The sequence below is a fragment of the Streptomyces sp. NPDC043908 genome, from assembly GCF_056435525.1.
Genome location: NZ_JBWKEI010000006.1, coordinates 1 through 111,738, shown reverse-complemented (window position 1 = coordinate 111,738; position 111,738 = coordinate 1). Strand labels below are relative to the sequence as shown.

At 72.8% G+C, this 111,738-nt stretch carries 95 protein-coding genes and 1 pseudogene; 34 read left to right on the top strand and 62 right to left on the bottom strand.

Annotation, left to right across the window (positions count from 1 at the left end):
• Positions 1–266: 266 nt before the first annotated feature.
• The 5 genes from AC069K_RS15335 to AC069K_RS15315 all read right to left on the bottom strand — a co-directional run bounded on the left by AC069K_RS15335 (position 267) and on the right by AC069K_RS15315 (position 4,967).
• Positions 267–1,859 carry a DEAD/DEAH box helicase gene (locus tag AC069K_RS15335; protein ID WP_365107232.1) on the bottom strand — a complete coding sequence of 531 codons (1,593 nt, stop codon included), beginning with the start codon at positions 1,857–1,859 and terminating at the stop codon, positions 267–269.
• 94 nt (positions 1,860–1,953) lie between these two features.
• Positions 1,954–2,157 carry a cold-shock protein gene (locus AC069K_RS15330; RefSeq protein WP_358834125.1) on the bottom strand — a complete coding sequence of 68 codons (204 nt, stop codon included), beginning with the start codon at positions 2,155–2,157 and terminating at the stop codon, positions 1,954–1,956.
• Positions 2,158–2,357: 200 nt separating this feature from the next.
• A complete protein-coding gene (locus tag AC069K_RS15325; protein WP_365107229.1) occupies positions 2,358–3,515 on the bottom strand; it encodes an acetyl-CoA C-acetyltransferase in 1,158 nt (385 codons plus the stop codon).
• 29 nt (positions 3,516–3,544) lie between these two features.
• On the bottom strand, positions 3,545–4,156 hold the full coding sequence (locus AC069K_RS15320; protein WP_365107226.1) for a TetR/AcrR family transcriptional regulator: 612 nt from the start codon (positions 4,154–4,156) through the stop codon (positions 3,545–3,547).
• A gap of 22 nt (positions 4,157–4,178) precedes the next feature.
• Positions 4,179–4,967 carry an SDR family oxidoreductase gene (locus AC069K_RS15315; protein ID WP_365107224.1) on the bottom strand — a complete coding sequence of 263 codons (789 nt, stop codon included), beginning with the start codon at positions 4,965–4,967 and terminating at the stop codon, positions 4,179–4,181.
• Between the two features lie 64 nt (positions 4,968–5,031).
• On the opposite strand from AC069K_RS15315, the gene AC069K_RS15310 reads away from it, so the two are divergent.
• Positions 5,032–6,180, top strand: coding sequence for an acyl-CoA dehydrogenase family protein (locus AC069K_RS15310; protein ID WP_478616100.1), 1,149 nt, complete (start codon positions 5,032–5,034; stop codon positions 6,178–6,180).
• The gene (locus AC069K_RS15305; RefSeq protein WP_478616097.1) at positions 6,177–7,178 is read left to right on the top strand and encodes an acyl-CoA dehydrogenase family protein; all 1,002 of its coding nucleotides are present in this window, start codon (positions 6,177–6,179) and stop codon (positions 7,176–7,178) included. Before AC069K_RS15310 ends, AC069K_RS15305 begins: the two co-directional genes overlap by 4 nt.
• Before the next feature lie 283 nt (positions 7,179–7,461).
• Here the strand turns inward: AC069K_RS15305 and AC069K_RS15300 are convergent, their stop codons facing one another.
• The 3 genes from AC069K_RS15300 to AC069K_RS15290 all read right to left on the bottom strand — a co-directional run bounded on the left by AC069K_RS15300 (position 7,462) and on the right by AC069K_RS15290 (position 10,989).
• Positions 7,462–7,977: a pyridoxamine 5'-phosphate oxidase family protein gene (locus AC069K_RS15300; RefSeq protein ID WP_365107215.1), complete on the bottom strand. Its 516-nt coding sequence runs from the start codon at positions 7,975–7,977 to the stop codon at positions 7,462–7,464.
• A gap of 100 nt (positions 7,978–8,077) precedes the next feature.
• A complete protein-coding gene (locus AC069K_RS15295) occupies positions 8,078–9,160 on the bottom strand; it encodes a glycoside hydrolase family 113 (RefSeq protein ID WP_478616092.1) in 1,083 nt (360 codons plus the stop codon).
• Positions 9,161–9,165: 5 nt separating this feature from the next.
• Positions 9,166–10,989 (bottom strand): DUF2334 domain-containing protein, encoded by a 1,824-nt coding sequence (locus tag AC069K_RS15290; RefSeq protein WP_478616089.1) that lies wholly within the window; start codon positions 10,987–10,989, stop codon positions 9,166–9,168.
• Positions 10,990–11,493: 504 nt separating this feature from the next.
• Between AC069K_RS15290 and AC069K_RS15285 the strand changes: the two genes are divergently transcribed.
• The 3 genes from AC069K_RS15285 to AC069K_RS15275 all read left to right on the top strand — a co-directional run bounded on the left by AC069K_RS15285 (position 11,494) and on the right by AC069K_RS15275 (position 14,743).
• Positions 11,494–12,735 (top strand): glycosyltransferase family 2 protein, encoded by a 1,242-nt coding sequence (locus tag AC069K_RS15285; RefSeq protein ID WP_478616086.1) that lies wholly within the window; start codon positions 11,494–11,496, stop codon positions 12,733–12,735.
• 104 nt (positions 12,736–12,839) lie between these two features.
• Positions 12,840–14,030, top strand: coding sequence for a non-hydrolyzing UDP-N-acetylglucosamine 2-epimerase (gene wecB, locus AC069K_RS15280; protein ID WP_478616084.1), 1,191 nt, complete (start codon positions 12,840–12,842; stop codon positions 14,028–14,030).
• Complete coding sequence (locus tag AC069K_RS15275) at positions 14,027–14,743, top strand: 3-keto-alpha-glucoside-1,2-lyase-like domain-containing protein (protein ID WP_478616081.1); 717 nt, start codon at positions 14,027–14,029, stop codon at positions 14,741–14,743. The genes wecB and AC069K_RS15275 overlap by 4 nt, the downstream gene beginning before the upstream one ends.
• Before the next feature lie 132 nt (positions 14,744–14,875).
• Here AC069K_RS15275 and AC069K_RS15270 read toward each other — a convergent pair whose 3' ends face one another.
• The 3 genes from AC069K_RS15270 to AC069K_RS15260 all read right to left on the bottom strand — a co-directional run bounded on the left by AC069K_RS15270 (position 14,876) and on the right by AC069K_RS15260 (position 22,048).
• Positions 14,876–16,336, bottom strand: a complete 1,461-nt coding sequence (locus AC069K_RS15270) for a glutamate synthase subunit beta (protein ID WP_358834113.1) — start codon at positions 16,334–16,336, stop codon at positions 14,876–14,878.
• On the bottom strand, positions 16,329–20,894 hold the full coding sequence (gene gltB, locus AC069K_RS15265; RefSeq protein WP_478616077.1) for a glutamate synthase large subunit: 4,566 nt from the start codon (positions 20,892–20,894) through the stop codon (positions 16,329–16,331). Before gltB ends, AC069K_RS15270 begins: the two co-directional genes overlap by 8 nt.
• A gap of 422 nt (positions 20,895–21,316) precedes the next feature.
• Complete coding sequence (locus AC069K_RS15260; protein ID WP_358834111.1) at positions 21,317–22,048, bottom strand: VIT1/CCC1 transporter family protein; 732 nt, start codon at positions 22,046–22,048, stop codon at positions 21,317–21,319.
• Between the two features lie 249 nt (positions 22,049–22,297).
• Between AC069K_RS15260 and AC069K_RS15255 the strand changes: the two genes are divergently transcribed.
• From AC069K_RS15255 to AC069K_RS15225, 7 genes are all read left to right on the top strand, one after another.
• The gene (locus tag AC069K_RS15255; RefSeq protein ID WP_358990427.1) at positions 22,298–23,296 is read left to right on the top strand and encodes an ADP-ribosylglycohydrolase family protein; all 999 of its coding nucleotides are present in this window, start codon (positions 22,298–22,300) and stop codon (positions 23,294–23,296) included.
• The gene (locus AC069K_RS15250) at positions 23,296–24,801 is read left to right on the top strand and encodes an ADP-ribosylglycohydrolase family protein (RefSeq protein WP_478616072.1); all 1,506 of its coding nucleotides are present in this window, start codon (positions 23,296–23,298) and stop codon (positions 24,799–24,801) included. Before AC069K_RS15255 ends, AC069K_RS15250 begins: the two co-directional genes overlap by 1 nt.
• A 61-nt stretch (positions 24,802–24,862) precedes the next feature.
• Entirely contained in the window at positions 24,863–26,026 is a 1,164-nt protein-coding gene (locus AC069K_RS15245; protein ID WP_478616069.1) for an ADP-ribosylglycohydrolase family protein, read from the top strand.
• Positions 26,023–27,525: an ADP-ribosylglycohydrolase family protein gene (locus AC069K_RS15240; protein ID WP_478616067.1), complete on the top strand. Its 1,503-nt coding sequence runs from the start codon at positions 26,023–26,025 to the stop codon at positions 27,523–27,525. The genes AC069K_RS15245 and AC069K_RS15240 overlap by 4 nt, the downstream gene beginning before the upstream one ends.
• Positions 27,522–28,433 carry a ribokinase gene (locus AC069K_RS15235; RefSeq protein ID WP_365107186.1) on the top strand — a complete coding sequence of 304 codons (912 nt, stop codon included), beginning with the start codon at positions 27,522–27,524 and terminating at the stop codon, positions 28,431–28,433. Before AC069K_RS15240 ends, AC069K_RS15235 begins: the two co-directional genes overlap by 4 nt.
• Positions 28,430–29,656, top strand: coding sequence for a CaiB/BaiF CoA transferase family protein (locus AC069K_RS15230; protein ID WP_478616064.1), 1,227 nt, complete (start codon positions 28,430–28,432; stop codon positions 29,654–29,656). The genes AC069K_RS15235 and AC069K_RS15230 overlap by 4 nt, the downstream gene beginning before the upstream one ends.
• Positions 29,653–30,474: an HpcH/HpaI aldolase/citrate lyase family protein gene (locus AC069K_RS15225; protein ID WP_365107180.1), complete on the top strand. Its 822-nt coding sequence runs from the start codon at positions 29,653–29,655 to the stop codon at positions 30,472–30,474. Before AC069K_RS15230 ends, AC069K_RS15225 begins: the two co-directional genes overlap by 4 nt.
• 393 nt (positions 30,475–30,867) lie before the next feature.
• On the opposite strand, the gene lgt is transcribed toward AC069K_RS15225, so the two are convergent.
• The 11 genes and pseudogenes from lgt to hisI all read right to left on the bottom strand — a co-directional run bounded on the left by lgt (position 30,868) and on the right by hisI (position 40,045).
• A complete protein-coding gene (gene lgt / locus AC069K_RS15220; protein ID WP_478616060.1) occupies positions 30,868–31,854 on the bottom strand; it encodes a prolipoprotein diacylglyceryl transferase in 987 nt (328 codons plus the stop codon).
• 289 nt (positions 31,855–32,143) lie between these two features.
• Positions 32,144–32,953 (bottom strand): annotated as a pseudogene (locus tag AC069K_RS15215) (DsbA family protein); the annotation flags it as partial.
• A 130-nt stretch (positions 32,954–33,083) separates the two neighbouring features.
• A complete protein-coding gene (gene trpA, locus AC069K_RS15210) occupies positions 33,084–33,899 on the bottom strand; it encodes a tryptophan synthase subunit alpha (RefSeq protein WP_365106472.1) in 816 nt (271 codons plus the stop codon).
• On the bottom strand, positions 33,896–35,185 hold the full coding sequence (gene trpB / locus AC069K_RS15205; protein ID WP_478616057.1) for a tryptophan synthase subunit beta: 1,290 nt from the start codon (positions 35,183–35,185) through the stop codon (positions 33,896–33,898). The genes trpA and trpB overlap by 4 nt, the downstream gene beginning before the upstream one ends.
• A 150-nt stretch (positions 35,186–35,335) precedes the next feature.
• Positions 35,336–35,494: a tryptophan biosynthesis modulator TrpM gene (gene trpM, locus AC069K_RS15200; RefSeq protein WP_358990415.1), complete on the bottom strand. Its 159-nt coding sequence runs from the start codon at positions 35,492–35,494 to the stop codon at positions 35,336–35,338.
• Positions 35,495–35,501: 7 nt separating this feature from the next.
• A complete protein-coding gene (trpC, locus tag AC069K_RS15195) occupies positions 35,502–36,311 on the bottom strand; it encodes an indole-3-glycerol phosphate synthase TrpC (protein ID WP_478616053.1) in 810 nt (269 codons plus the stop codon).
• Between the two features lie 148 nt (positions 36,312–36,459).
• Complete coding sequence (locus AC069K_RS15190; protein WP_478616050.1) at positions 36,460–36,930, bottom strand: DUF2752 domain-containing protein; 471 nt, start codon at positions 36,928–36,930, stop codon at positions 36,460–36,462.
• An 88-nt stretch (positions 36,931–37,018) separates the two neighbouring features.
• Positions 37,019–37,291 (bottom strand): HGxxPAAW family protein, encoded by a 273-nt coding sequence (locus tag AC069K_RS15185; protein ID WP_365106464.1) that lies wholly within the window; start codon positions 37,289–37,291, stop codon positions 37,019–37,021.
• Between the two features lie 131 nt (positions 37,292–37,422).
• Positions 37,423–38,079 (bottom strand): TIGR02234 family membrane protein, encoded by a 657-nt coding sequence (locus AC069K_RS15180; RefSeq protein ID WP_365106461.1) that lies wholly within the window; start codon positions 38,077–38,079, stop codon positions 37,423–37,425.
• 100 nt (positions 38,080–38,179) lie between these two features.
• The gene (locus AC069K_RS15175; RefSeq protein WP_365106458.1) at positions 38,180–39,679 is read right to left on the bottom strand and encodes an anthranilate synthase component I; all 1,500 of its coding nucleotides are present in this window, start codon (positions 39,677–39,679) and stop codon (positions 38,180–38,182) included.
• A 9-nt stretch (positions 39,680–39,688) separates the two neighbouring features.
• On the bottom strand, positions 39,689–40,045 hold the full coding sequence (gene hisI, locus AC069K_RS15170) for a phosphoribosyl-AMP cyclohydrolase (RefSeq protein ID WP_358836572.1): 357 nt from the start codon (positions 40,043–40,045) through the stop codon (positions 39,689–39,691).
• A gap of 83 nt (positions 40,046–40,128) precedes the next feature.
• Here hisI and AC069K_RS15165 point away from each other — a divergent pair, with 83 nt between their 5' ends.
• Positions 40,129–40,761, top strand: coding sequence for a TIGR03085 family metal-binding protein (locus AC069K_RS15165; protein WP_478616044.1), 633 nt, complete (start codon positions 40,129–40,131; stop codon positions 40,759–40,761).
• 698 nt (positions 40,762–41,459) lie between these two features.
• On the opposite strand, the gene hisF is transcribed toward AC069K_RS15165, so the two are convergent.
• From hisF to hisD, 8 genes are read right to left on the bottom strand one after another with little or no spacing between them, the layout of a single operon-like run.
• The gene (hisF, locus tag AC069K_RS15160) at positions 41,460–42,215 is read right to left on the bottom strand and encodes an imidazole glycerol phosphate synthase subunit HisF (RefSeq protein WP_478616041.1); all 756 of its coding nucleotides are present in this window, start codon (positions 42,213–42,215) and stop codon (positions 41,460–41,462) included.
• Positions 42,212–42,631: a RidA family protein gene (locus tag AC069K_RS15155; RefSeq protein ID WP_365106449.1), complete on the bottom strand. Its 420-nt coding sequence runs from the start codon at positions 42,629–42,631 to the stop codon at positions 42,212–42,214. Before AC069K_RS15155 ends, hisF begins: the two co-directional genes overlap by 4 nt.
• Positions 42,628–43,380, bottom strand: coding sequence for a bifunctional 1-(5-phosphoribosyl)-5-((5-phosphoribosylamino)methylideneamino)imidazole-4-carboxamide isomerase/phosphoribosylanthranilate isomerase PriA (priA, locus tag AC069K_RS15150; RefSeq protein ID WP_365106447.1), 753 nt, complete (start codon positions 43,378–43,380; stop codon positions 42,628–42,630). Before priA ends, AC069K_RS15155 begins: the two co-directional genes overlap by 4 nt.
• Complete coding sequence (gene hisH, locus AC069K_RS15145) at positions 43,380–44,030, bottom strand: imidazole glycerol phosphate synthase subunit HisH (RefSeq protein WP_478616036.1); 651 nt, start codon at positions 44,028–44,030, stop codon at positions 43,380–43,382. The genes priA and hisH overlap by 1 nt, the downstream gene beginning before the upstream one ends.
• Positions 44,027–44,191 (bottom strand): hypothetical protein, encoded by a 165-nt coding sequence (locus tag AC069K_RS15140; protein WP_358834508.1) that lies wholly within the window; start codon positions 44,189–44,191, stop codon positions 44,027–44,029. The genes hisH and AC069K_RS15140 overlap by 4 nt, the downstream gene beginning before the upstream one ends.
• Positions 44,188–44,781, bottom strand: a complete 594-nt coding sequence (gene hisB, locus AC069K_RS15135; protein WP_067158063.1) for an imidazoleglycerol-phosphate dehydratase HisB — start codon at positions 44,779–44,781, stop codon at positions 44,188–44,190. The genes AC069K_RS15140 and hisB overlap by 4 nt, the downstream gene beginning before the upstream one ends.
• Positions 44,778–45,893, bottom strand: coding sequence for a histidinol-phosphate transaminase (locus AC069K_RS15130; RefSeq protein ID WP_478616033.1), 1,116 nt, complete (start codon positions 45,891–45,893; stop codon positions 44,778–44,780). The genes hisB and AC069K_RS15130 overlap by 4 nt, the downstream gene beginning before the upstream one ends.
• On the bottom strand, positions 45,890–47,221 hold the full coding sequence (gene hisD, locus AC069K_RS15125; RefSeq protein WP_478616030.1) for a histidinol dehydrogenase: 1,332 nt from the start codon (positions 47,219–47,221) through the stop codon (positions 45,890–45,892). The genes AC069K_RS15130 and hisD overlap by 4 nt, the downstream gene beginning before the upstream one ends.
• Before the next feature lie 230 nt (positions 47,222–47,451).
• On the opposite strand from hisD, the gene AC069K_RS15120 reads away from it, so the two are divergent.
• The 5 genes from AC069K_RS15120 to AC069K_RS15100 all read left to right on the top strand — a co-directional run bounded on the left by AC069K_RS15120 (position 47,452) and on the right by AC069K_RS15100 (position 51,663).
• Positions 47,452–48,993 carry an oxidoreductase gene (locus tag AC069K_RS15120; RefSeq protein ID WP_478616702.1) on the top strand — a complete coding sequence of 514 codons (1,542 nt, stop codon included), beginning with the start codon at positions 47,452–47,454 and terminating at the stop codon, positions 48,991–48,993.
• Between the two features lie 96 nt (positions 48,994–49,089).
• Positions 49,090–50,250 (top strand): hypothetical protein, encoded by a 1,161-nt coding sequence (locus AC069K_RS15115; RefSeq protein ID WP_478616027.1) that lies wholly within the window; start codon positions 49,090–49,092, stop codon positions 50,248–50,250.
• Positions 50,251–50,255: 5 nt separating this feature from the next.
• Positions 50,256–51,020 (top strand): LON peptidase substrate-binding domain-containing protein, encoded by a 765-nt coding sequence (locus tag AC069K_RS15110; RefSeq protein WP_365106432.1) that lies wholly within the window; start codon positions 50,256–50,258, stop codon positions 51,018–51,020.
• Between the two features lie 16 nt (positions 51,021–51,036).
• Positions 51,037–51,531 (top strand): Cys-tRNA(Pro) deacylase, encoded by a 495-nt coding sequence (ybaK, locus tag AC069K_RS15105; RefSeq protein WP_365106429.1) that lies wholly within the window; start codon positions 51,037–51,039, stop codon positions 51,529–51,531.
• 57 nt (positions 51,532–51,588) lie between these two features.
• Positions 51,589–51,663, top strand: coding sequence for a hypothetical protein (locus AC069K_RS15100; protein WP_468897499.1), 75 nt, complete (start codon positions 51,589–51,591; stop codon positions 51,661–51,663).
• Positions 51,664–52,321: 658 nt separating this feature from the next.
• Here AC069K_RS15100 and AC069K_RS15095 read toward each other — a convergent pair.
• From AC069K_RS15095 to AC069K_RS15080, 4 genes are all read right to left on the bottom strand, one after another.
• A complete protein-coding gene (locus tag AC069K_RS15095) occupies positions 52,322–52,960 on the bottom strand; it encodes a DUF2567 domain-containing protein (RefSeq protein WP_478616024.1) in 639 nt (212 codons plus the stop codon).
• A gap of 34 nt (positions 52,961–52,994) precedes the next feature.
• On the bottom strand, positions 52,995–53,804 hold the full coding sequence (locus tag AC069K_RS15090) for an ABC transporter permease (RefSeq protein WP_365106486.1): 810 nt from the start codon (positions 53,802–53,804) through the stop codon (positions 52,995–52,997).
• Positions 53,805–53,827: 23 nt separating this feature from the next.
• Entirely contained in the window at positions 53,828–54,835 is a 1,008-nt protein-coding gene (locus tag AC069K_RS15085) for an ABC transporter ATP-binding protein (RefSeq protein WP_365106426.1), read from the bottom strand.
• A 104-nt stretch (positions 54,836–54,939) separates the two neighbouring features.
• Positions 54,940–56,196 carry an NYN domain-containing protein gene (locus AC069K_RS15080; RefSeq protein WP_358834513.1) on the bottom strand — a complete coding sequence of 419 codons (1,257 nt, stop codon included), beginning with the start codon at positions 56,194–56,196 and terminating at the stop codon, positions 54,940–54,942.
• Positions 56,197–56,485: 289 nt separating this feature from the next.
• Here AC069K_RS15080 and AC069K_RS15075 point away from each other — a divergent pair, with 289 nt between their 5' ends.
• Positions 56,486–56,656 carry a hypothetical protein gene (locus AC069K_RS15075; protein ID WP_358834499.1) on the top strand — a complete coding sequence of 57 codons (171 nt, stop codon included), beginning with the start codon at positions 56,486–56,488 and terminating at the stop codon, positions 56,654–56,656.
• Between the two features lie 91 nt (positions 56,657–56,747).
• On the opposite strand, the gene dnaE is transcribed toward AC069K_RS15075, so the two are convergent.
• Positions 56,748–60,287 (bottom strand): DNA polymerase III subunit alpha, encoded by a 3,540-nt coding sequence (gene dnaE / locus AC069K_RS15070; protein WP_358834498.1) that lies wholly within the window; start codon positions 60,285–60,287, stop codon positions 56,748–56,750.
• A gap of 226 nt (positions 60,288–60,513) precedes the next feature.
• Between dnaE and AC069K_RS15065 the strand changes: the two genes are divergently transcribed.
• The 4 genes from AC069K_RS15065 to AC069K_RS15050 all read left to right on the top strand — a co-directional run bounded on the left by AC069K_RS15065 (position 60,514) and on the right by AC069K_RS15050 (position 65,311).
• On the top strand, positions 60,514–61,875 hold the full coding sequence (locus AC069K_RS15065) for a DUF2252 domain-containing protein (protein ID WP_478616021.1): 1,362 nt from the start codon (positions 60,514–60,516) through the stop codon (positions 61,873–61,875).
• Positions 61,876–61,921: 46 nt separating this feature from the next.
• Positions 61,922–62,611 (top strand): hypothetical protein, encoded by a 690-nt coding sequence (locus tag AC069K_RS15060; protein ID WP_478616018.1) that lies wholly within the window; start codon positions 61,922–61,924, stop codon positions 62,609–62,611.
• Positions 62,612–62,717: 106 nt separating this feature from the next.
• Positions 62,718–63,530: a DsbA family protein gene (locus tag AC069K_RS15055; RefSeq protein WP_365106416.1), complete on the top strand. Its 813-nt coding sequence runs from the start codon at positions 62,718–62,720 to the stop codon at positions 63,528–63,530.
• Positions 63,531–63,658: 128 nt separating this feature from the next.
• Positions 63,659–65,311, top strand: coding sequence for an alkaline phosphatase D family protein (locus AC069K_RS15050; RefSeq protein WP_478616015.1), 1,653 nt, complete (start codon positions 63,659–63,661; stop codon positions 65,309–65,311).
• 9 nt (positions 65,312–65,320) lie between these two features.
• Here AC069K_RS15050 and AC069K_RS15045 read toward each other — a convergent pair whose 3' ends face one another.
• Positions 65,321–65,890, bottom strand: a complete 570-nt coding sequence (locus AC069K_RS15045) for a dienelactone hydrolase family protein (RefSeq protein ID WP_478616013.1) — start codon at positions 65,888–65,890, stop codon at positions 65,321–65,323.
• A 30-nt stretch (positions 65,891–65,920) separates the two neighbouring features.
• Between AC069K_RS15045 and AC069K_RS15040 the strand changes: the two genes are divergently transcribed.
• Complete coding sequence (locus AC069K_RS15040) at positions 65,921–66,952, top strand: mechanosensitive ion channel family protein (protein ID WP_365106411.1); 1,032 nt, start codon at positions 65,921–65,923, stop codon at positions 66,950–66,952.
• Positions 66,953–66,985: 33 nt separating this feature from the next.
• Here AC069K_RS15040 and AC069K_RS15035 read toward each other — a convergent pair whose 3' ends face one another.
• The 4 genes from AC069K_RS15035 to AC069K_RS15020 all read right to left on the bottom strand — a co-directional run bounded on the left by AC069K_RS15035 (position 66,986) and on the right by AC069K_RS15020 (position 71,599).
• Positions 66,986–68,572 (bottom strand): Na+/H+ antiporter, encoded by a 1,587-nt coding sequence (locus tag AC069K_RS15035; protein ID WP_365106408.1) that lies wholly within the window; start codon positions 68,570–68,572, stop codon positions 66,986–66,988.
• 128 nt (positions 68,573–68,700) lie between these two features.
• Positions 68,701–69,642, bottom strand: coding sequence for an RluA family pseudouridine synthase (locus tag AC069K_RS15030; protein ID WP_358835871.1), 942 nt, complete (start codon positions 69,640–69,642; stop codon positions 68,701–68,703).
• Between the two features lie 52 nt (positions 69,643–69,694).
• A complete protein-coding gene (gene lspA / locus AC069K_RS15025) occupies positions 69,695–70,261 on the bottom strand; it encodes a signal peptidase II (RefSeq protein ID WP_358835872.1) in 567 nt (188 codons plus the stop codon).
• Between the two features lie 60 nt (positions 70,262–70,321).
• A complete protein-coding gene (locus tag AC069K_RS15020) occupies positions 70,322–71,599 on the bottom strand; it encodes a TraR/DksA family transcriptional regulator (protein WP_478616010.1) in 1,278 nt (425 codons plus the stop codon).
• Between the two features lie 586 nt (positions 71,600–72,185).
• Between AC069K_RS15020 and ileS the strand changes: the two genes are divergently transcribed.
• A complete protein-coding gene (ileS, locus tag AC069K_RS15015) occupies positions 72,186–75,326 on the top strand; it encodes an isoleucine--tRNA ligase (RefSeq protein WP_478616007.1) in 3,141 nt (1,046 codons plus the stop codon).
• 414 nt (positions 75,327–75,740) lie between these two features.
• Here the strand turns inward: ileS and AC069K_RS15010 are convergent, their stop codons facing one another.
• The 16 genes from AC069K_RS15010 to rsmH all read right to left on the bottom strand — a co-directional run bounded on the left by AC069K_RS15010 (position 75,741) and on the right by rsmH (position 93,586).
• Positions 75,741–76,955 (bottom strand): DivIVA domain-containing protein, encoded by a 1,215-nt coding sequence (locus tag AC069K_RS15010; RefSeq protein WP_478616004.1) that lies wholly within the window; start codon positions 76,953–76,955, stop codon positions 75,741–75,743.
• 55 nt (positions 76,956–77,010) lie between these two features.
• Positions 77,011–77,301, bottom strand: coding sequence for a YggT family protein (locus AC069K_RS15005; protein ID WP_358835612.1), 291 nt, complete (start codon positions 77,299–77,301; stop codon positions 77,011–77,013).
• A 70-nt stretch (positions 77,302–77,371) separates the two neighbouring features.
• Entirely contained in the window at positions 77,372–77,989 is a 618-nt protein-coding gene (locus AC069K_RS15000; protein WP_067158125.1) for a cell division protein SepF, read from the bottom strand.
• A 142-nt stretch (positions 77,990–78,131) separates the two neighbouring features.
• Complete coding sequence (locus tag AC069K_RS14995; RefSeq protein ID WP_365106483.1) at positions 78,132–78,854, bottom strand: YggS family pyridoxal phosphate-dependent enzyme; 723 nt, start codon at positions 78,852–78,854, stop codon at positions 78,132–78,134.
• A 32-nt stretch (positions 78,855–78,886) separates the two neighbouring features.
• A complete protein-coding gene (pgeF, locus tag AC069K_RS14990) occupies positions 78,887–79,633 on the bottom strand; it encodes a peptidoglycan editing factor PgeF (RefSeq protein WP_478616001.1) in 747 nt (248 codons plus the stop codon).
• A 17-nt stretch (positions 79,634–79,650) separates the two neighbouring features.
• Positions 79,651–80,844, bottom strand: a complete 1,194-nt coding sequence (gene ftsZ, locus AC069K_RS14985; protein WP_365106394.1) for a cell division protein FtsZ — start codon at positions 80,842–80,844, stop codon at positions 79,651–79,653.
• A 276-nt stretch (positions 80,845–81,120) separates the two neighbouring features.
• Positions 81,121–81,915, bottom strand: coding sequence for a cell division protein FtsQ/DivIB (locus AC069K_RS14980; RefSeq protein ID WP_478615998.1), 795 nt, complete (start codon positions 81,913–81,915; stop codon positions 81,121–81,123).
• A 24-nt stretch (positions 81,916–81,939) separates the two neighbouring features.
• On the bottom strand, positions 81,940–83,025 hold the full coding sequence (murG, locus tag AC069K_RS14975; protein WP_358835608.1) for an undecaprenyldiphospho-muramoylpentapeptide beta-N-acetylglucosaminyltransferase: 1,086 nt from the start codon (positions 83,023–83,025) through the stop codon (positions 81,940–81,942).
• 6 nt (positions 83,026–83,031) lie between these two features.
• On the bottom strand, positions 83,032–84,381 hold the full coding sequence (gene ftsW / locus AC069K_RS14970) for a putative lipid II flippase FtsW (RefSeq protein WP_365106388.1): 1,350 nt from the start codon (positions 84,379–84,381) through the stop codon (positions 83,032–83,034).
• A gap of 60 nt (positions 84,382–84,441) precedes the next feature.
• Positions 84,442–85,881: a UDP-N-acetylmuramoyl-L-alanine--D-glutamate ligase gene (murD, locus tag AC069K_RS14965; protein WP_478615995.1), complete on the bottom strand. Its 1,440-nt coding sequence runs from the start codon at positions 85,879–85,881 to the stop codon at positions 84,442–84,444.
• Positions 85,863–86,933, bottom strand: coding sequence for a phospho-N-acetylmuramoyl-pentapeptide-transferase (gene mraY, locus AC069K_RS14960; RefSeq protein WP_283143831.1), 1,071 nt, complete (start codon positions 86,931–86,933; stop codon positions 85,863–85,865). The genes murD and mraY overlap by 19 nt, the downstream gene beginning before the upstream one ends.
• Positions 86,930–88,360, bottom strand: a complete 1,431-nt coding sequence (locus AC069K_RS14955; RefSeq protein ID WP_478615992.1) for a UDP-N-acetylmuramoyl-tripeptide--D-alanyl-D-alanine ligase — start codon at positions 88,358–88,360, stop codon at positions 86,930–86,932. The genes mraY and AC069K_RS14955 overlap by 4 nt, the downstream gene beginning before the upstream one ends.
• The gene (locus tag AC069K_RS14950; RefSeq protein ID WP_478615989.1) at positions 88,357–90,042 is read right to left on the bottom strand and encodes a UDP-N-acetylmuramoyl-L-alanyl-D-glutamate--2,6-diaminopimelate ligase; all 1,686 of its coding nucleotides are present in this window, start codon (positions 90,040–90,042) and stop codon (positions 88,357–88,359) included. Before AC069K_RS14950 ends, AC069K_RS14955 begins: the two co-directional genes overlap by 4 nt.
• A 13-nt stretch (positions 90,043–90,055) precedes the next feature.
• Positions 90,056–91,987 (bottom strand): peptidoglycan D,D-transpeptidase FtsI family protein, encoded by a 1,932-nt coding sequence (locus AC069K_RS14945; RefSeq protein ID WP_365106375.1) that lies wholly within the window; start codon positions 91,985–91,987, stop codon positions 90,056–90,058.
• Between the two features lie 4 nt (positions 91,988–91,991).
• Positions 91,992–92,585, bottom strand: a complete 594-nt coding sequence (gene ftsL / locus AC069K_RS14940; RefSeq protein ID WP_365106372.1) for a cell division protein FtsL — start codon at positions 92,583–92,585, stop codon at positions 91,992–91,994.
• Positions 92,582–93,586, bottom strand: coding sequence for a 16S rRNA (cytosine(1402)-N(4))-methyltransferase RsmH (gene rsmH, locus AC069K_RS14935; RefSeq protein WP_365106369.1), 1,005 nt, complete (start codon positions 93,584–93,586; stop codon positions 92,582–92,584). The genes ftsL and rsmH overlap by 4 nt, the downstream gene beginning before the upstream one ends.
• A 409-nt stretch (positions 93,587–93,995) precedes the next feature.
• On the opposite strand from rsmH, the gene AC069K_RS14930 reads away from it, so the two are divergent.
• The 4 genes from AC069K_RS14930 (at position 93,996) to AC069K_RS14915 (ending at position 99,746) form a co-directional block, all read left to right on the top strand.
• Positions 93,996–94,559, top strand: a complete 564-nt coding sequence (locus AC069K_RS14930) for a beta-class carbonic anhydrase (RefSeq protein ID WP_478615986.1) — start codon at positions 93,996–93,998, stop codon at positions 94,557–94,559.
• A 350-nt stretch (positions 94,560–94,909) separates the two neighbouring features.
• On the top strand, positions 94,910–95,920 hold the full coding sequence (locus tag AC069K_RS14925; protein ID WP_478615983.1) for an AAA family ATPase: 1,011 nt from the start codon (positions 94,910–94,912) through the stop codon (positions 95,918–95,920).
• Positions 95,920–97,326: a DUF58 domain-containing protein gene (locus AC069K_RS14920; protein ID WP_478615980.1), complete on the top strand. Its 1,407-nt coding sequence runs from the start codon at positions 95,920–95,922 to the stop codon at positions 97,324–97,326. Before AC069K_RS14925 ends, AC069K_RS14920 begins: the two co-directional genes overlap by 1 nt.
• Positions 97,323–99,746, top strand: a complete 2,424-nt coding sequence (locus tag AC069K_RS14915; protein WP_478615977.1) for a transglutaminase TgpA family protein — start codon at positions 97,323–97,325, stop codon at positions 99,744–99,746. Before AC069K_RS14920 ends, AC069K_RS14915 begins: the two co-directional genes overlap by 4 nt.
• Before the next feature lie 681 nt (positions 99,747–100,427).
• Here AC069K_RS14915 and AC069K_RS14910 read toward each other — a convergent pair.
• The 3 genes from AC069K_RS14910 to AC069K_RS14900 form a co-directional block, all read right to left on the bottom strand.
• The gene (locus AC069K_RS14910) at positions 100,428–100,826 is read right to left on the bottom strand and encodes a DUF3040 domain-containing protein (protein WP_358837138.1); all 399 of its coding nucleotides are present in this window, start codon (positions 100,824–100,826) and stop codon (positions 100,428–100,430) included.
• Positions 100,827–101,259: 433 nt separating this feature from the next.
• Complete coding sequence (locus AC069K_RS14905) at positions 101,260–102,018, bottom strand: class I SAM-dependent methyltransferase (protein ID WP_478615974.1); 759 nt, start codon at positions 102,016–102,018, stop codon at positions 101,260–101,262.
• A gap of 163 nt (positions 102,019–102,181) precedes the next feature.
• Positions 102,182–102,709, bottom strand: a complete 528-nt coding sequence (locus AC069K_RS14900) for an SAV_6107 family HEPN domain-containing protein (RefSeq protein WP_358837140.1) — start codon at positions 102,707–102,709, stop codon at positions 102,182–102,184.
• Between the two features lie 223 nt (positions 102,710–102,932).
• Here AC069K_RS14900 and AC069K_RS14895 point away from each other — a divergent pair, with 223 nt between their 5' ends.
• From AC069K_RS14895 to AC069K_RS14875, 5 genes are all read left to right on the top strand, one after another.
• Positions 102,933–103,727: an ATP-binding cassette domain-containing protein gene (locus tag AC069K_RS14895; RefSeq protein WP_365106354.1), complete on the top strand. Its 795-nt coding sequence runs from the start codon at positions 102,933–102,935 to the stop codon at positions 103,725–103,727.
• Positions 103,699–105,783 carry a YhgE/Pip family protein gene (locus AC069K_RS14890; protein ID WP_478615972.1) on the top strand — a complete coding sequence of 695 codons (2,085 nt, stop codon included), beginning with the start codon at positions 103,699–103,701 and terminating at the stop codon, positions 105,781–105,783. The genes AC069K_RS14895 and AC069K_RS14890 overlap by 29 nt, the downstream gene beginning before the upstream one ends.
• Positions 105,784–105,811: 28 nt before the next feature.
• The gene (locus tag AC069K_RS14885; protein WP_358837143.1) at positions 105,812–106,417 is read left to right on the top strand and encodes a TetR/AcrR family transcriptional regulator; all 606 of its coding nucleotides are present in this window, start codon (positions 105,812–105,814) and stop codon (positions 106,415–106,417) included.
• 345 nt (positions 106,418–106,762) lie between these two features.
• A complete protein-coding gene (locus AC069K_RS14880) occupies positions 106,763–107,380 on the top strand; it encodes a DUF4126 domain-containing protein (RefSeq protein ID WP_406553369.1) in 618 nt (205 codons plus the stop codon).
• Positions 107,381–107,434: 54 nt separating this feature from the next.
• Positions 107,435–108,949: a phytoene desaturase family protein gene (locus AC069K_RS14875; RefSeq protein ID WP_478615969.1), complete on the top strand. Its 1,515-nt coding sequence runs from the start codon at positions 107,435–107,437 to the stop codon at positions 108,947–108,949.
• 42 nt (positions 108,950–108,991) lie between these two features.
• Here the strand turns inward: AC069K_RS14875 and AC069K_RS14870 are convergent, their stop codons facing one another.
• The 3 genes from AC069K_RS14870 to thiE all read right to left on the bottom strand — a co-directional run bounded on the left by AC069K_RS14870 (position 108,992) and on the right by thiE (position 111,605).
• Positions 108,992–109,864, bottom strand: a complete 873-nt coding sequence (locus AC069K_RS14870) for a hypothetical protein (protein ID WP_478615966.1) — start codon at positions 109,862–109,864, stop codon at positions 108,992–108,994.
• A 70-nt stretch (positions 109,865–109,934) separates the two neighbouring features.
• Positions 109,935–110,852: a methylenetetrahydrofolate reductase [NAD(P)H] gene (metF, locus tag AC069K_RS14865; RefSeq protein WP_358836485.1), complete on the bottom strand. Its 918-nt coding sequence runs from the start codon at positions 110,850–110,852 to the stop codon at positions 109,935–109,937.
• Positions 110,853–110,948: 96 nt separating this feature from the next.
• Positions 110,949–111,605 carry a thiamine phosphate synthase gene (gene thiE, locus AC069K_RS14860; protein ID WP_478615963.1) on the bottom strand — a complete coding sequence of 219 codons (657 nt, stop codon included), beginning with the start codon at positions 111,603–111,605 and terminating at the stop codon, positions 110,949–110,951.
• Between the last annotated feature and the right edge of the window lie 133 nt (positions 111,606–111,738).

The window sequence follows — 111,738 nt, the reverse complement described above, 5'->3', positions numbered from 1 at the left end:
GGGGTGTTCGTCCGCAGGCCGGTGGGGGGCTGATCGCGCAGTTCCCCGCGCCCCTACATACCTAGGGGCGCGGGGAACTGCGCGAGCAACCCAGCACGGTCCGCGGATGAAAGCGGGGGTCAGGCGGCCCGCAGGCCCGGCAGCCGGACGCAGGGCCGCAGGCCCCGTAGAAGGGGGCCCGGGGGCGGAGCCCCCGGCAAACCGCCTCCGCCCCCCGGCCGCCCGCCAGAGGGCTTCAGGGAAGGGGTGGGGTGGGGAAAACCCCGCTACGCGGACGCGCCGCGCCGACCGCCCTGCTGGGGTCGGCCACGGCGAGCACCGCCACCGCCCTGCCCGGCACGGGCACCCTGGGGCTGCCCCGACCGCGTGCCCTGGGCCTGCCCGGCACGGGCACCCTGGGGCTGTCCCGCACGGGAGGCACCCTGGGACTGCCCCGCACGGGAACCACCCTGGGACTGCGTCCCGCGGGCCGACGGCGTGCGGGCGCCCGAGCGCGCGCCCCGCGTGCGCGGACGGGCGGCCGGCTGCGGCTGGGCCGGGACCTCGACCACGACCGGGACGCCGGACGGCTCGCGCGCGCCCGTGACCCGTACCAGCTCCTCGTCGCTCGACTTCACCGCCGCCGTCTGCGGACGGATCCCCGCGAACGTCATCAGGCGGGACATCTCGCGCTTCTGCTCCGGCAGGACCAGCGTGACGACACTGCCCGACTCGCCCGCGCGGGCCGTGCGCCCGCCGCGGTGGAGGTAGTCCTTGTGGTCCGTCGGCGGGTCGACGTTGACGACCAGGTCGAGGTCGTCGACGTGGATGCCGCGGGCCGCCACGTTCGTCGCCACCAGCGCGGTGACCTGGCCGTTCTTGAACTGGTCCAGGGTGCGGTTGCGCTGCGGCTGGGAGCGGCCGCCGTGCAGGCCCGCCGCCCGTACGCCGCTCGCGAGCAGCCGCTTGACCAGCCGGTCCACCGAGCGCTTGGTGTCCAGGAACATGATCACCCGGCCGTCGCGCGCGGCGATCCGCGCGGTGACAGCCTTCTTGTCGGTCTCGTCCTGGATGTAGAGGAGGTGGTGCTCCATCGTCGTCACCGCGCCCGCCGACGGGTCGACGGAGTGGACGACCGGGTCGGTGAGGAACATCCGGACCAGACGGTCGATGTTCTTGTCCAGGGTGGCGGAGAACAGCATCCGCTGACCGCCCGGCTCGACCTGCTTCAGCAGCGCCGTGACCTGCGGCATGAAGCCCATGTCGGCCATCTGGTCGGCCTCGTCGAGGACCGTGACGGCCACCTGGCCGAGCACGCAGTCGCCGCGCTCTATGAGGTCCTTGAGGCGGCCGGGGGTCGCCACGAGCACCTCGGCGCCGCGCCGCAGCGCGTTCGCCTGCTTGGTGAGCGAGAGCCCGCCCACGACCGTGGTCAGCCGCAGGTTGACGGCGGTGGCGTACGGGGTGAGCGCGTCGGTGACCTGCTGGGCCAGCTCACGCGTCGGTACGAGCACCATGGCGAGCGGCGCCTTCGGCTCGGCGCGCCGGCCCGCCGTCCGGGCGAGGAGGGCGAGGCCGAAGGCGAGGGTCTTGCCCGAGCCGGTGCGGCCCCGGCCGAGGATGTCGCGCCCCGCGAGCGAGTTCGGCAGCGTCGCGGCCTGGATCGGGAACGGCTCGGTCACCCCCTGCGCGGCCAGCGTCTTGAGGAGCGCCGCGGGCATGTCGAGGTCGGCGAACGCCGCCACCGCGGGCAGCGCGGGCGTGACCGTCTCCGGCAGCGTGAATTCACCCTGCGGCTGCACGGTCCGGCCGCGCGCGGAGTTCGCGGCGGGCTTGGCGGAGCTGGAGCTGGAGCGCTTGCGGGGGGTCGAACGCGTCATACGGGGTTGCCTTCCTGGGCCCGGGGGACGGACAGCACGCAAGCCGGGACCCGCACCTGCGCGGTGCGGGTCCCGGCTCGGGATTCGCCGAAGATCAGACGGGCTGGATGTTCTCCGCCTGCAGGCCCTTCTGGCCCTGGGTGACGTCGAAGGAGACCTTCTGGCCCTCCAGGAGCTCACGGAAGCCGGAGGAGGCGATGTTCGAGTAGTGGGCGAAGACGTCCGGGCCGCCGCCGTCCTGCTCGATGAAGCCGAAGCCCTTTTCCGAGTTGAACCACTTCACGGTGCCAGTAGCCATGTCATTCTCCTGAATAGGTAGGGGCCCCATCCGGAGAAAGCCGGTAAAACAATAATGCGCCTGAGGAACATTCCCGTCAGGCGCACATAAAGTCTATGGGTACCAAAACTGCAACAGGGAAAACTCTACCACGTCACCCGGCCCGGGGAAGGGGCGCCCGTGTGGTCCGCGCCACTCCCCCGCCGCGCTCCCGCCGCAGTTCACAGCCGTTCGATCACGGTCACGTTGGCCTGGCCGCCGCCCTCGCACATCGTCTGGAGCCCGTAGCGGCCGCCGGTGCGCTCCAGCTCGTGCAGCAGCGTCGTCATCAGCCGTACGCCGGTGGCCCCCAAAGGGTGGCCGAGCGCGATGGCGCCCCCGTTGACGTTGACCCGGTCCGGGTCCGCGCCGGTCTCCTTCAGCCAGGCGAGCACCACCGGCGCGAAGGCCTCGTTGATCTCGACCAGGTCGATCGCGTCGATCGTCAGGCCCGTCCTGCGCAGCGCGTGCGCCGTCGCGGGGATGGGGGCCGAGAGCATCCGGATGGGGTCCTCGCCGCGCACCGAGAGGTGGTGGATCCGGGCGCGCGGGGTGAGCCCGTGCTCGCGTACGGCCCGCTCGCTCGCCAGGAGCATCGCGGCGGCGCCGTCGGAGACCTGGGAGGAGCAGGCGGCGGTGATCGTGCCGCCCTCGACGACCGGCTTCAGCGCGGCCATCTTCTCGGCGCCGGTGTCCCGGCGCGGCCCCTCGTCGGCGCGGACCTGTCCGTACGGCACGGTCTCGCGGAGGAAGCGGCCCTCGTCGAGGGCGCGGACCGCGCGCCGGTGCGAGCGCAGCGCGAACTCCTCCTGGTCCTCGCGGCTGATCCCCCAGTCGCGGGCGATCAGCTCGGCGCCGTGGAACTGGTTGACCGGCCGGTCCCCGTACCGCGCGCGCCAGCCGGCCGAGCCGGCGAACGGGCCCTCGGTCAGCCCCAGCGGCTCGGCCGCCTGCCGGGAGGCGAAGGCGATCGGGATCATCGACATGTTCTGGGTGCCGCCCGCCACCACCAGGTCCTGGGTGCCGGAGAGCACGGCCTGCGCGGCGAAGTGCACGGCCTGCTGGGAGGAGCCGCACTGGCGGTCGACGGTGACGCCCGGCACCTCTTGCGGCAGCCCGGCCGCCAGCCACGCGGTGCGGGCGATGTCCCCGGCCTGCGGCCCGACCGCGTCCAGGCAGCCGAAGACGACGTCGTCGACGGCGGCGGGGTCGATCCCGCTGCGCTCGACGAGCGCGGTGAGCACGTGCGCCCCCAGGTCGGCCGGGTGGACCCCGGCGAGGCCGCCCCCGCGCCGGCCCACCGGGGTGCGTACCGCTTCGACCACGTATGCCTCGGCCATGTCCCCAACTCCCTTGACGTGTCGGCGGATCACTCGCGTACGGCGATCCCGTCCAGCACCATCGACAGGTACTGGCGGGCGATCTCCTCGGGGCTGTGCTGTCCGCCGGGCCGGTACCAGGACGCGGCCACCCAGACCGTGTCGCGGACGAACCGGTAGGTGAGGCGGACGTCCAGGTCCGCCCGGAACGCCCCGGCCGCGACCCCTCGCTCCAGGGTCCCCAGCCACGCCTGCTCGAAGCGGCGCTGGGAGTCGGTCAGATAGGCGAACCGGGGCAGCTCGGTGAGGTGCCTGGACTCCTTCTGGTAGATCGCGACGGCGGCCCGGTGCCGGTCGATCTCCCGGAAGGACTCGGTGACCAGGGCCTCGATGGTCTCGCGCGGCCCGAGTCCGGCCGCGAGCACGGCGTCGTACCCCTCCCACAGCTGGTCGAGGAAGGTGGAGAGGATCTCGTCCAGCATCGATTCCTTGGAATCGAAGTGGTAGTAGAGACTGCCCGCGAGCAGGCCCGCCTCGTCGGCGATCCTGCGGACGGTGGTGGCGTTGTAGCCCTGGGCGGCGAACACCTCGGCCGCGGTGGCGAGGAGTTCCGCGCGCCGCTCGGGCACGGCGGTCACCTGCTGCTTCTTGTTGTTCGGCACGGGTCCATTGTGGTCCCGTCCGCTAGGCGCGCTGACTGCTGACGGCGACGGATTCCCCGGTCATGTACGAGGAGTAGTCGCTGGCCAGGAAGACGATGACGTTGGCCACCTCCCAGGGCTCGGCGTGCCGTGCGAAGGCCTCGCGCGCGGCGAGCTCGTCGAGGAGGGCGGCGGAGGTGACCTTGGCGAGGTGGGGGTGGAGGGCGAGGGACGGCGAGACCGCGTTGACCCGTACTCCGTACGCGGCCGCCTCGATCGCCGCGCAGCGGGTGAGCGCCATGACGCCCGCCTTGGCGGCGGCGTAGTGGGCCTGCCCGGCCTGGGCGCGCCAGCCGACGACGGAGGCGTTGTTGACGATGACGCCGCCGCGGCCGGCGGCCCGGTAGGCGCGCAGGGCGGCCCTGGTGCAGCGGAAGGTGCCGTTGAGGGTGACGTCGAGGACGCGGTCCCACTGCTCGTCGGCCATGTCGGCGAGTTCGGCCGTGCCGCCGAGGCCCGCGTTGTTGACGACGACGTCGAGGCGGCCGTGGATCCGTACGGCCTCGGCGAAGAGCGCGCGCACCTGGGAGTCGTCGGTGACGTCGCAGGGCAGCGCGGCCACCGCCCCGGCGCCGAACTCGGCCGCGAGCGCCTCGTGCGTCTCGCCCAGCCGGCGCGTGTGCGCGTCGCTGACCAGCACCCGCGCGCCCTCCTCCAGGAAGCGGCGGGCGGTCGCGCCGCCGATTCCGGCCCCGGCGGCGGCGGTGACGACGGCGGTGCGGCCGTCGAGCAGGCCGTGTCCGGGCACATACGGAACCTTGTTGTCGGTCACGCCCGCAGGCTAACCTACCAAACACTTGTTAGGGAACATCAGTGGCGAAGGGGCGGGCCCCGCAATGGACTTGGACCGCACGGCCGGGGAGGACGCCTTCCGCGCCGAGGCGCGCGAGTGGCTCGCGGCGCACGTGCCGGCCGCGCCGCTGCCCTCGCTGGAGACGGCCGAGGGCTTCGCCGCACACCGGCGGTGGGAGGCCGAGCTGTACGCGGGGCGGTGGTCGGCCGTCTCCTGGCCCGAGCGGTTCGGGGGCCGGGGCGCCGACCTCTTCCGGTGGCTGGCCTTCGAGGAGGAGTACTGGGCGGCGGGCGCGCCCGGCCGGGTCTCCCAGAACGGCATCAGCCTGCTCGCGCCGACGCTCTTCGACCACGGCAGCGAGGAGCAGCGGGCCCGGGTGCTGCCCGACATGGCGAGCGGGGCGGTGGTGTGGGCGCAGGCCTGGTCGGAGCCGGAGGCCGGCTCCGACCTCGCCTCGCTGCGATCGCGGGCCGTGCGCACGGAAGGGGGCTGGCTGCTGTCGGGCCAGAAAACGTGGTCCTCGCGGGCCGCGTTCGCCGACCGCGCCTTCGGCGTCTTCCGTACGGATGCGGCGGCGGACCGGCCGCACCGGGGCCTGACGTATCTGATGTTCGACCTGCGGGCGCCGGGGGTGACCGTCCGCCCGATCGGACGGCTCGACGGCAAGCCGGCGTTCGCGGAGCTGTTCCTGGACGAGGTGTTCGTCCCCGACGAGGACGTGATCGGGGAGCCGGGGCAGGGCTGGCGCATCGCGATGTCCACGACCGGCAACGAGCGCGGGCTCACCCTGCGCTCCCCCGGCCGCTTCCTGGCCGCCGCCGACCGGCTGGTGCGGCTGTGGCGCGAGCGGGGCGAGGACCGGGGGCTGCGCGACCGGGTCGCGGACGCGGTGATCGGGGCGCGGGCGTACCAGCTGTTCACCTGCGCGGCCGCGTCGCGCTTCGCGGCGGGCGGGGCGATGGGCGCGGAGTCGAGCCTGAACAAGCTGTTCTGGTCCGAGTACGACATCGCGCTGCACGAGAGCGCGCTGGAACTCCTGGGCCCGGAGGGCGAGTTGGCGGAGGGGCCGGGCGGCTGGGCGCAGGGGTACGTCTTCGCGCTGGCCGGGCCGGTGTACGCCGGCACCAACGAGATCCAGCGCGACATCGTCGCCGAGCGCCTGCTCGGCCTCCCGAAGGGCCGTCCCCGATGAGGTTCCTGCCGACCACCGAGCAGCGCGACTTCACCCGCTCCCTGGACGCGCTCCTGACCGCCTGCGACACCTCGAAGGCCGTACGGTCCTGGGCGGCCGGGGACCACGGCCCCGGCCGGGCGCTGTGGCGGCGGCTGGCCGGGGCCGGGGTGTTCGCGCTGGCGGCTCCGGAGGCGTACGGCGGGGCGGGCCGCCTGCCGCCGGAGCTGGCCATGGCCCACCGGGAGCTGGGCCGCCACGCGGTGCCGGGGCCGCTGGTGGAGACGGCGGCGGCGACGGCCCTGCTCGGCCGTCTCGCGGACGCGGGCGTCCCGGGTCCGGCCGAGCGCCTGCTGCCGGGGGTGCTGGCGGGCGAGGCCGTGGTGACGCTGGCCGTGCCGGAGGGCGGGGGGTGGGTGCTGGACCCGGACGGGGCGGACGCGGTGCTGGTGGTGGCGGCGGGCCCCGGCGGGGCGGCCGAGCTGCGGCTCGCCCCCGGCCACGGCCCCCTCCACGCGTCCCTCGACCCCGCCCGCCGGCTCGCGCGGCCCGGCCCCGGTGGGGAGCTCCTCGCCGCCGGTCCCGTCCTGGACGAGGCGGTCGGGTGCGCGGTGCGCTGGGCGCGGCTCGCGGCGGCGGCGCAGGCGGTCGGGGTGGCCGAGGAGCTGCTGCGCCGGACCGTCGCGTACGTCCGCCAACGCGTCCAGTTCGGGGTGCCCATCGGCTCGTTCCAGGCGGTCAAGCACCGTCTCGCGGACACGCTGCTGGCGGTGGAGTTCGCCCGGCCCCTGGTGTACGGGGCGGCGCTCACCCTCGCCCCCGGCGATCTCGCGGCGGCGAAGGCTGCGGCGGGCGAGGCCGCGTACACGGCGGCCCGCGCCGCGCTCCAGCTCCACGGCGCGATCGGCTACACCGAGGAGCTGGACCTCTCCCTCTGGCTGCGCAGGGCCCGCCCGCTGCGGGACGCGTGGGGCACACCGGCTCAGTGCCGGGCGGAGGTACTGGCGGCTTACCGTTAGCAGTCCCGTTCGCCCGCGGGCCGGTGAGGGCTTACTCCTGACAGTCCCGTTCGCCTGCGGCCCGGCGGGGGGCTGGCCGCGCGGTTCCCCGCGCCCCTGGAAGCGCGCCCCTCCGGGGTCGCCCAGGGGGATTGCCGCGCAGCGGCATTCCGAGGGGCGCGGGGAACTGCGCGAGCAACCCACCACGCCCCGCACACGAACTCCGGACCCAAAGGGGCGCGGGGAACTGCGCGAGCAACCCACCACGCCCCGCAGGCGAAAACCCGCCCTCCCAGCGGAGCGCTTACGCGCTCTCGCGCGGCGGCTCCGTCCCGCCGCCCCGGCGGATGGTGCGCAGGGCGGCGCCCGGCCGCCACACGCGCAGCACGATCTCCTCGGTCTCCTTGTCGATGCCGGTGTGGACCACCTCGGTGAGTTCCGCGCGGAAGAGGAGGAACGGCTCGGGCGGGTGCACCTCGTGCGCGTACCGGGCGCGCTCCCGCGCGTCGAGGACCTCGACCGCCCGCCCGCTGATCCGGACGTCCCCGTCGGCCATCTCCGCGTCCGGCCCCGGATTGGCCTGGACCGCGAAGCGCGGATCGCGCCGCAGGTCGTACGCCTTGCGGGAGTTGGGCATCATCCCGAGCCACAGCTCGCCGACCCGGATCTCGACCTCCAGGCCGGTGACCCGGGGGCTGCCGTCCGCGCGCAGGGTCGCGAGGACGTGGTGCTTGTAGAGAAGGAAACGCTCGCGCACGGCGTCGGCGAACCGCGCCTCGGCCGCTTCGAAGTCCGTCCAGCTGAATGTCTGCGGTGCCATGCGCCCAGCAAACCCTGGATACCCGACATCCACTGTCCGGATTTCTCCGGGGTCGCGATGATCGCGATCCCGTGCCGCAAGGCGGGCGCGGGGCGCGCTCCTAGCCGGAAGAGCCGTCGGAGCCGTCCTGCGAGGCCGCCCAGTGCGCGCGCAGCACCTCCTCCGCCGGCTTGCCGTGCGGGGTGTAGGCGAGCCGCGCCGGGGTCTCCCCGCTGTCCGGCCAGTCGTCCCACATCCACCAGCACACCCCGGCCCACCAGTCCCGGCCGGTGAAGGTGTCCAGCAGTGCCCGGTATCCGGCGGCCTGTTCGTCGGGGGCCGCGCGCTTGCTGACCGTCCACGAGTAGGGGGCCGTGGTCGAGCCGCGCTGGCTGGTGTAGCCCGCCTCGGTGAAGAGGATCTTGCGGTGCTGCCGGCCGGAGAAGGCCGCCAGCTCCTCGGCGACCGGCTGCCAGGCCCGGCCCAGCCGTGCCGCGTCCGCCGTGGGGGCCTCGCCGAGCGGCCAGTAGGCGTCGATGCCGATGACGTCCAGCTCCGGCCAGAAGGGGACCCGGGCGTACTCGTCGTAGTTGGCCGCGTACGTCAGCGGCTGCCGGTAGCGGGCGCGGACCGCCGCGATCACCCGGCGCCAGGGCGCCGCGTCGGCGGACACCCCCGCGAGTTCGGTGCCGACCACGAACCGCTCGGTCCCCGTCTCGTGCGCGAGCGCCGCGTAGTGGGTGATGAACTTCTCGTACGCGGTGAACCAGGCCGCCCGGTCGGCGGGGCGGATCCCGGCCCGGTCGCCGCCGTCCACCAGGTCGACGTGCGGCTTCAGCATCACCTGGAGCCCGGCCCGGTGGGCGAGGGCGGTGATCCGGCGCAGGCTCGCGTCGCTCGCGGTCTCCTCGGTGGGGTGCTGCTCGCTGTCCCGGGTGGTGCGCTGGTACCACGTGGGCGTGAAGACGACCCAGCGCGCCCCGGTGTGCGCGATGTCGCGCAGATACGCCTCGGCGCGCGGGCTGTCGTAGTCGTCCGCCGACCACGACGGCAGGGTCATCCCCCGCACCCGCCCGTCCCCGGCTGAGCCGGGCCGCGACCCGGATCCGCTCGGCTGCGCACCGCCGCCGCCCTCCTCCCCCGAGCAGCCGGTGAGCACGAGGGCGGCGGCCGCGGCCAGGGCCGCGACCGCCTTCTTCGTCATGCCGCTCACAGGGCCGCGGGGCTGACGAAGGTGTAACCGAGGGCCTTGATGCCGTCGATCGTGTCCTTCAGCGGCTGGACCGGATAGTAGGGGTGGTAGAAGAAGCTCGCGAAGCCGTCCCGGACCGCCAGGTTGGCCCTGGCCGACGCGACGAGGTCCGCGGGGAACCGCGCGGGGTGGTTGTTCTGTGCCACGGGTTCATAGTTCCCGATGTTCTCGGGAAGCACCTTCGTTCCGTACACGTCGTTGACGACGTACGGGAAGAACTGGCCGATGAACCGGTTCGGGTCCGCCGCGCCGCCGGTGAGCGTCCCGGCGAAGTAGAGCGACCGCTCCAGCCGGGCCGAGTAGTTCTGGGCGAAGACGCGGTAGTCGGTGGCGGAGCCCGCGTAGTGCGGGGTCGTCCACAGCTGCGGGCGCGGCAGGCCGGCCAGGGCGAAACCGGCGAGGCCGGAGTTCACCCGGGACTGCGCCCAGGCCGTGGAGTCCTGCGCGACCGGCCCGTCGTGGACGACGTTGTCGGACGCGTCCACGTGCGCCCGGTAGAACTCGAAGTCGTCGCCGGTCACCGCGGTGTACGGGTTGTCGGTGGTGCCGTACTGGTGGGTGTAGCCGTGCTCCATCAGCACGGCGCCGCGCGCCAGCATGTACTTCAGCGCCGAGACCACCTGCGGGCGCTGCGCCAGCGTCACGGTCTGCGCGACGCCGTTGCTGTAGACGCCCTTCGGGTCCGTGTAGACGGGGATGACGTTGATGCCGTACGGGATGTGCTGGCTGTAGAGGTAGTCCGCCATGGCCCGCAGCTGCGCGGGGTCGGAGTCGGGGCTGATGTCCTCCAGGCGGAACATGGCCCGGTGCCGGGCGGCGGTCCCGGGGGCGAGGGCGTCGAACAGCATGTCCTCGTACGCGATCACCCGGTCGCTTTCGGAAACGTAGCTGAACGGGAGTTCACCGATGTACGTGAGGTTCGCGGACCGGACGGCCCACGGGAAGCTCGTCCCGGTCGACGCGTCCAGCGCCTCCGCGACCCGGGTGACCGCCGGATACCCGGCCCCGGTGAGGATGTTCGGGCGCAGTACGCCGCCGTCCTGGCCCGCCGGGATCTTGCGGGTCAGGGCCTGTCCGCCGTAGGTGACCTGGCTGACGTTGCCGACCGATCCGTTCGCGTCCGTGAAGTAGGACGTGGTCGGGTCCCAGCCGTACTTCTGGGTGAACTGCGGCACCCCCACCGCGTTGCCCATGTTCCAGATGTTGTCCCCGACCCAGGTCACCGGTTTCGTACCGGCCAGGACGTCCTGGTAGAACGCGGCCGGCACGGCGTCGGGGATGCCGCCGCCGTAGTAGGTGGAGCCCAGGTAGACCGTCGCCGTGTACTGGCCGAGCATGCCCGCGGTGTACTGCTGCACGGGCTTGGCCGTGACGCTGCCGAAGTGGCCGCCGAGGTTCGCCGCCGCCATGGCGTACAGCTCACCGAGGTAGCCGTACGGACCCGCGTCGTCGTAGAGCACCAGCGTGGAGGTGGTGTCGGGCGCGGCGAGCGACAGCAGTTTCCGTACGGTGTCCGTCACCGCGCCCAGGACCGGGGTCGGCGCTGCGCGCGGCGCCGCACGGCGCTGCGCGTCCGCCGCGAGCTGGGCCCTGGCCCAGTCCCCCAGCCCCGCCCTGCCCAGGCTCGCGGCCGGGCTCAGCGGCTCGGAGCGCGGCGGCCTGCCGTCCGGTCCGGCGGCGGAGGCCACCACACCCGTGCCCAGCAGGGCGGCGATCAGCAGCGGGACCAGGGACAGCCCGCGCCGACGGCGCCCACCGGACGTTCTTCTCACGGATTTCATGATCCGCTTTCCCCCTCTTCCCTGAAAAACGGCCACCCCGGCCCGTTTTCCCCCGGGGCCGATGAAACATGGCCGAATTAGGGCCACGATTCTTCTGGCGGACCACAAAGCCTGTCAATAGGCGAAGGGGCCCCGGAACGCGGCCGTCCGGGCTCGGTAAAAAACGATCCATGAAGTTTTAACATCACCCCTCACGAGGGTGTCCGGGTCTGCTACGTTCGCCATCTCGCGCAGAGACATGACCTGCTGCGTGAACAAATGGGGGGGACCCATGTACGGAAAGCCAGCCTGGGGCACAGTGCTGCCCCTGGCCGGGATGGCGGCCGCGCCCGAGGCCGTACCGGGCCTGCCTTTGGCCAAAGCTCTGCAGGCCACGGCGGGTGCCGGCTTCGCTCTCTACTGCCTCACCGCCTGCGTCCTCATATCGATCAGAATTCGAATGAGGTGGCGGAAGAATTCGAAAACAGCCGGTGCGGGCCAGTCCCACGGGCACCGGGGGCGCACATGATTCTCGAACTGCTCCTCTGGTCCAGCATTTCCATCATCCTGATGGCGGGCTGCTACAACACCGGCCTCTTCGTTCTCTCCAGACGCCGCGCACCCCGCCGGAAAGGGCCGCGCAAAGAGCGGCTCTATGTATTCCTCCTCGCCTGCCTCAACGAAGAGCAGGTACTGGCCGAAAGCCTTGCGCGGATCACGGGCCTGCCGGCCGGGAATTTCCTGGCGCTCGTCATCGACGACGCCTCCGACGACCGCACCTCCGACATCGCCCGGGCCGCGGGCGACCGGGTCCTGCTGCACCGGCGCGAACTGCCCGACGCCCGGCGCGGCAAGGGCGCCGCGCTCAACGACGGCATACGGTTCCTCACCGGCTCCGGGGTGCTCGACGGGCACCACCCGGACGACGTCATCGTCTGCGTGGTCGACGCGGACGGGCGCCTGGACGGCCATGTCGTGCAGGCCGTCGACCCGTTCTTCGACGATCCCCGCACCGGCGCCGCGCAGATCTGCGTGCGGATGTACAACCGGACCACCGGACTGCTCGCCCGCCTCCAGGACATGGAGTTCGTGGTCTACGGCGACGTCTTCCAGAGCGCGCGCCGCTTCATCGGCAGCGTCGGCATGGGCGGCAACGGACAGTTCATGCGGCTGTCGGCGCTCCACACCCTGGGGCCCGGCGGCCCCTGGAGCGACAGCCTCACCGAGGACCTGGACCTCGGCGTACGGCTGATCGCCCGGGGCTGGGTCACCCAGCACTGCACCACGGCCTCGGTCTCCCAGCAGGCCGTGCTCTCGCTGCGGCGCCTGGTACGGCAGCGGTCCCGCTGGTTCCAGGGCCACCTCCAGTCGGCCGGCCTCGTCCCGCTCATCCTGCGGGAGGTCCCGACGCGCCCCGCGCTCGATCTGCTCTACCACCTCTCCAGCCCGGTGCTGATCCTGCTCACCTCGCTGCTGCCGCTGTCCTTCCTGGTCGCCCTCGGCGGCACGGCGCTCGCCTCCGTCGAGGCGGGCCGGGCGCTGGTGTCACCGATGTGGCTGCTCGGCCCGTACCTGCTCTCCTTCACCGCGGCGTACGCGTACGGATTCGTCTACGCCAAGCGGGAGCGGGACCTCGGTCTGGTGCGGTCGGTGCTGGTCGCCCACGTCTTCGTGTTCTACGGCTACATCTGGTTCGCGGCCGGCTGGTGGGGGCTGTGGCGGATGGCGACCGGCAAGCGCACCTGGCTGAAGACCGCCCGCACCTGAGCGGCGCGGAGGTGGACGGGGCCGGACCCCGTAACGCCTCCCGGCCTTCTCCTCGTCTCTCTCGCTCTCTTTCATCGTGCTCGTCAATGTCCTAGGGGGGACCCATGTCCGCGTTCTCATCCGGCGTGCCCGTGCGCGCCATGCTGGTGCTCGGCACCCGGCCCGAAGCGATCAAGCTGGCGCCGCTGGCCCGGGCGCTGGCCGCAGGTACGGAGTTCGAGCCGGTCGTCGTGACCACCGGCCAGCACCGCGAGATGCTCCACCAGATGCTGGGGCTGCTGGGCGTCGACGTCCGCTACGCCCTCGACGTCATGCGCAACCGCCAGCAGCTCTCCGATCTGACGTCCCGTCTGGTGGAGGGGCTCGGCCAGCTGCTGCGCAGGGAGCGGCCCGACCTCGTGGTGGTCCAGGGCGACACCACGACCGCGCTGGCCGGGGCGCTGGCCGCGTTCTACGAGCGCGTCCCGGTGGCGCACGTGGAGGCGGGGCTGCGCACCGGGGTGCTGGACAACCCCTTCCCCGAGGAGCTCAACCGCTGCCTGATCGGGCGGATCGCCCGCTGGCACTTCGCCCCCACCGAGCGCGCCGCCCGGCACCTCCGGGAGGAGGGCATCGCGGCGGGCCAGATCTTCACCACCGGCAACACCGTCATCGACAACCTCCAGTGGGCGCTCGCCGAGGGGATCGGGACCTGCGCGTTCCGCACCGCCCGGCGGCGGGTCCTGGTCACCCTGCACCGCCGGGAGAACCAGGGGCCCCGGATGCGGGCGATGGGCCGGGCGCTGGGGCGGCTCGCCGAACGCGGCGACGTGGAGATCGTGATCCCGCTGCACAAGAGCCCGGCGGTGCGCGACGCGCTGCTGCCGCTCACCGGCCGGGCCGGCATCACCCTGGTCGAGCCGCTGGACTACCCGGACTTCACCGCCACGCTCGCGGGCTGCGACCTCGTCCTGACCGACTCCGGCGGCATCCAGGAGGAGGCCCCGAGCCTGGGCAAGCCCGCCCTGGTGCTGCGGACCACCACCGAACGGCCGGAGGCGGTGGAGGTGGGCGCGGCCCGGCTCATCGGCACCGATCCGGAGATGATCGTGGGCGCGGCGGCGGCGCTCCTGGACGACCCCGTGGCGTACCGGCGGATGGCGACGGCGGGCAACCCCTACGGCGACGGCGGCGCCACCGCCCGGATCGTCACCCAGCTCGCGGAGGACTTCGCGGCCGAGGTCCCGTGCGCCGCCGACCCTCTTCTTCCCGTGCCCCCCGCGGGCGGCGGAGCGGGGCCATACTCGACGGCATGACGACAGCCCCCCGGCTGCGGCGCCCGGTCCCACCGGCCGGGCGCGGCGGCCGCAGACGCCGAGTCACCGCCCTGGTCCTGGCCGCCGCGCTGCTGGCGGCCGGGACCTTCGGCCTGAGCAGGTGCGTGGGCGACCGGGGCCCGGCGCCGCGCGAGCCGTGGGCCGACGGCACGGCGCACGGCCGCTGGCAGTCGGTGTTCAACGGCCACGGCGTCAACACGGGGGACGACGACGCCCTGGAGCTGGCGCCGAGGGCGGCCACCGACCCCGGCGCCACCCACGCGGGCCTGGTGGTGAGCCGCGCGGTGTACGGGGACGTGAGCTACGAGGCCCGGATGCGCACGGTCGCGCAGTTGCGCACGCCCGCGCCGAACACCTGGGAGGTGGCCTGGCTGATCTGGGCGTACACCGACCCGGAGCACTTCTACTACATCACCCTCAAGCCCAACGGCTGGGAGCTGGGCAAACGCGATCCCGCCTACCCCGGCGGCCAGCGCTTCCTGGCCACCGGCGAGCGGGCCTTCCCGGTCGGCGCCTGGTACACGGTCCGGGTCGAGCAGCGGGGCGGCCGGCTCCGGGTGGCCGTGGACACGGAGGGCCTCGCCGACTTCACCGACACCGAACGCCCCTATCTCCGGGGCGCCCTGGGCGCGTACACGGAGGACGCCCGGGTGGAGTTCCGGGGGCTGCGGGCCGAGGGCGGGCAGCGGTGACGCGCCGCGGCGCCCGCCCAGTCGTCCGGTCGGGGACAGTGGGGCAGGCGCCACGCTGCGGGGGGCCGGGGGTGTTCCCCGGTCCGGCGCAGCCCGTACACCGTTGTACGGAACGTTTTGGGGTGGAGGGAATCAGACCGTCAGGGCCCGGTCCGTCGGACGGATCGGGGCGGGCAGTTCGCTCCTCCCCGTAAGGTACCGGTCCACACCACGTGCTGCCGAACGGCCCTCCGCGATCGCCCACACGATCAGAGACTGCCCGCGCCCGGCGTCACCGGCCACGTACACTCCGTCGACGTTCGTCGCGAAGTCCGCGTCGCGGGCGATGTTGCCGCGCTCGTCGAGCTCCAGGCCGAACTGCGCCACCAGGCCGTTGGACTGGTCGGTGCCGGTGAAGCCCATGGCGAGGGTGACCAGCTGGGCGGGAATCTTCCGCTCGGTGCCGGGCTTCGGGGTGAGCCTGCCGTCGATGAACTCGACCTCGGTCAGGTGCAGGAACTGGACGTTGCCGTCCTCGTCGCCCTCGAAGTGGGTGGTGGAGACGGAGTAGACCCGCTCGCCGCCCTCCTCGTGGGCCGAGGTGACCTTGTAGAGCATCGGGAAGGTCGGCCAGGGCTGGTTGGCGTTCCGCTCCTCGCCCGGCCGCGGCATGATCTCCAGCTGGGTGACCGACGCCGCGCCCTGGCGGTGGGCGGTGCCCACGCAGTCCGCGCCGGTGTCGCCGCCGCCGATCACGACGACGTGCTTGCCCTCCGCGGTCAGCGGGGGCGCCACGAAGTCACCCTCCTGCACCTTGTTCGCCAGCGGCAGGTACTCCATGGCGAAGTGGATGCCGTTCAGCTCGCGGCCGGGGACCGGCAGGTCGCGCGAGACCGTGGCGCCGGCCGCGATGACGACCGCGTCGTAGCGCTTGCGCAGCTTCGCCGCGTCGATGTCACGGCCGATCTCGACCTCGGTGCGGAACTTGGTGCCCTCCGCGCGCATCTGCTCGATGCGGCGGTTGATGTGCACCTTCTCCATCTTGAACTCGGGGATGCCGTAGCGCAGCAGACCGCCGATGCGGTCGGCGCGCTCGTACACCGCCACCGTGTGGCCGGCCCGGGTCAGCTGCTGGGCGGCGGCCAGGCCCGCCGGGCCCGAGCCGATGACCGCGACGGTCTTGCCGGACAGCCGCTCCGGGGGCTGCGGGGTGACGTCGCCGCTGTCCCACGCCTTGTCGATGATGGAGACTTCGACGTTCTTGATGGTGACGGCCGGCTGGTTGATGCCGAGCACGCACGCCGACTCGCAGGGGGCCGGGCACAGCCGCCCGGTGAACTCCGGGAAGTTGTTGGTGGCGTGCAGCCGCTCGGACGCCGCCGACCAGTCCTCGCGGTAGGCGTAGTCGTTCCACTCGGGGATCAGGTTCCCCAGCGGACAGCCGTTGTGGCAGAACGGGATGCCGCAGTCCATGCAGCGCCCGGCCTGCTTGCTGATGATCGGCAGCAGCGAGCCGGGAACGTAGACCTCGTTCCAGTCCTTGACGCGCTCGGCCACGGGGCGGGTCGGCGCGACCTCGCGACCGGTGGTGAGAAAGCCCTTGGGGTCAGCCATGGGTCGCCGCCTCCATCATCTTCTCGGTGGTCTCCTGCTCGGAGAGACCGGCGAGCTCAGCGGCTTCCTTGGCGGCGAGCACTGCCTTGTACGTGGACGGGATGATCTTGCTGAAGCGCTGTACGGCGGCGGGCCAGTCGGCGAGCAGCTTCTCGGCGACCGTGGAGCCGGTCTCCTCCTGGTGGCGGCGCACGACGTCGTGCAGCCACCGCTCGTCGGCCTCGGTGAGGGCCTCGACCGCGGCCAGGTTGCCGGCGTTGACGTGGTGGGGGTCGAGGTCGATCACGTACGCGACACCGCCGGACATGCCGGCCGCGAAGTTGCGTCCGGTCTCGCCCAGGACCACCGCGTGGCCGCCGGTCATGTACTCGCAGCCGTGGTCGCCCACGCCCTCCGAGACCACCAAGGCGCCGGAGTTGCGGACGCAGAACCGCTCGCCGGTGCGGCCGCGCAGGAACAGCTCGCCGCCGGTCGCGCCGTACGCGATGGTGTTGCCCGCGATGGTGGAGTACTCGGCGAGGTGGTCGGCGCCCCGGTCGGGGCGGACGATCACCCGGCCGCCGGAGAGGCCCTTGCCGACGTAGTCGTTGGCGTCGCCCTCCAGGCGCAGGGTGACGCCCCGGGGCACGAAGGCGCCGAAGGACTGGCCCGCCGAGCCGGTGAAGGTGATGTCGATGGTGTCGTCGGGCAGGCCCGCGCCGCCGAACTTCCGCGTCACCTCGTGGCCGAGCATGGTGCCGACGGTCCGGTTGATGTTGCGGATCGCGACCTGCGCGCGGACCGGCCGGGCGTCCTCGGCGGTGGCCGCGCCCAGCGCGTCGGCGGCGAGCTCGATGAGCTCGTTGTCGAGCGCCTTCTCCAGACCGTGGTCCTGGGCGGTCACCGCGTGGCGCACGGCGCCCTCGGGCAGCTCGGGCACGTGGAAGAGCGCGTCCAGGTCGAGGCCCTGGGTCTTCCAGTGCCGCACCGCGCGGCTGGTGTCCAGCAGCTCGGCGTGGCCGACGGCCTCCTCGATCGTGCGGAAGCCCAGCTCGGCGAGGAGCTCGCGGACCTCCTCGGCGATGAACTCGAAGAAGTTGACGACGAACTCGGGCTTGCCGGAGAAGCGGTCCCGCAGCACCGGGTTCTGGGTGGCGATGCCCACCGGGCAGGTGTCCAGGTGGCAGACGCGCATCATGACGCAGCCGGAGACGACGAGCGGGGCGGTCGCGAAACCGAACTCCTCGGCGCCGAGCAGCGCCGCGATGACGACGTCGCGGCCGGTCTTGAGCTGGCCGTCGGTCTGCACCACGATCCGGTCGCGCAGGCCGTTGAGCAGCAGCGTCTGCTGGGTCTCGGCGAGGCCGAGCTCCCAGGGGCCGCCCGCGTGCTTCAGGGAGGTCAGCGGGGAGGCGCCCGTTCCGCCGTCGTGGCCGGAGATGAGGACGACGTCCGCGTGCGCCTTGGAGACACCGGCGGCGACCGTGCCGACACCGACCTCGGACACGAGCTTCACATGGATGCGCGCGGCCGGGTTGGCGTTCTTGAGGTCGTGGATCAGCTGCGCCAGGTCCTCGATGGAGTAGATGTCGTGGTGCGGCGGCGGCGAGATCAGACCGACACCCGGGGTGGAGTGCCGGGTCTTGGCGACCCACGGGTAGACCTTGTGGCCGGGCAGCTGGCCGCCCTCGCCGGGCTTGGCGCCCTGGGCCATCTTGATCTGGATGTCGTCCGCGTTGACCAGGTACTCACTGGTGACGCCGAAGCGGCCGGAGGCGACCTGCTTGATGGAGGAGCGGCGCGCCGGGTCGTAGAGGCGGTCCGCGTCCTCGCCGCCCTCACCGGTGTTGGACTTGCCGCCCAGCTGGTTCATGGCGATGGCGAGCGTCTCGTGCGCCTCGCGCGAGATCGAGCCGTACGACATGGCGCCGGTGGAGAAGCGCTTGACGATCTCCGAGACCGGCTCGACCTCGTCGAGGGGGATCGAGGGGCGGTCGGAGGAGAAGCCGAAGAGCCCGCGCAGCGTCATCAGGCGCTCGGACTGCTCGTTCACGCGCTCGGTGTACTTCTTGAAGATGTCGTACCGGCGCCCGCGGGTGGCGTGCTGGAGACGGAAGACCGTCTCCGGGTCGAACAGGTGCGGCTCGCCCTCGCGGCGCCACTGGTACTCGCCGCCGATCTCCAGCGCGCGGTGGGTGGCCGCGATGCCGGAGACGGGGTAGGCCTTGGCGTGCCGGGCGGCGACCTCCTTGGCGATGACGTCGATCCCGGCGCCGCCGATCTTGCTGGCGGTGCCGCTGAAGTACGTGCCGACGAACTCCTCGGCGAGGCCGACGGCCTCGAAGACCTGGGCGCCCCGGTAGGAGGCGACGGTCGAGATGCCCATCTTGGACATGACCTTCAGGACGCCCTTGCCGAGGGCGTGGATGAGGTTGCGGATGGCCTGCTCGGGCTCCAGGCCCTCGATGAAGGTGCCCGCGCGGACCAGGTCCTCGACGGACTCCATCGCCAGGTACGGGTTGACGGCGGCGGCGCCGTAGCCGATGAGCAGGGCGACGTGGTGCACCTCGCGGACGTCACCGGCCTCGACGAGGAGCCCCACCTGGGTGCGCTGCTTGGTGCGGATGAGGTGGTGGTGGACGGCCGACGTGAGCAGCAGCGACGGGATCGGCGCGTGCTCGGCGTCGGAGTGCCGGTCGGACAGGACGATGAGGCGGGCGCCGTTCTCGATGGCGGCGTCGGCCTCGGCCCGGATGGCCTCGATGCGCTCGGCGAGGGCCGCGCCGCCGCCGGAGACGCGGTAGAGGCCGGAGAGCGTGGCGGCCTTCATCCCCGGCATGTCGCCGTCGGCGTTGATGTGTATCAGCTTGGCCAGCTCGTCGTTGTCGATCACCGGGAACGGCAGGGTGACGGAGCGGCAGGACGCGGCGGTCGGGTCGAGCAGGTTGCCCTGCGGTCCCAGCGAGGAGCGCAGCGAGGTGACGAGCTCCTCGCGGATGGCGTCCAGCGGCGGGTTGGTGACCTGCGCGAACAGCTGGGTGAAGTAGTCGAAGAGCAGCCGGGGGCGCTCGGAGAGGGCCGCGATCGGGGAGTCCGTGCCCATCGAGCCGAGCGGCTCGCCGCCGGTGCGGGCCATCGGCGCGAGGATGACGCGCAGCTCTTCCTCGGTGTAGCCGAAGGTCTGCTGGCGGCGGGTGACCGAGGCGTGCGTGTGCACGATGTGCTCGCGCTCGGGCAGGTCCTCCAGCTCGATCTCGCCGGCCTCCAGCCACTCGGCGTACGGGGCCTCGGCGGCCAGCGCCGCCTTGATCTCGTCGTCCTCGATGATCCGGTGCTCGGCGGTGTCGACGAGGAACATCTTGCCGGGCTGGAGGCGGCCCTTGCGGACCACCTTGGCGGGGTCGATGTCGAGGACGCCGACCTCGGAGGAGAGCACGACCAGACCGTCGTCGGTGACCCAGTAGCGGCCGGGGCGCAGACCGTTGCGGTCCAGGACCGCCCCGACCTGGACGCCGTCGGTGAAGGTGACACAGGCCGGGCCGTCCCAGGGCTCCATCATCGTGGAGTGGTACTGGTAGAAGGCGCGCCGGGCCGGGTCCATCGAGTCGTGGTTCTCCCACGCCTCGGGAACCATCATCAGCACCGAGTGCGGCAGCGAGCGGCCGCCGAGGTGGAGGAGTTCGAGCACCTCGTCGAAGGAGGCGGAGTCGGAGGCGTCCGGCGTACAGACGGGGAAGATCCGCGCGAGGTCCCTGCCGTCGCCGCCGAACACCTCGGTGACGAGCTGCGACTCGCGGGCCACCATCCAGTTGCGGTTGCCCTTGACCGTGTTGATCTCGCCGTTGTGGGCGACGAAGCGGTACGGGTGGGCGAGCGGCCAGGAGGGGAAGGTGTTCGTCGAGAAGCGCGAGTGGACCAGCGCGACGGCGGTGGCGAACCGGCGGTCGGAGAGGTCGGGGAAGAACGGCTCCAGCTGCCCGGTGGTGAGCATGCCCTTGTAGACGATCGTCCGGGCGGAGAGCGAGGGGAAGTACACCCCGGCCTCGCGCTCGGCGCGCTTGCGCAGCACGAAGGCCTTGCGGTCCAGGGCGATGCCGGTGCTGCTTCCGTCGGCCACGAAGAGCTGGCGGAAGGCGGGCATGGTGGCGCGGGCGCCGTTGCCGAGCAGCTCGGGCGTGACGGGCACCTCGCGCCAGCCGAGGACGTGCAGGTCCTCCTCGGCGGCGATGGCCTCGATCCGCGCCACGGCGGCGGCGCTGTCCTCGACGGGCAGGAAGGCGATGCCGACGGCGTACGCACCGGCCTCGGGCAGTTCGAAGGGGGCGGCCTCGCGCAGGAACGCGTCCGGGACCTGGAGCAGGATGCCGGCGCCGTCGCCGGAGTCCGGCTCGGAGCCGGTGGCGCCACGGTGTTCGAGATTGCGCAGTACGGTCAGCGCCTGCTCGACCAGCTCATGGCTGGCCTCACCGGTCAGGGTGGCCACGAACCCGACTCCGCAGGCGTCGTGTTCGTTACGGGGGTCGTACAGCCCCTGCGGGGCGGGTCGACCGTCCATGGGCGACCAGGCGTCGGAACGCATCGGCTCTCCCGTCGTCGTCGTGGCATGTTGAGTGCCGAGGGACGACGTTGGCCCTCTGCGAAATTTCGTGCAGGTTACATGATGGGTCGGATCTCGGGAACCGGATAGCCCATTCCAGCATGCGGACACTCAGCGGCGCTCGCCGTGCCGTCCGGGGCAGGCTTCATTGCCTGCGGCGGCGGAGTGTGTACGGCCTATGCCCGTCCACGGAAGCCACGAAACCGTGGAGTAACGATTACTTATGTGGCGCCCTGCATAGTCCCGCATCCTACGGGCCTCGGGCCGTTCCCGAGCAGGACGTAGGTCACATGGTGACCCGCGACGCGTCCGCGCGCACGGCGAAGGCCCGCCCGGACGGGGAGACGTCCGGACGGGCCTTGCGGGGAGCGGGCGGCGGGCGGGCCGGGAAACCGGCCGCCCGGTCAGCCGACCGCGGTGCCGAAGAGCGAGCCGAGGCCGAAGGTGAGGGCCGCGGCCGCGCCGCCGAGGGCGAGCTGGCGCACCCCGCTGAACCACCACGAGCGCGCGGTGACCTTGGCGACCACGGCGCCGCAGGCGAAGAGGCCGACCAGCGCGAGCAGCACGGCGGGCCACAGGGCACTCGCCCCGAGCAGATACGGCAGTACGGGCAGGATCGCGCCCAGCGCGAACGAGCCGAAGGACGAGACGGCGGCCACGAGCGGCGAGGGCAGGTCGTCCGGGTCTATGCCCAGCTCCTCGCGGGCGTGGATCTCCAGCGCCTGCTCGGGGTCGCGGGAGAGCTGCATGGCGACCTCGCGGGCGAGCGCGGGCTCGACGCCGCGCGACACGTAGAGCTCGGCCAGCTCCTCCATCTCGTCCACCGGATGCCTGCGCAACTGCTGGCGCTCCACGTCGAGTTCGGCCTCGACGAGCTCGCGCTGCGAGGCGACCGAGGTGTACTCGCCGGCCGCCATGGAGAACGCCCCGGCGGCCAGCCCCGCGAGGCCGGTGACGATGATGGTGTGCTGCGAGACGGCGCCGCCCGCGACACCGGTCATCAGGGCGAGGTTGGAGACGAGCCCGTCCATCGCGCCGAAGACGGCCGGACGCAGCCAGCCGCCGTTGACGTCCCGGTGGGTGTGGTTGTCCCGGTGCGCCTCGTGCAGCGTGGCCCGGGTGTCGATGACGGACACAGCTCTCCCCTTGCGTTGCGGCGGCGGACCGTGCGTCCGCTCCCCTCGTCGCCTCTTCGGTGTCGAAAGTACGCGCGATGTAAGTCCCGCGCTAGCAAGGCAGGCCGTACTTACCCAGGTCAGAGCCCTGTTTCGCTCATGCGTGCCCGCGCATGCACACATGTGGCCATTGGTGTGACGGATGGACTCCCGGGTCGTTCGGTGTGGCAGAGATCAAGCGAAGGATCAGGCGACGCGAAAGGCCCTCCCATGGAGTTGATCGCCAGCGGCCCGGGTACCGCCGAGGCCATCCGCGAGCGAGCCAGGGGCGCGCTGCTGGGCCTCGCGGTCGGGGACGCGCTCGGGGCTCCCGCCGAGAACCTCAAACCCTCGGAGATCCGGCGCCGCTGGGGCCGGATCGAGGGGTTCGTCCGCGAGGACCCGGCGGGCACCGACGACACCGAGTACGCGATCTTCTCCGGGCTGCTGCTCGCCCGGCACGGGTCCGCGCTCACCGTCACCCATGTCGAACACGCCTGGCACCACTGGATCGCCGACCGCGACGAGGGCCCGTTCCGCGGCGCGGGCTTCAGCGAGCGCGGCACCCTGGAGAACCTGCGCCGGGGCCTGGCCGCCCCCATCTCCGCCCAGCACCGGCACGCCTGGAGCGACGGCCTCGCCATGCGGGCGGCCCCCTTCGGCGTCTTCGCCGCGGGCGCGCCGAGGGAGGCGGCGCGGCTGGTGGCGATCGACGGCTGCGTCAGCCACGAGGGCGAGGGGATCTACGGCGGCCAGGCGGTGGCGGCCGGTGTCGCGGTGGCGATGGCGGGCGCGGACCTCACCTCCGTCATCGCCGCGGCCCTGTCGGTGATCCCGATGGACTCCTGGACCGCGCGCTCGCTGCGCCGCGCGGTGGCCGTGGCCCACCAGGGCGAGCGCGCGGTCCGCTCGGCGGTGGTGATCGGCGGCTACCCCTGGACCGACCTGGCCCCCGAGGCGGTGGCCCTCGCCTTCGGCGCCTTCGCCACGGCCCGGGGCGACTTCACGGCCTCGGTCCTGACCGCCGTGAACATGGGCCGCGACGCGGACACGACGGCGGCGGTGGCGGGCGCCCTGGCCGGGGCGTACGGCGGCGCCGCCGCGATCCCCGCCGCCTGGTCCAGCCGCATCGGCCCGGTCCGCGGCAGCTGCCTCCCCGAGATGCGCGGCCACCACGTCCTGGACATCGCGGACCTGCTGACACCGGACCCGGAGGAGGAGACCGCGTGATGGAGATCTACCGGGACGAGGAGGCCTCCGGCGGGGGCGGGGCGCCGGGGGGCGGGGGCCCCGCGCGGGAGGCGGACGGCGGGACGGCGACGACCGGGCGCTGCGACCCCGTGCGGGAGGCGGACGGCGGGACGGCGACGACCGGGCGGGGCGACCCCGTGCGGGAGGCGGACGGCGGGACCGCGGCGACCGGGCGGGGTGAACCGGTGCCGCACGCCGACGGGACCGCGACGGTCGGGCGCGGCGAACCGGTGCGGGAGGCGGACGGCGGGACCGCGGCGACCGGGCGGGGTGAACCGGTGCCGCACGCCGACGGGACCGCGACGGTCGGGCGCGGCGAACCGGTACGCGAGGGTGGGCTCGCGGTGCCCGGTTCTCCCGCGCGCACCCGTATCCAGGGCCTGCTCCTCGGGCTCGCCGCCGGTGACGCCGCGGGGTGGCCCGCCGCGCGGCACCGTGCCGCCCGTATGCCCGAGTGGACCCGGCGGCTCACCCGCGAACTCGACACCTTCGCCGAACAGAACGCCACCACCACCCTCCCCGTCCCCATCGCCCTCAACCAGCCCCCCGAGCCCCTGCGGCTCGGCCCCTCGGACGACGCCGAGTGGGCCGCGTTCGCCGCCGAGAGCGTCCTGACCGCGGCCGAGCCGCTGCTCGCCCACCTCACTCCGGCCCGCCGCGTCCGCGCCGCGGTGGACCGCGCCTGGAACCTGCTCGCCGCCGAGGTCGCCGCCGCCGCCGAGCGCGCCCCCGAGGTCGAGTCCGCGGTGCTCCCGCTGCGCGCCCGCATCTCCGTACGGGCGGGCCTCGGCAACCTCGCCACCGGTCTGCGCCCGCCCGCCACCGGCCACGACAACCCGCACTACTTCGACGACGCCGCCTGCGTACGCGCCGCCGTCCTCGCCGTGGTCCACCCGGGCGCGCCCCACCAGGCCGCCGACCTGGCCGAGTTCGACGCCCGCTACACCCAGGACGGCGACGGCGTGCACGGCGCCCGGGCCGTCGCCGCCGCCGTCGCGGCGGCGCTCGGCGGCGCCACCACCGAGGACGCCGTCGCCGCCGCCCTCGACCAGCTCCCCCCCGACACCGAGATCGGCCGCAACGCCCGCCACGCCGTCAAGCTCGCGCACGACTTCGCCGACGACACCGCGGGCGCGTTCGCCCTGGTCCCGCTCCTGGAGCACCAGATCGTGGACCACGTCTACAGCTACGGGATCGCCGCCGCCGAGACCGTCCCCGTCGCCCTCGCCCTGACCCTCGCCTCGCGCGGCACCGTGGCCGCGGCGGTCCCGGCCGCCGCCTGTCTGTCCCGGGTCGCGGACTCGGCGCCCGCCCTCGCCGGAGCCCTCACCGGGGCGCTCGGCGGCGGCGCCGCGATCCCCGCCCCCTGGCTGGACGCCTGCCGCACCCTGTCCGGCTGCGCCCTCCCGCGCCTGGCCGGCACCGACCTCGTGGAGCTCGCCGGGCTCCTCGCCGACACGCTGTGCCACCCCCCGGGCGGCTGAGGTTTTCACCAAAGTGCCGCGAACCACCCCGAACTGACCGCCCAGGGTGGACAATTCCGGCATGACGCTCACGACGTCGTACACGACGCTCACTCTCGCGGACCGCATCACCGGAGCCCTGGTCGGCGCGGCCGTCGGGGACGCCCTCGGCGGCCCCGTCGAGGGCTACTCCCCCGACCAGATCGTGGAGCGGCACGGCGGCCGCGTCCACGGCATCGTCGGCCCCTGGCACGGCGACGACTGGCGTACGGCACGCCCGATCGCCCCGTACCACAAGGGCGACGGACACGTCACCGACGACACCCTGATGACGCACGCGCTGATCCGCGTGTACGAGAAGGTCCGCGACCACCTCGACGCGTACGAGATCGCCGACCACCTGGTCCCCGACCTGCTCTCCCGCCCGGTGTGGATCCCCGAGCTGGAGGCGGAGACCATCCCCCTGCACCGGATCTTCCTCGCCGAGAAGTGGCTGGTGGCGCGGCTGCACTACGGCCACGTCGACCCCCGCGAGGCCGGCGCGGGCAACATCGTCAACTGCGGGGCGGCGATGTACATGGCCCCGGTCGGCCTGGTCAACGCGGCCGACCCGGCGGGGGCGTACGCCGAGGCCCTGGAGGTGGCGGCCCCGCACCAGTCCTCGTACGGCAGGGAGGCCGCGGGCGTCTTCGCGGCGGCCGTGGCGGCGGCGTGCGCGCCCGGCGCGACGGCGGCGACGGTCGTCGACACCTGCCTCTGCCTGGCCAAGGACGGGACCCGCGCGGCGATCGAGGCGGTGGCCGAAGCGGCGTCCGGCCACACGGACTTCGAGTCCGCGCTCGCCCCGCTGCGGGCGGCCGTCGCCCCCTTCGACACGGTCGGCCCCGACTACCGCGCCCCGTCCCTGGGCGCCCGCCGCCCGTCCCGTCTGCACGCCGTCGAGGAACTCCCCATCGCCCTCGGCATGCTGCTGGTGGCCGACGGCGACTTTCGCACGGCGGTCCTGGGCGCGGTGAACTACGGCCGCGACTGCGACTCCATCGCGACGATGGCGGGCGCGCTGGCGGGCGCGCTGCGGGGCGAGGGCCCCGTTCCGGCCGCCTGGTCCCAGCGGATCGCCGAGGCGAGCCGGCTGGACCTGCACGCGCCCGCGCGGGCACTGACGGAGGTGGCCGTCGAGGTGCACGGGAAGGACCGCGCCCGCCGGTCCGCGCACCACGCGGCCTTCGAGGCCCTGACCCGATGACCCCGCTGCGCGTGACCTGGGTCCAGCCGGAGGACCTGCTGGCCCACGAACTGCGCCAGGCGGCCGAGGACGGCCGTGACGCGAGCGGGATCGCGCGGCGCTGGGTGGCGGCGGGCGGCAGCGCGACCCCCGTCCCCGGGGGCGCGTCCCTGCCCCCCGCGCCCCCGGCGCTGAGGTCGCTGGCGCTACGCCTGCTGGACGAACTGGCGCTGCTGCCCAGCCCGTTGGCCAGGGCCGAACCGACGGACCTCGCCGCCATCACGCGGGCGCGCGGGCGCGCGGAGGAGCCCGTCGCGCGGGAGGAGGCGCGGCGCCCGCCCGGCGGTCCGGGGGCAGCGTCCCCGGGAACGCCCGCTTCCCGCCCCCGCCCCGGGAGCCCTGGCGGAACCGCACCCGTCACGGCGGGAAGGGGCGGGACGGCGGAGGTCGACGCCCTCCACGCCGCCTGGCTCGGCCGGGCCGCCGGCTGCCTCCTCGGCAAGCCCGTCGAGAAGCTCACCCTCACCGGCATCAGAGCCATCGCCCGCGCCACCGGCAACTGGCCGCTCCACACCTGGTTCACCGCCCGGGGCCTCCCCGCCGGCCTCGCCGCCGCCCACCCCTGGAACCGCCGCTCCGCCCCCACCTCCCTCGCCGAGAACATCGACGGGATGCCCGAGGACGACGACCTCAACTACCCTCTCCTCGGGCTGCTCCTCCTCCAGCGCCACGGCCGCGCCTTCACCACCGCCGACGTGGCACGGCTGTGGCTGGACGAACTCCCGGCGGGGCGGACGTTCACGGCCGAGCGCGTCGCGTACCGCAACCTCCTCGACGGCGTCGAACCCCCGCACACCGCCACCCGCCGCAACCCGTTCCGCGAGTGGATCGGCGCGGCCATCCGCGCCGACGTCCACGGCTGGACCAACCCCGGCGACCCGGTGGCCGCCGCCGCGCAGGCGCACCGCGACGCCGTCCTCACCCACACCGCCAACGGCGTGTACAGCGCGATGTTCACGGCGGCGGCGATCTCCCTCGCCGCCACCGGCGCGTACGACGTGCACGGCTGCCTCGCCGGCGGGCTCACCGTGATCCCCCCGGACTCCCGCCTCGCCACCGCCGTCCGGCTCGGCATCCGGCTCGCCCGCGAGGAGGACGGCTTCGAGACGGTGGTGGACCGGCTGCACACGGCGCTCGGCGCGTACCACTGGGTGCACGCCGTCCCCAACGCCGCCCTGCTCGCCGCCGCCCTCACCCACGCCGACGGCGACTTCTCCGGCTCCATCTGCCGCGCGGTGTCCGGCGGCTGGGACACCGACTCCAACGGGGCGACCGCCGGCTCGCTCGCGGGACTCCTGGCCGGGCACCCGGACGCCCTGCCCGCCCGCTGGACGGCCCCGCTCAAGAACCGCCTCGCCACCTCCGTCGCCGGCTTCGACGGCACCGGATTCGACTCCCTCGCGGAACTGACCGCGAGCCTCACCACCCACCCCATCCCCCAGGAGGTACCACACGCATGACGCGTATCGCGGTGCTCGGCAGCACCAACATGGACCTGGTCGCCTATGTGACGACCGCCCCGCGCCGCGGTGAGACGGTCACCGGCCGCGAATTCCGTACGATCCCCGGCGGCAAGGGCGCCAACCAGGCCGTCGCGGCGGCCCGCGCGGGCGGCGACGTGGCGCTCATCGGGGCCGTCGGCACGGATGAGTTCGGCACCCGGCTGCGGGCCGCGCTCGACGGCTCGGGCGTCGACACCGACCTCGTCCGCACCACCGAGGGACCCTCCGGCACGGCCCACATCGTGGTCGACGCCTCCGGCGGCAACGCGATCGTCGTCATCCCCGGCGCCAACGCCTCCGTCACCCACCTCGGCCCCGGTGACGAGGCGCTGATCGCCGGCGCCGAGGCGCTGCTGCTCCAACTGGAGCTGCCGATGGACACGGTGGTCGAGGGCGCCGCGGCGGCCCGGCGCCACGGGGTGCGGACGGTCCTCACGCCCTCCCCCGTCCAGCCGCTGCCGCCCGAACTCCTCGCCGCCACCGACCTGGTGGTGGCCAACGAGCACGAGGCCACCTCGCTGACCGGCGTCGACGACCCGAAGGCCGCCGCCCGCGCGCTGCTGGACCTGGTCCCCGAGGCGGTGGTCACGCTCGGCTCCCGGGGCTGCCTGTACGCGGCCCGCGGCCAGGACCCGGTCGCGGTCGCGGCCCCCGAGGTCACCGCGGTCGACACCACGGGCGCGGGTGACACCTTCGTGGGCGCGCTCGCCGTCGCCCTGGGCGAGGGCCGGGCGATGCCGCAGGCGCTGGCGTGGGCGTCCCAGGCCGCCGCGCTCTCGGTCCAGCGGCCCGGCGCGGTCGCCGCCATGCCGTACCGCACGGAGATCGACGCGGCGGCGTCCGCGGCCGGGGGCGCGGGCCGGTGACGACTCCCCCGGGCGGGGCGCGCCCACCGGCCCCGTCCCCCGCTCCCCTCCAGCGGCTGCGGGTCCTGGACCTGGCCACCCTCTTCGCCGGGCCGCTCGCGGCGACGATGCTGGGCGACTTCGGCGCCGAGGTCATCAAGGTCGAGCACCCCCGCCGCCCCGACCCCTCGCGCGGGCACGGCCCCGCCAAGGACGGTGTGGGGCTCTGGTGGAAGCTGCTCGGCCGCAACAAGCGCACGATGACCCTGGACCTGTCCACGCCGGGGGGCCGCGAGACGCTGCTCCGGCTCGCCGCCTCCACCGATGTGATCATCGAGAACTTCCGTCCGGGCACCCTGGAGCGCTGGGGCCTGGGCTGGCCCGAACTGTCCGCCGCCAACGAACGGCTGGTGCTGACCCGCGTCACCGGCTTCGGCCAGTACGGCCCGTACGCCCACCGCCCCGGCTTCGGCACGCTCGCCGAGGCGATGTCCGGCTTCGCCGCCGTCACGGGTGAGCCGGACGGCCCGCCGACGCTGCCCCCGTTCGGCCTCGCGGACTCGATCGCCGCGCTGGCCACCGCGTACGCCGTACTGACCGCCCTCACCGCGCGCGCCGCCACCGGGCGCGGGCAGGTGGTCGACATGGCGATCATCGAGCCGATCCTGACCGTGCTGGGCCCGCAGCCCATCTGGTACGACCAGCTCGGCTACGTCCAACCGCGCACCGGCAACCGCTCCCGCAACAACGCCCCGCGCAACACCTACCGTACGGCGGACGGCAGTTGGCTCGCCGTCTCCACCTCCGCCCAGTCGGTGGCTGAGCGCGTGATACGGCTGGTGGGGCGGCCGGAGCTGATCGAGGAGCCGTGGTTCGCGAGCGGATCGGGGCGGGCCGAGCACGCGGACGTCCTGGACGAGGCGGTGGGCCACTGGATCGGGCGGCGCACCCGGGAGGAGGCGATGACGGCGTTCGAGAAGGCGGAGGCGGCGATCGCGCCGGTCTACGACATCCGCGAGGTGATGGAGGACCCCCAGTACCGGGCGCTGGACACGCTCACCACGGTCGACGACCCGGAGCTGGGACCCGTCCGGATGCAGAACGTCCTCTTCCGGCTCTCCGAGACCCCCGGCGCGATCCGCTGGGCGGGCCGCCCGCACGGCGCCGACACGGACGAGGTCCTGACCGAGCTCGGCCTGTCCGCCCCGGAGATCGACGCACTGCGCCGGGCGGGCGCGCTGTGACCACGATCCCGCTGACCTGGCTCTACGCCCCCGGCGACCGGCCGCAGGTGGTCGAGAAGGCACTGTCGGCGGGGGCGGACGTGGTGATCGTGGACCTGGAGGACGCGGTCGGGCCCGACCGCAAGGCGTACGCGCGGGCCGCGACGGCGGAGCTGCTGGCGCGGCGGCTGTCCACGCCGGTCCACGTCAGGGTGGCCACGGAGGAGGACGTACGGGCGGTGGCCGGGCTTCCGGGTCTTTCGGGCCTGCGCCTGCCCAAGGTCACCCACGCCCTCCAGGTCGAGCGGGTCGCGGCCCTGGCCCCCGGCGTCGCGCTCTATCCGCTGGTGGAGAGCGCCCTGGGGGTGGAGCACGCGTACACGATCGCCGCCGCGCACCCGGCGGTGCGGGGCATCGCGCTCGGGGAGGCGGACCTCTGCGCGGATCTGGGCGTACGCGACGAGTCGGGCCTGGAGTGGCCGCGCAGCCGGGTGGTGGTGGCCGCGCGGGCGGCGGGCCTCGACCCGCCCGCGCAGTCCGTCTACCGGCACATCAGCGATCTGGACGGCCTGGCCGCGTCCTGCGCCCGGGGGCGGGCGCTGGGGTTTCTGGGGCGCGCGGCGATCCATCCGGCGCAGCTGCCGGTGATCGAGCGGGCCTATCTGCCGCCGCCCGCCGAGGTGGCGGCGGCACAGGAGATCGTCACGGCGTCGCCGACCGATACGGGGGCGCTGGCGCTGGCGGATGGGCGGTTCGTGGACGCGGCGGTGCTGGAGGCCGCCCGCCGCACCCTGGCCCTGGCCCACCGCCCTGTCCCCCCACCCCGCCCCTTCCCTTAACCCTCCGGGAGCCCTCCGGAGGGGCGGGGGGGAGGCGGTTTCCCCGGGGCTGCGCCCCGAACCCCTTCGCGGGGCCTGCGGCCCCCGCACCCCGCTTCTTTCGTCTGCGGACCGTGCTGGCTTGCTCGCGCAGTTCCCCGCGCCCCCAGGTAGTTAGGGGCGCGGGGAACTGCGCGCTCAGCCACAGACAACCCGCAGACGACCACCGGGCCCTGAAGGGGCGCGGGGAACTGCGCGCTCAGCCCAAGACAACCCGCAGCCAAACACCAGCCCTCAAGGGGCGCGAGGAACTGCGCGAGCAACCCACCACAACCCGCAATCGAACACCGACCCCTCAAGGGGCGCGGGGAACTGCGCGCTCAGCGCAACACGACCCGCAGGCGGGAAGGGGGATCAGCCCTTGCTCGGGGTTCCGTTCTCGGACGGTACCGACTTCTCCCCGTCGTCGGCGGCCTCGGCCACGTCCCCCTCAGCAGGGGCGCCGGACGGCACGTCGGACGGCACGCCCGACGGCGCGTCGGACGGCACATCCGCCACATCCGCCACATCCGCCACATCCGCCACATCCGCCGAAGGCTCCACCACCGCCTCCCTCCCCGGCCGCACCCGCGCAGAGATCACGATGTACGTCACGGCGAGCACGAACACCGTGATCGCGGTCCAGTCGTTGAGCCGCAGGCCCAGCACGTGGTGGGCCTCGTCGACCCGCATGTACTCGATCCAGCCGCGCCCCACGCAGTACGCCGCCACGTACAGCGCGAACGCCCGCCCGTGGCCCAGCTTGAAGCGGCGGTCCGCCCAGATGACGAGGAAGCCGACGCCGAGGCACCACAGCGACTCGTACAGGAAGGTCGGGTGGTACGTGCCCTCGACCCGGTTCGTGCCCTCGGAGATCTTCAGCGCCCACGGCACGTCGGTGGGCTTGCCGTACAGCTCCTGGTTGAACCAGTTGCCCCAGCGGCCCACCGCCTGGGCGAAGGCGATGCCGGGGGCCAGCGCGTCGGCCCAGGCCGGCAGCGGGATGCCCCGGCGGCGGCAGCCGATCCACGCGCCCACCGCGCCGAACGCGATCGCGCCCCAGATGCCGAGCCCGCCCTGCCAGATCTTGAAGGCGTCGACCCAGTCCTCACCGTCGCTGAAGTACAGCTGGTAGTCGGTGATGACGTGGTAGAGACGGCCGCCGACGAGGCCGAAGGGCACCGCCCAGACGGCGATGTCGGCCACCGTGCCGGGCCGGCCGCCCCGGGCGATCCAGCGCTTGTTGCCGTACCAGACGGCGACGAAGACACCGATGATGATGCAGAAGGCATAGCCGCGCAGCGGGATGGGTCCGAGGTGGATCACGCCGGTCGACGGGCTGGGAATAAAGGCGAGGTTCATGGCAGGGTCGACGCTACCCTGCCGGGCGGGCGGTCGGACCACCCACCCGGCAACTTCTGAGTAACAGGCGGTGTGCCGGGGTCCTGGAGGGGCTTCGGGGCTCCTAGGGCTCCAGCGGAGCCGGGACCGCCGGGGCACCCGGATGCGACGGGACCGGGGCCGGTGCCTTCTTCGGGGCGGTCGGCGCCGCCCCAGGCACGTGCGCGGTCCCGTGCGGGGCCTTCGGCTTGGGCGTCCCGGACCCGGCGGGCGCGCCCGGGGGCGGCGGGCTCGACGCGGCGGTCGCCTCCGACGGCGAGGCGGTGCCCGGCTCCTTGCCCTCGTTCGCCTCGGTGACCCACTTCTTCAGGTTCGCCGGGCTGATCTGCTCGCTGCCCTTCTGGGGGAAGACCGACTCCCCGTTCAGCTGGACCGTCGGCGTCCCGCTGAAACCGCCGTTCTGGAACGCGTCGTTGGACTTGGTGACCCAGCTGTTGTGCTTTCCCTCCCGCACGCAGGAGCGGAAGGCGGCCGTGTCCAGGCCGGGGACCTTCCGGGCCAGCTCGATCAGCTTGTCGTCCTTCCCGTACGCGTCGTTCGTCTCCTGCGGCTGGTTGGTGTAGAGCACGTCGTGGTACGCCTGGAACTTCCCCGCGTCCTGGGCGCAGCCCGCCGCGTTCGCCGCGCGCAGCGAGCCGCGGCCGCCGAGGTTGCGGTCGATCAGGGTGGCGAGGTGGTACTGCACGCGGAGCCGGCCGCCGGCCTGGAGCTCGTGGATCGTGGACCGGAAGCCGTTCTCGAACGCGGCGCACGCCGGGCAGCGGAAGTCCTCCCAGACCGTGAGCGTGGACGGCGCGTCGGCCGCGCCGACCGGGATGGCCGGCTTGTCCTTGCCCTCCGCCCCGGCGGGCGCGAGCAGCGGGCCCGCCGTGCTCTTCTTGTCGCCGCTCTTGGTGTTGGCGGCGATCACGCCGATCACCGCGGCCAGCCCGAGGACGCACACCACCGCCGCGGCGACGATCATCGTGCGTCTGCGGCGGTCCTGGGTCCGCTGCCGCTCGCGCTCCTGGGCCAGCCGCTCGCGGGCCGTTCTCTTGCCTTCTTGGTTCTTCTCGCTCACACCCGCAGCAACGAACCGGGGAGGCACCCACGTGCCTCCCCGGTCCAGATCCACCCGTACGAGCTAACGCGTTCCGGGTCCGTCCGAACCTGGCAGGGTTACGGAGCGTCGCCGCGTACGGCCCGCACCCTTACGGCGTACGGCGGACGCCCGCGGCGAGTTCACCCGCGAGGGCGCGCACGGCGGCGAGCCCGGCGGCGTGGTCCGGGGCGTCGAGCAGCCGCTGCACGAACGCCGAGCCGACGATCACGCCGTCGGAGAAGGCGGCGACCTCCCGGGCCTGGTCCGCGTTGGAGACGCCGAGGCCGACGCAGACCGGCAGTTCGGTGGTGGCCCGGGTGCGCCGCACCAGGTCCTCGGCCTGGGCGCCGACCGACGCGCGCGTGCCGGTGACGCCCATCAGGGACGCCGCGTACACGAAGCCGGAGCCGGCGGCCGTGATCTGCGCGAGCCGCTCGTCCTTGCTGCTGGGCGCGACCACGAAGACGGTGCCGAGACCGTGCTTGTCGGCGTGCTCGCGCCACAGCGCGGACTCCTGGACCGGGAGGTCGGGCAGGATGCAGCCGGCGCCGCCCGCCTCGGCGAGCTCGGCGGTGAAGCGCTCCACGCCGTACCGGTCGACGGGGTTCCAGTAGGTCATCACCAGCACCGGCTTGCCGGTGGCGGCGTGCGCCTCGCGGACCGTGCGCAGCACGTCGGCGATCTTCACCCCGCCCTTGAGGGCGATGTCGTCGGCGGTCTGGATGACCGGCCCGTCCAGGACCGGGTCGCTGTGCGGCAGGCCCACCTCGACGATGTCGGCGCCGCCGTCGAAGACGGCCTTGATCGCCTCGATGCCGCCGTCGACGGTCGGGAACCCGGCGGGCAGATAGGCGATGAGCGCGGCCCGGTCCTCGGCCTTCGCGCGGGCGAGGGTGTCGTCCAGCAGAGTCACGTTCCCGCTCACTTGGCGTCTCCCTCGATCTCGGCGAGGCCCGCGGCGTCGGCGGCCACCTCGGCGTCGGTGCCGTACAGGCCGAAGTAGCGGGCGGCCGTGTCCATGTCCTTGTCGCCGCGACCGGAGAGGTTGATCAGGAGCAGGCCGTCCTTGCCGAGCTCCCGGCCGATCTCCAGGGCGCCCGCGAGGGCGTGCGCCGACTCGATGGCCGGGATGATGCCCTCGGTGCGCGAGAGCAGCCGCAGCGCCTGCATGGCGGCCTCGTCGGTCACCGCGCGGTACTCGCCGCGGCCGATGTCCTTGAGGTAGGAGTGCTCGGGTCCGATGCCCGGGTAGTCCAGACCGGCCGAGATCGAGTACGGCTCGGTGATCTGGCCCTCGTCGTCCTGGAGGACGTAGCTGCGGGAGCCGTGCAGGATGCCGGGCTCGCCCGCGGTCAGGGTCGCCGCGTGCTCGCCGGTCTCGATGCCGTGCCCGGCGGGCTCGCAGCCGATCAGGCGGACGTCCGCGTCGGGGATGAAGGCGTGGAAGAGGCCGATGGCGTTGGAGCCGCCGCCGACGCAGGCGACCGCCGCGTCCGGGAGCCGTCCCGCGCGCTCCAGAATCTGGCGGCGGGCCTCGACGCCGATGACCCGGTGGAAGTCGCGGACCATGGCCGGGAACGGGTGCGGGCCCGCGACCGTGCCGAAGAGGTAGTGCGTGCGGTCCACGTTGGCGACCCAGTCGCGGAACGCCTCGTTGATGGCGTCCTTCAGGGTGCGGCTGCCGGAGGCGACGGGGACGACCTCGGCGCCGAGCATCCGCATCCGGGCGACGTTCAGCGCCTGGCGCTGAGTGTCGATCTCGCCCATGTAGATGGTGCAGTCGAGGCCGAAGAGGGCGCAGGCGGTCGCGGTGGCGACGCCGTGCTGGCCGGCGCCGGTCTCGGCGATCACGCGGGTCTTGCCCATGCGCTTGGTGAGCAGCGCCTGGCCGAGGACGTTGTTGATCTTGTGCGAGCCGGTGTGGTTCAGGTCCTCGCGCTTGAGGAAGACCCGGGCGCCGCCCGCGTGCTCGGCGAACCGGGGCACCTCGGTCAGCGCGCTCGGGCGCCCGGTGTAGTTGACCATGAGGTCGTTGAGCTCGGCGGCGAAGGCGGGGTCGGCCTTGGCCTTCTCGTACTCGACGGCGACCTCGTCGACCGCGGCGACGAGGGCCTCGGGGATGAACTTGCCGCCGAACGCGCCGAAGTAGCCCTCGGGGGTGGGGACTCGACCCTCCGGGTCCGGGATGAAGAACTCGTGCTCTTGGGACATGGGGATACCTCCCCGGGGCGGTGTGGCCCCGGTCCTGGGTTGCTTGTGGTCACGGGTCCGCCCAGGCGCCGTACGTGGTGAGCCGGGTGCGCGACCGCGGGCCGCATGCGGCTGGTCGCGCAGTTCCCGCGCCCCTTGGGGCGCTCTGGCTCAGGCGGCGCTCAGGGCACCGCCGCGCCATCGCATCCCGTTGACCTGGCCCGGCTCCGAGCCGATCACGTAGCGCACGCGCCGCCCGTGCACCCGGCGCGCCGGGGCGCGGCAGCCGCGGGGGCGGCAGCCGGGGGCGAGACGGGCGGCAATCGGCATCGCGGGGTCAGTTCCGTCCGTGCCGCAGGGCGGGGTGGGCGCCGGCGGCCACCAGGTCGGCGACGGCCGCCCGGGGGTCCTTGCCGGTGACCAGGGACTCGCCGACCAGGACGGCGTCCGCGCCCGCGTTGGCGTACGCGATCAGGTCGTGCGGGCCGCGCACACCCGACTCGGCGATCTTGACGATGTGCGAGGGGATCTCCGGGGCGACGCGCTCGAAGGTGGTGCGGTCCACCTTGAGGGTCTTCAGGTCGCGCGCGTTGACGCCGATGATCTTCGCGCCCGCGTCGACCGCCCGCTCGACCTCGTCCTCGTCGTGCACCTCGACCAGCGGGGTGAGCCCGATGGACTCGGCCCGCTCGATCAGCGAGACCAGGGCGTCCTGCTCCAGGGCGGAGACGATCAGGAGCGCCATGTCGGCCCCGTGCGCCCGGGCCTCCCACAGCTGGTACGCGGTGACGATGAAGTCCTTGCGCAGGACCGGGATGTCGACCTTGGCGCGCACGGCCTCCAGGTCGGCGAGCGAGCCGCCGAAGCGGCGCTCCTCGGTGAGCACGGAGATGACGGCGGCGCCGCCCGCCTCGTAGTCGGCCGCGAGGCCCGCCGGGTCCGCGATGGCCGCCAGCGCGCCCTTGGAGGGGCTGGAGCGCTTGACCTCGCAGATGACCTTGACGCCTTCGCCGCGCAGGGCCGCTACACCGTCCCGAGCCTGGGGCGCCTTGGCGGCGCGCTCCTTGAGCTCGTCGAGGCCGACCCGCGCCTGCCGCTCCGCCAGATCGGCGCGGACGCCCTCGATGATCTCGTCGAGCACACTCACGCGAGCGGCCCCCTTCCAGGACGGTGACGTTGACGATCGGCCAGGATCAGCCATGACGATGGTATCCGCACCGGAGCGAAGGGCCCGCATCCGGTTGACGCCCGTCCCACTCCTCGGACAGCCGGGACGTGGGGAGATATACGGAATGTCACGGCGCGAGCACAGACCCGAACGGTAGATTCCGGACAATCGAGAAGGCCAGCAGGACCGCGCCGACGCCCCACCAGTGGACGTCCTTGAGCGCGATACGGAAGGGCAGCCCGCGCGCGGCGCGGACGGCCCAGACCGCCCACAGGACCGCGAAGAGGACATAGCCGGCGACGGCCAGGGCGTTGGCGCCGAGGGCGGCGCCGAAGTCGCCCGTGACGAAGGCGTGGGCGCTGCGCAGACCCCCGCAACCGGGACAGTGGATCCCGGTGAGCCGCAGCAGCGGGCAGACGGGGTAGTGGCCGGGCTCGTTCGGGTCGACCGCGCCCACGTAGGCGAAGGCCGCGGCGACCCCGGCGAGGGTGCCCAGCGGCACGAGCAGCCGGCGCGCGGCGGCGGTGGCCCCGGAAGCCGGGGCGCCGGGGACCGGGGTTCCGGGGACCGGGCTGGTCGGGGTCGGGGTGGCGTCCACGCGGTGATTGTCCCCGGATCCGACGAGAGGCGCAGCCCCAGGGGGCCGCGCCTCTCGTTCGGATGCCTTGGACGGGGTGCCGCGTGGCTCAGCGGGCCTCGGCGAGACGGGCGCGCGCCTTGGCACCGGCCGCCTCGCGGGCCGCGGCCATCTCGGCGGACTCCTTCGGCGTGCCGAGGCCGGCCATCTTCATGACGCCGCCGACGACCGCGCCGAGCAGGGTGAGCGCCGTACCGGCCCAGAAGCCGACCGGGTTGGCGGCGACGATGAAGACCGAGGCCGCACAGAAGCCGATGAAGGAGATGATGACACCGGTCCAGGCGGCCGGGGTGTGTCCGTGGCCGCCGCTGCTGCCCGCCATGAGTTGCTCCTCGTTGGTGAATCTCTGGGTCGCGGAGTCGGCCGCCCAGTCCGGGGACCGCGACCGCTCACCGACCATTGTCGCGTACGCGCGCGCGTGCCCCGAGCCTGGGGTCGCCCCCGTGGGGGAGTTCACACTCCGGTCGGGTCCTCGCCCCGGTCCAGGGCCTTCCACAGCTCCTCGGGCCGGTCCGGGTCCTTGGCCGGGCGGGGCTTGCGGGGCCGGGGGCTGCCGTCGCGCTCGTAGCGTCCGCCCATCGCGGGCCAGGCGGCGCCGAAGCGCAGCGCGAGCAGCCCGGCGACCAGCAGCAGCAGACCGCCCACGAAGGTGACGTAGGGCCAGGCGGTGTGGGTGAGGCCGCCGATGGTCGCGGCGGCGTCGCCGCTGGTCCTGGCGGCCTTCTCGTCGAGCGCGGTGCTGTCGTCGGCGCCGAGGAACGCCGCGAGCGCGGCTCCGGCGCCGCTCAGCGCGAGCAGGGCGGAGACCAGCAGTCGCCCGGCCCGGCGCACGGCGAACACCGCGACGAGTGCGGCGAGTCCGACGATGGCCAGGGCGGCGGGCACACCCGTCACGTTCTGCCCGGTGGCGCGCAGCGGCACGGAGCCGCCCCCGACCGCGGCGTGGCCCTCGGCCCAGGTCTGCCCGGAGGCGAGCAGGACGACGGCGGCCCCGGCCGCGCCGAAGAGCAGGGCGGCGGCGAGGGCACGGCGGCCGCCGCCTCCGGCGCGGGCGGACGACGCGGATTCGGCACGCGACTGGGGTACGGGTACGGCACTCACGTACTCCACTATCGCCTGCGCGGGGGTGATCTTGTCAGCCGGGGGCGTGTTATGGCGCGAAATCGCGGCGCGGGGCCGGTCCGCCCCTGGCGCGCGGCCGGTCGGCCGCTCAGGAGTGCGCGCTTCGCCCGCCGAGCCGGTTCGCCGTGTGGACCGCCCGCAGCACCGCCGCCGCCTTGTTGCGGCACTCGTTGTCCTCCGACACCGGGTCGGAGTCGGCCACCACGCCCGCCCCGGCCTGGACGTAGGCCGTGCCGTCGCGGAGCAGGGCCGTCCGGATGGCGATCGCGGTGTCGGAGTCGCCGGCGAAGTCGAGGTAGCCGACACAGCCGCCGTAGAGCCCGCGGCGGCTCGGCTCCAGCTCCTCGATGATCTGCATCGCGCGCGGCTTGGGCGCCCCGGAGAGCGTCCCCGCGGGGAAGCACGCGGTGAGCACGTCGAAGGCGGTACGGCCCGGGGCGACCCGGCCCGTCACCGTCGACACGATGTGCATGACGTGCGAGTACCGCTCGACCGACATGAAGTCGACGACCTCGACGCTCCCCGGCTCGCAGACCCGGCCCAGGTCGTTGCGGCCCAGGTCCACCAGCATCAGGTGCTCCGCCCGCTCCTTGGGGTCGGCGAGCAGCTCCTCGGCGAGGTCGTTGTCCTCCTGCGGGGTGGCGCCGCGGTGCCGGGTCCCGGCGATCGGGTGGACCATGGCCCGCCCGTCCTCGACCTTGACCAGGGCCTCGGGGCTCGACCCGACGACGTCGAAGTCCTCGAAGCGGAAGAGGTACATGTACGGGGACGGGTTGGTGGCCCGCAGCACCCGGTAGACGTCGAGCGCGCTCGCGGTGCAGGGCGTCTCGAACCGCTGCGAGGGCACGACCTGGAAGGCCTCGCCCGCGCGGATGCGCTCCTTGATGTCCTCCACGGCGTCCTGGTACGCCGGGCCGCCCCACAGGGCGGTGTACTCGGGCAGCTCGGAGGGCGGCAGGACGGTGGGCGCGGACTCGACGGGCTTCGCCAGGTCCGCCTCCATGGCGTCGAGGCGGGCCACGGCGTCCGCGTAGGCCTCGTCGACGCCGGTGTCCAGGTCGTTGTGGTTGATCGCGTTGGCGATCAGCAGCACCGAGCCGGCCCAGTGGTCGAGGACCGCCAGGTCGGAGGTGAGCAGCATGGTCAGCTCGGGCAGCCGGAGGTCGTCGCGGCCGTGCTCGCCGATCTTCTCCAGCCGGCGCACGATGTCGTAGCCGAGGTAGCCGACCATGCCGCCGGCGAACGGCGGCATCCCGGCGACCAGGTCGCGCGGGGTGTGCAGCGCCTCGACGGTCGCCCGCAGGGCCTCCAACGGGTCGCCGGACGCGGGGACGCCGACGGGCGGGGTGCCGATCCAGTGGGCCTGGCCGTCGCGGGCGGTGAGCGTCGCGGCGGAGCGCACGCCGACGAAGGAGTAGCGCGACCAGGAGCGGCCGTTCTCGGCGGACTCCAGGAGGAAAGTGCCGGGGCGCTCGGCGGCGAGCTTGCGGTAGAGCCCGACGGGGGTGTCGCCGTCCGCGAGGAGGCGGCGGCTGACCGGGATGACGCGGCGGTCCACCGCGAGCTTGCGGAAGGTTTCGAGATCCATGGCGCGACCCTACTGAGCGGGGGCGGGCAGCAGGACGTCGGCGTCGAAGCATGTCCGGTCACCGGTGTGGCAGGCGGCGCCGACCTGATCGACCTTGACCAGCAGGGTGTCGCCGTCGCAGTCGAGCGCGACGGATTTGACGTGCTGGAAATGACCGGAAGTGTCCCCCTTCACCCAGTACTCGTTCCGGCTGCGCGACCAGTAGGTGCAGCGGCCGGTGGTCAGGGTGCGGTGCAGGGCCTCGTCGTCCATCCAGCCGAGCATGAGCACCTCGCCGGTGTCGTACTGCTGGGCGATGGCCGGGACCAGTCCATCGGCGGTCCGCTTGAGGCGGGCGGCGACGGCGGGGTCGAGAGTGCTGGTCATGGCCCCATTGTGCCGTGACGCGAAGGCGCCGGCGGCGGTGCGTCCACTGGGCGGACGCCGGTACGGGCCGTACGCTGGCTCCCATGTCGACCCATGCCAAGCGTGAACGGCTTCTGCTCGCCGACCTGTTGGAGGCGGCGGGCCCCGACGCCCCCACCCTCTGCGAGGGCTGGACGACGCGCGACCTCGCCGCCCATCTGGTGGTCCGCGAGCGCCGCCTCGACGCGGCCGGCGGGATACTCCTCGGCGCGCTGAAGTCCCGTCTGGACCGGGTGCAGGCGGAGTTCGCCGCCAAGCCCTACGAGGAGCTGGTGCGGCTCTTCCGTACGGGGCCGTCGAAGTACTCCCCGTACAACCTCAAGCAGGTCGACGAGGGGGCGAACGCGATCGAGTTCTACGTCCACGGCGAGGACGTCCGCCGCGCCCAGCCCGACTGGACGCCGCGCCCGGTCGACCCGGTCTTCGCGGACGCGCTCTGGTCCCGCCTGGAGAAGATGGCCCGCCTGATGGGCCGCCGCTCCCCCGTGGGCCTGGTCCTGCGCCGCCCCGACGGGCAGACGGCGGTGGCGCGGCGGGGGACGCCGGTGGTGACGGTGACGGGCGAGCCGGGCGAACTGTGCCTGTTCGCCTCGGGTCGCCAGGAGGCGGCGCGGGTGGAGGTCGAGGGGGAGAAGTCGGCGGCGGCGCGGGCCCTGGAGGCGAAGCTGGGGGTATAGCCGGGGCCCACGTCCCCCCGAGCCCCGTTTTGCCTCCGACCACGCGCCGGGGCGGTTCGCCTGCGGGCCGGTGGCGGACCGGTCGCGCAGTTCCCCGCGCCCCTTCAAGGCCCGGACTTCGGCTGCGGGCCGGTGGCCGGCTGATCGCGCAGTTCCCCGCGCCCCTTTCAGGGCCGGATTTCGGCTGCGGGCCGGTGGCGGGCCGGTCGCGCAGTTCCCCGCGCCCCTTTAAGGCCCGGACTTCGACTGCGGGCCGGTGGCCGGCTGATCGCGCAGTTCCCCGCGCCCCTTTCGGGGCCGGATTTCGGCTGCGGGCCGGTGGTCGGCTGGTCGCGCAGTTCCCCGCGCCCCTTCAGGGCTCGGTGGTCCGCTGCGGGTTGCCTCTGGCTGGTCGCGCAGTTCCTCGCGCCCCCTTAGGGCTCGGTGGTCGTCTGCGCGTTGTCTGTGGCTGAGCGCGCAGTTCCCCGCGCCCCCAGGTAGTTAGGGGCGCGGGGAACTGCGCGAGCAACCCAGCACGGTCCGCAGACGAAAGAAGCGGGGTGCAGGGGCCGCAGGTCCCGCTAGGGGGGTCCGGGGGCGCAGCCCTCGGGAAGCCCCGGGGTGCAGGGGCCACAGGTCCCGCAAAGGGGGCCGGGGGCGTAGCCCTCGGGGAAGCGCCCCCTGCCCCCCGGAGGGTTTGGGGAAGGGGTGGGGAGGGGCTAGCGCACCGGGTGGCCCGCTTCGCGCAGAGCGCTCTTCACATCCCCGATCCGCAACTCCCCGAAGTGGAACACCGACGCCGCCAGCACCGCATCCGCCCCCGCCCCCACCGCCGGCGCGAAGTCCCCCAGCCGCCCCGCCCCGCCGGACGCGATCACCGGCACGGTGACATGGCGCCGCACCGCCGAGATCATGGCCGTGTCGTACCCGTCCTTCGTCCCGTCCGCGTCCATCGAGTTCAGCAGAATCTCCCCCGCCCCCAGCTCCGCGGCCCGGTGCGCCCACTCCACCGCGTCGATGCCCGTCCCCCGGCGCCCGCCGTGGGTCGTCACCTCGAAGGTGCCGGAGGGGGTGCGGCGCGCGTCCACCGACAGGACGAGCACCTGGCGCCCGAAGCGCTCCGCGATCTCGCGGATCAGCTCGGGCCGCTCGATCGCCGCCGTGTTGACGCCCACCTTGTCCGCCCCGGCCCGCAGCAGCTTGTCGACGTCCTCCGCCGAGCGGACACCGCCGCCCACGGTCAGCGGGATGAAGACCTGTTCGGCGGTGCGCCGCACCACGTCGTACGTCGTCTCGCGGTTGCCGGAGGACGCCGTGATGTCCAGGAACGTCAGCTCGTCCGCGCCCTCGGCGTCGTACAGCTTCGCCATCTCCACCGGGTCACCGGCGTCCCGCAGGTTCTGGAAGTTGACGCCCTTCACCACCCGCCCGCCGTCGACGTCCAGGCAGGGGATGACGCGGACCGCGAGGGTCATTCGGGGGCTCCTTCTGGGGCTCCTTCGGGGGCGCCTCGATAGGCGTCCACTTCCACTTCCACCAGCATGCGCGGGTCGATGAGACCGCTCACGATCACCAGCGTGGCCGCCGGGCGGACCGCGCCGAAGAGCTCCTTGTGGGCCCTGGACGCCTCGTCGATGTCCCGCGCGTGGGTGAGGTACATCCGGGTGCGGACCACGGAATCGGCCCCGAGACCGAACTCCGCGAGCGCGGCGAGGGCGTTGGAGAAGGCCACCTTGGCCTGCTCGTACGGGTCGCCCTCGCCGTACAGCACCGTGCCCCGGAACGGCGTGGTGCCCGCGACGTGCACATGGTCGCCCGCGGCGACGGCGCGCGCGAAACCGATCGTGTCCTCCCAGGGACTGCCACTCTGCACACGCCGTACGTCGCTCATCGGGACACAGCCTCCAGGGCCTCTTCGAGGGTGAACGCCTTCGCGTACAGGGCCTTGCCCACGATGGCGCCCTCCACACCCTGCCCCACGAGCCCCGCGATCGCCCGCAGGTCGTCGAGGGAGGAGACGCCGCCGGAGGCCACCACCGGCTTGTCGGTGGCCGCGCAGACGTCGCGCAGCAGCTCCAGGTTGGGGCCGGTGAGCGTGCCGTCCTTGGCGATGTCGGTCACCACGTACCGCGCGCAGCCCTCGGAGTCCAGACGGGCCAGCGTCTCGTAGAGGTCGCCGCCGTCGCGGGTCCAGCCGCGGCCGCGCAGGGTCGTGCCCCGTACGTCCAGTCCGACCGCGATCCGGTCGCCGTACTCGGCGATGACCTTGGCGACCCACTCGGGGGTCTCCAGGGCGGCGGTGCCCAGGTTGACGCGGCGGCAGCCGGTGGCGAGCGCGGCCTCCAGGGAGGCGTCGTCGCGGATGCCGCCGGACAGCTCCACCTTGATGTCCATCGCGCCCGCGACCTCGGCGATCAGCGCCCGGTTGTCGCCGGTGCCGAAGGCCGCGTCGAGGTCGACCAGGTGCAGCCACTCGGCGCCGGAGGCCTGCCAGGCGAGGGCCGCCTGGAGCGGGGAGCCGTAGGAGGTCTCCGAGCCGGACTCGCCGTGCACGAGGCGGACGGCCTGGCCGTCGCGGACGTCGACGGCGGGGAGCAGTTCGAGCGTCGCGGAGGGCTTCACGGGGGGCTTCGCGGACATCACAGGGTTCCGATCCAGTTGGTCAGCAGCTGCGCGCCGGCGTCGCCGGACTTCTCGGGGTGGAACTGGGTGGCCCACAGCGCGCCGTTCTCCACCGCGGCCACGAACGGCTCGCCGTGGGTGGCCCAGGTGACCCTGGGCGCGCGGATCTTGGGGTTGGTGACCTCCAGGCTCCAGTCGTGCACCGCGTAGGAGTGCACGAAGTAGAACCGGGCGTCGGCGTCCAGGCCCGCGAACAGCTCGCTGTCCTCCGGCGCCTTGACCGTGTTCCAGCCCATGTGCGGGACGATCGGCGCCCTGAGCGGCTCGACCGTGCCGGGCCACTCGTCCAGGCCCTCGGTCTCCACGCCGTGCTCGATGCCCTGGGCGAAGAGGATCTGCATGCCGACGCAGATGCCCATCACGGGCCGTCCGCCCGACAGGCGCCGGCCCACCAGCCAGTCGCCGCGCGCCTCGCGCAGCCCCCGCATACAGGCCGAGAAGGCCCCGACGCCCGGGACGAGCAGCCCGTCGGCGTTCATGGCCTTGTCGTAGTCGCGGGTGATCTCGACGTCCGCGCCGACGTGGGCGAGGGCGCGCTCGGCGGAGCGCACGTTGCCGAAGCCGTAGTCGAAGACGACGACCTTCTTACGGGAAGTGGCCGTGCTCAATTCCACACCTCCAGGCGCAGGACGCCCGCGGCGAGGCAGAGCGCGGAGCTGATCGCGAGCAGCGTGATCAGGCTCTTCGACATGTCCTGCTTGACGAAGGAGTAGACGCCGCCCGCGAGGAAGAGCCCGAGGACGATCAGGATGGAGTTGAGGCCGTTCACAGCGCGCCCTTGGTCGAAGGAAGGATGCCCGCGGCACGCGGGTCGTGCTCGGATGCGTAACGCAGCGCCCGCGCCAGCGCCTTGAACTGGCACTCCACGATGTGGTGCGCGTTGCGCCCGTACGGGACGTGGACGTGCAGGGCGATCTGCGCCTGCGCCACGAAGGACTCCAGGATGTGCCGGGTCATCGTGGTGTCGTACTCGCCGATCATCGGCGCCATGTTCTCCGGCTCGGTGTGCACCAGGTACGGGCGGCCGGAGAGGTCCACGGTGACCTGGGCGAGGGACTCGTCGAGGGGGACCGTGCAGTTGCCGAAGCGGTAGATGCCGACCTTGTCGCCGAGCGCCTGCTTGAAGGCGGCGCCGAGCGCGAGGGCGGTGTCCTCGATGGTGTGGTGCGAGTCGATGTGCAGGTCGCCGTCGGTCTTGACCGTGAGGTCGAAGAGGCCGTGGCGGCCGAGCTGGTCGAGCATGTGGTCGTAGAAGCCGACCCCGGTCGACACGTCGACCTTTCCGGTCCCGTCGAGGTCGATCTCGACGAGGACGGACGTCTCCTTGGTGGTGCGTTCGACACGGCCGACGCGGCTCATGCGCTCTGCTCCTTCTTGAGTTGACGGACCGCGTCCAGGAACGCGTCGTTCTCGGCGGGGGTGCCGGCGGTGACGCGCAGCCACCCGGGCACCCCGTTGTCGCGGACCAGGACGCCGTGGTCGAGGATCCGCCGCCAGGCGGTGTGGGAGTCCTCGAAGCGGCCGAACTGGACGAAGTTGGCGTCCGATTCGGTCACCGCGTACCCCGCCGCGCGCAGCTCGGTGACCAGCCGGTCCCGCTCCCCCTTGAGCTGCTCGACATAGCCGAGCAGCGTGTCGGTGTGCTCCAGGGCCGCGAGCGCGGTCGCCTGGGTGACGGCGGAGAGGTGGTAGGGCAGGCGGACCAGTTGGACGGCGTCGACCACCGCCGGGTGGGCGGCGAGATAGCCGAGCCGCAGCCCGGCCGCGCCGAACGCCTTGGACATGGTCCGCGAGACGACCAGATGGGGCCGGTCCTCGATGAGCGGCAGCAGCGAGGCGCGGTGGCTGAACTCGACGTACGCCTCGTCGACGACCACCAGCGACGGCTTGGCGGCCTGCGCGGCCTCGTGGAGGGACAGCACCGTCTCGGCCTCGACGGCCGTGCCGGTGGGGTTGTTGGGCGAGGTGATGAAGACGACGTCCGGCCGGTGCTCGGCGATCGCCTCGCGCGCCGCCGCCACGTCGATGGTGAAGTCCTCGTTGCGCGGCCCGGAGATCCATCCGGTGCCGGTGCCGCGCGCGATGAGGCCGTGCATCGAGTACGAGGGCTCGAAGCCGATGGCGGTGCGGCCGGGGCCGCCGAAGGTCTGGAGCAGTTGCTGGATGACCTCGTTGGAGCCGTTGGCCGCCCAGACGTTCTCGGTGGCGACCGGGTGCCCGGCGGTCCGCGTGAGGTAGCGGGCGAGTTCGGTGCGCAGCTCGACCGCGTCCCGGTCGGGGTAGCGGTTGAGGCCGCGCGCCGCCTCGGCGACCCGCTCCGCGATCCGCGCGACGAGCGGCTCGGGCAGCGGGTAGGGGTTCTCGTTGGTGTTGAGCTGGACCGGCACGTCCAGCTGGGGCGCGCCGTAGGGGGACTTGCCGCGCAGCTCCTCGCGTACGGGCAGGTCGTCCAGGGTGAGACGGTCGGTCACTGGCCCGGCACCTTCCATCCGAACCTCGCCTTGAGCGCCGCGCCGTGCGCGGGCAGGTCCTCGGCCTCGGCGAGGGTGACCACGTGGTGGGCGACCTCGGCCAGGGCGTCCCGGGTGTAGTCGACGATGTGGATGCCCTTGAGGAAGGACTGCACCGACAGGCCCGAGGAGTGGCAGGCGCAGCCGCCGGTGGGCAGGACGTGGTTGGAGCCCGCGCAGTAGTCGCCGAGGGAGACCGGCGCCCAGGGGCCGACGAAGACCGCGCCCGCGTTGCGGACCCGGCCGGCCACGGCGGCGGCGTCGGCTGTCTGGATCTCCAGGTGCTCGGCGCCGTAGGCGTCGACCACCTTCAGACCCTCCTCCAGGCCGTCGACCAGGACGATCGCGGACTGCTTGCCGGCCAGGGCGGGCCTGATCCGGTCCTCGACGTGCTTGGTGGCCGCGATCTGCGTCTCCAGCTCGCGCTCGACCGCCTCGGCCAGGGCCACGGAGTCGGTGACCAGGACGGCCGCGGCCATCGGGTCGTGCTCGGCCTGGCTGATCAGGTCGGCGGCGACGTGCGCCGGGTCGGCGGTCTCGTCCGCGAGGACGGCGATCTCGGTCGGTCCGGCCTCGGTGTCGATGCCGATGCGGCCGGTGAAGTAGCGCTTGGCGGCGGCGACCCAGATGTTGCCGGGGCCGGTCACCATGTTCGCGGGCGCACACGCGTCGGGCCCGGTCGTCCCGTACGCGAACATCGCGACGGCCTGGGCGCCGCCCGCCGCGTACACCTCGTCCACGCCGAGGAGGGCGCAGGCGGCGAGGATCGTCGGGTGGGGCAGGCCGCCGAAGTCCTTCTGCGGCGGGGAGGCCAGCGCGATGGACGCCACGCCCGCCTCCTGGGCCGGGACCACGTTCATGACCACGGAGGACGGGTACACCGACCGGCCGCCGGGCGCGTACAGGCCGACGCGCTCGACCGGCACCCACTTCTCGGTGACCGTGCCGCCGGGGACGACCTGGGTGGTGTGCTCGGTGCGGCGCTGGGCGCGGTGCACGATCCTGGCGCGCCGGATGGACTCCTCAAGAGCCGCCCTGACCTGCGGGTCGAGCTGCTCCAGGGCCTCGGTGAGCGCCTCGGCGGGCACCCGGATCCGCTCCAGGGTCACGCCGTCGAACTTCTCCGCGTACTCGATCAGCGCCGCCGTGCCGCGATGATGCACGTCCTCGCAGATGGGCCGCACCTTCTCCAGGGCGGCTTCCACGTCGAACTCGGCACGGGGCAGCAGGTCGCGCAGGGCGCCACCCTCGGGGAGGGCGTTGCCGCGCAGATCGATTCGGGAGATCACGGAACCAATTCTCTCAGACCACATCCCGCCACCGGACGCCCGTATCACTGGCTGATACATATCCCGCCTGCCCCGGAGCCGGGCCGTGACCACTAGCGTTCACTCCGTTACACACGCGTGTACAGCCCGCACACGACCGAGCGGGGTGAGCAGGGGACAGGGGGACGGCTGTGAGCGAGGCGCCGGATGTCGCTGTGGCGCCGGACTGGTTCAGTCCGGTGGAGCTCGGGATGTGGGAGGCCTTCCGCAACGGCAGCACCTACGACCTGAGCAGCCGCAACCGGGTGCGGGACGACCCGTTCTCCGGGCGCGTCTGGGGGCCGGAGCGCTATGTGAAGGCCCGGGCGGTGGCGCTGCTGCTGCTCAGCGGCCCGCCGGCGCTGCCCGGCCGGGTCGCGGCGCTGAAGCTGAACGGGGTGCAGATCACCGGGACGCTCAATCTGTCGGGCGGCACGGTCACCCCCTACGTGGAGCTGACCAACTGCCGCTTCGAGGGCGAGGTGCTGATGCCGGAGTGCCGGGTCACCACCGTGCGGATGGTGAACTGCGCGATCCCGCGGATCGAGGCGGCCCGCCTCCAGACCGAGGGCGACCTGCATCTGCCCCGCTGCCGCATCGCCCGCGGCATCCGGCTGACCGACGCGCACATCGGGACCGACCTGCTGCTCAACGAGGCCGTGATCCGCGCCGACCGCAAGGGCCGCTCGATCGCGGCGGACGGCCTCTCGGTCGCCCAGGACCTCCAGGCCGAGCTGATCGAGAGTTACGGGGAGGTGAGCCTGCGGGCGGCGAACGTGGGCGTGACGCTGAGCCTGCGCGGCAGCCGGCTGGTGAACCCCGACGGGCGGCGCGCGCTGAACGCCCCCCAGCTGACCGTGGAGCGCACGCTCTACATGACGGCGGCGGCCGTCACACCCGGCGCCACCGAGACCACCACGCCGCCGTACGGGACGACCTACCGGGGCTCCCCGGCCCGGGGCACCCGGGTCCAGCCGTTCGTCTGCGAGGGCGGGCTGCGGCTGGACGACGGCCGGTTCGGGGACGCCGTGGACTTCCAGAGCGCGCGCTTCGTGATGCGGGACTACCAGGAGGTGTCGCTGCGCCGGGTGCAGACACCGGAGCTGCGCTTCCTGGGCGAGAGGCCGGAGCGGGGGCGGGTGGTGCTCTCGGGGGCCCGGGTGGTCAACCTGGTCGACATGTCGACGAGCTGGCCGGGGCCCGGCGGCCTCGCCATGGGCGGCTTCAGCTACGACAACCTGATCCCGCGTGGACAGTTCCCGCTGACCAGACGGCTGGAGTGGGTGGCGGCGGCGACTCCGGAGTACGCGCCGGAGCCGTACGAGCGGCTCGCCACCGTGCTGCGCGGCAGCGGGGAGGACGCGGACGCGCGCGAGGTGCTGCTCGCCAAGCAGCGCAGGCGCCGCGAGACCCTGCCGCTGGCGGGCAAGGCGTGGGGCGTGCTCCAGGACATCACCGTCGCCTACGGCTACCGGCCGGGCCGGGCGGCGCTGTGGATGGCGGTGCTGTGGGCGATGGGCGCGCTGGCGTTCTCGCACTACGACCCGCAGCCCATCAAGCCGGACGAGCACCCGGACTGGAACGCCTCGCTGTACGCCCTCGATCTGCTCGTCCCGGTGATCAATCTGGGGCAGGACGGCTACTGGAAGCTGCACGGCAGCTGGCAGTGGGTCTCGGCGGTGCTCATCGTGCTCGGCTGGATCCTGGCCACGACCGTGGCGGCGGGTGCCTCGCGCCTGCTGCGGCGTGGCTGAAATTTGCCGGTCCTTGACCCGTCCCCGTACAACCGTCACGGCCGCCACACACTCTTCACCGCACACCTCTGGCAAAGCTCCGACCTGCGGTTTTGAATGGTTCGCACCATGTCATTCGTACGCGCCCTGCTCCGCGCCGCCCGTGCGGGCAGGCACACCCCGCAGCCCGCCGCCGGTCTCCCGGCCGACGAGGATCTGCTCCTCGACGCGCCCGACGGGCGGCTCGGCCCCGCGCTGGTGTCCGCCGCCGCGGGCGAGTTCGCGGGCGCGGCCGAGCTCCTGGCCACCACCCGGGAAGCGGCCGAGTGGGAGAACCGCGACCGCTACACCATGCGTCTGGCGGCCTTCGCGGTGAGCCGCCCGGACTGGCTCGCCGCCTGGCTGGCCGCCGCGCCCAGGGACCCGGACGCGCTGCTGGTCAAGGCGGAGCTGGCGATCGTACGGGCGTGGGGCTCGCCGGCCCGCGCGGAGCTGCTGCGCGAGATCGCCCCGCTGATCGACGCGGCGGCCTCGGCCGAGCCCGCGGACCCGGTGCCCTGGCGCATCGCGCTGGACCACGCGCGCGGCACCCACGCGCCGCACACCGTCTTCGAGGCGCTGTGGGCGGAGGCGGTCGGCCGCTCCTCGCACCACTACGGCTGCCATGTCGCGGCCCTTCAGTACCTCTCGGCGCAGTGGTACGGCTCGCACCGGGAGTGCTTCGGCTTCGCCGAGGAGGCCGCGGCGGACGCGCTGCCCGGCTCGCTGGTACGGGCGCTGCCGGTGCGGGCCGCGTTCGCGTGCCTGGCCGCCGGGACCACCGGGGCGCCGACCGGCCGCCAGAGCCCGCCGGAGCTGTTCGCCGACCGGATCGACGCGGCGGCGGACCTCGCCATCGCGCTCTCCGCGGCGTACGAGCCGGGCGACCCGTGGCCCGCCGAGGTGCGCAATCTGCTGGCGTACGTCCTGGTCGTACGGGAGCGGTGGGAGGAGGCGCTGGAGCAGTTCGGCCGGATCGGGCCCTATGCCACGGCGTTCCCCTGGGCGCGGCTCGACGACGATCCGCTGGGCCGGTTCACCGAGCTGCGCGACGAGGTGCGCCGGCAGGTGGCCGCGCGAAAGCCGGGGCGCGAACGGCATCCCGCGGGCATCCGGGTCGCGCCCCTGGGCGCCCTGGGGCGGCCGCCCGCACCCGTGCCCGGCCGGGCCGCCGGGGCCCCGGGCGCGGGCGCCCTGGGCAAGCCCGGACGCAGCCGGTCCGGCGACCATTACGCTTGAGCGTTGTGACCACCGCTCGCCTCCCCCTCTTTCCGCTCAACTCGGTCCTGTTCCCCGGCCTCGTCCTGCCGCTGAACGTGTTCGAGGAGCGCTATCGCGCCATGATGCGCGATCTGCTGAAGTCCGGCCCGGACTCCGGCGCCGCCCCGGACGACGACGAACCTCGGCGGTTCGCCGTGGTCGCGATCCGCGACGGCCGGGAGGTCGCGCCGACCGGTCCCGGACTGCCCGACCAGACCTCCGTCCCGGAGAAGGGCCCGGCGGCCGGCTTCGGCCCCGACCCGATCCAGGCGTTCCACCAGGTGGGCTGTATCGCGGACGCGGCGACGATCCGGGAGCGCGCGGACGGCAGCTTCGAGGTCCTGGCCACGGGCACGACCCGGGTCAAGCTCCTCTCGGTCGACGCGAGCGGCCCCTATCTGACGGCCGAGGTGGAGGAGCTGCCCGAGGAGCCGGGCGAGGAGGCCGGGGCGCTGGCGGAGGGGGTGCTGCGGGCGTTCCGGGCGTACCAGAAGCGGCTGGCCGGGGCCCGGGAGCGCTCGGTGACCGGCTCGGCCGAGCTGCCCGACGAGCCCTCGGTGGTGTCCTACCTGGTGGCGGCGGCCGCGGTGCTCGACGTCCCGGCGAAGCAGCGGCTGCTCCAGGCGCCGGACACCGCGACGCGGCTGCGGGAGGAGCTGACGCTGCTGCGCGCGGAGACCGCGGTGATCCGCCACCTCCCCTCGCTCCCGGCGGTGGACCTGACCCGCTCGCCCACGAGCCCCAACTGACCCGGGGAACGCTTCGGTGGCGAAGAAGAAGGCGGCCGGGGGCGGCACCCCGGCGACGGTGGCGCTGACGGCCGCGGGCGTGGCGTTCACGGTGCACGCGTACGAGCACGACCCGTCCTCCGCGTCGTACGGGGAGGAGGCCGCGCGGGCGCTGGGCGTCTCCCCCGACCGCGTCTTCAAGACGCTGGTCGCGGACGTCGACGGCGAGCTGACCGTCGCCGTGGTCCCGGTGGCGGGCTCGCTCGACCTCAAGGCGCTGGCGGCGGCGGTCGGGGGCAAGCGGGCGGCGATGGCGGACCCGGCGGCGGCGGAGCGCACGACGGGCTACGTCCGGGGCGGCATCTCACCGCTCGGCCAGCGCCGCCGGCTGCGCACGGTCGTGGACGCGTCGGCGTCGGCGCACGCCACGATCTGCGTCTCGGCGGGCAGACGCGGCCTGGAGGTCGAGCTGTCCCCCGAGGACCTGGTGTCCCTGACGGGGGCGGTGCTGGCGCCGGTGGGGCGTCCCTGACGGGGATGTCCGGTAATCCCCCTGGACACTTCCCTTCGGGGCGAGCAGGTTGCCCCCATGTCGAAACGAACCCGCAAGCGGAAGTGGCGCGTACGCAAGGGCCGCTCAAACCATGGACGCCGCCCGGCATAGGTTTGCCCGTGGGGCGCCTGCGGGCCGGGGGCGCTCCCTTGCGGGCCGGGGGTCGCGTACGCCCCGGTGGCGGGCTGCCGACCCGGGCCACGTCTGCGGCCCGGTGGTGGGCTGGTCGCGCAGTTCCCCGCGCCCCTGATGGGTCGGGGGTCGTGTGCGGGCCGGTGGTGGCTTACTCGCGCAGTTCCCCGCGCCCCTCAAGGGCCTGATTGCGTCTGCGGCCCGGTGGGGGCTGGTCGCGCAGTTCCCCGCGCCCCTTGGTAGTCCGCCGCAGCCGGAGAACCCAGCTCAGCCACCCGCTTCCAGGGGCGCGGGGAACTGCGCGAGCAGCCCGCCACAACCGTCGGACGAACACCGCCCTCTTAAGGGGCGCGAGGAACTGCGCGACCAGCCCACCCAGACCGTCGGACGAACACCGCCCTCTTAAGGGGCGCGAGGAACTGCGCGAGCAGCCCACCACAACCGTCCGACGAACACCGGCCTCTTAAGGGGCGCGGGGAACTGCGCGAGCAGCCCGCCACCGGGTCGCAGACGTACCAGGGGTGCAGGGGGCGCAGCCCCCGCCAGGGGGACGGGGCGTAGCGCCGCGCGAGGGGGTGCAGGCTCCGGGAAGCCCCGCTTACCCCCGGAGGGTTTGGGGAAGGGGCGGGGAGGGGGCTCAAAGCTCCGGCGCCGGCCACACTTCCGGATCCCGCGGAGCGAACACCGCCGTAAGAGCCAAATGCGCCCCCATCACCGCCAACGGCCACGCCAACAACGCCCCCTTCGCGTTCAGCCGAAGCGGCGCGTCGAAGACGACCCCCTTCCCCGCCGCCCGCGCCGCCGCGACCACGTCGTCCGTGGGCCCCAGCCACTCCCCCAGCTCCATCGCCACCCAGGACCCCAGCAGCGCACCGGCCGCGAGCCCCACCACCAGCGGGATGCCGCCGCGCTTGCGCAGCAGGAAAGCGAGGGCCGCGCAGAGCACACCGAACCCGAGCGCGAGCAGGATGAACGTTCCGTCCGCCCCGATCGCCTCCTCGCCCTCGGTGTCCTTCAGGAACACCGCCTTGTCGTCGGAGACGAGCGGCACCCGGGGCGCCAGCCAGACCCACAGCAGCCCGAGCAGCACGCCCATGACCGTCACCGCGACCGCCGCGACCACGGCGTCCCGCAGCTCCGTCCTCATCGCGGTGCCCTCCTCGCTCGCCGGGGCCCCGGGGCCCTCGGCGCCCGGGCCGGAACGGGGGTGTACGGAGTCCTGCCAGGCGTCGTCGTCCGGCGGCGGCTGGTGAGGCGGAGTCAGAGGTGCGGTCACCCCGCCATCGTGCCAGGCGCTCCTGTGCGGCGCCTCACCGGGAGACCGCCGCCCGCCGGTACGCCCAGGTCGCCACGAGCAGCGACACCACGCCGACGCCCGCGCAGACCGCGAGGTCAAGCCCGATGACGGCCCAGTCGGGGTGGGCGCCGAAGCTGTGCGCGAAGGCCTCCACCCCGTACGTGGACGGCAGCAGGTCACGGGCGTACGCGATCGGTCCGGGCAGCCGGTCGGCGGGCAGGACGCCGAGCAGCAGCGCCGCCGACATGCCCAACTGGCCCAGCAGGGTGGCCAGTTCCTGGCGCGGCGCCAGGAGTCCGAGGGCCGCGCCGAGTCCGGCGAGCGCGGCGCCCGCCAGCGGGATCACCGCGACGAGCACCCACAGGTGCGCCACCGGGAGCCCGAACAGGACGCAGCCGGTGACCGCGGTGACCAGGGTTCCCGGCACGGTGAACGAGGCGTACGCGGCGGCCGTGCCCAGCACCACCGAGGCGGGCGGCACCGGCAGCGTCGCGTAGTGGTCGAGGCCGCCGCCCGCCCGCAGGTGCCCGAAGTACTGCGCGAGCAGGTTGAGCGCGACGAAGGCCACCACCAGGACGCTCGACCCGGCGACCACGGCCCGCGCCTCGCTCCCCCCGTCCACGACCCCCCGCATCAGGACCATGATCCCGATCGACTGGAAGGTCGCCACGAAGAGCAGCGGGATGCGGGCCACCTTCGCCCGGGAGAGCTGGGCCCGGTAGACGGCCGCGAGGGCGGGCAGCAGCCGCGCGCGGGGCGCGAGGGGCGCGGCGGCCAGGGCCGGCCGCGCCGGGGCGGCGACCGCCTCCGCGGGAGCCTCCACGGAAACCTCCAGGGGAATCGCGCTCACGCCTTCACCAGACCTTCCGTGCGGCCGCCGAGGGCGAGGTAGACGTCTTCCAGGCTCGGCGTGGCCAGGGTGAAGTCGTCGAGGGCGGCGAACGCCGGGCCGCCGGTGACCGCCGCGACGGCGGCGCGCGCGGCGTCGGGGGCGAGCCGCAGCACCCAGCGCCGCCCGGACTCCTGGGCGTCCGCCCGCAGCGCCGCGACCTCGGGCAGTTCGACGGGCGCCCGCTCGCGCCACACCAGCTCGACCCGGACCTCGGAGGCGACCCGTTCCTTCAGCCCGGCCGGGGTGTCGCAGGCGATGACCTTGCCGCGGTCGAGGACGGCGACCCGGTCGAGGACCGTCTCGGCCTCGATGACGTTGTGGGTGACGAGCAGCACGGTCGCGCCGCGCTCGGCCCGGCGGCGGTCCACGGCGGCCCAGACGGCCCGCCGGGCCACCGGGTCCATGCCGGTGGTCGGCTCGTCCAGGACCAGCACGGGCCGGTCGCCGACGAGCGCGGCGGCGAAGCAGGCGAGCCTCCGCTGTCCGCCGGAGAGCTTCTTCAGGGGCCGTCCGGCGAGCGCGGTCAGCCCGAGCTCCTCCAGTACGGCGTCGCGCTCGGCGCGCGCGGCCCGGGCGGTGAGGCCGCGCAGCCGACCGGTGGTCTCGGCGGCGAGCGCCACGGTCAGCTCGTCCAGGGCCGTGGACTCCTGCCCGAGGTAGCCGATCAGCCGGGCGGCCCGCTCGGGGTGGCGCACCAGGTCGTGCCCGAGGACGTCGACGCTGCCGGAGTCCGGCCGCATCAGACCGGTGAGCTGGCGCACGAGGGTCGACTTGCCCGCGCCGTTGGGCCCGAGCAGACCGAAGATCTCGCCGCGTCCCACGTCGAGGTCGATCCCGTCGGTGGCCCTGATCTCGGGCGTACCGGCCGAGCCGCGCCGTCCGCGCGCGGCGGGGTACGTCTTGGTGAGGCCCCGCACCGTGCAAACGGTGCCGGCCCGCGCCGCTGCTGTGCCGGTACTCACGGACAACGAGCCTACGGGGTCGGCCGGGCCGCGCTGTCCCCGGACCCCCGTTTGGTTCCGTTCACCGAACGACCGCGCGGGCGCGGAGCCGCCCCGGGGCCGCCTCAGTCTCCGACCGGGGTCCGCTCGGCCGCCGCCCTGACGTCGATCTCCCGCCAGAACCCGGCCCGGATCGCGTACCGGTCGTGCTCGTCGATCTGGTCGTCCTTGTGGGCGAGCAGCCCGAACCGGGCCGCGTACCGCAGCAGTTCGCCGTCGATGCGGTGCGGGATGCGCGGGTACATCGTGGACAGCTTCTGTACGTGGGTGGTCTCCGGCAGCCGCTCCATCCAGCGGCGCGCGAAGACCTGCCCCACCTCGTACGGATCGCCGCCGACGGTGGTGATGTCCTCCTCGCGGTCCGCCCAGCGCTGCTCGGCGCTGGTCAGCTGGGCGAGGGTGGGCAGCGAGGCGGTCTCCGGGGATTCGCCGAGCGTGGCTCCGGGGCGCTCGACCCACCCTTTGTCGGAGGACCAGCGCAGGGTCGCGTGCGCGGTGTGCGGCGCGGGGGCCTGGGTGCCGGGCGCGCGCAGGGCCGCCAGGTCCTTGGGGGTGGGCACGCCCTTGACCGCGGTGCCGGGCGCGGGGGCGACCGCGGTGCCGTTGCCGACGGCCGCGGGCGGCTGGGCGGTCCCGTTGCGTACGGCCGCGGCCTGGGCGGCCTCGGCGGCCCGCTCGGCGGAGGCGGCGAGCGCCGACTCGGGCAGCGGCGCGGAGAGGATGGCGGCGATCTCCGGGCGGGGGGCGGCGGCCGGGGCGTACATGGTGCTGAGTTCCTTCACCCGGACCGCCTGGGTGATCCACTTGCGGTCGAGCACCCGTCGCTCGTCGGCCTCGGCCACCAGGTCCTCGGACTGGTTGTAGTCGCCGTCGGCGGCCTGGACGGCCCACAGGTGCACGGCGACCCCGTGCTCCTTGGCCGACATCAGACCGGGCAGCAGATCGCCGTCCCCGGTCACCAGGACCACATCGGAACAGGCGCGGTTTCTGGCCAACTCGGTGAGTTCGGCGTGCATCGCCGCGTCGACGCCCTTCTGGGCCCACCGCCCGTCGCTGCGGGTCAGCGCGCCCAGGCGGACCGTCACCCGGGACATCACCCGCAGCCTGCGGTGTTCGGGCTGGGGCACCCGGTCGGGGGCGCCGTCGAACCAGTAGATCCGCAGCAGCGGCTGCTCGGTGTCGGCCTCCGCCCGCTCGCGCAGCGCCTGGATCAGGGCGGCGTGGTCGACGGTGATCCGTGAACGGGCAGGCTCTCCGGCCAGAAGGCTCGCGGCCGCGCCCAGCAAGTAACCCGCATCCACAAGGACGACGCAGCGGTCCACGCGTTCCACCCTCTTTCAGAACCTTGAAAATCAAAAGATCAGAGGCAAAGGAGATCAGGGAGATAAGAGTGCAGGAGATCGAGAGATCAGGGAACGTACTTCGGGTTTCCTTCGAGTCTGCCCGACCCGGCGGGGGTTGACGGCCGGAACTCGATCATCGGCGTGGCGAACCCGCGTCTACGCAGCCGTTACGGAGGATTACGCACGGTAATCGTCTGGAATGCGTTCTTTGTCGGGGTGTGTGAGTCTGACAGCGGCCCTGGACCCTAGTCCCCCAGGAGGCATCACCATGGCCAAGAACAAGTCCGGCCGTAAGCAGCAGCCCGCCTCGCAGGCCGAGCGCGGTCAGCAGGAGGCCCAGAAGTCGTCGATGGAGGCGCAGGCGCTGTCCCAGCCCCAGGCGCAGGGCAGCCCGGCGGATGTTGCCCGTAAGCACCAGCGTCGCTTCGGCCACAACTGATAATTCCCCGCACAGCAGACACCGTGAATGCGGAAGGGGCGCGCCCTATTGGACGCGCCCCTTCCGCAGGGAATTAACCGCTCGCCGGAGCTCAGCCCGCCAGACAGGACGGGCCGAGCAGCACCTTGAGATCTCCGAAGAGCGCCGGGTCGGGCTGGACCCGGTGGCGGTCGAGCCGCAGCACCGTGGTCTTGCGCGGCCCCTGGAGTTTGATGCGCACCTCGGTGTTGCCCTTGTGGTGGCCGAGAATCTCCCCCAGCCGACTGATCATCGGCGGCGTCACCTTCACCGTCGGGATGGTCAGCACCACCGGCGCGTTGGTCCCCGCCGACGACAGGTCCGGCACCATCAGCTCCATCGCGACCAGGCGCGGGATGTCCTCGCGCTTGTCGAGCCGGCCCTTGACGAAGACCACCGCGTCCTCGACGAGCTGGGTGGAGACCAGCTGGTAGGTCGCCGGGAAGAACATGCACTCGATGGAGCCGGCCAGGTCCTCGACGGTGGCGATCGCCCAGGCGTTGCCCTGCTTGGTCATCTTGCGCTGGAGGCCCGAGATGATGCCGCCGATGGTCACCACCGCGCCGTCCGCGTGCTCACCTCCGGTGAGCTGCTGGATGGAGGCGTCGCTCTTGTCGGAGAGCACGTGCTCCAGACCGAAGAGCGGGTGGTCCGACACATACAGGCCGAGCATCTCCCGCTCCTGGGCGAGCAGATAGGACTTCTCCCACTCCACGTCGGAGAACTCCACGTCCAGGCCGAAGCCCGGCTCGTCGGAGGCGTCGTCGCCCATCCCGCCGAAGAGGTCGAACTGACCCTCGGCCTCCTTGCGCTTGACCTGCACCACGTTGTCGATCATCGGCTCGAACTGCGCGGTGAGGCCCTTGCGGGTGTGCTTCATCTCGTCGAAGGCGCCGGCCTTGATCAGCGACTCGACGGTCCGCTTGTTGCAGACGACCGCCTCGACCTTGTCGAGGAAGTCGGGGAAGGAGGTGTACTTCCCCTTGGCCTTGCGGGACTTGATGATCGAGTCCACCACGTTCTGGCCGACGTTGCGCACGGCGGTCAGACCGAACAGGATCACGTCGTCGCCCTGCGCCGAGAAGTTGGACTCGGACTCGTTGACGTTGGGCGGCAGCACCTTGATGCCCATGCGGCGGCACTCGTTGAGGTAGACCGCGGACTTGTCCTTGTCGTCCTTGACCGAGGTCAGCAGGGCCGCCATGTACTCGGCGGGGTGGTTCGCCTTGAGATAGGCGGTCCAGTACGACACCAGGCCGTACGCGGCGGAGTGCGCCTTGTTGAAGGCGTATCCGGCGAAGGGGACCAGGACGTCCCAGAGCTTCTGGATGGCCTCGTCGCTGTAGCCGTTCTTCTTGGCACCGGCCTGGAAGATCGTGAAGTTCTTCGCCAGCTCGTCGGGCTTCTTCTTGCCCATGACGCGGCGCAGGATGTCGGCCTCGCCCAGCGAGTACCCGGCGATGATCTGGGCTGCCTTCTGCACCTGCTCCTGGTACACGATCAGGCCGTAGGTGACGCCGAGGACCTCCTTGAGGGGCTCCTCCAGCTCCGGGTGGATCGGGGTGATCTCCTGCTGCTTGTTCTTGCGCAGCGCGTAGTTCGTGTGCGAGTTCATGCCCATCGGGCCCGGGCGGTAGAGCGCGGACACGGCGGAGATGTCTTCGAAGTTGTCGGGCTTCATCAGCCGCAGCAGGGACCGCATGGGGCCGCCGTCGAACTGGAAGACGCCGAGGGTCTCGCCGCGCTGGAGCAGTTCGAAGGTGGTGGCGTCGTCGAGCGGCAGCCCGAGGAGATCGATGTCGATCCCCTTGTTGGACTTCACCATCTTGACGGCGTCGTCCATGATCGTCAGGTTGCGCAGACCGAGGAAGTCCATCTTCAGCAGGCCGAGCGACTCGCAGCTCGGGTAGTCCCACTGCGTGATGGTCACGCCGTCGGTGTGGCGCACCCAGAGGGGGGCGTGGTCGACGATCGGCTCGCTGGACATGATCACGCCGGCGGCGTGCACACCCATCTGCCGGACCAGGCCCTCGACGCCCTTGGCGGTGTCGATGACCTTCTTCACGTCCGGCTCGTTCTCGTACATCGAGCGGATCTCGCCCGCCTCGCTGTAGCGCGGGTGCTTGGGATCGGTGATGCCGTTGAGGTCGATGCCCTTGCCCAGGACGTCGGCGGGCATCGCCTTGGTGAGGCGGTCGCCCATCGCGTACGGGTAGCCGAGGACGCGCGCGGAGTCCTTGATCGCGTTCTTGGCCTTGATCTTTCCGTAGGTGCCGATCATGGCGACCTTGTCGGCGCCGTACTTCTCGGTCACGTACCGGATCACCTCGACGCGCCTGCGCTCGTCGAAGTCGATGTCGACATCGGGCATCGAGACGCGCTCGGGGTTGAGGAACCGCTCGAAGATCAGACCGTGCGGGATCGGGTCGAGGTCGGTGATGCCCATCGCGTACGCCACGATCGAGCCGGCCGCGGAGCCGCGGCCGGGGCCGACCGCGATGCCCTGCTTCTTCGCCCACATGATGAAGTCGGCGACCACGAGGAAGTAGCCGGGGAAGCCCATCGAGATGATGGTGTCCATCTCGTACTCCGCCTGCTTCATGCGGTCCTCCGGGATGCCTCCCGGGAAGCGGCGGTGCAGGCCCCGCATGGTCTCCTCGCGGAACCACGTGACCTCGGTGTAGCCCTCGGGGATGTCGAACTTCGGCATGAGGTTCTTCGCCTCGAACATGCCGGTGACGTCGACCTGCTCGGCGACCAGGGCGGTGTTGGCGCAGCCCTGCTGCCAGGCGTCCGAGGCGTCGATCGCGTACATCTCGTCGGTCGACTTCAGGTAGTAGCCGGTGCCGTCGAACTTGAAGCGGTCGGGGTCGGAGAGGTTCTTGCCGGTCTGGATGCACAGCAGCGCGTCGTGCGCGGTGGCCTCGTGCGCGTACGTGTAGTGCGAGTCGTTGGTGACCAGGGGCGGGATGCCCAGCTCCTTGCCGATCTTCAGCAGGTCGTCGCGGACCCGGCGCTCGATGTCGATGCCGTGGTCCATCAGCTCCAGGAAGTACCGGTCCTTGCCGAAGATGTCCTGGTAGTCCGAGGCGGCCTGGCGGGCCTCCTCGTACTGCCCCAGGCGCAGCCGGGTCTGGAGCTCGCCGGAGGGGCAGCCGGTGGAGGCGATCAGGCCCTCCGACCACTGGGAGATGGTCTCCTTGTCCATCCGGGGCCACTTCTGGAGCCAGCCCTCGGCGTACGCGTCGGAGGAGAGGCGGAAGAGGTTGTGCAGGCCCGTCGCGTTCGCCGCCCAGATCGTCTTGTGGGTGTAACCACCCGAACCGGACACGTCGTCGCGCTTCTGGTGCGGCTGGCCCCACTGGATCTTGCGCTTGTTGCGGCGGGACTCGGGCGCCACGTACGCCTCGATGCCGATGATCGGCGTGACCCCCGCCTTCTTCGCCGAGTGGAAGAAGTCGTACGCCCCGTGCAGGTTGCCGTGGTCGGACATCGCGATGTGCGTCATGCCCATCTCGTTGCACGCGTCGAACATGTCCTTGAGCCGCGCGGCACCGTCCAGCAGCGAGTACTGGGTGTGTACGTGAAGGTGCGTGAACGGCGGCTTCGACACGGTGGGGGCCTCCAGGGCGGGGAGAGGGGGACAGCCCAGAAGTCTACGTCGGCCGACTGACAGCCGTGGGGGAACCGCCGCGGCACCCGGCGCCCCGGTGAAGGGAGGCAGCCGGACGGCGGGCGGGCACTCCGGGGTACGGTCACGCGTTGGAAGGGGGGGGGAAGCACCCGTCCCATCCGTTGCGCATCTCTACCCGCACGTACGCACCAGGAGGCACCCGGCGATGTCGGTCCCGCAGCACACCGCCGATGAGCGCGGCGAGCAGATCCTCTCCGTCTTCGGCACCGCCTTCGGCGAGCTCCTGGCCGCCGACCCGGCCGCCTTCCGGGTCAAGTTCCGCAAGATGGCGGCCTCCGCGTTCGCCTTCTACCGGGGCACGGCCTGCCTGTTCTACGCGGACCTGGACGCGGAGACCGCCGAGCGCGGCGCCGGGGGCATACCCGGCGGGCCGTACCTGGACGAGCGCACCGGCCGGGTGTGGATCCACGGCGACCTGCACGCCGAGAACTTCGGTACGTACATGGACGCCAACGGCCGGCTGATCTTCAACGTGAACGACTTCGACGAGGCGTACGTGGGGCCCTTCACCTGGGACCTCCGGCGCTTCGCCGCCTCCCTGGCCCTGATCGGCCACGCCAAGGCGCTCAGCGACGACCAGATCACCGAGCTGGTGCGGATCTACGCCGGCGCCTACCGCGAGCGGATCCACGCGCTGGCCACCGGCGCCAAGGACGACGAGGCGCCCTCCTTCACGCTGGACACCGCCGAGGGGCCGCTGCTCGGCGCCCTGCGCTCGGCACGCGCGCGTACGCGCTTCTCGCTGCTCGACTCCATGACCGAGATCCGCGAGTACGAGCGCCGCTTCGCCGAGGGCGACGGCTCGATCGAGCTGGACGCGGCCACCCGCTACAAGGTCCTGGCCGCCTTCGACGGCTATCTGGAGACGCTGCCGGACTCCAGCCTGCTGCGCCCGGACTCCTACCGGGTCAAGGACGTGGTGGGGCGGCGCGGCATCGGGATCGGCTCGGCCGGTCTGCCCTCGTACAACATCCTTCTGGAGGGCCACAGCGACGCGCTGGAGAACGACGTCGTGATCTACATGAAGCAGGCCCAGACCCCGGCGGTCTCCCGCCATGTCACCGACCCGGCGGTGCGCGGCTACTTCCGGCACGAGGGCCACCGCACGGTGATCTCGCAGCGCGCCCTCCAGGCCGCCGCCGACCCGTGGCTGGGCTGGACCGAACTGGACGGGGCGGGCCAGCTGGTCGCCGAGGTGTCGCCGTACGCGGTGGACCTGGACTGGTCGGACATCGACGACCCGGAGGAGATAGCGGCGGTCGTCGCCGACCTCGGCCGCGCCACCGCGGCCATGCACGCGGCGGCGGACGACGAGAGCGGCCACTCGGAGCTGGTGCCGTTCTCCACCGAGCGGGCCATCGACGCGGTCATCGCGGCCGACGAGGAGGGCTTCGCGGGCCTGCTCGTGGAGTTCGCGCACGGCTACGGCGCGCGGGCGCGCGCGGACCACCAGATCTTCGTCGACCTGTTCCGTAACGGTCGGATTCCGGGTCTCGGGTCTCACTGAATTCTTAGGCTCCGCCGACAGCGGGCCGTGGCAGACTTCAGCACCGATGGACGTATCAGGGACCCGGCTCAGAGCGGCACGCGCGGCGCTTTTCACGGCGCTCGTCGTGGCGCTCTCCAGCGCGTCCCACGTCCTGCTCTCCCGCGTCCCGCTGCCGGCGGGACTGGTCGCCGGCGCGGCCGGCACCGTGTTCCTGATCGCGTACGCGCTGGCCGGCCGTGAGCGCGGCTTCTGGTCGATCGCCGGACTGCTCGTCCCGCTGGAGCTGGCCGCCGACACCGTCTTCTCGACCGGTCAGCACGTCTGCTACGGACCCTCCGGCGGCCCGGTCGCGGGCGCGCTGCGGTCGGTGGGCGTGGACGTGCTGTGCGGCGGGGGTGTGGGCGCCGAGCTGCCGGGCGTCGCCGGGTCCCGGGCGAGCGCGGCCGCGCTGCTCGGGGGGCCGGGACCGGCCGTGCCGTGGCTGCTGCTCGCCGCGCACCTGTCGGTCGGGCTGCTGGCCGCGGCCTGGCTGCGGCGCGGCGAGGCCGCCCTCGCGCGCCTGGTGCGCACGGTCGGGGTGCTGGCGTTCCGGCCGCTGCTGCTGGCGGTCGCCGCGGCGGGCGGCGCGGTCCGTCCCGTACGGGCGCGGGTGCGGCCCGTGCGGCGCGCGGACCCGCCCTCGCGCGCGCGGCCGCTCGTGCACTGCGTGGGGCGGCGGGGACCGCCCCGCGCCGCGCTGCTCCTGGCCGTCTGAGCGATGGCCCCGCCGTCCGAGCGACGGCCCGCCGAGCACGCCGGCCCGAGCACCCGGGCCCCCAGCACTTCTCACCTGCCCCACCTGTCACACGGAGAAAACGATCATGAGCAAGCGCAACAGCCAGGCCAACAAGGCAGCCGCCCGTGAGCGGCTGCGACTGGAGCGCGAGCGCCAGGCCAAGAAGGACAAGGTGCGCCGCCAGGTGGTCGTGGCCGCCTCGATCGTCGGCGTCCTCGCGATAGCCGGCGGCGTCGGCTACGCGGTCATGCAGGCCAACAAGCCCGGCGAGTGGGACGCGGCCAAGGACAAGACGCTGGTCAAGCCGGCCAACACCACGGGCGACGACGGCACCACCGTCGTCATCGGCAAGCCCACCGCCAAGAAGACCCTGGAGATGTACGAGGACCCGCGCTGCCCGGTCTGCTCGGTCTTCGAGCAGCAGGTCGGCGCCACGGTCAAGAAGGACGTCGACGCGGGCAAGTACAAGGTCCAGTTCATCGGCGCCACCTTCATCGACAACGGCAGCCCGGGCACCGGCTCCAAGAACGCGCTCAGCGCGCTGGGCGCCGCGCTCAACGTGAGCCCCGAGGCGTTCATGGAGTACAAGGCGCAGCTGTACTCGGCCAAGTGGCACCCGGCCGAGACCAGCGACAAGTTCGCCAAGGACGCCTACCTGCTCCAGGTCGCCGACAGCGTCCCGGCGCTCAAGGGCAACGCCAAGTTCCAGAAGGACGTGCAGGACGGCACGTTCGACAAGTGGGCGCTCACCATGTCGAAGAAGTTCGACGACAGCGGTGTGACCGCTACGCCGACCCTGAAGATGGACGGCAAGAAGATCACCGGTGCGGGCAGCGACAACGCCCCGCAGGACCCGGCCGCGTTCACCGCCGCCATCGACAAGGCCCTGAAGGGCTGAGGCCCCTCCCGGGTCCCGCCGCGGCCCCCTGACGCTGACGTACGCTCAGGTGGCCGCGGGCGGACGGGCGGACAAACATCTGTCGCGAGTCTGCCCGTTCGCTCTACCCATCAGTAAGGTGTCCGGCTGTGACCAGTCGATTCACCTCCTCAACTCCCACGCGCCGCACGGTCGTCAAGGCCGCCGCCGCCACCGCCGTCGTCGCCGCGCCCCTGGTGGCCGGCGCGACCGCCGCCGCCGCGGACTCCGCCGCGGCCCCCGCCTTCCTGCACGGCGTCGCCTCCGGCGATCCGCTGCCCGACGGCATCCTGCTGTGGACCCGGGTCACCCCCGCTCCCGACGCGATACCGGGCTCCGGCAAGGGCCCGGACACCGAAGTCACCTGGGAGATCGCCGAGGACAAGGGCTTCGCCCGGATCGTGGCCCGGGGCAGCACGACCGCCACCGCCGCCGCCGACCACACCGTCAAGGCCGATGTGCGCGGCCTGCGCCCGGCCACCGCGTACTGGTACCGGTTCGCGGCAGGCGGCGTCTCCTCCCCCAGCGGGCGCACTCTGACCGCCCCCGCCACGGACGCGGCCGCCGCCAACGTCCGCTTCGGCGTGGTCTCCTGCGCCAACTGGGAGTCGGGCTACTTCTCCCCCTACCGTCATCTCGCCGCGCGGGCCGACCTGGACGCGGTGCTGCACCTGGGCGACTACATCTACGAGTACGCCACGGGCGCCTATCCGGAGGCGAAGTACGTCGTACGGCAGCACGAGCCGGCCCACGAGATCCTGAACCTGTCCGACTACCGCACCCGGCACGGCAGGTACAAGACGGACGCCGACCTCCAGGCGATGCACCAGGCCCACCCGGTGATCGCGATCTGGGACGACCACGAGTTCGCCAACGACGCCTGGTCGGGCGGCGCCGAGAACCACACGCCCGGTGCCGAGGGCGACTGGGCGGCGCGCGTGTCGGCCGCCAAGCAGGCCTACTTCGAGTGGATGCCGGTCCGCCCGTCCACCGCGGGCACCACCTACCGGCGCATCCGCTACGGCAAGCTGGCCGATCTGCACCTGCTCGACCTGCGCTCCTTCCGCTCCCAGCAGGCGAGCGTGGGCAGCGGCAAGGTGGACGACCCCGAGCGCACCATCACCGGCCGCGCCCAGCTGGACTGGCTCAAGTCGGGGCTCTCGTCCTCCAACGCCGCCTGGCAGCTGGTGGGCACCTCGGTGATGATCTCCCCGGTCGCCTTCGGCGCGCTGCCGGCCGAGCTGACCGCGCCGCTGGCGGAGTTGCTGGGCCTGCCCAAGGAGGGCATCGCCATCAACGTCGACCAGTGGGACGGCTACACGGACGACCGCCGCGAGCTCCTGGGCCACCTGGTCGACAACGACATCAAGAACACCGTCTTCCTCACCGGCGACATCCACATGGCCTGGGCCAACGACGTCCCCGTCAAGGCGGGCACCTACCCGCTGTCGAAGTCGGCGGGCACCGAGTTCGTGGTGACCTCCGTCACCTCCGACAACCTCGACGAGATGCTCCACGTCGCCCCGCACACCGTGTCGCTGGTCGCGGCCGCCGCCATCAAGGCCGCCAACCGCCATGTGAAGTGGGTCGACATGGACTCGCACGGCTACGGCGTCCTCGACGTCGACGCCCACCGCTCGCAGATGGACTACTACGTGGTGTCCGACAAGCGCAGGCAGGACGCCACGGCGTCGTGGACCCGCTCGTACCGGACGCTCAACGGCAGTCAGAAGGCCGAGCGGGTCTACTCCCCGGTGGTCTGAGCCCGCGCGCTACAGCGACGCGAGGAAGGCGAGCGCGGTGGTCCAGCTCCGCTCGGCCGCCGCCTCGTCGTAGTCCGGCAGTTCGCGGTCGGTGTACAGGTGCCCGGCGCCCGGGTATCTGTACACCTCCGCGTCGGCGCCGATCCTGCCCATGCGCAGGTACCACGTGTTCAGCCAGTCATGCGTCTCGAACGGGTCCGGATCCGCGACGTGCAGCTGGACGGGCAGCTCGTCCACCGAGGCGTCGTCGGCGATGTCGGCGGTGCCGTGGAACAGGAGCAGGCCGCGGGCCTTCTCGTCGCCCAGCGCCAGGGTCTGGGCGAGCGAGCCGCCGAGCGAGAACCCGGCGTAGACCAGGCCCTCGTCGGAGTGCGGGGCGGCGGCCACGACCGCCCGCTTCAGCAGTTCGTCGTTGCCGATCCCGTCCCGGATCGTCATGCCCTCCTCCACCGTCCCGGCGGTGCGCCCGTCGTAGAGCTCGGGCACGTGCACCAGGTGTCCGGCGGCGCGCAGCCGGTCGGCCGCCTCGTGCACGGCGGGCCGCAGACCGTAAGCCGAATGGAAAAGCATGATGTTCATGAAGCCATGGTGCCAGTTACGGTCGGGGGCATGGAGAACGTACTGCGCCCGTTGATCGTCATCGGTGGCTCGGTCGTGCTCACGCTGGCCCTCGTGTGGCTGGCCGACCGACTGCTCCGCCAGACCGACGCCCGGCACAGCGAGACCCCGTTGTGGGGCCTGCTGCGCCGCTGCCGCCTTCCCTTGCAGGTCGTCGTCCTCACCGCCCTGCTGAGAGGGACCTACCTCCAGATCAAGTGGGCGCCCGTCCAGAACCACCAGGCCGGCCTCGGCCAGACCCTCAGCCTCGTCCTCATCGGGGCGAGCGCGTGGCTGGTGGTGCGGATCGCCACGGCCGTCGTCGAGGCGTCGTACGCGCGCTACGCCGCCTCGGCGCACGACGCGGCACGGGTACGCCGGGTCCGTACGCAGGTGACGCTCATTCAGCGCGTGGTGACGGCCATCGTGGGCGTCGTCGCGGTCGCGGCGATGCTGCTGACCTTCCCGGCGATGCGGACGGCCGGGACCTCGATCCTCGCCTCCGCCGGCATCATCGGCATCGTGGCCGGTGTGGCCGCCCAGTCCACCCTGGGCAACCTCTTCGCCGGCCTTCAGATCGCCTTCGGCGACATGGTGCGCATAGGGGACACGGTCGTGGTGGACGGCGAGTGGGGCACGGTCGAGGAGATCACCCTGACCTTCCTGGCCGTCCGCACCTGGGACGAGCGCCGACTGACCATGCCGGTCTCGTACTTCACCAGCAAGCCGTTCGAGAACTGGTCGCGCGGCGGGGTGCAGATGACCGGCACGGTCTTCCTCCACCTGGACCACGCGGCCCCGGTGGCGCTGATGCGCGAGAAGCTGACCGACATCCTCAAGGAGTGCCCGGCCTGGGACGGCCGTGAGGGCGACCTCGCCGTCACCGACACCACCCCGTCCACGATCGTGGTGCGCGCCACGGTCACCGCGAAGGACGCCGGCGACCTCTGGACGGTCCGCTGCGCGGTCCGCGAGGAGATGGTGGCCTGGCTCCACGACCGCCACCCCGAGTCGCTGCCGCGCATCAACACCGACCGGATATGACCGCCGGGCGGGGGGCCCGCGCCCCCCGCCCCCTCACTTCAGACTGCGCACGTCCAGCTGGCGCAGCACCCGGTCCACGATCTCGGGGTCGGCGCCGGGCTCGCTGCGCGCGGCCAGGACCTCGTGCCGGGCGGCCGACATCATCTCGCGCTGGATCCGCTGGATGGTCCGCAGCCGCTCGACCCGCTTCGCGTACGCCTCGCGCCGCTCCTCGTCGACCATGTCCGGGCTGAGCCGCGCCCCCACGTCGTACGCGCGCCGCACGAGCTGCTCCATGACCTCCTCGGGCAGCTCCTCCACGTCCTCGATCTCCCGCAGCCGGCGCTTGGCCGCCTTGGCCGCGCGGACCGCGAGCTCGCGCTCCAGCGCCCGCTCGGCGTCGGTGTCGGCCTGGACCCCGAGCCGGCGCACCAGGGACGGCAGGGTGAGCCCCTGGACCACCAGCGTCGCCACGATCACGCAGAAGGCGATGAAGACGATCTCGTCGCGGGCGGGGAAGGCCGAGCCGTTCTCGGTCGTGAACGGGATGGCGAGCGCGAGCGCGACGGAGGCCACCCCGCGCATCCCCGCCCACCACATGATGATCGTCTCCCGCCAGGTGGTGGGGATCTCCTCGTCGTAGTCCCGCAGCGTGTGCAGTCGTTTGGCGAGCCAGGTGGCGGGCAGCAGCCACAGCAGCCGTACGCCGACGACGACCCCGACGACCACCGCGCCCCAGCCCGCCATCTCCCCCAGGCGGCCGGTGGCGGTGCCGAACACGTTGTGCAGTTCGAGCCCGATGAGCCCGAACGCGATCCCCGTCACCAGGGTGTCGACGACCTGCCAGAACGTGGCCCCGGCGAGGCGCCCCTGGACGTCGTCGGCGTCCACCGCGTGCTCGGCGAGGAACAGCGCGAGGGTGAGGACCGCGAGCACCCCGGAGCCGCCGAACTCCTCGGCCAGCACATAGCCGACGAACGGCACGAGGAGGGTGAGGCCGATCTGGAGCGTGGCGTCGTCGAGCAGCCCCATCAGCTTGTTGGCCGTCCAGCCCAGGACCAGGCCGACCACGACCGCCACCACGGCGGAGAGCACCAGCTTGCCCACCGCGTCCGGCCAGGAGAAGTCGCCGCTGACGGCGGCGGCGATCGCCACGTGGTAGAGCACGATCGCGGTGACGTCGTTGAAGAGCCCCTCGCCCTCCAGGATCGACACCAGCCGCCGCGGCAGCCCGAGCGAGCCCGCGACGGCGGTGGCGGCGACCGGGTCGGGCGGCGCCACCAGGGCGCCCAGCGCGACGGCGGCGGCGAGCGGCAGCCCCGGCACGATGGCGTGCGCCACGGCCGCCACGGCGGCGGTCGTGACGAACACCAGGGCCACCGCGAGCAGCAGGATCGGCCGGACGTTGGCGGCGAACTGCCGCCAGGAGGTGCGCTGGACCGAGGCGTACAGCAGCGGCGGCAGGACGAGCGGAAGGATGAAGTCCGGCGGTACGTCGACGTTCGGGACGAAGGGCAGCAGGGCGAGGACACCGCCGAGGAGCGTCATCAGGACCGGCGCGGGAAGCCCCAGCCGGTTCCCGACCGGAACCGTGACCACGGCTCCGAGCAGGAGCACGAACATCAGGGCGAGCTGGTCCACGAAGGCCCTCCGGCGGCGAGGCGATCAAGAACCTCCAGCCTGCCACGCGGCTCCCGCCAGGGCGTCGACCCGCGGGCCGTGCGTGGCCGATCGCACAGCTCGCCGGGTCCTGGACGCCTACGGGAGCGTCATTCGCTCTCCGCCCGGATCACGTCCAGCGCGTGCTGGAGGTCGGCCGGGTAGTCGCTCGCGAACTCGACCCAGCCGCCGTCCGAGGGGTGCTCGAAGCCGAGCCGCACCGCGTGCAGCCACTGCCGGGTCAGGCCGAGCCGCTTGGCGATGGTGGGGTCCGCGCCGTACGTCAGGTCGCCGACGCACGGGTGGCGGTGGGCGGACATGTGCACCCGGATCTGGTGCGTACGCCCCGTCTCCAGCTTGATGTCGAGCAGCGACGCGGCCCGGAACGCCTCGATCAGGTCGTAGTGCGTCACCGACGGCTTGCCCTCGGCCGTGACCGCCCACTTGTAGTCGTGGTTGGGGTGGCGGCCGATGGGCGCGTCGATCGTGCCGCTCATCGGGTCCGGGTGGCCCTGCACCAGCGCGTGGTAGCGCTTGTCCACGACGCGGTCGTGGAACTGGCGCTTCAGATACGTGTACGCGCGCTCGGACTTGGCGACGACCATCAGCCCCGAGGTGCCGACGTCGAGCCGGTGGACGATGCCCTGGCGCTCGGCGGCGCCGGAGGTGGAGATCCGGTACCCGGCCGCCGCGAGGCCGCCGATGACCGTCGTCCCCGTCCAGCCCGGGCTCGGGTGGGCGGCCACGCCGACCGGCTTCACGATGACGACGATGTCGTCGTCGTCGTGCACGATCTCCATGCCCTCGACCGGCTCGGCCACGATCTGCACCGGCGCGGGCGCCTGGGGCATCTCGACCTCCAGCCACGCACCCCCGTGGACCCGCTCGGACTTGCCCACCACCGAGCCGTCGACCTGGACCTTCCCCGCCGCGGCGAGCTCGGCCGCCTTCGTCCGGGAGAACCCGAACATGCGGGAGATGGCGGCGTCGACGCGCTCGCCCTCCAGGCCGTCGGGAACGGGCAGGGTGCGGATCTCGGGAAACGTACTCACCCGTCGAGTATGCCTTGCCCCACCGACATCCCCGTCCGCACGAGGACCGGGATCAGTCCTTGTGGACCGTTCCGTCCGGGTCCAGGCCCCGGAACGAGAGGATCACGATCAGGAAGCCGCCGCAGACGATCGCGGAGTCGGCCAGGTTGAAGACGGCGAAGTGGGCGGGCGCGATGAAGTCGACGACCGCGCCCTCGAAGACGCCCGGGGAACGGAAGATCCGGTCGGTCAGGTTGCCGAGCGCGCCGCCGAGCAGCAGTCCGAGCGCGATCGCCCAGGGCAGGCTGTAGAGCTTGCGGGCCAGCCGGACGATCACCGCGATCACCGTCGCCGCGATCACCGTGAAGATCACGGTGAAGGCCTCGCCCATGCCGAACGCGGCGCCCGGGTTGCGGATCGCCTCCAGCTTCAGCAGGTCGCCCACGACGTCGATCGGCTCGTGGTGCTCCAGCCTGGCCACCACGAGCATCTTGCTGCCGAGGTCGAGCAGGTACGCGAAGAGCGCCACCGCGAACAGGACGGCGATCCTGCGCCCGCCCGCGGGCCGCTCGTCGGGAGCCGCGGCCCCCTCGGGCCCTTCTACGTCCGGCGTACCGATGATGCGCTCCGCCTCTGCCACGTGAGTCCCTCAACCCTAGGTACCTGACTGAGGACGAGCGTACGACACGCGCGTACGGACTCAGCCCCGGCGTTCCTGCTTCTGCTTGTCCTCCACGCAGAGGGTCGCGCGCGGGAAGGCCTGCATCCGCGCCTTGCCGATGGGATTGCCGCAGACCTCGCAGTAGCCGTACGTACCGGCGTCGAGCCGTTCCAGCGCCCGCTCGGTCTGCTCCAGCATCTCGCGCGCGTTGGCGGCGAGGGCCATCTCGTGCTCGCGGGTGATGTTCTTGGTCCCGGTGTCGGCGTCGTCGTCGCCCGCGCCGTCCCCGGAGTCCCGCATCAGCCCGCTCAGGGCGGCCTCGGAGGCCTCCAGCTCGGCCCGCAGCCGCAGGACCTCGCCGGTCAGCTCGGTACGCGCCTCGCCGACCTCCTCGGGCGTCCAGGGGTCCTCCCCGGGCCGCACCGGCAGCTCACCGGGCACCCCGGCGACCACCGCGCGGGCCTTCGGCACGGCCGACGCCGCCGTGGACTTCCTGGCCGCGGCCTCGCCGGCCGTGTTCTTGGCAACCACCTTCTCGGTTCCCCTCTGCTCCGCGGCCTCGGCCGCCCCCTGGGCCGCCGTGGCGGCCGTCTTCGCTGCCCCGACGGCAGCCTTGTCCGCTGACGCGGTCTTGGTGGCGCCGACCTTCTTGGCCGACGCCGTCTCCTTGGCGGCGGTCTTCTTGGCCGACGCCGTCTCCTTGGCGCCGGCCTCGCCGACGGACGCGGTCTTCCTGGCGCTGGTTTTGTCGGCCGACGCGGTCTTCTTGGCGGCAGCCTTCTGGGCCGACGCCGTCTTCTCGGCGCCAGCCCTGTCGGCCGACGCGGTCTTCTTGGCGGCGGCCTTCTGGGCCGACGCCGTCTTCTTGGTGGCAGCCTTCTTGGCCGGGGCCGCGTTGTCGACGGCGGCTTTCTCGGCCACAGGATTCTCGGCCACGGCTTTCTTCACCGCGGCCCTCTCGGCACGGGCCTCCTCGGCTGCGGCTTTCTTGGCGGGAGCCCTCTTGGCCGAAGCCTTCTTGGCGGTGGTCTTTTTGGCCGCGGCCTTCTTGGCCGGAGCCTCCTTGGGCGCCACCCTCTTGGCCGCCGCCTTCTTCGTACCGGTCTCATCGGCCACGGCCTTCTTGGCAGCCGTCTTCTTGGCAGCCGTCTTCTTGGCCGGGGCCTTCTTCGGGGCCGCCTCCTTCTTGGCCGCGGTCTTCCTCCCGGCCGCCGCCGTCTTCCCGGACGCAGCCTTCTTCCCGGACGCGGACGCGCTCTCCGTGGCCGCGGCCACCACGGCGTCCTCGGACGCCAACGCGGTCTTCCCTGCCACCATGGCCGCGGCCCCTTCACATATTGTGATCTTGCTCGCGCATCGTGCTGGGACGATAAATCGACCCCAGGCCCGCGGCAACGGGGCACGCCGCCGGTCCGCCCCCGCCCGACGTGCCCGGAGAGGAACCTGCATCCGTTGTGCCCAGCTCTCCGGCCCGTAATCCGCCAGACGGGCGGCACCGGAGCCCGCCCGGCCACGTATGCCCATTCGGGTCATCACCGGGTCGTCCACGCGCGCGTGGCGGCCCGGACGCGGCCCCGCCGAATATCCGGTCGGCCGCTGTCGGTGCGGGCCCTTACACTGGGCGCAGCGAGAGGCGTGAATGGGACGAGTAGCGTCGTACGCAGCCAAGAGCGATCCGGGGACGGTGGGAGCCCGGAGGCGAGCGCGATGTGAAGATCACCCCGGAGCCGCCGGAAGAAAGCACCCCCGGGTGCGAGTAGAACCGGCTTCGCGACCCCAATGAGGGGGCGGTGTCCCGTACACCGCCAAGGAGGGTGGTACCGCGGGAGCGCGGGGCCGTAGGACGGCCGCAGCTCTCGTCCCTCCGACGGAAACGTACGACGATCCGCCGGAGGATGAACGGATGTCGCAGTACCGCCAGGTGCCCGCCCAGGTCGACCTTCCCGCGCTGGAGCACGCCGTGCTCGACTTCTGGCGCGAGGCCAAGGTCTTCGCCAAGAGTCTTGAGCAGTCCGAGGGCCGCCCCGAGTGGGTGTTCTACGAGGGCCCGCCGACCGCCAACGGCATGCCCGGAGCCCACCACATCGAGGCCCGCGTCTTCAAGGACGTCTTCCCCCGCTTCCGGACCATGCAGGGCTACCACGTGGCCCGCAAGGCCGGCTGGGACTGCCACGGCCTGCCGGTCGAGCTCGCCGTCGAGAAGGAGCTCGGCTTCAACGGCAAGAAGGACATCGAGGCGTACGGCATCGCCGAGTTCAACGCCAAGTGCCGCGAGTCGGTGACCCGCCACACGGACGCCTTCGCCGAGCTCACGACCCGGATGGGCTACTGGGTCGACCTGGACGACGCCTACCGCACGATGGACCCCGAGTACGTGGAGTCCGTCTGGTGGTCCCTGAAGGAGATCTTCAACAAGGGCCTGCTCACCCAGGACCACCGCGTCGCCCCCTGGTGCCCCCGCTGCGGCACCGGCCTGTCCGACCACGAGCTGGCGCAGGGGTACGAGACGGTCGTCGACCCCTCGGTCTTCGTCCGCTTCCCGCTGACCGGCGGCCCCCTCGCGGGCGAGGCGGCGCTCCTGGTGTGGACGACCACGCCGTGGACGCTGGTCTCCAACACCGCCGTGGCGGCCCACCCCGAGGTCACCTATGTGGTGGCCACCAACGGTGACGAGAAGCTGGTCGTCGCCCAGCCGCTGCTGGAGAAGGCGCTCGGCGAGGGCTGGGAGGCCACCGGGCAGACCTTCACGGGCGCCGAGATGGAGCGCTGGACCTACCGGCGCCCCTTCGAGCTCATCGAGTTCCCCGAGCCCGCGCACTACGTGGTGAACGCCGAGTACGTGACCACCGAGGACGGTACGGGCCTGGTCCACCAGTCCCCCGCCTTCGGCGCCGACGACCTCCTGGTCTGCAAGGCGTACGGCCTGCCGGTGGTGAACCCGGTCCGCCCCGACGGCACCTTCGAGGAGGAGGTCCCGCTGGTCGGCGGCGTCTTCTTCAAGAAGGCCGACGAGAAGCTGACCGCGGACCTGGCCGAGCGCGGTCTGCTCTTCCGCCACGTCCCGTACGAGCACAGCTACCCGCACTGCTGGCGCTGCCACACCGCGCTGCTCTACTACGCGCAGCCGTCGTGGTACATCCGCACCACCGCCGTCAAGGACGCGATGCTGCGGGAGAACGAGAAGACCAACTGGTTCCCGGACTCCGTCAAGCAGGGCCGCTTCGGCGACTGGCTGAACAACAACATCGACTGGGCGCTCTCCCGCAACCGCTACTGGGGCACCCCGCTGCCGATCTGGCGCTGCGAGGACGACCACCTGACCTGCGTCGGCTCGCGCGCCGAGCTGAGCGAGCTGTCCGGCACCGACCAGAGCGCGCTCGACCCGCACCGCCCGTTCATCGACGACATCACCTTCACCTGCACGGCCGAGGGCTGCTCGCACACGGCGGTCCGCGTCCCCGAGGTGATCGACGCCTGGTACGACTCGGGCTCGATGCCGTTCGCGCAGTGGGGCTACCCGTACAAGAACAAGGAACTGTTCGAGAGCCGCTACCCGGCGCAGTTCATCAGCGAGGCCATCGACCAGACCCGCGGGTGGTTCTACACGCTGATGGCGGTCGGCACCCTGGTCTTCGACAAGTCGTCGTACGAGAACGTGGTCTGCCTGGGCCACATCCTCGCCGAGGACGGCCGCAAGATGTCCAAGCACCTGGGCAACATCCTCCAGCCCATCCCGCTCATGGACCAGCACGGTGCGGACGCGGTGCGCTGGTTCATGGCGGCCGGCGGCTCCCCGTGGGCGGCGCGCCGCGTGGGCCACGGCACCATCCAGGAGGTCGTCCGCAAGACGCTCCTCACGTACTGGAACACGGTGGCCTTCCAGGCGCTGTACGCGCGCACGTCCGAGTGGGCGCCCAGCGCGGCCGACCCGGCCCCGGCGGAGCGCACGGTCCTGGACCGCTGGCTGCTGAGCGAGCTGAACACGCTGGTCGAGCAGGTGACGCAGGCGCTGGAGGCGTACGACACGCAGCGCGCCGGCAAGCTGCTCTCCTCCTTCGTGGACGACCTGTCCAACTGGTACGTGCGCCGTTCGCGGCGCCGGTTCTGGCAGGGCGACAAGGCGGCGCTGCGCACGCTGCACGACGTGGTGGAGACGGTGACGCGGCTGCTGGCCCCGCTCACGCCGTTCATCACCGAGCGGGTGTGGCAGGACATGGTGGTGCCGGTGACGCCGGACGCCCCGGAGTCCGTGCACCTCTCCTCCTGGCCGAAGGCGGACCCGTCGGCGATCGACGCGACGCTGTCGCAGCAGATGCTGCTGGTGCGGCGTCTGGTGGAGCTGGGCCGCGCCACGCGCGCGGAGTCGGGCGTCAAGACGCGCCAGCCGCTCTCGCGCGCGCTGGTGGCCGTGGCGGGCTTCGAGTCCCTCTCGCCGGAGCTGCACGCGCAGATCACGGAGGAGCTGAACGTCTCGTCCCTCGCGTCGCTCTCCGAGGTCGGCGGCTCGCTGGTCGACACCACGGCCAAGGCGAACTTCCGTGCCCTGGGCAAGCGGTTCGGCAAGGGCGTCCAGGACGTGGCCAAGGCGGTCGCGGCGGCGGACGCTGCGGCGCTGTCGGCGTCCCTGCGGGACACCGGGGAGGCGTCGGTGGAGGTGGGCGGCGAGCAGGTGGTGCTGGCCCCCGACGAGGTGATCATCACCGAGACGCCGCGTGAGGGCTGGTCGGTGGCGTCCGACTCGGGCGCGACGGTCGCCCTCGACCTGGAGATCACCCCGGAGCTGCGGCTGGCGGGCCTGGCCCGGGACGCGATCCGGCTGATCCAGGAGGCGCGCAAGAACAGCGGGCTGGATGTGGCGGACCGGATCGCGGTGCGGTGGGAGTCCTCGGACGCGGAGGTCGTCTCGGCGCTGAGCGCGCACGCGGGGCTGATCGCGGAGGAGGTCCTGGCGACGGAGTACGCGGCCGGGGTCGCGGACGACACGTACGGCGCCCCGTTCACGGACGAGGCCCTGTCCCTGACGTTCCGCCTCCGCAAGGCGTAACGCTCCCGGCCGAGCCCCCAAGCGGCCCGTCTCCCCTGCCGGGGGGGCGGGCCGCTTTGCTTTTCCCCCACCCCACCCCTTCCCGAAAGCCTCCGGCGGTGGGGTGAGGCGGGGCGGGGCGGGGTGAGGTGAGCTGTCGGGTGCGGCTGAGTGGGGGTTGCTCGCGCAGTTCCCCGCGCCCCCAGGGGGTTCCCCGGCGCCGGGAAACATGGCTCGGCCCTGGTTGCCAGGGGCGCGGGGAACTGCGCGACCGGCCACCCACGGTCCGCAGAGGAAGAAGGGCCCCGGGGCGCAGCCCCCAAAGATGGATCGGGCGTCCCGTAAGGCGCGAAAAGGGCCGGGCCCCCGGATGAATCCGGGGGCCCGGCCCTCAGCCTGCCGAAGGCTACGCGTGGGTCACACGCGACCCGCCCGTCAGTTGTCGTCCTCGTCGATCAGGAAGCCCCGCATCGGGGACGGAGCCTGCTGCATCGGCGACGGCCCCTGCGGCCGCACCGGCGCCATCGGCTGCGTCATCGCGGGCGACATCTGCTGCTGCCCGCCGTACGAGGGCGCGCCACCCATGGACGGCTGGCCGCCCATCGTGTGGCCCATCGACCCGGCACCGGCCGACGCCATCGACCCGCTCATCTGCGGAGCCGGCGGCAGCGACGCGGTCGCCGGGGTGCGCGGCGGAGCCAGCGAGTCGTCCGCCTGGGTCTCCAGCTGGCGCAGCTGCGACTCCAGGTAGGACTTCAGGCGCGTACGGTACTCGCGCTCGAAGCCGCGCAGGTCCTCGACCTTGCGCTCCAGGGTCGCGCGGGCCGACTCCAGCGAGCCCATCGCGACGCGGTGCTTCTCCTGCGCGTCCCGCTCCAGCGCGTCCGCCTTGGCGCGGGCGTCCCGCTCCAGGCCCTCGGCGCGCGACCGGGCCTCGCCGACGATCTTGTTGGCCTCGGAGCGGGCCTCGGCGATCGCCTGGTCGGCGGTCTGCTGGGCCAGCGACAGGACACGCGCGGCGCTGTCGCCGCCGGGGCCCTGGCCGGGCTGCGACATCTGCGGACCGTGGCCACCCATGGGGCCGCCCATCGGCTGGCCCATGGGGCCCTGGCCGAGCTGGTTCTGGCCCATCGGACCCTGACCCATGGGACCCTGCCCCATCGGACCCTGGCCGAGCTGGTTCTGGCCCATCTGGTTCTGGCCCATCGGACCCTGACCCATGGGGCCCTGACCCATCTGGTTCTGGCCCATCGGACCCTGACCCATGGGACCCTGGCCGTGCTGGCCCTGCGGACCGTGTCCACCGGGGCCGGCGGGCAGCTGCGGGGCGCCGCTCGGCAGCTGGGGCGGGCCGCCCATCTGCTGCTGCTGCTGCACCTGCGGAGGTCCGGATATGGCGGCGGGCACGGGCGCACCCGGACCGCGCTGGTCCTGCGGCTCCGGCTTGCGCATACCCTGCTGCTGGTTCTGCGCGGCGGCACGCGTCGCGGCGGCCAGCTTGGCGCGCAGGTCCTCGTTCTCGCGAAGCAGGCGGGTCAGTTCGGCTTCGACCTCGTCCAGGAAGGCATCGACCTCGTCCTCGTCGTAGCCTTCTCGGAGCCGGACGGTCGTGAACTGCTTGTTCCGCACGTCCTCAGGGGTCAGCGGCATCTCTTCTTCACCTCTACGTAGTCGTCGGCAGTCGGCAGGACCGTGTCGCTCACATCTATCTCCCCACGCTGGTGACGATGGAGATCAGGATGTACACGATGATCATCAGAACGAAGAAGGACAGGTCGAGTGCCACGCCCCCGAGACGCAGCGGCGGAATGAACCGCCGCAGAAGCTTGAGCGGTGGATCGGTGACAGTGTAGGTGGCCTCAAGAACGACCACCATCGGCTTGCCAGGTTCCCATGAACGTGCGAACTGCAAGACGTAGTCCATGACGAGCCGGAAGATCAGCACGATGAGGAAGCACATCAGCGCGATGTAGACCACATCCAGTGCGACGCCCATCTCGCGCTTCCCTCTCCCCTTGCTCTCTGTGCCCCCGGCCCCGTGGCCGGATCGTTCCCGGTGTCGTGTCTCAGCTCTGGTTGAAGAAACCGCCCTCTGCGATACGGGCCTTGTCCTCCGCCGTGACATCGACGTTAGCAGGCGACAACAGGAACACCTTCTGCGTCACCCGTTCAATGCTGCCGTGCAAACCAAACACGAGACCGGCGGCAAAGTCGACAAGTCGCTTCGCATCGGTGTCGTCCATCTCGGTGAGGTTCATGATCACCGGCGTGCCCTCGCGGAAGTGTTCCCCGATGGTACGGGCCTCGTTGTAGGTCCGCGGGTGCAGCGTGGTGATGCGGTAGGGCTCCCGCTCGGACACGACCTTGGGCATGATCACCGGTGCGTTCTTCTCCAGGCTCGGACGTTCAGGTGTGATGGATGCCACGGGGGCGATTCGCGCCGGACGCCCCGATTCCGCGGGCATCACGGCTGCATGGGAGACCGGTTCGCGGGGGGCCGGCGGCTGTACGGCTCGTACCGGTTCGTCCCGTTCGACCTGATGCGGGGGCTGGTGCCGCCGACGGTCCCGCTCGGGCTCCGGCTCGGGTTCGAACTCGTCATCGGGGTCGAACCCCGGGCCGTCGTACCCATCGTCCTCCACGAGACCGAGGTAGACCGCCATCTTGCGCATCGCGCCGGCCATGCTCCGATTCCTCCGCTCTGTGGTGGATCGCCCTTGTCGCCAAATGTCGCAGTGTCACCAAGTGCCCACGATCCACTAGGTCTGCCCACCGAAGAGTGGGAATGACCATATTTTCTGCTGTGGTCCGACTTGCTTCGCGACGTTACCCGAGCCGGGGTCGGTCTCCGAGTACCGCCGTACCGACGCGTACATGTGTCGCTCCGGCCGCTACAGCCTCTTCGAGATCCGCACTCATCCCTGCTGACACCATGTTCGCAGCCGGATGAGCGCGGCGCAGGTCAGTCGACAAATCCATCAGCCGCTCGAACGCGGCGCGTTCGCGGCCCGCGTACTCGCCGGCCAGCGGCGCGACGGTCATCAGACCGTCCAGCCGCAGACCGGGAGCGTCCGCCACAAGCCCGGCCAACTGCTCGATTCCGTCCGGGGCGACACCGCCCCGGTCGCCCCGCGCCCCCGACTCCGCGTCGAGCGCGACCTGGATGAGGCACCCCACCTCCCGCTCCGCCTTCACGGCGGCGGCGGACAGGGCCGTGACCAGGCGGTCCCGGTCGACGGACTGCACCAGATCCGAGTAAGTCACCACGGAACGGACCTTGTTCGTCTGGAGCTGGCCCACGAAGTGCCAGCGCAGATCGGTCAGGTCCGCGCACTCGGCCGCCTTGGGCGCCGCGTCCTGGTCCCGGTTCTCGGCTACCTGGCGCACCCCCAGCTCGTGGAGGAGCCGGACGTCGCTCGCGGGGTAGGTCTTGGTGACCACGATGAGCGTCACGTCGTCGCGCTTGCGCCCGGCCGCCGCGCAGGCCGCGGAGATACGTTCCTCCACCCGCGCCAGGTTCGCGGCGAGCTCCGCCTTGCGACCGGTCAGGTCCATCGCGTCCGTCCGGTCGGTCCGGTCCGTCATGCCCCGCTCCCCTCTCCCTCGGCGTCCCGCTCCGCGTCGAGCCAGACGTATCCGGCGAGCCGGCCGGTGGTGCGGTCGCGGCGGTACGAGAAGTGGTCCTTCGATTCGAGCGTGCACACCCCGGACGCCTGCCGGTCCGTCACCCCGAGCGCCGCGAGCTGCGCGTGCACCCCCGCGGTGACGTCGACGGCGGGGGTTCCCCAGCCGGTCTCCGACCAGGCGGCGGGCTCGGCCGCGGCGACCTCGTCCCGCATCGCCGCCGGCACCTCGTAGCACCGGCCGCAGACGGCGGGCCCGGTCCGGGCGGTGATCCGGGACGGCTCGGCCCCGAGCGAGACCATCGCCCCGACCGCCGCGGGCACCACGCCCGCGACCATCCCGGGCCGTCCCGCGTGCGCCGCGGCCACGACCCCGGCGACCGGGTCGGCCAGGAGAACGGGTGTGCAGTCGGCGGTCAGGACCGCGAGGGCGAGCCCGCGACGGGCCGTCACCACCGCGTCCACCGCCGGGACCTCCGCGTCCGCGCCCCAGGGCCCGTCCACCACGGCCACGTCCCGCCCGTGCACCTGGTTCATCCAGACCACCCGGTCCGCGTCGATGCCCAGCGCCCGCGCACTGCGTCCGCGATTGGTCCGGACCACGTCGGGGGCGTCGCCCACCGCGCCGCCGAGGTTGAGCTCCTCGTACGGAGCGGCGCTCACTCCGCCCCACCGGTCGGTGAAGGCGAAGTGCGCGCCGCTCACGAGGGAGTGCTGCCCTATCACTTCAAGAAGTCCGGGACATCCAGCTCTTCGGCCTGGCTGTCCTGGTACGGGCGGGCCGTCGGCACCTGCGGCGGGGTGGCCTCGCCGGCCGGGGCCGTCTCGACCGGGGCCGGGGCCGGGGTGTCCTCGCGCGGGCTCACGGTGCCGAGCCCGCCCAGCGGGCGCTCGGCCGCGCGGACCGGCGCGGGCTCCTCGCGCTTGGCGGTGGTGGAGCCGAGCACGGTGTCGCGGCGGGCGGGCGGCTGGCCGCCGTCGAACCCGGCCGCGATGACCGTGACCCGGACCTCGTCGCCCAGCGCGTCGTCGATGACCGCGCCGAAGATGATGTTGGCCTCGGGGTGGGCGGCCTCGCTGACCAGCTGCGCGGCCTCGTTGATCTCGAAGAGACCGAGGTCCGAGCCGCCGGAGATGGAGAGCAGCACACCGCGGGCGCCGTCGATGGACGCCTCCAGGAGCGGCGAGGAGATCGCCATCTCGGCGGCGGCCACCGCGCGGTCGTCGCCGCGCGCCGAGCCGATGCCCATGAGCGCCGAACCGGCCTCGGACATGACCGACTTGACGTCGGCGAAGTCGAGGTTGATCAGACCCGGGGTGGTGATCAGGTCGGTGATGCCCTGGACGCCGGAGAGCAGCACCTGGTCGGCCGACTTGAACGCGTCCAGCACGCTGACCTGGCGGTCCGAGATGGACAGCAGCCGGTCGTTGGGGATGACGATGAGGGTGTCGACCTCTTCGCGGAGCTCGGCGATGCCGTCCTCCGCCTGGTTGGCGCGGCGGCGCCCCTCGAAGGTGAACGGCCGGGTGACCACACCGATGGTGAGGGCGCCGAGCGAGCGCGCGATGTTGGCGACGACGGGCGCGCCGCCGGTGCCGGTGCCGCCGCCCTCGCCCGCGGTGACGAAGACCATGTCGGCCCCCTTGAGGACCTCCTCGATCTCCTCGCGGTGGTCCTCTGCCGCCTTGCGCCCGACTGCCGGGTTGGCTCCGGCCCCGAGGCCGCGGGTCAGTTCACGGCCGACGTCGAGCTTGACGTCGGCGTCGCTCATCAACAGAGCCTGTGCGTCGGTGTTGATCGCGATGAACTCGACGCCCTTGAGACCGACCTCGATCATTCGGTTGATGGCATTGACACCACCGCCGCCGACACCGATGACCTTGATGACTGCGAGGTAGTTCTGCGGTGCTGCCACGTCGAAGGCCTCTCGCCTCGAGTTACGGGTCGTCACGTGCGGGTGTCGCACGGCGACGACGAATGCCGATGTGGGACGGTCCGAACGCCGACCCGAACCCTAACGTTGAAGTTTAGGGTTACCAATGTGTCTGTTCACTGGACTCTTCCGAACAGGACACTAAGTCGACAAGTGGCGCACGTTCAACGAACACGCCGAACCTCCCGTTTTTCTTTTCACCCTATGTGATCACCCGTAGCGATGACCAACCAGGGTGCTGGCCAGCGCATATGTGCGTCAACTCCCCGATACCGCCGGGGCGGTGGGGGCGCTCACATCGAAGTACCGCGCCCGGGGCGCGGCTTTCATGAGGGCGACCAGCGTACGGGCCTTGAGCTCCCCCTCCTCCTCACTGCCCCACAGGACGGTACGCCCGCGACTCAACTCCAGGGAGACCGCGTCGTAGGAGGTGACCCGTACGAGGCGGGTGTCCGCCGCGACGGCGGACGGGAGTTCGCCCGCCACCCGCACCGCCGCGCGCACCAGCACATCGGCCGGAAAGCGGCGCAGGGAGGTCGAGTTGTCCGGGTTCAGTTCGAGCAGCGGTACGTGCGCGGGCGCCTTGGCGACCGTGGCGAACCGCACACCCTTGGCGTCCACTTCGGTGAATTTCGCGCCTTTTTTCATCAGCAGAACGGGCTTGCGCTCGGTGACGTCGAGGGTGATGCCGTGCGGCCAGGAGCGGCCGACGTCCACCGAGTCCAGCCGCGGCAGTCTGCGCAGCAGCCGGGCCCCGATCCCGTCCGTGTCGACCGAGACCAGCGGCGATCCGACCGGAACCGCGGCCGCCGCCTCGACCTCGGCCGGGGTGAGCACCTCGGTGCCGGTGATTTCCACCTGTTCGACCCGCAGCCAGGTGGACCCGTACAGCACCCACAGGAGGGCCGCTCCGGCGACGAGCGCGGTGGCCAGAATCAGCACCAGCCGCCGCCGGGCGGGCAGCCGCAGCCGGCGCAGGGGACGGCGGGGGCCGGACGGGCCGGACGTGTCCGCCTGCCCCGTCCCGCGTCGAGCGGTCGCCTGTCCGGCCACGGTCCCCTGCCTTCTGCCGCTCCGTCAGCGCGCGGCGATCGCCTCGTACACCATGCCGACGAGCAGGTCGTCGGCGTCCCGGCGGCCGAACTCGGAGGCGGCGCGGGACATCTCGTACAGCCGGTGCGGGTCGGCGAGCACGGGCAGGACCTGGTCCTGCACCCACGCGGGGGTGAGCTCGGCGTCGTCGACCAGCAGACCGCCGCCCGCCTTCACCACCGGCTGGGCGTTGAGCCGCTGTTCGCCGTTGCCGATCGGCAGCGGGACGTAGGCGGCGGGCAGCCCGACGGCGGAGAGTTCGGCGACGGTCATCGCGCCCGCGCGGCAGAGCATCATGTCGGCCGCGGCGTACGCGAGGTCCATCCGGTCCACGTACGGTACCGGGATGTACGGCGGCATTCCGGGCATGTTGTCGACGCGCGGCAGTTCGTTCTTCGGTCCGACCGCGTGCAGGATCTGGATGCCGGAGCGCTGGAGGACCGGAGCGACCTGCTGGATCACCTCGTTGAGGCGGCGGGCGCCCTGCGAGCCGCCGGAGACGAGCAGCGTCGGCAGGTTGGGGTCCAGGCCGAACGCGGCGCGCGCCTCGGGGCGGACCCGGGCGCGGTCGAGGGTGGCGATGGAGTGCCGCAGCGGGATGCCGATGTAGCGGGCGCCGCGCAGCTTGCTGTCGGGGGTGGCGACGGCGACCCCGGCCGCGTACCGCGAGCCGATCTTGTTGGCCAGACCCGGGCGCGCGTTGGCCTCGTGGACGACGATCGGCACCCCGAGGCGCTTGGCCGCGAGATAGCCGGGCAGCGCCACGTAGCCGCCGAAGCCGACGACGCAGTCGGCCTTGGTGCGCTCCAGGATCTGCTCGGCGGCCTTGATCGTGCCGCGCAGCCGCCCCGGGACCGTGATCAGTTCGGGGGTGGGCCTGCGGGGCAGCGGGACGGCCGGGATGAGCGCGAGTTCATAGCCCCGCTCGGGGACCAGCCGCGTCTCCAGGCCCTTCTCCGTGCCGAGGGCCGTGATCCCCACGGTCGGGTCCTGCCTGCGCAGGGCGTCCGCGAGGGCGAGCGCGGGCTCGATGTGGCCGGCGGTCCCCCCACCGGCGAGTACGACATGCACCGAAATTCACCGCTCTCCGGACGGACGCTTCTTGACGCGCCGTCTCATCGACTTCCAACTCACCCGAGGCTGCCGCATGGCCAGCGCCGCCCGCGCCGCGGGGTCGTCCCGCGCGAACGCGATCAGCAGCCCCACGGCGAACATGGTCGGCAGCAGGGCGGACCCACCGTAGGAGAACAGCGGGAGCGGGACCCCGGCGATCGGCAGCAGACCGAGCACCGCACCGATGTTGATCACGGCCTGGGCCACGATCCAGGTGGTCACACCTCCCGCGGCGTACCTCACGAAGGGGTCCTCCGTGCGTCCGGCCACGCGGATACCCGCATAGCCTAGAGCCGCGAACAGGGCGAGCACCGACAGTGTGCCCGCCAGGCCCAGTTCCTCACCGGTGATGGCGAAGATGAAGTCGGTGTGGGGTTCGGGGAGTTGGCCCCATTTTTCCACACTCGCGCCCAGCCCGGAACCGAACCATCCGCCCGAGGCGAGCGCGTAGATCCCGTGCACGGCCTGCCAGCACTGGTCCTGCGGGCCGGGGTCGGTGGCCCCGATGCAGGCGAGCCGGCCCATCCGGTTGGGGCTGGTCTTGATGAGGAGCACGGCGATGGTCGTGGCCACCGCGAGGACGCCGCCGAAGAGCCGGGTGGGCGCCCCGGCGAGCCAGAGCAGCCCGAAGAGGATCGCGCAGAGGATGATCGCGGTGCCCATGTCGCCGCCGAGCATGATCAGCCCCAGCAGCAGGAACGCCACCGGGACCAGCGGCACCAGCATGTGCTTCCACTGGGTGAGCAACCGTTTGTCCTGCTTGCGGGCGAGCAGGTCGGCGCCCCACAGGATCATCGCCAGTTTGCCGAACTCGCTGGGCTGGAGCTGGAACGGGCCGCCCAGGTAGATCCAGTTCTGGTTGCCGTTGACCGACATCCCTATCCCGGGGATCTGCACCAGGACCATCAGGAAGACGGTCACCACCAGCATCGGGTACGACAGGGCCCGGTGCAGCTTGGCGGGCATCCGGGAGGCCGCGAACATCAGCGCCCCGCCGATCAGGGCGGCGAGGAACTGCTTGCGGAAGAAGTACGAGGCCGGCAGCGACAGCTCCAGGGCCTTGATCATCGAGGCCGAGTAGACCATCACCAGACCGAGCACGGTGATCAGCAGCGAGCTGCCGAGGATCAGGTAGTACGCGGTGAGGGGGCGGTCCCAGCCCCGCCGGGCGCGCTCCAGGAGCCGCCGCGGACCGCCGCCGCGGAGCCGTGGCGGGACGCCGCTGCCGCCGCCGCGGCCGACCGCGGGGCGGCGCGGGGAGGCCGCGGCACGGCTGCGCAGGACGGACCCGGGCGGGGTCGCTTCGGCCGGCATGTGTGCTGTCCCCTCCAGTCGTGCCCGGCGCCGCCGGCCCGCGGGACGGGTCCCGGCCGGCTAGGCGCGCTCGGCGGCGAGTTCGCGGACCGCTTCCGCGAAGGCCTCGCCGCGCTTGTTGTAGTTGGTGAACATGTCCATCGAGGCGCAGGCCGGGGCCAGCAGGACCGTGTCCCCGGGCTTGGCGAGCCCGGCCGCCTCGCGGACCGCCGCGGACATCGCCCCAGTGTCGGTCCGGTCGAGGTCGACCACCGGTACCTCGGGGGCGTGTCGCGCCAGCGCTTCGGCGATGAGGTGGCGCTCGGCGCCGATCAGGACGACCCCGCGCAGCCGCTCGGCCGACCGTCGTACCAGCTCGTCGAAGGACGCGCCCTTGGCGAGGCCCCCGGCGATCCAGACGATCGAGTCGTAGGAGGCGAGGGAGGCCTCGGCGGCATGGGTGTTGGTGGCCTTGGAGTCGTCCACGTAGGCGACCGAGTCCACGTCCGCCACGTGCGCGATCCGGTGGGCGTCGGGCGTGAAGGCCCGCAGCCCGTCCCGTACGGCCCGGGGCTCGACGCCGAAGGCGCGGGCCAGGGCCGCCGCCGCGAGGGCGTTGGCGATGTTGTGGGGGGCCGCCGGGGTCACGTCCGCGACCTCGGCCAGCTCCTGGGCGTTCTTCTGCCGGTTGGCGACGAAGGCGCGGTCGACGAGGATGCCCTCCACGACGCCGAGCTGGGAGGGGCCGGGGGTGCCGAGGGTGAAGCCGATCGCCCGGCAGCCCTCCTCGACGTCGGCCTCGCGCACCAGGGCCTCGGTGGCGGGGTCGGCCGCGTTGTAGACGCAGGCGACCGTGTTGCCCTCGTAGATCCGGCCCTTGTCGGCGGCGTACGCCTCCATGGAGCCGTGCCAGTCGAGGTGGTCGGGCGCCAGGTTGAGCACGGCGGCCGAGTGGGCGCGCAGCGAGGGCGCCCAGTGCAGCTGGTAGCTGGAGAGCTCCACGGCGAGCACGTCGTACGTCTCCTCGCCGAGCACCACGTCGACGATCGGCGTGCCGATGTTGCCGACGGCGGCGGTGCGCAGGCCCGCCGCGCGCAGGATCGAGGCCAGCATCTGCGTGGTGGTGGTCTTGCCGTTGGTGCCGGTGACCGCCAGCCAGGGCGCGGGCTCGCGGCCGTCCAGGTCCCGCAGCCGCCAGGCGATCTCCACGTCCCCGACCACGTCCACGCCCGCCTCGGCGGCGGCCGCGAACAGCGGGGAGTCCGGCTTCCAGCCGGGCGAGGTGACGACGAGTCCGGTCCCCTCGGGGAGGGTGTCCGCGTCTCCCAGCCGTACGGAGACGCCGTGCCGCGCCAGTTCGGCCGCGCGCTCGTGGTGGGCGGCGGAGTCACCGCCGTCCACGACCGTCACCACGGCGCCGAGACCGGCCAGGGCGCGGGCGGCGCTGACGCCGCTCACCCCGAGGCCGGCGACGGTGATCCGCATGCCCTGCCAGCTCTGGCTCACTTGTCGGCTGCCCATCCCGCGTAGAAGAGACCCAGGCCCACGATGACGCACATGCCCTGGATGATCCAGAACCGCACCACCACAAGGACTTCGGACCACCCCTTGAGTTCGAAGTGGTGCTGGAGCGGGGCCATCCGGAAGACGCGCTTCCCGGTCATCTTGAACGAGCCGACCTGGATGACCACCGACATGGTGATCATCACGAAGAGGCCGCCGAGCAGGGCGATCAGGAACTCGGTGCGCGAGCAGATCGCGAGGCCGGCGAGCGCGCCGCCGAGCGCGAGCGAACCGGTGTCACCCATGAAGATCTTGGCGGGCGAGGTGTTCCACCACAGGAAGCCGAAGCAGGAGCCCATCAGGGCCGAGGCGACCACCGCGAGGTCCAGCGGGTCGCGCACCTCGAAACAGGCGTTGGGGTTGGTCAGGGTCTGCGCGTTGGCGCAGGACTCCTGGAACTGCCACAGCCCGATGAAGGTGTAGGCGCCGAAGACCATCACCGACGCGCCGGTGGCCAGGCCGTCCAGACCGTCCGTCAGGTTCACGCCGTTGGACATGGCGAGAATCATGAACAGCGCCCAGATCACGAACAGGACGGGCCCGATGGACCAGCCGAAGTCCGTGATGAAGGAGAGCTTGGTGGAGGCCGGGGTCTGGTGCCGCTTGTCCTCGAACTGGAGGGACAGCACCGCGAAGGCGATACCGACGATCAGCTGGCCGGCCATCTTCGCCTTGGCCCGCAGACCGAGCGAACGCTGCTTGACGATCTTGATGTAGTCGTCCAGGAAGCCGACCAGGCCCATGCCGGCGGTCAGGAAGAGCACCAGCAGACCCGAGAAGGTCGGGTCCTCGCTGGTGATCACCTTCGTCGCGGCGTACGCGATGAGCGTCGCCAGGATGAAGGCGATGCCGCCCATGGTGGGCGTGCCCTTCTTGCCGGCGTGGCCGCGCGGGCCGTCGTCGCGGATGAACTGGCCGTAGCCCTTGCGGGCGAGCAGCTTGATGAGCAACGGGGTGCCGACCAGGGTCAGGAAGAGACCGATGGCTCCCGCGAAGAGGATCTGCCTCATCGGGCGGCGACCTCGCCCTCGACGCCACCGTCGAGCAGCGCGAGTGCCACCCGTTCCAGGCCGACCGACCGCGATGCCTTCACCAGCACGACGTCACCCGGGCGCAGTTCACTGCGCAGCAGGTCGACGGCCGCCTGTGCGTCGGACACGTGCACCGACTCCTCACCCCACGAACCCTCGTTATATGCGCCCAGTTGCAGCCAGGACGCTTCCCGGTCCCCGACTGCCACGAGCTTGCTGACGTTGAGCCGGACGGCGAGCCGTCCGACCGCGTCGTGCTCGGCGAGCGATTCGTCGCCGAGCTCGGCCATCGGACCGAGCACCGCCCACGTACGTCCCCCGCTGGCCCGGGCGGCCTCGCCCATGGCGGCGAGCGCGCGCAGGGCGGCTCGCATGGACTCGGGGTTCGCGTTGTAGGCGTCGTTGACGACTGTCACACCGTCCGGACGCTCGGTGACCTCCATACGCCAGCGGGAGAGGGTGCCCGCCTCGGAGAGCGCGCGGGCGATCTCGTCTGCGGACATGCCCAGCTCATGGGCGACGGCGGCCGCGGCGAGCGCGTTCGACACGTGGTGCTCACCGTACAGGCGCAAGGTCACGTCGCTGCACCCGGAGGGTGTGTGAAGCCTGAAGGAGGGCTGTCCGGCCGCTGTGAGCCGGACATTCTCGGCACGTACGTCCGCTTCCTCGGCCTCGCCGAAGAGCAGGACGCGCGCCTTGGTGCGCGAGGCCATGGCCCGTACCAGCGGGTCGTCGGCGTTGAGCACGGCGCGGCCGCCCTCGTCCGCCGCCGGCAGCCCCTCCACCAGCTCGCCCTTGGCCTGGGCGATCTGCTCCCGGCCGCCGAACTCGCCGATGTGCGCGGAGCCGACGTTGAGGACGAGTCCGATCCGCGGCGGGGTCAGACCGGTGAGATAGCGGATGTGGCCGATCCCGCGCGCGCCCATCTCCAGGACCAGGTGGCGGGTCTCGGAGGTGGCGGTGAGCGCGGTCAGCGGCAGGCCGATCTCGTTGTTGAGCGAGCCCGGCGTGTAGACCGTGGGCGCGTGCCGCTGGAGCACCTGCGCGATCAGGTCCTTGGTGGAGGTCTTGCCGGAGGAGCCGGTGAGCGCCACCACGTCGGTGCCCAGCCGGCCCACGACCTCGCGGGCCAGCGCGCCGAGCGCGCCCTGGACGTCGTCGACGACGATCGCGGGCACACCGACGGGCCGGGTGGCCAGCACGGCCACCGCGCCCGCCTCGTACGCCCCGCGCGCGTAGTCGTGGCCGTCGACGCGCTCGCCCGCGAAGGCGGCGAAGAGGGAACCGGGCGCCACGGCGCGGGAGTCGATGACCACGGATCCGGTGACCTGGACGGACGGATCCGGTATGTCGTGCGACTGCCCGCCGACGATTTCGGCGATCTCGGCGAGGGAGAGGGCGATCACTGCTTCATCCCTGACTGTGCTTGGCGGTGTTCGATCGCGGCCCGCAGGACCACACGGTCGTCGAAGGGGCGGATCACCCCGTGGGTGTCCTGGCCCTGCTCATGGCCCTTGCCCGCGACCAGGACGGTGTCGCCGGGCTCGGCGCGGGCCACGGCCGCGGCGATGGCGGTGGCCCGGTCGGCGTCGACCAGGACGTCACCGCGCTCGTGCGCGGGCACCTCGGCGGCGCCCGCGAGCATCGCGGCGAGGATCCCGAGCGGGTCCTCGGAGCGGGGGTTGTCCGAGGTCAGTACGGCGGTGTCGGCGAGCCGGGCGGCGGCCGCGCCCATCGGCCCGCGCTTGGTGCGGTCGCGGTCCCCGCCGCAGCCGAGCACGATGTGCACCTTGCCGCGGGTGACCTTGCGCAGCGAGCGCAGAACCGATTCGACGGCGTCCGTCTTGTGCGCGTAGTCCACCACCGCGAGGAACGGCTGTCCCGCGTCCACCCGCTCCAGCCGGCCGGGCACGCCCGGCACGGCGGCCACGCCGTCGGCGGCGGTCTGCGGGTCGACGCCGGCGACGGCCAGCGTGACGATCGCGGCGAGGGTGTTGGCCACGTTGAACGGGCCGGGCAGCGGGGCGGTGGCGGAGATCCGCTCGCCCTTGGGCCCGACGACCGTGAAGGTCGAGCTGTCCTGGGTCACGTCCACGTCCTCGGCGCGCCAGTCGGCGTCCGGGTGGCCCTCGGCCGAGAAGGTGGTGACCGGGATCTCCGACTCGGTCACCAGCCTGCGGCCGTACTCGTCGTCGAAGTTCACCACCCCGACCCGGGCGCGCCGCCGCGTGAACAGCTGCGCCTTCGCCCGGAAGTAGTCCTCCATGTCGGAGTGGAACTCCATGTGCTCCGGGCTGAGGTTGTTGAAGACGGCGACGTCGAAGACGCAGCCGTCGACCCGGCCCAGCACCAGGGCGTGGCTGGAGACCTCCATGGCGACCGACTCCACCCCGCGCTCGCGCATCACCGCGAACAGGGCCTGGAGGTCGGTGGCCTCGGGGGTGGTCCGCTCGGACTTGAGGCGCTCGTCGCCGATGCGCGTCTCGACCGTGCCGATCAGACCGGTGCGGTGCCCGGCCCCGCGCAGCCCGCCCTCGACGAGGTACGCGGTGGTGGTCTTCCCCGAGGTGCCGGTGATGCCCAGTTGGAGCAGGTCGCGGCCGGGGTGGCCGTAGATCTCGGCGGCCAGGGCGCCCATGGCGCCGCGCGGGTCCTCGGTGACCAGGACCGGCAGGCCGGTCGCGGCGGCGCGTTCGGCGCCCGCCGGGTCGGTGAGGACGGCGGCAGCGCCCAGGCCCGCGGCCTGGGCCGCGAAGTCGGCGCCGTGGAAGCGGGCGCCGGGCAGGGCCGCGTAGAGGTCGCCGGGGCGCACCGCGCGGGAGTCGTGGGTGATGCCCGTGACCTCCCCGGCACCCGGGCTCTCGGCTCCCAGCCGTTCGGCCAGCTCGCTCAGGGGCGTCGGGCTGCCCCGGTCCGGACGGGGCGCTCCCGGCTGGTGCGCGGGCGCGTCCTGCGGGGCGGTTCGGTACTGATCAGCGTGTGGCACGGCGGTGAGCGTACCGGGCGCACCCGCCGGGTCGCCAAAAGAGGGGGGCGGGGCGTGGTGGTCGCGGTTCTGGTTCCCGGGGCCGGGGGTGATGGTTGTCACGATGGTTCCGGATTCAGTCGGTGCCGCCGAAGGAGACGGGCAGTTTGGGCGGCTGGGCGCCGGTCGGCGGGATCTGAAGCGTCTTGAGCGCGAACTCCATCACCTGCTTGTAGATCGGACCGCAGATCTGACCGCCGAAGTAGCTGCCCCTGGTGGGGTTCTGGATGGCGCAGTAGACGGTGATCGCGGGCTTGTCGGCGGGGGCGAAACCGGCGAAGGACGCCGTGTAGCCGTGATAGCGGCCGGTCTTGGGGTCGACCCGGTTGGCGGTACCGGTCTTGCCCGCGACCCGGTAACCGGGGATGCGGGCCTTGGTTCCGGTTCCCTCCTCGTCGCCGACGACCGACTCCAGCATCTGCGCCACGGTCCTGGCGGTCTTCTCGCTGACCACCCGGGACTGCCTGGGCGCCGGGGCCGGGGTGAAGCGGCCGTCGGGGCCCCTGGTGCCGCGGACCAGCGTCGGTTCGACGCGCACCCCGCCGTTGGCGATCGTCGAGTACACCGAGGCGGCCTGCATGGCGCTGAGCGAGAGGCCCTGGCCGAAGCGGATCGTGTACTGCTGGGAGGTGGACCACTTCTGGGGCGGCGCGAGGATGCCGGGGGTCTCGCCGGGGTAGCCGAGGCCGGTGGGCGAGCCGAGGCCGAACTTGCGCAGATACGAGTAGAGGACCCGGTCGGCCTCGGCGTCGGTCTTGCCGAGCTGCTCCACGGCGAGGATCGTGCCGATGTTGCTGGACTTGGCGAGGACGCCGTTGAGCGTCAGGTTCCAGGTCGGGTGGTCGATGTCGTCCTTGAAGAGCCGGTCGCCGCGGTGCAGCCGGTTGGGGACGGTGACGTGGGTCAGCGGGGTCGCCGCGTTCTCCTCCAGGACCGCGGCCATGGACATGACCTTGGCGGTGGAGCCCGGCTCGTACACGTCCTGGACGGCCGCGTTGCCCAGCGCCGAGGTGTTGGCGTGGGAGAGGTCGTTGGGGTCGAAGCCGGGGGCGTTGGCCATGGCGAGGACCTCGCCGGTGTCGGTGCGCTGGACCACCACATAGCCCCGGTCGGCCTGGGACTTGCGGACCTGGTCGGTGATGGCCTTCTGGGCCATCCACTGGATGTCCCGGTCCAGGGTCAGCTCGACTCCGGAGCCGGGGACGGCCGGGGTCTCGCGGGTGCCCGCGGTGGGCACCCGGCGCCCGCCGGACTGGGCGTAGGTGATCTTGCCGTCCTCGCCGGCCAGGACCTTGTCGAGCTGGGACTCCAGGCCCCCGCCGCCGTGGCCCTCGGCGTTGACGTACCCCAGTATCCCGGCGGCGAGGTCGCCGTTGGGGTAGACGCGCTTGCTGCTGGACTCGTTGAAGACGCCGCCGAGCACATTGGCGCCGGTGCCGCCCTTGGCCAGGTCGGCGCGGGCCTTCTCGGCGAAGACCTTCTTCAGGTCCTTGATCTGGTTCCACACCTGCGGGGTCTGGCGGCGGGCGAGGACCACATAGCGGCTGCGGGGCGTCCGCAGCTTCTTGGCGATCTCCTCCTGATCCTTGCCGATCAGCGGGGAGAGCAGGGCCGCGGCCTGCTGGGGGGCGTCGGGGGCCTTGCTGGTGGCCGGGGTGAACATCGACGGGTCGGCGGTGATGTCGTACGCGTCGACGCTGGTGGCCAGGGCGATGCCGTCGCGGTCGGTGATCTCGCCGCGCTCGGCGGGCAGCGCGTAGCTGGCGTACCGGTTCTTCTCCGCCTTCGCCGAGTACGCGCTGGCGTCGACCGCCTGCACCTGGAGCAGCCGCACCACGAACGCGATCATGACCAGGGTGAGCCCCAGGCTGACCAGGCGCAGCCGGGGGCGCGGGCTGCCGAGCCTTATCCGGGCGGGGGGCTTGGGGCGGCGCTGCGCCGGGCGGGCCTGGGGGCGCGGCCGCGCGGGTCCTGGCACCCGGCGGCGCGGCGGTTCCTGGGGGCTCACTGCGTCACCTGCCGGGGGTCGGGGAGGTCTTCGCGGGGGCGGGCGCCGGGGGTGCGGAGGCGCGCGGAGGGGTACCGGAGGGGGTCTGCGCGGGCGCCGGGGCCGGCGCGGGGGTGCCGGACGGCTGCGCGCCGGGGGCGGGAGAGGCGGCCGGGGTCTCGGGCGACGGGGCGGGGGCGGTCACGGCCGCGCCCTGGACCAGCTCGGGGCTGGGCGCCGGAGCGGGCTGGACGGCGCCGCCGGGCACGCCCTTGACCGTGCCGTCCGGGTTGAGGAACAGGGGGCTGCCGCCGGGGACCATGCCGAGCTCGGTGGCCCGCCGGGAGAGCGCGTCGGGGGCGGAGAGGCCGTCCACGTCGTGCTGGAGGGCCTGCTGCTCGTCGGTGAGCTCGGTGGTCTGGCGGCGCAGCTCGCTCAGCTTGAACGAGCCCTCGTTCAGCGCCGAGTTCAGCAGCAGCAGGCTGATCAGACCGCCGCCGAGGAGGACGACGACCAGCAGGACGAAGGGGGTGCGGGCGGGGCTGCCCGTGCCCGCGGGGGGCAGCAGCCTGCCGAGCCGGGCGGCCCGCCCCCGCAGCTGCCTGGCCGGTGCGCTCACCGCACGTCCTCCCGGATCCGCTGGGCCCCGCGGAACCTGGCGGGGGCCGCCCGGCGGTTCTCGGCGACCTCCTCCTCCGTGGGCAGTTCGGCGCCGCGGGTCAGGAGCTTCAGCCGCGGCTGGTACTGCTCGGGCACCACCGGCAGGCCCGGCGGGGCCGTGGTGGCGGCGCCGGCCGCGAAGACCTGCTTGACCAGGCGGTCCTCCAGCGAGTGGTACGACAGGACCGCGATCCGCCCGCCCACGTCCAGGGCCGCGACGGCGGCCGGGATCGCCCGCTCCAGGACCGAGAGCTCGCCGTTGACCTCGATGCGCAGCGCCTGGAAGGTGCGCTTGGCGGGGTTGCCGCCGGTGCGCTTGGCGGCCTGCGGCAGCGCGTCGCGGATCAGCTCGACGAGCCGCGCGCTGTTGCTGAACGGCTCCTTCTCGCGCTCGCGGACGATCGCCGAGACGATCCGCTTGGCCTGCTTCTCCTCGCCGTACTGGCGCAGGATGCGCACCAGTTCGCCCGGCGCGTACGTGTTGAGGACCTCGGCGGCGCTCATCCCGGTGGTCTGGTCCATGCGCATGTCGAGCGGGGCGTCCTGCGCGTAGGCGAAGCCGCGGTCGGCCTCGTCGAGCTGCATCGAGGAGACGCCGAGGTCGAAGAGGATGCCCTGGACGCGCGGGACGCCGAGCCTGCCGAGGACCTCGGGGAGCTCGTCGTAGACGGCGTGGACCAGGGTCGCGCGCTCCCCGTAGGGCGCCAGGCGCTCGCCGGAGAGGCGCAGGGCCTCCTTGTCCCGGTCGAGGGCGATCAGGCGCGCCTCGGGGAACCGGGTGAGCAGGGCCTCGCTGTGCCCGCCGAGGCCCAGGGTGCAGTCGACGACGACCGCCCCGGGCTGCGTCAGGGCCGGGGCCAGCAGGTCCAGGCACCGCTGGAGCATCACCGGGACGTGCCGGGTCCGCTCCTCCCGTCGCCCGCCGTCGCCCTCGCTGGGAAGCGCTTCGCGCCCTGTCACTTTGGCCCTCTCAGGTCCGGCGGGCACCTTGCGCATACGGCCGGGTCCCCACCCGCTCGGAAGGTCTGCCGGCGCCGGGGAAGTGGCGTCAGCCGACCGGCGAGCGGGAGGAGGCCGAGCCGTACGCGCGCCGCGCACGCGGGGGGAAACTGTGCAACTGCTCTGTAGTGCGGATACGGAATCTGTCCCCGCAAGCGGGCCGGAGTGTGTCACCCCTCCCACTTCGCGTCACTTTAGTCCACCGGTCCTGTCGGTCAATCAACGGCCCAGCGCGTCGCGGGGTGCGCTTTTCACCCGCACGGGTGACCGATTACCACGCTTGTGGGTTACCTCACAACGGACCGAGTTGACGGGATTTTTCCGTCCTCACCGCGCGACCGGACGATCTACGGCGACTAACGTCATAGACATGTCGACTCCTGCGCACCTCCCCGCAGAGCCCCCCGTCCGCCCCCGCCCGGCGGTCGGTGACGGGGGAACCGTCACCGACCGGCTGGTCGACGCGAACCGCAAGTACGCACAAGCGTTCGACGATCCGGGTATGGACGCCCGTCCGGTCCTGCGCGTCGCCGTGGTGGCCTGCATGGACGCCCGCCTCGACCTCCACGCGGCCCTCGGCCTGGAACTCGGCGACTGCCACACCATCCGCAACGCCGGGGGCGTGGTCACCGACGACGTCATCCGGTCGCTGACCATAAGCCAGCGGGCGCTCGGCACCCGCAGCGTCATGCTCGTCCACCACACCGGCTGCGGCCTGGAGTCGCTCACCGAGGACTTCCGCCACGAGCTGGAGGACGAGGTCGGCCAGCGCCCCGCCTGGGCGGTGGAGTCCTTCCGCGACGTCGACCAGGACGTACGCCAGTCCATGCAGCGCGTCCGCACCTCGCCGTTCCTGCCGCACGTCGACGACGTGCGCGGATTCGTCTTCGACGTCACCACCGGCCTGCTGCGCGAGATCGACCCGGCCGCCTAGCGAGGGCCCGGCCGACGGCCGGAACGACTGCCCCGCCTGCTGTCCGCCGGCTGTCCGGCCGGGGCGGTTCGGACTCGATTCCGCGTCGCTTCGGAGTCTCTTCGGCGACTCTTCGGGGTCCCTTCGGGGACAAAAACACGGCAACCCCCGACATATCCCCTCCAGTTATCCACAGGCGAGTGACACGACGCGGCGACGGCAACAAGAATGCGGGGGTGGCATCCGTCCGAACGTCTCGGACGCGGTGTCCCTATTTCGAAGTGGGCCGTTCCGTTTCCAGTGCGCCGGCCCGCAGGCAACTGGGGTAACCCCCCGCTTTCCGAGCGGGGGGAAGGGCCGAGGAGGGCCGGGTGACGACCTATGACGAGCGAGCGAGCCTCACAGATCTGACCGCCACTGCGGAGCGCGTCCGCAGGTCGGTGGAGGGTGTGATCGAGGGCAAGCCCGAGGTCGTACGGCTCTCGCTGACCGTACTGCTCGCCGAGGGGCACCTCCTGATCGAGGACGTCCCGGGCGTGGGCAAGACCATGCTGGCCAAGGCGCTGGCCAAGTCCATCGACTGCTCGGTGCGGCGCATCCAGTTCACGCCGGACCTGCTGCCCTCGGACATCACCGGTGTGTCCATCTACGACCAGCAGCGGCGGGACTTCGAGTTCAAGCCCGGCGCGATCTTCGCGCAGATCGTCATCGGCGACGAGATCAACCGCGCCTCCCCCAAGACCCAGTCGGCGCTCCTGGAGTCCATGGAGGAGCGCCAGGTCACCATCGACGGGCAGACCTACGAACTGCCCAGCCCCTTCATGGTGGTGGCCACCCAGAACCCGGTCGAGATGGAGGGCACCTACCCGCTGCCCGAGGCCCAGCGCGACCGCTTCATGGCCCGCGTCTCGATCGGCTACCCGTCGGCCGAGGCCGAGCTCCAGATGCTCGACGTGCACGGCGCGGTCTCCCCCCTCGACGACCTCCAGCCCGTGGCGCACGCGCACGACATCGTCAAGCTCGTCGACGCGGTCCGCAAGGTCCACGTGGCCGACGCCGTGCGGAGGTACGCGGTGCAGCTCGTCGGGGCCACCCGCAACCACCCCGACCTCAGACTCGGCGCCTCGCCGCGCGCCACGCTCCACCTGCTGCGCGCCGCCAAGGCCACCGCCGCCCTGAGCGGCCGGGAGTACGCGCTGCCCGACGACGTCCAGGCGCTCGCCGTCGCCGTCCTCGCGCACCGGCTGCTGCCCACCGCCCAGGCCCAGTTGAACCGCCGCACCGCCGAGCAGGTCGTCCTGGAGATCCTCCAGCACACCCCCGTGCCGCAGGCCGGCGGCCCGCTCTACGGCCAGCAGCAGCCCGGCACCCGGCGGCTGTGATGGCGGCCGGGGCTCCCCCGGCGGGGGCGGGGGCGGAGGACACCGAGAAGGGCGGGGCCCGGGCGGCCCTGTCCGGACTGACCACCCGCGGCCGCTCGTTCCTGGCCGCCGGGATCGCCGCCGCGATCTGCGCGTACGTCCTGGGCCAGGAGGATCTGCTGCGGGTCGGGCTGCTGCTCGCCGTGCTGCCCCTGGTCTGCACGACCGTCCTGTACCGCACGCGCTACCGCGTAGCGGGCAGCCGGCGGCTGGCCCCCGCGCGCGTGCCCGCGGGCGCCGAGGCCCGGGTGCACCTGCGCGTCGACAACGTCTCCCGGCTGCCCACGGGCCTGCTCATGCTCCAGGACCGGGTGCCGTACGTGCTGGGACCGCGCCCCCGCTTCGTCCTGGACCGGGTGGAGGCGGGCGGCAAGCGCGAGGTGTCCTACCGGGTCCGCTCGGATCTGCGCGGACGCTATCCGCTCGGCCCGCTCCAGCTGCGCCTCACCGACCCGTTCGGGATGTGCGAACTCACGCGCGCGTTCAGCGCCTTCGACACCCTCACGGTGATACCGCGCACCGAACCCCTGCCGCCGGTGCGTCTGTCCGGCGAGGCCGCCGGGTACGGCGACGGCCGGCACCGCTCGCTGGCACTGGCCGGCGAGGACGACGTGATCCCCCGGCTGTACCGGCACGGCGACGACCTGCGCCGGGTCCACTGGCGCTCCACCGCGCGCTACGGCGAGCTGATGGTGCGCCGCGAGGAGCAGCCGCAGCGGGCCAGGTGCACGGTGCTCCTGGACACCCGTGACCTGGCGTACGCGGGCGCAGGCCCCGACTCCGCCTTCGAATGGGCGGTCTCGGGTGCGGCCTCGGCGCTGGTGCACATGCTGGAGCGCGGCTACTCGGTGCGGCTGCTGACCGACACCGGAAGCTCGGTGCCGGGCGAGGGCGAGAGCGGGTTCGCCGGAGCCGGCCAGGACTCCTCGGACGCGGCGGGGCTGATGATGGACACCCTCGCGGTCGTGGACCACTCCGACGGCGCCGGCCTCTCACCCGCGTACGACGTGCTGCGCGGGGGCAACGAAGGGCTGCTCGTCGGGTTCTTCGGGGACCTCGACGAGGAACAGGGCGCGGTCGCGGCGAAGATGAGGCGGCGCAGCGGCGCCGCGGTCGCGTTCGTCCTGGACAGCGATCTGTGGACGCACGGCTCGCCGCCGCCCGGGGGTTTCGGCCCGGCCGAGCGGACGCTGCGGCTGCTGCGCGAGGCCGGGTGGACGGCGCTGGCCGTGCCGCCGGGCGCCTCCCTCGCGCACCTGTGGCGCCAGGCGGGTCAGGAACGGACGGGCACGGGGGCCGCTTCGGGCGGCACCCCGTGGCCGTCGGGAACATCGGGGATACCGGGAATGTCAGGGGCGTGGTCATGAGCGGGCGCGGACGGCTGGCGCTGTGCGCCTTCGCCGCCACAGTGATGACGTCGTGCTCCATGCTGCCGCTCGTCGACCGGGCGACCTGGATCGTGCAGGCGGCGTTCCTGCTCGCCCTCCAGGCCGGGGTGGGCGCGCTCGCCCGCCGGGTGCCGCTGGCGCGGCCGTTGACGGTGCTGGTGCAGGCGGTGGTGACGCTCGTGCTGCTGACCGCGGTGTTCGCGCGGGAGCAGGCGCTGGTCGGGCTGCTGCCGGGGCCGGACGCCCTGGAGCATCTCTCCGCGCTGCTCCAGCAGGGAGCCGACGACGTCAGCCGGTACACGATCCCGGCGCCCGCCACCGACGGCATCCGGCTGATGGTGGTGGGCGGCACGCTGGCGATCGGGCTGGTGGTGGACGCGCTCGCCGTGACGTTCCGCAGCGCCGCCCCGGCCGGGCTGCCGCTGCTCGCGCTGTACTCGGTGGCCGCGGGCCTGTCGAACGGCGGGGCGAGCTGGCTGTGGTTCCTGCTGGCGGCCGCCGGGTATCTGCTGCTCCTGCTCGCCGAGGGCCGCGACCGGCTCTCCCAGTGGGGGCGGATGTTCGGCGGGGCGGCCCGGTCCGACCGGCCGCAGACGCCGTTCGAGGCGGACAGCGGCCCGCTGGCACCGGTGCGTACCGGCCGCCGGATCGGGGCGCTCGCCCTGGGCATCTCCCTGGTGATCCCGGCCGCGCTGCCCGCGATGGGCTCCGGCCTGCTCGGCGGGAGCGGGGGCGGCAGCGGCGAGGGCGGCGGAGGCGGCACGATCTCCGCGGTCAACCCGCTGGTCTCGCTCCAGAACAGCCTCAACCAGCCCGAGGACCGCGAGGTCCTGCGCTACCGCACCAACGCGCAGGACACCCAGGACCTGTATCTGCGGATCGTGGCCCTGGACCAGTTCGACGGGGCGTCCTGGAAGTCCTCCGAGCGCAAGATCAAGGACGTGCCGGACGTGCTGCCGCAGCCCGAGGGGCTGAGCCCGTCGATCGGCACCGCCGAGATCCGCACGAGCGTGTCGGCGGCCGGCTGGTACACCCAGAACTGGCTGCCGATGCCCTATCCGGCGACCAAGGTCGACATCGGCGGGCACTGGCGCTTCGAGCCGGTCGGCCGGACCCTGGTGGGCGACCGGGGCCAGACCACCCAGGGCGCCCAGTACCAGGTCAGCAGCCTCCAGGTGCGCCCGACGGCGGACCAGCTGGCCGCCGCGCAGCCCGCGCCCGCGGCGCTGGCGCGGGAGTACACGAAGGTCCCCCAGACCCTGCCGCGCATCGTCGGCACGACGGCCCGCAGGATCACCAGAGCCGCCACCACGGACTACCAGCGGGCCGTGCTGCTCCAGGACTGGTTCGCGGTGAAGGGCGGGTTCACGTACGACACCCAGGTCGAGTCCGGCAGTGGTACGGAGGCGATCGCCCGCTTCCTCAAGGACAAGCAGGGCTTCTGCGTCCACTTCTCCTTCACGATGGCCGCGATGGCCCGGACCCTGGGCATACCGGCCCGGGTGGCGGTGGGCTTCACACCCGGCGAGCCGCGTTCGGACGGGACGATGTCGGTGGGGCTGCGGGACGCGCACGCGTGGCCCGAGCTGTACTTCGAGGGTGTGGGCTGGACCCGGTTCGAGCCGACCCCCTCGCGCGGTTCGGCCCCCGACTACACCCGCCCCGACACCCCGTCGGGTGCCCCCAGCAACCCGGTGAAGCCCTCCGAGGGCCCCTCGGCGCGGCCCTCCGCGGCGCCGACGCCGTCCTCCTCCTGCCCGGCGCAGCTGCGCAAGCAGAACGAGTGCGGCGAGGTGGCCCCGGCGGCTCCCCTGGACGGCGACGACGGCGGAACCCCCGCGGCCACGGTGGCCGCCGTCGCCCTGGGCGTGCTCGCGGCGCTGGCGCTGCCGCTGCTGCCGTGGCTGTGGCGGGTACGGGTCCGCTCCCGGCGACTGGCCAGGGCCGCGCGCCCGGAGGCCGATCCGGTCACCGCCACGCTGACGGTGTGGCGGGAGGTCATCGACACGGCCTGGGACCACGGCATCGTCCCCGACGACTCCCTGACCCCGCGCAAGGCAGCGGCGCGCATGGTGCGGCTGGGCGGCCTCGAGGGCCCGGCGGCGGAGTCGGCGCACCGCGCGGCGAGCGCGGTGGAACAGGTCCTGTACGCCCCGACCCCCCGGCCCCCCACGGGCCTCCCGGAGGCAGCCCAGGACATCCGCACGGGCCTGCGGACCTCCCTCCCGCTCCTGCCCCGCCTCCGAGCGAACCTGGCCCCACGCTCGGCGGCCCGCCTGGCCTGGACGGCAACGGCGAAGTGGCAGTCCCTGACGTCCGGGACGGCGACCCGTCTGGGCACGCTGCGGAGGACGGTACTGAGGACGGTGTGGCGGAGACCGACGAGGGGATCGGCGTGAGGGGGTGAGGCGGGGGCCGAGGGAAGCACGCCGGGCCGGGACCAACCGCTCCCGCAGGCCGGCGCCGCTTCCCCGGCGCCGACCGTCGCTCCTACGTGCCCGACAGCGGTACCCCGGCCCAACGGCCCTCGTCTCCCGCCCGGCCCGCACCGGGCCGACCTTTCAAGACCGGGCGGACACAGATCCAGCCCGTCCGGCGCTTGAGGACGAGCAAGGCCGCAGGCCGAGGCGACGACCTGCACGGCGGGACGGCGGAGGCACCCCGGGAGGGCGCGATCAATCAGCCCGTCCGGCGCTTGAGGACGAGCAAGGCCGCAGGCCGAGGCGACGGCCCGCAGGGCGGGACGGCGGAGGCACCCCCCGAGGGCGCGATCAATCAGCCCGTCCGGCGCTTGAGGACGAGTGAGGCCGCAGGCCGAGGCGACGACCTGCACGGCGGGACGGCGGCGGCACCCCGGGAGGGCGCGATCAATCAGCCCGTCCGGCGCTTGAGGACGAGTGAGGCCGCAGGCCGAGGCGACGGCCCGCAGGGCGGGACGGCGGCGGCACCCCCCGAGGGCGCGATCAATCAGCCCGTCCGGCGCTTGAGGACGAGCAAGGCCGCAGGCCGAGCGAATAACCGCCGAGGGACGACCACCGCATCGGTGATCGCCCCTCAGCCACGTTCAAGCACAGCCCCGCCTAGCGACCGCCCTCGTCGCGGCGCCGCTGCCAGCGCTGCTCGATGCGGTCCATCACGGACCGCTTCGGGGCACGGGTGCGCGCCGCGGGCCGCGCCGCCACACCGCCGCCCACCGGCTGTTCGCCACGCCGTGGCGCCTTGCGCCAACCGGTGACCGCGAGCACGGCGCAGCCGAGCATGATGAGGAACCCGACCACACTGATCCAGATCCCCTGCCCGATACCAATCATGAGGAGCGCGATACCCACCAAAAAGCCAGCGACCGCCTGGTAGACCCGTCGTCGGGTGTACGTACGCAGCCCGCTTCCCTCAAGCGCTGTCGCGAACTTGGGATCTTCGGCGTACAGCGCTCGCTCCATCTGCTCGAGCATGCGCTGCTCGTGCTCCGAGAGCGGCACGGAGTCCTCCTACTCGTCGGTCGCGGGGGGCGACCGGATGCGGCCCCTTCAGGATAGGCAGGGAATCGCCCCCGTGAAACCCGCCCTCTACGCCAATTCGCCAATCCGAGCCGCCACGGCGGCCCGCCCGGTGGGGAGTGGATTCCCCATCGAACGACCCGCCATGCCGGACCATGTACCCCGATCATACGGGGCGAAGCCGCCGATCGGGGGGCCTGTGGCGTACTCCATGCCGCTACTCCGTCCGGGACAGCTTCGCTGATCAGCGCGGGGACGCCCGGGCGTGGGACCGGCCGCACACCGGCGGCCCGCGCCGCGTCCGTCCGGGCGGCGGTCCGGGCAGCCGAACGGACGCCACCGGACGGGCGGACGCCGGATGAACGCCCGGGCACACCGGGGGCATGCGCGGGGCACGCGCGCGGCGGACGCCGGGTCAGGCGCGCTTCTCGCCCAGGACGTGCAACTGCGTCGCCACGGAGTGGAACGCGGGCAGCTCGGCCGCCGCCGCCTCCAGCTTGAGCAGGGCGTCGAACGCCCCCGGCTCGGTGTCCACCAGCACCCCGGGCACCAGGTCCGCGAAGACCCGTACGCCGTGCACCGCGCCGACCTCGACCCCGGTCGCCGCGACCAGCTCGGTGAGCTGCTCGGCGGTGAACCGCCGCGGCACCGGGTCGCCGTCGCCCCAGCGCCCGGCCGGGTCGTCCAGGGCGCGGCGGGCCTCGGTGAAGTGCCCGGCGAGCGCGCGGGCGAGCACCGCGCCCCCGAGGCCGGCGGCGAGCAGGCTCAGCGCTCCCTCGGCGCGCAGCGCGTCCACCGCGTTGCGTACGCCCTCGGCCGGGTCCTCCACGTACTCCAGGACGCCGTGGCACAGCACCGCGTCGTAGCCGCCGCGCTCGACCACGTCGAAGAGGCCGAGCACATCGCCCTGCACACCGCGGACCCGGTCGGCCACCTCGGCCTCGGCGGCCCGGCGCTCCAGCGCGAACAGCGCGTTGGGGCTGGGGTCGACCACGGTGACGCGGTGGCCGAGGCGGGCGACGGGCACCGCGAAGTTGCCCGAGCCGCCGCCGGTGTCCAGGACGTCCAGCGCCTCGCGCCCGGTCGCCTTGACCCGGCGGTCGAGGGCGTCTTCGAGGACGTCCCAGACCACGGCGGTACGGAGAGAGGCGCGGGGGCGCATGGGGTCCGGCACGGCAGTTGACTCCTCGGCGCGGCGCCGCCGCGGGACGGCGGGGCAAAGAACGGTGAAGGCCCGACCACCCTATTGCCTCGGCGGCCCGCCCCCGCTCATCCCCGCACCTCACCGCGCCCCGCCGCCTGCGTCACCGCACCTCCGGGCCCGCGCCACCGCCCCCTCACCCCGCGTCCGGCTCCCGGGTCCTCGGCTGGGGCAGCGCGGGCTGGAGGACGAGCAGGCGCTCGACCAGCCGCAGGAACATCGCCGCGTCACGGATGAGGTCGTCGGCGTCGCGGACGGTGGCCGCGCCCTGGATGCCCGCCTCGGCGCGCGCCCGGCGGGTGGCGCCGGAGGCGAACAGCGCGCTCCACTCGGTCAGTTCGGGCGCTATCTCCGGCAGCACCTCCCAGGCGCTTCGGATCCGCTGCCGCCGACGCGGCCCGGTCTCGGGCCGGCCGCGGGCGGCGAGGACGGCGGCGGCGGTGCGCAGCGCGGCCAGGTGCGCCGTCGCGTACCGCTCGTTGGGGGTGTCGAGCACGGCGGCCTCGTCCAGACCGCTGCGGGCCTGGGCGAGCAGGTCGAGGGCGGCGGGTGGCGCGCCACCCCTGCGCAGCACGGGGTGGATGTCGCTCGCGGGACCGTTCAGTGAGGGGGCAGGGCCGAGGGGGCGGGGCCGATGGGCGGCTGCCGCGCGATGGCTGGCCATGACGAACCTCCTGTCGTCGTGACGGCGCTGTGGCCGTATGTGTCCATCGTGAGGGCCCCCACTGACAATCGGCCGTCGGCGAGCCCTCCGCTGGACCTCCCCAGACCCCTACCCCGCCCTTCCCCGCCCGTGACCTGCCTCTTTGCCTCGTACGCGGGTTCGGGGTTACTTTTGTACTGACCAGTCAGTTCAAAGAATGCGTCAGCCAACGAATGGGGGGAACGTGGACAGCCCGCACGGGGCAGGCGTCACCGCCGAGGACTTCGGGCTCAAGGGGCCGCGCGGCTGGGCCTTCCGGAACGTGCGGCTGGAGGCCGCACCCGGTTCGCTCGTCGCCATCGAGGGCCCATCCGGCTCCGGGCGTACCTGTCTGCTTCTGGCTCTCACCGGCCGGATGAAACCCACCGAGGGCCACGCCGAGGTCGGCGGCGAGCGGCTGCCGCGCAGGATGGCCGCCGTCCGCCGGTTCAGCGCCCTGGGCCCGGTCCCGGGGGTGAACGACCTCGACCCCGCCCTGACCGTCGCCGAGCACCTGCGCGAACGGGCGCTGCTCCAGCACCGCTTCGACGGTTCCCTGCGCGCTCTGCTGCGCACACCCGCCGAACGCCGCACCCGGGCCAGGGCCACGGTCGACGAGGCGCTGAAGGCCGCGCGCCTCGACCTCGCCACCCTGCCGAAGGGCGAGCGCACCTACGTACGCGATCTGGAGCGGCTGGAAGCGCTGCGCCTGTCCGTGGCGCTGGGGCTGATGGGACGGCCGAGGCTGCTCGGCGTCGACGACACCGACCTGAAGCTCTCCGACGTCGAGCGCGCCGAGGCATGGGCGCTGCTGCGGTCCACGGCCGACGCCGGGACGACGGTGCTCGCCGTCTGCAGCCAGGCCCCCGAGGAGGCTGACCTGGCGGTGGGGACCACGCGGGAGCAGCAGGACCAGCGGGACGGCAAGGACGGGCAGGACGGGGACGAGAAGGACGAGGAGGGGGCGGGGGATGCGTTCGCCACGACTGGCCGCGCTTGAGCTGAGGCGGTTCGGCAGGGGGAAGCTGCCGCGGGCCGCGCTGGTCGCGCTCCTGCTGCTGCCGCTGCTGTACGGGGCGCTCTACCTGTGGTCGTTCTGGGATCCGTACGGACGGCTCGACCGGGTGCCGGTGGCGCTGGTCAACGAGGACAAGGGCGCGACCGCCGGCGGCCAGAAGATCACCGCGGGCGACGGCATAGCCGAGGGGCTGCACGACAGCAAGACGTTCGACTGGCACGAGGTCAGCGGCGAGGAGGCGCGCAAGGGCGTCGAGGACGGCACGTACTACCTGTCGCTCACCATGCCCGCGGACTTCAGCGAGCGGATCGCGTCGAGCTCCGGCGACTCCCCCGAGACGGGCGCCCTCCAGGTGCGCACCAACGACGCCAACAACTACATCGTGGGGTCCATCTCCCGCACGGTCTTCTCCGAGGTGCGCTCGGCGGCCTCCGCCAAGGCCTCGCGCTCCTTCCTGGACAAGATCTTCATCTCCTTCTCCGACCTGCACGACCAGACCGAGAAGGCCGCCAAGGGCGCCGCCGACCTCAAGGGGGGCCTGGGCAAGGCGAAGAAGGGCTCCAAGGACCTCGCGGACGGCCTGGGCGACGCCAAGGCGGGCAGCGGCAAGCTGGCGGGCGGCATCAAGAAGCTCGACAGCGGCTCCGCGGAGCTGGAGACCGGCGCCCGCAAGGTCGCGGCCGGCACCCAGACCCTGGCCAACAAGGTCAACACGGCGGCGGACGAGGCGCGTCCCTTCCTGAAGGAGAACGCCAAGGCCATCGAGGACACGGCCCGGCTGGTCGACGACACGGTGGGGCCGGTGCGCGACAACCTGGCCGCCGTGATCAAGGCGGCGCCCGCCGCCGCGACCGGCGCCCGCAAGGCCTCCGACGACCTCGACACGGTGTACGCCAAGCTCTGCCGGTCGTCCGCGACGCCCGGCCCCGGCTGCCCCGAGCTCAAGCGCGCCAAGAAGGCGGCGGCGACCGCGGCCACCCTCGCCGAGGACCTCAACAGGGTCGTACAGGACCAGAACAGCGACTTCAAGACGCTCGACAAGAACCTCGTGGAGCTCCAGAAGCAGGCGCGCCGGGTCGCCAAGAACGCGCCGACGCTCGCCAAGGACCTCGACAAGGCCGTGGGGGACATCAACGCCCTCAACAAGGGCGCCAAGCAGGTCGCCAAGGGCGCCGGCACCCTGCACTCCGGTCTGACCGCGGCCAGGACCGGCGCCACCGACCTGGACAGCGGCGTCGGCAAGCTCAAGAAGGGCGCGGGCACCCTCGACGGCGGCCTGCTCAAGCTCTCCGACGGCTCCGCGCAGCTCGCGGGCGGACTCCACGACGGCGTCGGCAAGATCCCCGACTACGACAAGCAGGACCGCGACAAGCGCACCGAGGTGATGGCCGACCCGGTCAGGCTCGCCTCGCAGGCGCTGCACAAGGCGCCCAACTACGGCACCGGCTTCGCCCCGTACTTCATCCCGCTCTCCCTGTGGGTGGGCGCGATGGTCGCCTACATGCTGATCCAGCCGCTCAACCGGCGGGCGCTCGCGACCGGCGCCCCGGCGTGGCGGATCGCGCTGGCGGGCTGGCTGCCGGTGGCTGCGGTCGGGGTGCTCCAGGTGGGCGCGCTGATGACGGTGCTGCACTACGGACTCGGCCTGGAGATGCAACGCGCCGCGGGCACCATCGGGTTCCTGACGCTCGTCTCGTGCTGTTTCGCGGCGATCGTGCAGTGGCTCAACGCCCGCTTCGGGGCGGCCGGACGCATCCTGGTGCTGGCGCTGCTGATGCTCCAGCTGACCTCGGCGGGCGGCACCTACCCGGTGCAGACCAGCCCGGCGTTCTTCAACGCGATCCACCCGTACCTGCCGATGAGTTACGTGGTCGAGGGGCTGCGCAGGCTCATCACCGGAGGCGGGCTCGGACCGGTGTGGCAGGGGTGCGCGGTGCTGGTGGCGTTCACCGTGGGCGCGCTGGCGCTGACCGCGCTGTCGGCGAGGCGGAAGCAGGTCTGGACGCTGGACCGGCTCCACCCCGAGCTGAGCCTCTAGGGGCGCCGGACCTGTGAGAATCGACCGCATGGAGTCCAGCACCAGACGGCAGGCGACCCGGCAGAAGCTCTACGAGGCGGCGGTGACGCTCATCGCCGAGCAGGGGTTCTCGGCGACCACCGTCGACGAGATCGCGGAGCGGGCCGGTGTCGCCAAGGGCACCGTCTACTACAACTTCAAGAGCAAGACCGAGCTGTTCGAGGAGCTGCTGCGGCACGGGGTGGGGCTGCTCACCGCCTCCCTCCAGGAGGCCGCCGACGTCACCCACGCGCGCGGTGGCAGCAGGGTCGAGGCGCTGGACGCCATGATCCGGGCCGGGCTGGAGTTCATCCACCGCTATCCGGCCTTCACGCAGCTGTACGTGGCGGAGCTGTGGCGCACCAACCGTGCCTGGCAGTCCACCTTGATGGTGGTGCGCCGGGAGGCGGTCGCCGTCGTCGAGACGGTGCTGCGCGAGGCCGTGGCGGAGGGCGAGCTGAGCGAGGAGATCGACATCCCGCTCACGGCGGCCGCGCTGGTCGGGATGGTGCTGGTGGCGGCGCTCGACTGGCAGGCCTTCCAGAGCGAGCGCTCCCTCGACGAGGTGCACGCGGCGCTGTCGCGGCTGCTGCACGGGAGGGTCAGCGGACGCTGAGCGCCGCCACGCGCGCGTGGACACACCGGTGCGGCGAGGCCCCGATCCCCCCTGGGCCTCGCCGCACCGGCGTATTTCCTTCGGAACACGTCCCCCGTACGTCGCTCTGGGCACTTCAGTACCCCCGTACCCCCCGTGCCCCGTTCGGTCGGGGGAGCCGCGCTCGTTCCGCCGCCCCGTGTCGGCGGTACGGGCGCGTCTGCCCCTTCCGTGTCCTCCACTCTTCCGTCCGCGCAGGTGGGACCCCATCCGCGCAACTACTCATCTCCTCTCCTGAGTACGGATACTCAGGCGTGTGTGCTCAACCCCAGCCCGGGAAAGCCGGAACTGGTTACGATCACGTCCGTGTCCGTACTCCCCCTGGTGTTCACCAGCGGCTGGGCCAGCGGAATCAACGCGTACGCGGTGGTCCTGCTGCTCGGCGTCTTCGGCGCGACCGGGGTCACCGACGAGGTGCCCGACGCGCTCCAGCGCCCCGACGTCCTGATCGTCGCGGGGGTGCTCTTCCTCTGCGAGGCCGTCGCGGACAAGATCCCGTACGTCGACTCGGTCTGGGACTCCGTGCACACGGTGATCCGGCCGGTGGCGGGGGCCGTGGTGGGCGCGCTGCTGGCCGGGCAGAGCGGGTCGCTGCCGGATCTGGCGGCGGGCGCGATCGGCGGGTCGACGGCGCTGACGAGCCATCTGGTGAAGGCCGGGACGCGGATGGCGGTGAACACCTCGCCGGAGCCCTTCAGCAACATCGCGCTGAGCACCGCCGAGGACCTAGGCGTCGCCGCGATCATCAGTTTCGCGCTCTTCCACCCGGTCGCCGCGGCCGTGATCGCGGGCACCCTGCTCCTGCTGGGCGTGGCGATACTGGCCTTCCTCTGGAGCCGGATCCGCCGCTTCCGGCGGCGTCGCGCCCAGCTCCGCGAGGAGCGGCGGCTGGCCGCGGCCCGGGAGGCGGGGCCGCCCCGGTGAGGCCGCCCGGCCCGGGCGGCGGCGTTGTCAGTGGCGGCCGATAAAGTCCCTGGCATGGCACGGATTGCGGTGATCGGCGCCGGGATGGGCGCCATGGCGGCTGCCGCCCGGCTGGCCGTGGCAGGCCACCGGGTGACGGTGTACGAGCGCGCTTCGACGTACGGCGGGGCGCTGGGCAGGGTCGAGCGGGACGGGTTCGTGTTCGACACCGGCCCCGGTCTGCTGCGCCTGCCCGCGGTCTACCGCGACCTGTTCCTCAAGACCGGCAAGGAGCCGCTGGAGGACCGCGTCGCGCTCACGCCCACCGACCCCGCCGCCCGCCACCTCTTCGCCGACGGCACGGACGTCTCGCTGCCCAACGCCTCGCGCGCGGGCGTCGTCTCGGCGCTGGACGGAGCGCTCGGCGCGGGGGCGGGCGAGAAGTGGGGCGACTTCCTGGGGCGCGCGCGGGACGCCTGGGACCGCTCGCGCCGCCCGCTCCTGGAGGAGCCGCTCTGGGCCGACTGGCAGGTCCTGGCCCGCGACCCGTATCCGGCGCTCCGACAGCGCCGCCTCCTGCGCTCCCCCCGCCAGGCGTCCACCCTGGCGGAGGTCGGCGCCTGGGAGCTGGGCGACGCCCGTCTGGCGGCGCTCCTGACGAGCTACGCCCTGGCGGAGGGCCTGGACCCGCGCACGGCCCCGGCGAGCGCCGCCCTGCTGCCCTACCTGGAACAGACCTTCGGCAGTTGGTATGTGCGCGGCGGTATGCGGGAGCTGGCGCGGGCGGTGTACGAGCGGTGCCTGAAGCGGCGGGTCGCCTTCGTCTTCGACGCCGAGGTCACCGGGATCGCCGAGAAGGACGGCCGCGCGGCGGGCGTGGAGCTGGCGTCGGGCGAGGTGGCGGAGGCGGACCACGTGGTCCTCGCCGCCCAGCCGCGCCCGGGTGCGGGCCCGCTGCGCGGGCGCGAGCCGTGGGGGGACGGCGAGGTGCGTCCGGCGGCCGGCCCGGCCCCCGGGCGGTTCACGGTGCTGCTCGCCCTGCGCGGCGGGCGCCCGGCCGACGCGGTGCACCGCACGGTCGTCCACTCCCCCGACCCGGCCGCCGAGGCGGAGGCGGTCTTCACCGCCGGCCGCCCGGCGATACCGCCGACGGTCACGGTGCTGCGCCCCGACGACCCGTCCACCCGCCCGGACGACGCCCACGAAGCCGTCACGCTGACCGCGACCGTGCCCGCGCAGGGCCAGGTCGACTGGACCGACGAACAGACCCGCGAGCGGTACGCGGACACGCTGGTCCAGGCCGCCGGGGCGGCGGTGCCGGGGCTGGGCGAGCGCGTCCTGTGGCGGGTGGTGCGCACGCCCGCGGACACCGAAACCGAGACCGGCGCCGAGGGCGGTTCGGTCCCCGCGCCCTCGCTGGCCGGGGCCGGTGCCACCCGGCTGCACCCGGGCAACCGCACCGCTCTGCCGGGCCTGTATCTGGCGGGCGGCTGGGCCCACCCCGGTGGCGGGCTGGCGCATGCCGGGATGTCCGGGGCGCTGGTCAGCGGTCTGATCGTGGAGGGCGACGACTTCCGCGGCTCCCAGTGAGCGCCACGGCCGGACGGGCCGCCGGGCCGCGGCGGCGATCACTCAATAGCGGTACGGCTGCTGTTCGTTGAGGTAACCGGATCCGGTGCCGCCGCCCGTCCCGTTGCCGTACTCCCCGCTGTACGGGTACGGCGCGGGCTGCTCCTCGGCGTACGGCTGGGGCTCGTTGTCGCGCTGCTGCGGCACCCAGACCCCGCCGGGCGGGGTGTCCATGCCGTAGCTCTGGGCGTAGGGGTCGGCGTAGGCCTGCTGGGGCGCGGCATAGCTGTCGTAGCTGCCGTAGCCCTGAGTGGTGCCGCTGCCGATGTACGGGTCGGAGTACGCGGCGTAGCTCTGCTGACCGGTGTCCGTGCCGTAGTCGTACTGGCCCGCGTAGGGGTCGGCGAACTGCTGCTGTCCGGTGTCGAACCCGGCGTACTGCTGCTGGCCGCCGGCGGGGGCGCTCTCGCTGTAGACGCCGTACTGGCCGGTGTCGTCGGGCAGCGGCTGCGGCTCGTAGACGGCCTCCCGGGCGGCGCCCGCGAGGTCGGCCTCCTCGGCCGCCGGTGCGCCCTGCGGGGCACTGCTCTCGCCGTCCTCGTACCGGACGTCGGAGACCTGGAGCACCGGGTCGTTCAGCGGGGCCGTGCCACCCGCGCGGCGACGGCGGCTGGCGCCCGGCCTGCCGCCGACCGCCCACCCCGTGGAGAAGCCCCGGCGGAATGAGAGCGTCACGCAGGTCTGGCCGACCGCGAAGGCCAGCGCGCCCAGGATGATCACGAAGACCGACGGCAGGAGCACGCCCAGGACCACGCCCATGAAGCCCGCGAAGGCCAGCAGCCGCCAGCGCAGCCGCGCCTTGTACTGAAGGAGCACTTCGCCGAGCAGCCAGAGCGCGACGACGCCGAACGCGATGTAGAGGACCGCCCAGCCCATGTACGCCCCTCTCCAGGCGGCCGCCGCCCCCCTTGCCGGGGCGGTCGGCCGGTACGCTAGATGCGACTGATCAGGGCTGCTGGTGCAGACCCAGATTCTCGTAGATCTCGAGTGTCGCCGTGGAGTTGTTGAGGGTAATGAAGTGCAACCCGGGTACGCCATCGGCGAGCAGCCGCGCGCAGAACTCCGTGGCGAACTCGATGCCAATGGAGCGTACAGCGGCCGGATCGTCCTTGACGGCGAGGATCCGCTCTTTCAGCTCGGGCGGGAACTCGGCGTTGCTGAGCTGGGGCAGCCGTTCCAGCTGCTTCACGCTGGTCACCGGCATGACCTCGGGGATGATCGGGGTCGTGCAGCCCGCCGCCGCGGCCTTGTCGCGCAGCCGCAGATAGCTCTCGGGCCGGAAGAACATCTGCGTGATGGCGTAGTCCGCGCCGGCCCGGCACTTGTCGACGAAGTGCCGTACGTCGGTGTCCCATGCGGTGGAGCGCGGGTGCATCTCCGGGAAGGCCGCGACGCCGACGCAGAAGTCGCCCGACTCCTTGATGAGGCGGACCAGGTCCGCCGCGTAGGTGACGCCCTCGGGGTGCTTGACCCATTCGCCCATCGGGTCGCCGGGCGGGTCGCCCCGGACCGCGAGGATGTTGCGGATCCCGGCGTCCGCGTATTGGCCGATCATGTTGCGCAGCTCCGCGACCGAGTGCCCGACGGCCGTGAGGTGGGCGACCGGGGTCAGCGTGGAGTCGGCGGCGATCTGCTCGGTGGCCTTGACGGTGCCGGAGCGGGTGGAGCCGCCCGCTCCGTAGGTCACGGAGACGAAGCTCGGGGCCACCGCCTCCACCCGGCGCAGCGCGTTCCAGAGGTTGCGCTCGCCCTTCTCGGTCTTGGGCGCCCAGAACTCGAACGAGTACGTCGTCTCACCGGTCGCGAGCATCTCGCGCACGGTGCGTGCGTGGTCCGTCCTGGTGGAAGCAGTGCCAAGGGCCATAACGGCAGGTTAGCCAGGGCCTGGCGGTCCCCCAACAAGACCGGGGTAAATTGTCCGTATGGTCGGACTCTTGTCCATCCCTCGGACAATCGGCCGCTAGCGGCCCACCAGCCGTTCACGTATGCGCCCGGCGAGCTTCGCCGTGGCCTCGGCGGGGTCGTCGGCCTCGGTGATCGCGCGGACCACCACGATCCGCTCGGCGCCCGCGTCGAGCACCTCGTCGAGGTTGGCGGCGTCGATGCCGCCGATGGCGAACCAGGGGCGCTCGGTGGCGAGCGAGGCCGTGTAGCGCACCAGGTCCAGGCCCGGGGCGTGGCGGCCGGGCTTGGTGGGGGTGGGCCAGCAGGGGCCCGTGCAGAAGTAGTCCACGCCCGGCTCGACGGCCGCCGCGAAGGCCTCCGCGTCGGCGTGCGTGGAGCGACCGATCAGGACCTCGTCGCCCAGGATCGCCCGGGCGGCCGGGACCGGCAGGTCGCCCTGGCCCAGGTGCAGCACGTCCGCGCCGATGGCGTGCGCCACGTCGGCCCGGTCGTTGACCGAGAGCAGCTTGCCGTGCCGGCGGCAGGCGTCGGCGAAGACGGCGAGGTGCTCCAGCTCCTCGGCGGCCTCCATGCCCTTGTCCCGCAGCTGGACGATGTCCACGCCCGAGGAGAGCACCGCGTCCAGGAAGGCGGGCAGGTCGCCCTGGCGCCTGCGCGCGTCCGTGCAGAGGTACAGGCGGGCGTCGGCGAGCCGCTCACGGGCCGTGGGCATGAAGGTCCCCCGTGGGATGCGGTGGGGGGGGGGGGGGGGGGGGCACCCCCCCCCCCCCCCCCTCCCCCTCCCCCCCCCCAGCGAACCCCCCCGCCCCCCCCCTCCCCCCCCCTCCCCCCCCCCCCCCCCCCGC

Excerpts from the sequence above, each read along its gene's own strand:
- AC069K_RS14875 (WP_478615969.1), top strand. The coding sequence starts at position 107,435 with ATGGCACGGATTGCGGTGATCGGCGCCGGGATGGGCGCCATGGCGGCT.
- AC069K_RS15045 (WP_478616013.1), bottom strand. The coding sequence starts at position 65,890 with ATGAACATCATGCTTTTCCATTCGGCTTACGGTCTGCGGCCCGCCGTG.
- AC069K_RS15120 (WP_478616702.1), top strand. The coding sequence starts at position 47,452 with ATGTGGGAGGCCTTCCGCAACGGCAGCACCTACGACCTGAGCAGCCGC.
- murD (WP_478615995.1), bottom strand. The coding sequence starts at position 85,881 with ATGGGCAGCCGACAAGTGAGCCAGAGCTGGCAGGGCATGCGGATCACC.
- AC069K_RS15065 (WP_478616021.1), top strand. The coding sequence starts at position 60,514 with ATGTCGGTCCCGCAGCACACCGCCGATGAGCGCGGCGAGCAGATCCTC.
- AC069K_RS14900 (WP_358837140.1), bottom strand. The coding sequence starts at position 102,709 with ATGGCCAGCCATCGCGCGGCAGCCGCCCATCGGCCCCGCCCCCTCGGC.
- hisF (WP_478616041.1), bottom strand. The coding sequence starts at position 42,215 with ATGACCCTCGCGGTCCGCGTCATCCCCTGCCTGGACGTCGACGGCGGG.
- AC069K_RS15275 (WP_478616081.1), top strand. The coding sequence starts at position 14,027 with ATGACGACAGCCCCCCGGCTGCGGCGCCCGGTCCCACCGGCCGGGCGC.
- AC069K_RS15165 (WP_478616044.1), top strand. The coding sequence starts at position 40,129 with ATGTCGACCCATGCCAAGCGTGAACGGCTTCTGCTCGCCGACCTGTTG.
- AC069K_RS15325 (WP_365107229.1), bottom strand. The coding sequence starts at position 3,515 with ATGGCCGAGGCATACGTGGTCGAAGCGGTACGCACCCCGGTGGGCCGG.
- AC069K_RS14920 (WP_478615980.1), top strand. The coding sequence starts at position 95,920 with ATGGCGGCCGGGGCTCCCCCGGCGGGGGCGGGGGCGGAGGACACCGAG.
- AC069K_RS15255 (WP_358990427.1), top strand. The coding sequence starts at position 22,298 with ATGGAGTTGATCGCCAGCGGCCCGGGTACCGCCGAGGCCATCCGCGAG.
- AC069K_RS15310 (WP_478616100.1), top strand. The coding sequence starts at position 5,032 with ATGGACTTGGACCGCACGGCCGGGGAGGACGCCTTCCGCGCCGAGGCG.
- AC069K_RS15235 (WP_365107186.1), top strand. The coding sequence starts at position 27,522 with ATGACGCGTATCGCGGTGCTCGGCAGCACCAACATGGACCTGGTCGCC.
- AC069K_RS15020 (WP_478616010.1), bottom strand. The coding sequence starts at position 71,599 with ATGGTGGCAGGGAAGACCGCGTTGGCGTCCGAGGACGCCGTGGTGGCC.
- gltB (WP_478616077.1), bottom strand. The coding sequence starts at position 20,894 with ATGCGTTCCGACGCCTGGTCGCCCATGGACGGTCGACCCGCCCCGCAG.
- AC069K_RS15005 (WP_358835612.1), bottom strand. The coding sequence starts at position 77,301 with ATGGGCGTCGCACTGGATGTGGTCTACATCGCGCTGATGTGCTTCCTC.
- AC069K_RS15175 (WP_365106458.1), bottom strand. The coding sequence starts at position 39,679 with ATGGATCTCGAAACCTTCCGCAAGCTCGCGGTGGACCGCCGCGTCATC.
- trpM (WP_358990415.1), bottom strand. The coding sequence starts at position 35,494 with ATGCCGATTGCCGCCCGTCTCGCCCCCGGCTGCCGCCCCCGCGGCTGC.
- AC069K_RS15250 (WP_478616072.1), top strand. The coding sequence starts at position 23,296 with ATGGAGATCTACCGGGACGAGGAGGCCTCCGGCGGGGGCGGGGCGCCG.
- hisB (WP_067158063.1), bottom strand. The coding sequence starts at position 44,781 with ATGAGCCGCGTCGGCCGTGTCGAACGCACCACCAAGGAGACGTCCGTC.
- priA (WP_365106447.1), bottom strand. The coding sequence starts at position 43,380 with ATGTCCGCGAAGCCCCCCGTGAAGCCCTCCGCGACGCTCGAACTGCTC.
- ileS (WP_478616007.1), top strand. The coding sequence starts at position 72,186 with ATGTCGCAGTACCGCCAGGTGCCCGCCCAGGTCGACCTTCCCGCGCTG.
- AC069K_RS14885 (WP_358837143.1), top strand. The coding sequence starts at position 105,812 with ATGGAGTCCAGCACCAGACGGCAGGCGACCCGGCAGAAGCTCTACGAG.
- AC069K_RS15155 (WP_365106449.1), bottom strand. The coding sequence starts at position 42,631 with ATGAGCGACGTACGGCGTGTGCAGAGTGGCAGTCCCTGGGAGGACACG.
- AC069K_RS14870 (WP_478615966.1), bottom strand. The coding sequence starts at position 109,864 with ATGGGCTGGGCGGTCCTCTACATCGCGTTCGGCGTCGTCGCGCTCTGG.
- AC069K_RS15245 (WP_478616069.1), top strand. The coding sequence starts at position 24,863 with ATGACGCTCACGACGTCGTACACGACGCTCACTCTCGCGGACCGCATC.
- thiE (WP_478615963.1), bottom strand. The coding sequence starts at position 111,605 with ATGCCCACGGCCCGTGAGCGGCTCGCCGACGCCCGCCTGTACCTCTGC.
- ftsW (WP_365106388.1), bottom strand. The coding sequence starts at position 84,381 with ATGCCGGCCGAAGCGACCCCGCCCGGGTCCGTCCTGCGCAGCCGTGCC.
- AC069K_RS15185 (WP_365106464.1), bottom strand. The coding sequence starts at position 37,291 with ATGGCGGGCAGCAGCGGCGGCCACGGACACACCCCGGCCGCCTGGACC.
- AC069K_RS14890 (WP_478615972.1), top strand. The coding sequence starts at position 103,699 with ATGCGTTCGCCACGACTGGCCGCGCTTGAGCTGAGGCGGTTCGGCAGG.
- trpB (WP_478616057.1), bottom strand. The coding sequence starts at position 35,185 with ATGTCCCAAGAGCACGAGTTCTTCATCCCGGACCCGGAGGGTCGAGTC.
- AC069K_RS15290 (WP_478616089.1), bottom strand. The coding sequence starts at position 10,989 with ATGAAATCCGTGAGAAGAACGTCCGGTGGGCGCCGTCGGCGCGGGCTG.
- AC069K_RS15270 (WP_358834113.1), bottom strand. The coding sequence starts at position 16,336 with ATGGCTGACCCCAAGGGCTTTCTCACCACCGGTCGCGAGGTCGCGCCG.
- AC069K_RS15305 (WP_478616097.1), top strand. The coding sequence starts at position 6,177 with ATGAGGTTCCTGCCGACCACCGAGCAGCGCGACTTCACCCGCTCCCTG.
- lgt (WP_478616060.1), bottom strand. The coding sequence starts at position 31,854 with ATGAACCTCGCCTTTATTCCCAGCCCGTCGACCGGCGTGATCCACCTC.
- AC069K_RS14930 (WP_478615986.1), top strand. The coding sequence starts at position 93,996 with ATGTCGACTCCTGCGCACCTCCCCGCAGAGCCCCCCGTCCGCCCCCGC.
- mraY (WP_283143831.1), bottom strand. The coding sequence starts at position 86,933 with ATGAGGCAGATCCTCTTCGCGGGAGCCATCGGTCTCTTCCTGACCCTG.
- AC069K_RS14915 (WP_478615977.1), top strand. The coding sequence starts at position 97,323 with ATGAGCGGGCGCGGACGGCTGGCGCTGTGCGCCTTCGCCGCCACAGTG.
- wecB (WP_478616084.1), top strand. The coding sequence starts at position 12,840 with ATGTCCGCGTTCTCATCCGGCGTGCCCGTGCGCGCCATGCTGGTGCTC.
- AC069K_RS15115 (WP_478616027.1), top strand. The coding sequence starts at position 49,090 with ATGGTTCGCACCATGTCATTCGTACGCGCCCTGCTCCGCGCCGCCCGT.
- AC069K_RS15075 (WP_358834499.1), top strand. The coding sequence starts at position 56,486 with ATGGCCAAGAACAAGTCCGGCCGTAAGCAGCAGCCCGCCTCGCAGGCC.
- AC069K_RS15055 (WP_365106416.1), top strand. The coding sequence starts at position 62,718 with ATGAGCAAGCGCAACAGCCAGGCCAACAAGGCAGCCGCCCGTGAGCGG.
- AC069K_RS15335 (WP_365107232.1), bottom strand. The coding sequence starts at position 1,859 with ATGACGCGTTCGACCCCCCGCAAGCGCTCCAGCTCCAGCTCCGCCAAG.
- AC069K_RS15040 (WP_365106411.1), top strand. The coding sequence starts at position 65,921 with ATGGAGAACGTACTGCGCCCGTTGATCGTCATCGGTGGCTCGGTCGTG.
- AC069K_RS15240 (WP_478616067.1), top strand. The coding sequence starts at position 26,023 with ATGACCCCGCTGCGCGTGACCTGGGTCCAGCCGGAGGACCTGCTGGCC.
- AC069K_RS15300 (WP_365107215.1), bottom strand. The coding sequence starts at position 7,977 with ATGGCACCGCAGACATTCAGCTGGACGGACTTCGAAGCGGCCGAGGCG.
- AC069K_RS15000 (WP_067158125.1), bottom strand. The coding sequence starts at position 77,989 with ATGGCCGGCGCGATGCGCAAGATGGCGGTCTACCTCGGTCTCGTGGAG.
- hisI (WP_358836572.1), bottom strand. The coding sequence starts at position 40,045 with ATGACCAGCACTCTCGACCCCGCCGTCGCCGCCCGCCTCAAGCGGACC.
- AC069K_RS15295 (WP_478616092.1), bottom strand. The coding sequence starts at position 9,160 with ATGACGAAGAAGGCGGTCGCGGCCCTGGCCGCGGCCGCCGCCCTCGTG.
- AC069K_RS15010 (WP_478616004.1), bottom strand. The coding sequence starts at position 76,955 with ATGCCGCTGACCCCTGAGGACGTGCGGAACAAGCAGTTCACGACCGTC.
- AC069K_RS15060 (WP_478616018.1), top strand. The coding sequence starts at position 61,922 with ATGGACGTATCAGGGACCCGGCTCAGAGCGGCACGCGCGGCGCTTTTC.
- metF (WP_358836485.1), bottom strand. The coding sequence starts at position 110,852 with ATGGCCCTTGGCACTGCTTCCACCAGGACGGACCACGCACGCACCGTG.
- AC069K_RS15330 (WP_358834125.1), bottom strand. The coding sequence starts at position 2,157 with ATGGCTACTGGCACCGTGAAGTGGTTCAACTCGGAAAAGGGCTTCGGC.
- AC069K_RS15285 (WP_478616086.1), top strand. The coding sequence starts at position 11,494 with ATGATTCTCGAACTGCTCCTCTGGTCCAGCATTTCCATCATCCTGATG.